Origin of the sequence: Streptomyces sp. SUK 48 (genome assembly GCF_009650765.1) — a bacterium.
Lineage (GTDB): Bacteria > Actinomycetota > Actinomycetes > Streptomycetales > Streptomycetaceae > Streptomyces.
Genome location: NZ_CP045740.1, coordinates 8,088,795 through 8,202,255, shown reverse-complemented (window position 1 = coordinate 8,202,255; position 113,461 = coordinate 8,088,795). Strand labels below are relative to the sequence as shown.

The 113,461-nt window shown below is 71.9% G+C and carries 106 protein-coding genes, 1 tRNA gene and 6 pseudogenes (2 of these 113 only partly in view); 57 read left to right on the top strand and 56 right to left on the bottom strand.

All coding sequences use genetic code 11. The annotated features are described in order from the left end of the window. The 4 genes from GHR20_RS37975 to GHR20_RS36025 form a co-directional block, all read right to left on the bottom strand. Positions 1-255: the 5' portion of a polyprenyl synthetase family protein gene (locus GHR20_RS37975; RefSeq protein WP_153815664.1), read on the bottom strand. It extends 765 nt beyond the left edge of the window; the window shows 255 of its 1,020 coding nt (coding positions 1-255); the start codon lies at positions 253-255; the stop codon falls past the left edge of the window. Then, positions 252-1,292, bottom strand: a complete 1,041-nt coding sequence (locus GHR20_RS37970; RefSeq protein WP_111587293.1) for a tetratricopeptide repeat protein — start codon at positions 1,290-1,292, stop codon at positions 252-254. Before GHR20_RS37970 ends, GHR20_RS37975 begins: the two co-directional genes overlap by 4 nt. Positions 1,293-1,764: 472 nt before the next feature. Continuing rightward, the gene (locus GHR20_RS36030) at positions 1,765-2,199 is read right to left on the bottom strand and encodes a response regulator (protein ID WP_148024917.1); all 435 of its coding nucleotides are present in this window, start codon (positions 2,197-2,199) and stop codon (positions 1,765-1,767) included. Positions 2,200-2,202: 3 nt separating this feature from the next. After that, positions 2,203-2,568, bottom strand: a complete 366-nt coding sequence (locus GHR20_RS36025; protein WP_153815663.1) for a hypothetical protein — start codon at positions 2,566-2,568, stop codon at positions 2,203-2,205. A gap of 108 nt (positions 2,569-2,676) precedes the next feature. Between GHR20_RS36025 and GHR20_RS36020 the strand changes: the two genes are divergently transcribed. After that, complete coding sequence (locus tag GHR20_RS36020) at positions 2,677-4,269, top strand: sensor histidine kinase (protein WP_153815662.1); 1,593 nt, start codon at positions 2,677-2,679, stop codon at positions 4,267-4,269. After that, positions 4,266-5,453, top strand: coding sequence for a fused response regulator/phosphatase (locus GHR20_RS36015; protein ID WP_111587296.1), 1,188 nt, complete (start codon positions 4,266-4,268; stop codon positions 5,451-5,453). The genes GHR20_RS36020 and GHR20_RS36015 overlap by 4 nt, the downstream gene beginning before the upstream one ends. 232 nt (positions 5,454-5,685) lie before the next feature. Here GHR20_RS36015 and GHR20_RS36010 read toward each other — a convergent pair whose 3' ends face one another. After that, on the bottom strand, positions 5,686-5,856 hold the full coding sequence (locus GHR20_RS36010; RefSeq protein ID WP_111587297.1) for a hydrophobic protein: 171 nt from the start codon (positions 5,854-5,856) through the stop codon (positions 5,686-5,688). Between the two features lie 271 nt (positions 5,857-6,127). Further along, positions 6,128-6,283 (bottom strand): CGNR zinc finger domain-containing protein, encoded by a 156-nt coding sequence (locus GHR20_RS37965; protein WP_243878243.1) that lies wholly within the window; start codon positions 6,281-6,283, stop codon positions 6,128-6,130. On the opposite strand from GHR20_RS37965, the gene GHR20_RS37960 reads away from it, so the two are divergent. Beyond that, the gene (locus tag GHR20_RS37960; protein ID WP_243878242.1) at positions 6,273-6,575 is read left to right on the top strand and encodes a hypothetical protein; all 303 of its coding nucleotides are present in this window, start codon (positions 6,273-6,275) and stop codon (positions 6,573-6,575) included. The two genes, GHR20_RS37965 and GHR20_RS37960, sit on opposite strands and share 11 nt — an antisense overlap. Positions 6,576-6,705: 130 nt before the next feature. Here the strand turns inward: GHR20_RS37960 and GHR20_RS36000 are convergent, their stop codons facing one another. From GHR20_RS36000 to GHR20_RS35990, 3 genes and pseudogenes are all read right to left on the bottom strand, one after another. After that, positions 6,706-8,007, bottom strand: coding sequence for an erythromycin esterase family protein (locus GHR20_RS36000; protein WP_153815660.1), 1,302 nt, complete (start codon positions 8,005-8,007; stop codon positions 6,706-6,708). 65 nt (positions 8,008-8,072) lie between these two features. Further along, complete coding sequence (locus GHR20_RS35995) at positions 8,073-8,798, bottom strand: CatB-related O-acetyltransferase (RefSeq protein ID WP_153816276.1); 726 nt, start codon at positions 8,796-8,798, stop codon at positions 8,073-8,075. A gap of 111 nt (positions 8,799-8,909) precedes the next feature. Then, a pseudogene (locus GHR20_RS35990) lies at positions 8,910-10,143 on the bottom strand (ATP-binding cassette domain-containing protein); the annotation flags it as partial. A gap of 152 nt (positions 10,144-10,295) precedes the next feature. On the opposite strand from GHR20_RS35990, the gene GHR20_RS35985 reads away from it, so the two are divergent. Continuing rightward, on the top strand, positions 10,296-10,940 hold the full coding sequence (locus tag GHR20_RS35985) for a TetR/AcrR family transcriptional regulator (protein WP_153815659.1): 645 nt from the start codon (positions 10,296-10,298) through the stop codon (positions 10,938-10,940). 194 nt (positions 10,941-11,134) lie between these two features. Here the strand turns inward: GHR20_RS35985 and GHR20_RS35980 are convergent, their stop codons facing one another. Then, positions 11,135-11,713, bottom strand: a complete 579-nt coding sequence (locus GHR20_RS35980) for a GNAT family protein (RefSeq protein ID WP_153815658.1) — start codon at positions 11,711-11,713, stop codon at positions 11,135-11,137. An 892-nt stretch (positions 11,714-12,605) separates the two neighbouring features. Here GHR20_RS35980 and GHR20_RS35975 point away from each other — a divergent pair. From GHR20_RS35975 to GHR20_RS35950, 6 genes are all read left to right on the top strand, one after another. Next, the gene (locus GHR20_RS35975) at positions 12,606-18,911 is read left to right on the top strand and encodes a type I polyketide synthase (RefSeq protein WP_153815657.1); all 6,306 of its coding nucleotides are present in this window, start codon (positions 12,606-12,608) and stop codon (positions 18,909-18,911) included. Positions 18,912-18,928: 17 nt separating this feature from the next. Further along, on the top strand, positions 18,929-20,428 hold the full coding sequence (locus tag GHR20_RS35970) for an FAD-dependent monooxygenase (protein WP_194859082.1): 1,500 nt from the start codon (positions 18,929-18,931) through the stop codon (positions 20,426-20,428). Further along, positions 20,425-20,847, top strand: a complete 423-nt coding sequence (locus tag GHR20_RS35965) for a nuclear transport factor 2 family protein (RefSeq protein WP_111587301.1) — start codon at positions 20,425-20,427, stop codon at positions 20,845-20,847. The genes GHR20_RS35970 and GHR20_RS35965 overlap by 4 nt, the downstream gene beginning before the upstream one ends. Before the next feature lie 71 nt (positions 20,848-20,918). Next, positions 20,919-21,818, top strand: coding sequence for an NAD(P)-dependent oxidoreductase (locus GHR20_RS35960; RefSeq protein WP_208446861.1), 900 nt, complete (start codon positions 20,919-20,921; stop codon positions 21,816-21,818). Continuing rightward, on the top strand, positions 21,815-22,783 hold the full coding sequence (locus GHR20_RS35955) for a spirocyclase AveC family protein (RefSeq protein ID WP_153815655.1): 969 nt from the start codon (positions 21,815-21,817) through the stop codon (positions 22,781-22,783). The genes GHR20_RS35960 and GHR20_RS35955 overlap by 4 nt, the downstream gene beginning before the upstream one ends. A 5-nt stretch (positions 22,784-22,788) precedes the next feature. Continuing rightward, positions 22,789-24,012: a cytochrome P450 gene (locus tag GHR20_RS35950; protein ID WP_153815654.1), complete on the top strand. Its 1,224-nt coding sequence runs from the start codon at positions 22,789-22,791 to the stop codon at positions 24,010-24,012. Between the two features lie 291 nt (positions 24,013-24,303). On the opposite strand, the gene GHR20_RS35945 is transcribed toward GHR20_RS35950, so the two are convergent. The 4 genes from GHR20_RS35945 to GHR20_RS35930 form a co-directional block, all read right to left on the bottom strand. Next, positions 24,304-25,683, bottom strand: a complete 1,380-nt coding sequence (locus GHR20_RS35945; RefSeq protein ID WP_153815653.1) for a hypothetical protein — start codon at positions 25,681-25,683, stop codon at positions 24,304-24,306. A 15-nt stretch (positions 25,684-25,698) separates the two neighbouring features. Next, positions 25,699-25,956 carry a DUF5988 family protein gene (locus GHR20_RS35940; protein WP_111587306.1) on the bottom strand — a complete coding sequence of 86 codons (258 nt, stop codon included), beginning with the start codon at positions 25,954-25,956 and terminating at the stop codon, positions 25,699-25,701. A gap of 1,637 nt (positions 25,957-27,593) precedes the next feature. Beyond that, complete coding sequence (locus GHR20_RS35935; protein ID WP_243878241.1) at positions 27,594-28,946, bottom strand: DUF4157 domain-containing protein; 1,353 nt, start codon at positions 28,944-28,946, stop codon at positions 27,594-27,596. A 545-nt stretch (positions 28,947-29,491) separates the two neighbouring features. Continuing rightward, positions 29,492-30,145 carry a 3'-5' exonuclease gene (locus tag GHR20_RS35930; RefSeq protein WP_153815652.1) on the bottom strand — a complete coding sequence of 218 codons (654 nt, stop codon included), beginning with the start codon at positions 30,143-30,145 and terminating at the stop codon, positions 29,492-29,494. A 124-nt stretch (positions 30,146-30,269) separates the two neighbouring features. Here GHR20_RS35930 and GHR20_RS35925 point away from each other — a divergent pair, with 124 nt between their 5' ends. The 3 genes from GHR20_RS35925 to GHR20_RS35915 all read left to right on the top strand — a co-directional run bounded on the left by GHR20_RS35925 (position 30,270) and on the right by GHR20_RS35915 (position 33,180). After that, on the top strand, positions 30,270-31,850 hold the full coding sequence (locus GHR20_RS35925) for an FAD-dependent monooxygenase (protein WP_243878240.1): 1,581 nt from the start codon (positions 30,270-30,272) through the stop codon (positions 31,848-31,850). 142 nt (positions 31,851-31,992) lie between these two features. Continuing rightward, positions 31,993-32,086 (top strand) — tRNA-OTHER (locus GHR20_RS35920). 299 nt (positions 32,087-32,385) lie between these two features. Then, the gene (locus GHR20_RS35915; RefSeq protein ID WP_111587308.1) at positions 32,386-33,180 is read left to right on the top strand and encodes an SDR family oxidoreductase; all 795 of its coding nucleotides are present in this window, start codon (positions 32,386-32,388) and stop codon (positions 33,178-33,180) included. Between the two features lie 835 nt (positions 33,181-34,015). On the opposite strand, the gene GHR20_RS35910 is transcribed toward GHR20_RS35915, so the two are convergent. Then, entirely contained in the window at positions 34,016-35,146 is a 1,131-nt protein-coding gene (locus GHR20_RS35910) for an NAD(P)/FAD-dependent oxidoreductase (RefSeq protein ID WP_153815651.1), read from the bottom strand. A 966-nt stretch (positions 35,147-36,112) separates the two neighbouring features. Here GHR20_RS35910 and GHR20_RS35905 point away from each other — a divergent pair. The 14 genes from GHR20_RS35905 (at position 36,113) to GHR20_RS35840 (ending at position 51,403) form a co-directional block, all read left to right on the top strand. Next, on the top strand, positions 36,113-37,591 hold the full coding sequence (locus tag GHR20_RS35905) for a DHA2 family efflux MFS transporter permease subunit (protein WP_153815650.1): 1,479 nt from the start codon (positions 36,113-36,115) through the stop codon (positions 37,589-37,591). A gap of 852 nt (positions 37,592-38,443) precedes the next feature. Further along, positions 38,444-39,676, top strand: a complete 1,233-nt coding sequence (locus tag GHR20_RS35900; protein ID WP_153815649.1) for a cytochrome P450 — start codon at positions 38,444-38,446, stop codon at positions 39,674-39,676. A gap of 133 nt (positions 39,677-39,809) precedes the next feature. After that, the gene (locus GHR20_RS35895; protein ID WP_153811707.1) at positions 39,810-40,700 is read left to right on the top strand and encodes an alpha/beta hydrolase; all 891 of its coding nucleotides are present in this window, start codon (positions 39,810-39,812) and stop codon (positions 40,698-40,700) included. Positions 40,701-41,049: 349 nt separating this feature from the next. Beyond that, entirely contained in the window at positions 41,050-41,844 is a 795-nt protein-coding gene (locus tag GHR20_RS35890) for a thioesterase family protein (protein ID WP_237520366.1), read from the top strand. 107 nt (positions 41,845-41,951) lie between these two features. Beyond that, positions 41,952-43,820, top strand: coding sequence for a fatty acyl-AMP ligase (locus GHR20_RS35885; protein ID WP_243877800.1), 1,869 nt, complete (start codon positions 41,952-41,954; stop codon positions 43,818-43,820). 115 nt (positions 43,821-43,935) lie between these two features. Then, entirely contained in the window at positions 43,936-44,805 is an 870-nt protein-coding gene (locus tag GHR20_RS35880) for an acyl-CoA desaturase (RefSeq protein ID WP_243878239.1), read from the top strand. A gap of 3 nt (positions 44,806-44,808) precedes the next feature. Then, positions 44,809-45,750: an acyl-CoA desaturase gene (locus tag GHR20_RS35875; RefSeq protein ID WP_153811709.1), complete on the top strand. Its 942-nt coding sequence runs from the start codon at positions 44,809-44,811 to the stop codon at positions 45,748-45,750. Positions 45,751-46,470: 720 nt separating this feature from the next. Beyond that, positions 46,471-46,752, top strand: a complete 282-nt coding sequence (locus tag GHR20_RS35870; RefSeq protein ID WP_111587062.1) for an acyl carrier protein — start codon at positions 46,471-46,473, stop codon at positions 46,750-46,752. A gap of 34 nt (positions 46,753-46,786) precedes the next feature. Further along, positions 46,787-47,890, top strand: coding sequence for a fatty acid desaturase (locus GHR20_RS35865; protein WP_153811710.1), 1,104 nt, complete (start codon positions 46,787-46,789; stop codon positions 47,888-47,890). After that, positions 47,887-48,855, top strand: a complete 969-nt coding sequence (locus GHR20_RS38235) for an alpha/beta fold hydrolase (protein ID WP_153811711.1) — start codon at positions 47,887-47,889, stop codon at positions 48,853-48,855. The genes GHR20_RS35865 and GHR20_RS38235 overlap by 4 nt, the downstream gene beginning before the upstream one ends. After that, a complete protein-coding gene (locus tag GHR20_RS35855; protein ID WP_161214893.1) occupies positions 48,852-49,034 on the top strand; it encodes a rubredoxin in 183 nt (60 codons plus the stop codon). Before GHR20_RS38235 ends, GHR20_RS35855 begins: the two co-directional genes overlap by 4 nt. A 694-nt stretch (positions 49,035-49,728) precedes the next feature. Beyond that, positions 49,729-50,055, top strand: a complete 327-nt coding sequence (locus tag GHR20_RS37945) for a dihydrofolate reductase family protein (protein ID WP_243878238.1) — start codon at positions 49,729-49,731, stop codon at positions 50,053-50,055. Between the two features lie 481 nt (positions 50,056-50,536). Beyond that, positions 50,537-50,794 carry a M4 family metallopeptidase gene (locus GHR20_RS38435; RefSeq protein WP_343234228.1) on the top strand — a complete coding sequence of 86 codons (258 nt, stop codon included), beginning with the start codon at positions 50,537-50,539 and terminating at the stop codon, positions 50,792-50,794. A gap of 216 nt (positions 50,795-51,010) precedes the next feature. Next, the gene (locus tag GHR20_RS35840; protein WP_153815647.1) at positions 51,011-51,403 is read left to right on the top strand and encodes a hypothetical protein; all 393 of its coding nucleotides are present in this window, start codon (positions 51,011-51,013) and stop codon (positions 51,401-51,403) included. 281 nt (positions 51,404-51,684) lie between these two features. On the opposite strand, the gene GHR20_RS35835 is transcribed toward GHR20_RS35840, so the two are convergent. Next, positions 51,685-52,866, bottom strand: coding sequence for an NmrA family NAD(P)-binding protein (locus tag GHR20_RS35835; protein ID WP_243878237.1), 1,182 nt, complete (start codon positions 52,864-52,866; stop codon positions 51,685-51,687). Continuing rightward, the gene (locus GHR20_RS35830; RefSeq protein WP_153815646.1) at positions 52,863-53,687 is read right to left on the bottom strand and encodes a polysaccharide deacetylase family protein; all 825 of its coding nucleotides are present in this window, start codon (positions 53,685-53,687) and stop codon (positions 52,863-52,865) included. Before GHR20_RS35830 ends, GHR20_RS35835 begins: the two co-directional genes overlap by 4 nt. Before the next feature lie 87 nt (positions 53,688-53,774). Between GHR20_RS35830 and GHR20_RS35825 the strand changes: the two genes are divergently transcribed. The 4 genes from GHR20_RS35825 to GHR20_RS35810 all read left to right on the top strand — a co-directional run bounded on the left by GHR20_RS35825 (position 53,775) and on the right by GHR20_RS35810 (position 56,717). After that, positions 53,775-54,125, top strand: a complete 351-nt coding sequence (locus GHR20_RS35825) for a helix-turn-helix domain-containing protein (RefSeq protein WP_148024891.1) — start codon at positions 53,775-53,777, stop codon at positions 54,123-54,125. A gap of 325 nt (positions 54,126-54,450) precedes the next feature. Further along, positions 54,451-55,239 carry a hypothetical protein gene (locus GHR20_RS35820; protein ID WP_153815645.1) on the top strand — a complete coding sequence of 263 codons (789 nt, stop codon included), beginning with the start codon at positions 54,451-54,453 and terminating at the stop codon, positions 55,237-55,239. Positions 55,240-55,486: 247 nt separating this feature from the next. Beyond that, positions 55,487-55,984, top strand: coding sequence for a MarR family transcriptional regulator (locus GHR20_RS35815; RefSeq protein WP_153815644.1), 498 nt, complete (start codon positions 55,487-55,489; stop codon positions 55,982-55,984). A 67-nt stretch (positions 55,985-56,051) separates the two neighbouring features. Beyond that, the gene (locus GHR20_RS35810; RefSeq protein WP_153815643.1) at positions 56,052-56,717 is read left to right on the top strand and encodes an NADPH-dependent FMN reductase; all 666 of its coding nucleotides are present in this window, start codon (positions 56,052-56,054) and stop codon (positions 56,715-56,717) included. A gap of 309 nt (positions 56,718-57,026) precedes the next feature. Here GHR20_RS35810 and GHR20_RS35805 read toward each other — a convergent pair whose 3' ends face one another. Together GHR20_RS35805 and GHR20_RS35800 are read right to left on the bottom strand one after the other, a co-directional pair. After that, the gene (locus tag GHR20_RS35805) at positions 57,027-57,449 is read right to left on the bottom strand and encodes a response regulator (protein ID WP_153815642.1); all 423 of its coding nucleotides are present in this window, start codon (positions 57,447-57,449) and stop codon (positions 57,027-57,029) included. Next, entirely contained in the window at positions 57,446-57,808 is a 363-nt protein-coding gene (locus GHR20_RS35800) for a hypothetical protein (RefSeq protein WP_153815641.1), read from the bottom strand. Before GHR20_RS35800 ends, GHR20_RS35805 begins: the two co-directional genes overlap by 4 nt. A gap of 117 nt (positions 57,809-57,925) precedes the next feature. Between GHR20_RS35800 and GHR20_RS35795 the strand changes: the two genes are divergently transcribed. Beyond that, complete coding sequence (locus GHR20_RS35795; RefSeq protein ID WP_153815640.1) at positions 57,926-59,503, top strand: sensor histidine kinase; 1,578 nt, start codon at positions 57,926-57,928, stop codon at positions 59,501-59,503. A 20-nt stretch (positions 59,504-59,523) separates the two neighbouring features. Here the strand turns inward: GHR20_RS35795 and GHR20_RS37005 are convergent, their stop codons facing one another. Then, positions 59,524-59,700, bottom strand: a complete 177-nt coding sequence (locus GHR20_RS37005; RefSeq protein ID WP_194859081.1) for a hypothetical protein — start codon at positions 59,698-59,700, stop codon at positions 59,524-59,526. Between the two features lie 155 nt (positions 59,701-59,855). On the opposite strand from GHR20_RS37005, the gene GHR20_RS35785 reads away from it, so the two are divergent. Both GHR20_RS35785 and GHR20_RS35780 read left to right on the top strand, forming a co-directional pair. Further along, entirely contained in the window at positions 59,856-60,446 is a 591-nt protein-coding gene (locus GHR20_RS35785; protein ID WP_343336037.1) for an ATP-binding protein, read from the top strand. Next, entirely contained in the window at positions 60,350-60,964 is a 615-nt protein-coding gene (locus tag GHR20_RS35780) for a TspO/MBR family protein (RefSeq protein WP_343336036.1), read from the top strand. Before GHR20_RS35785 ends, GHR20_RS35780 begins: the two co-directional genes overlap by 97 nt. Positions 60,965-61,241: 277 nt before the next feature. Here the strand turns inward: GHR20_RS35780 and GHR20_RS35775 are convergent, their stop codons facing one another. Both GHR20_RS35775 and GHR20_RS35770 read right to left on the bottom strand, forming a co-directional pair. Further along, a complete protein-coding gene (locus tag GHR20_RS35775; protein WP_153815638.1) occupies positions 61,242-62,006 on the bottom strand; it encodes an SDR family oxidoreductase in 765 nt (254 codons plus the stop codon). Continuing rightward, a complete protein-coding gene (locus GHR20_RS35770) occupies positions 62,003-62,455 on the bottom strand; it encodes a VOC family protein (RefSeq protein ID WP_153816272.1) in 453 nt (150 codons plus the stop codon). The genes GHR20_RS35775 and GHR20_RS35770 overlap by 4 nt, the downstream gene beginning before the upstream one ends. 39 nt (positions 62,456-62,494) lie before the next feature. On the opposite strand from GHR20_RS35770, the gene GHR20_RS35765 reads away from it, so the two are divergent. After that, a complete protein-coding gene (locus GHR20_RS35765; RefSeq protein WP_148024882.1) occupies positions 62,495-63,184 on the top strand; it encodes a GntR family transcriptional regulator in 690 nt (229 codons plus the stop codon). A 692-nt stretch (positions 63,185-63,876) separates the two neighbouring features. Here GHR20_RS35765 and GHR20_RS35760 read toward each other — a convergent pair. After that, on the bottom strand, positions 63,877-64,473 hold the full coding sequence (locus GHR20_RS35760) for a hypothetical protein (protein ID WP_153815637.1): 597 nt from the start codon (positions 64,471-64,473) through the stop codon (positions 63,877-63,879). A gap of 413 nt (positions 64,474-64,886) precedes the next feature. Between GHR20_RS35760 and GHR20_RS35755 the strand changes: the two genes are divergently transcribed. Together GHR20_RS35755 and GHR20_RS35750 are read left to right on the top strand one after the other, a co-directional pair. Continuing rightward, complete coding sequence (locus tag GHR20_RS35755) at positions 64,887-65,588, top strand: TNT domain-containing protein (protein ID WP_153815636.1); 702 nt, start codon at positions 64,887-64,889, stop codon at positions 65,586-65,588. Positions 65,589-65,909: 321 nt separating this feature from the next. Continuing rightward, on the top strand, positions 65,910-66,773 hold the full coding sequence (locus GHR20_RS35750) for a class I SAM-dependent methyltransferase (RefSeq protein WP_153815635.1): 864 nt from the start codon (positions 65,910-65,912) through the stop codon (positions 66,771-66,773). A gap of 880 nt (positions 66,774-67,653) precedes the next feature. Here the strand turns inward: GHR20_RS35750 and GHR20_RS35745 are convergent. The 3 genes from GHR20_RS35745 to GHR20_RS35735 are packed head-to-tail and all read right to left on the bottom strand — an operon-like array spanning position 67,654 to position 69,202. Then, positions 67,654-67,956 (bottom strand): hypothetical protein, encoded by a 303-nt coding sequence (locus tag GHR20_RS35745; protein WP_243878236.1) that lies wholly within the window; start codon positions 67,954-67,956, stop codon positions 67,654-67,656. A gap of 17 nt (positions 67,957-67,973) precedes the next feature. After that, a complete protein-coding gene (locus GHR20_RS35740; protein WP_153815633.1) occupies positions 67,974-68,612 on the bottom strand; it encodes an Asp23/Gls24 family envelope stress response protein in 639 nt (212 codons plus the stop codon). After that, entirely contained in the window at positions 68,609-69,202 is a 594-nt protein-coding gene (locus GHR20_RS35735) for a sigma-70 family RNA polymerase sigma factor (protein WP_241670705.1), read from the bottom strand. The genes GHR20_RS35740 and GHR20_RS35735 overlap by 4 nt, the downstream gene beginning before the upstream one ends. Before the next feature lie 221 nt (positions 69,203-69,423). On the opposite strand from GHR20_RS35735, the gene GHR20_RS35730 reads away from it, so the two are divergent. The 7 genes from GHR20_RS35730 (at position 69,424) to GHR20_RS35700 (ending at position 74,521) form a co-directional block, all read left to right on the top strand. Continuing rightward, positions 69,424-69,930 carry an Asp23/Gls24 family envelope stress response protein gene (locus GHR20_RS35730; RefSeq protein WP_148024876.1) on the top strand — a complete coding sequence of 169 codons (507 nt, stop codon included), beginning with the start codon at positions 69,424-69,426 and terminating at the stop codon, positions 69,928-69,930. A 78-nt stretch (positions 69,931-70,008) separates the two neighbouring features. Beyond that, complete coding sequence (locus GHR20_RS35725) at positions 70,009-70,194, top strand: hypothetical protein (RefSeq protein ID WP_146609841.1); 186 nt, start codon at positions 70,009-70,011, stop codon at positions 70,192-70,194. After that, positions 70,191-71,183 carry a DUF6286 domain-containing protein gene (locus tag GHR20_RS35720; RefSeq protein WP_153815632.1) on the top strand — a complete coding sequence of 331 codons (993 nt, stop codon included), beginning with the start codon at positions 70,191-70,193 and terminating at the stop codon, positions 71,181-71,183. Before GHR20_RS35725 ends, GHR20_RS35720 begins: the two co-directional genes overlap by 4 nt. Continuing rightward, complete coding sequence (locus tag GHR20_RS35715) at positions 71,180-71,764, top strand: hypothetical protein (protein WP_153815631.1); 585 nt, start codon at positions 71,180-71,182, stop codon at positions 71,762-71,764. The genes GHR20_RS35720 and GHR20_RS35715 overlap by 4 nt, the downstream gene beginning before the upstream one ends. A 55-nt stretch (positions 71,765-71,819) precedes the next feature. Then, the gene (locus tag GHR20_RS35710) at positions 71,820-72,668 is read left to right on the top strand and encodes a YihY/virulence factor BrkB family protein (RefSeq protein ID WP_153815630.1); all 849 of its coding nucleotides are present in this window, start codon (positions 71,820-71,822) and stop codon (positions 72,666-72,668) included. A gap of 820 nt (positions 72,669-73,488) precedes the next feature. Then, positions 73,489-73,674 carry a hypothetical protein gene (locus GHR20_RS38430; RefSeq protein ID WP_194859080.1) on the top strand — a complete coding sequence of 62 codons (186 nt, stop codon included), beginning with the start codon at positions 73,489-73,491 and terminating at the stop codon, positions 73,672-73,674. 40 nt (positions 73,675-73,714) lie between these two features. Continuing rightward, positions 73,715-74,521 carry a maleylpyruvate isomerase family mycothiol-dependent enzyme gene (locus GHR20_RS35700; RefSeq protein ID WP_153815629.1) on the top strand — a complete coding sequence of 269 codons (807 nt, stop codon included), beginning with the start codon at positions 73,715-73,717 and terminating at the stop codon, positions 74,519-74,521. A 329-nt stretch (positions 74,522-74,850) separates the two neighbouring features. On the opposite strand, the pseudogene GHR20_RS35695 reads toward GHR20_RS35700, so the two are convergent. Further along, a pseudogene (locus tag GHR20_RS35695) lies at positions 74,851-75,083 on the bottom strand (ISAzo13 family transposase); the annotation flags it as partial. A 141-nt stretch (positions 75,084-75,224) separates the two neighbouring features. Between GHR20_RS35695 and GHR20_RS35690 the strand changes: the two are divergent. Both GHR20_RS35690 and GHR20_RS35685 read left to right on the top strand, forming a co-directional pair. After that, a complete protein-coding gene (locus tag GHR20_RS35690; protein WP_243878235.1) occupies positions 75,225-75,602 on the top strand; it encodes an STAS domain-containing protein in 378 nt (125 codons plus the stop codon). A gap of 147 nt (positions 75,603-75,749) precedes the next feature. Next, positions 75,750-75,914, top strand: a pseudogene (locus GHR20_RS35685) (DUF4232 domain-containing protein); the annotation flags it as partial. 97 nt (positions 75,915-76,011) lie between these two features. On the opposite strand, the gene GHR20_RS35680 reads toward GHR20_RS35685, so the two are convergent. The 3 genes from GHR20_RS35680 to GHR20_RS35670 all read right to left on the bottom strand — a co-directional run bounded on the left by GHR20_RS35680 (position 76,012) and on the right by GHR20_RS35670 (position 77,709). Then, positions 76,012-77,196, bottom strand: a complete 1,185-nt coding sequence (locus GHR20_RS35680) for a spore photoproduct lyase family protein (protein ID WP_153815628.1) — start codon at positions 77,194-77,196, stop codon at positions 76,012-76,014. A gap of 96 nt (positions 77,197-77,292) precedes the next feature. Continuing rightward, complete coding sequence (locus GHR20_RS35675; RefSeq protein ID WP_243878234.1) at positions 77,293-77,472, bottom strand: DUF3140 domain-containing protein; 180 nt, start codon at positions 77,470-77,472, stop codon at positions 77,293-77,295. A 6-nt stretch (positions 77,473-77,478) separates the two neighbouring features. Further along, positions 77,479-77,709: a DUF2945 domain-containing protein gene (locus GHR20_RS35670; protein WP_153815627.1), complete on the bottom strand. Its 231-nt coding sequence runs from the start codon at positions 77,707-77,709 to the stop codon at positions 77,479-77,481. A gap of 784 nt (positions 77,710-78,493) precedes the next feature. Here GHR20_RS35670 and GHR20_RS35665 point away from each other — a divergent pair. Together GHR20_RS35665 and GHR20_RS35660 are read left to right on the top strand one after the other, a co-directional pair. Beyond that, entirely contained in the window at positions 78,494-79,288 is a 795-nt protein-coding gene (locus GHR20_RS35665; RefSeq protein ID WP_153815626.1) for an SDR family oxidoreductase, read from the top strand. Positions 79,289-79,619: 331 nt separating this feature from the next. Then, positions 79,620-79,754 (top strand): annotated as a pseudogene (locus GHR20_RS35660) (transposase); the annotation flags it as partial. Positions 79,755-79,909: 155 nt separating this feature from the next. Here the strand turns inward: GHR20_RS35660 and GHR20_RS35655 are convergent. Further along, positions 79,910-80,737, bottom strand: a complete 828-nt coding sequence (locus GHR20_RS35655) for a hypothetical protein (RefSeq protein ID WP_153815625.1) — start codon at positions 80,735-80,737, stop codon at positions 79,910-79,912. 77 nt (positions 80,738-80,814) lie between these two features. Further along, entirely contained in the window at positions 80,815-81,459 is a 645-nt protein-coding gene (locus tag GHR20_RS35650) for an RNA polymerase sigma factor (RefSeq protein WP_153815624.1), read from the bottom strand. A 387-nt stretch (positions 81,460-81,846) separates the two neighbouring features. On the opposite strand from GHR20_RS35650, the pseudogene GHR20_RS35645 reads away from it, so the two are divergent. Both GHR20_RS35645 and GHR20_RS35640 read left to right on the top strand, forming a co-directional pair. Beyond that, positions 81,847-83,741: pseudogene (locus tag GHR20_RS35645) on the top strand (N-acetylmuramoyl-L-alanine amidase). 434 nt (positions 83,742-84,175) lie between these two features. Next, positions 84,176-84,709, top strand: a complete 534-nt coding sequence (locus tag GHR20_RS35640) for a DUF4232 domain-containing protein (RefSeq protein WP_111587079.1) — start codon at positions 84,176-84,178, stop codon at positions 84,707-84,709. Positions 84,710-84,881: 172 nt separating this feature from the next. On the opposite strand, the gene GHR20_RS35635 is transcribed toward GHR20_RS35640, so the two are convergent. The 5 genes from GHR20_RS35635 to GHR20_RS35615 form a co-directional block, all read right to left on the bottom strand. After that, a complete protein-coding gene (locus GHR20_RS35635; RefSeq protein WP_148024863.1) occupies positions 84,882-85,262 on the bottom strand; it encodes a hypothetical protein in 381 nt (126 codons plus the stop codon). A gap of 113 nt (positions 85,263-85,375) precedes the next feature. Then, entirely contained in the window at positions 85,376-86,935 is a 1,560-nt protein-coding gene (locus tag GHR20_RS35630; RefSeq protein ID WP_153815623.1) for an FAD-dependent monooxygenase, read from the bottom strand. An 8-nt stretch (positions 86,936-86,943) separates the two neighbouring features. Then, positions 86,944-87,660 (bottom strand): VC0807 family protein, encoded by a 717-nt coding sequence (locus GHR20_RS35625; protein WP_153815622.1) that lies wholly within the window; start codon positions 87,658-87,660, stop codon positions 86,944-86,946. A gap of 68 nt (positions 87,661-87,728) precedes the next feature. Next, positions 87,729-88,370 (bottom strand): TetR/AcrR family transcriptional regulator, encoded by a 642-nt coding sequence (locus GHR20_RS35620; protein ID WP_153815621.1) that lies wholly within the window; start codon positions 88,368-88,370, stop codon positions 87,729-87,731. A gap of 140 nt (positions 88,371-88,510) precedes the next feature. After that, entirely contained in the window at positions 88,511-89,338 is an 828-nt protein-coding gene (locus GHR20_RS35615; RefSeq protein WP_153815620.1) for an MOSC N-terminal beta barrel domain-containing protein, read from the bottom strand. Positions 89,339-89,567: 229 nt separating this feature from the next. Between GHR20_RS35615 and GHR20_RS35610 the strand changes: the two genes are divergently transcribed. Continuing rightward, entirely contained in the window at positions 89,568-90,359 is a 792-nt protein-coding gene (locus tag GHR20_RS35610; RefSeq protein WP_153815619.1) for a helix-turn-helix transcriptional regulator, read from the top strand. Here GHR20_RS35610 and GHR20_RS35605 read toward each other — a convergent pair. Both GHR20_RS35605 and GHR20_RS35600 read right to left on the bottom strand, forming a co-directional pair. Beyond that, positions 90,346-91,977, bottom strand: coding sequence for an MFS transporter (locus GHR20_RS35605; RefSeq protein ID WP_153815618.1), 1,632 nt, complete (start codon positions 91,975-91,977; stop codon positions 90,346-90,348). The genes GHR20_RS35610 and GHR20_RS35605 overlap by 14 nt on opposite strands. Before the next feature lie 334 nt (positions 91,978-92,311). Beyond that, a complete protein-coding gene (locus GHR20_RS35600) occupies positions 92,312-92,617 on the bottom strand; it encodes a hypothetical protein (RefSeq protein ID WP_153815617.1) in 306 nt (101 codons plus the stop codon). A 333-nt stretch (positions 92,618-92,950) separates the two neighbouring features. Between GHR20_RS35600 and GHR20_RS35595 the strand changes: the two genes are divergently transcribed. Next, positions 92,951-93,916 (top strand): YihY/virulence factor BrkB family protein, encoded by a 966-nt coding sequence (locus tag GHR20_RS35595; protein ID WP_153815616.1) that lies wholly within the window; start codon positions 92,951-92,953, stop codon positions 93,914-93,916. A 224-nt stretch (positions 93,917-94,140) separates the two neighbouring features. Then, positions 94,141-94,650 carry a MarR family transcriptional regulator gene (locus GHR20_RS35590; protein WP_148024855.1) on the top strand — a complete coding sequence of 170 codons (510 nt, stop codon included), beginning with the start codon at positions 94,141-94,143 and terminating at the stop codon, positions 94,648-94,650. Between the two features lie 11 nt (positions 94,651-94,661). Here GHR20_RS35590 and GHR20_RS35585 read toward each other — a convergent pair whose 3' ends face one another. The 6 genes and pseudogenes from GHR20_RS35585 to GHR20_RS35560 all read right to left on the bottom strand — a co-directional run bounded on the left by GHR20_RS35585 (position 94,662) and on the right by GHR20_RS35560 (position 100,153). Beyond that, positions 94,662-95,879, bottom strand: a complete 1,218-nt coding sequence (locus GHR20_RS35585) for a PP2C family protein-serine/threonine phosphatase (RefSeq protein ID WP_148024854.1) — start codon at positions 95,877-95,879, stop codon at positions 94,662-94,664. Positions 95,880-96,099: 220 nt separating this feature from the next. Beyond that, complete coding sequence (locus tag GHR20_RS35580) at positions 96,100-97,143, bottom strand: SpoIIE family protein phosphatase (RefSeq protein ID WP_153815615.1); 1,044 nt, start codon at positions 97,141-97,143, stop codon at positions 96,100-96,102. Then, positions 97,140-97,585, bottom strand: a pseudogene (locus GHR20_RS35575) (ATP-binding protein). Before GHR20_RS35575 ends, GHR20_RS35580 begins: the two are co-directional and overlap by 4 nt. Then, positions 97,585-97,998: an STAS domain-containing protein gene (locus tag GHR20_RS35570; protein ID WP_148024851.1), complete on the bottom strand. Its 414-nt coding sequence runs from the start codon at positions 97,996-97,998 to the stop codon at positions 97,585-97,587. Before GHR20_RS35570 ends, GHR20_RS35575 begins: the two are co-directional and overlap by 1 nt. Then, positions 97,995-98,879, bottom strand: coding sequence for an STAS domain-containing protein (locus tag GHR20_RS35565; RefSeq protein ID WP_153815614.1), 885 nt, complete (start codon positions 98,877-98,879; stop codon positions 97,995-97,997). Before GHR20_RS35565 ends, GHR20_RS35570 begins: the two co-directional genes overlap by 4 nt. Positions 98,880-98,992: 113 nt before the next feature. Next, positions 98,993-100,153 carry a PP2C family protein-serine/threonine phosphatase gene (locus GHR20_RS35560; RefSeq protein ID WP_111587091.1) on the bottom strand — a complete coding sequence of 387 codons (1,161 nt, stop codon included), beginning with the start codon at positions 100,151-100,153 and terminating at the stop codon, positions 98,993-98,995. Positions 100,154-100,311: 158 nt separating this feature from the next. Here GHR20_RS35560 and GHR20_RS35555 point away from each other — a divergent pair, with 158 nt between their 5' ends. Beyond that, positions 100,312-100,797 carry a MarR family transcriptional regulator gene (locus GHR20_RS35555; RefSeq protein WP_181516722.1) on the top strand — a complete coding sequence of 162 codons (486 nt, stop codon included), beginning with the start codon at positions 100,312-100,314 and terminating at the stop codon, positions 100,795-100,797. A 381-nt stretch (positions 100,798-101,178) separates the two neighbouring features. On the opposite strand, the gene GHR20_RS35550 is transcribed toward GHR20_RS35555, so the two are convergent. Then, positions 101,179-101,754: a PAS and ANTAR domain-containing protein gene (locus GHR20_RS35550; RefSeq protein ID WP_153815613.1), complete on the bottom strand. Its 576-nt coding sequence runs from the start codon at positions 101,752-101,754 to the stop codon at positions 101,179-101,181. Between the two features lie 254 nt (positions 101,755-102,008). On the opposite strand from GHR20_RS35550, the gene GHR20_RS35545 reads away from it, so the two are divergent. Beyond that, positions 102,009-102,986, top strand: a complete 978-nt coding sequence (locus GHR20_RS35545) for an L-threonylcarbamoyladenylate synthase (protein ID WP_243878233.1) — start codon at positions 102,009-102,011, stop codon at positions 102,984-102,986. A gap of 119 nt (positions 102,987-103,105) precedes the next feature. Here the strand turns inward: GHR20_RS35545 and GHR20_RS35540 are convergent, their stop codons facing one another. The 7 genes from GHR20_RS35540 to GHR20_RS35515 all read right to left on the bottom strand — a co-directional run bounded on the left by GHR20_RS35540 (position 103,106) and on the right by GHR20_RS35515 (position 109,287). Beyond that, positions 103,106-103,753 (bottom strand): carbonic anhydrase, encoded by a 648-nt coding sequence (locus GHR20_RS35540; RefSeq protein ID WP_153815611.1) that lies wholly within the window; start codon positions 103,751-103,753, stop codon positions 103,106-103,108. A gap of 202 nt (positions 103,754-103,955) precedes the next feature. Next, positions 103,956-104,213, bottom strand: coding sequence for a chaplin (locus GHR20_RS35535; RefSeq protein WP_275549830.1), 258 nt, complete (start codon positions 104,211-104,213; stop codon positions 103,956-103,958). A gap of 434 nt (positions 104,214-104,647) precedes the next feature. Further along, positions 104,648-105,073: a PRC-barrel domain-containing protein gene (locus GHR20_RS35530; protein WP_111587096.1), complete on the bottom strand. Its 426-nt coding sequence runs from the start codon at positions 105,071-105,073 to the stop codon at positions 104,648-104,650. Further along, a complete protein-coding gene (locus tag GHR20_RS35525; protein WP_111587097.1) occupies positions 105,070-105,675 on the bottom strand; it encodes a PRC-barrel domain-containing protein in 606 nt (201 codons plus the stop codon). Before GHR20_RS35525 ends, GHR20_RS35530 begins: the two co-directional genes overlap by 4 nt. Next, the gene (locus tag GHR20_RS36995; RefSeq protein WP_187279129.1) at positions 105,672-105,818 is read right to left on the bottom strand and encodes a hypothetical protein; all 147 of its coding nucleotides are present in this window, start codon (positions 105,816-105,818) and stop codon (positions 105,672-105,674) included. The genes GHR20_RS35525 and GHR20_RS36995 overlap by 4 nt, the downstream gene beginning before the upstream one ends. Positions 105,819-105,947: 129 nt before the next feature. Further along, positions 105,948-108,089, bottom strand: a complete 2,142-nt coding sequence (glgX, locus tag GHR20_RS35520; RefSeq protein WP_153815610.1) for a glycogen debranching protein GlgX — start codon at positions 108,087-108,089, stop codon at positions 105,948-105,950. Positions 108,090-108,333: 244 nt separating this feature from the next. Next, entirely contained in the window at positions 108,334-109,287 is a 954-nt protein-coding gene (locus tag GHR20_RS35515) for an AraC family transcriptional regulator (protein WP_153815609.1), read from the bottom strand. A 142-nt stretch (positions 109,288-109,429) separates the two neighbouring features. On the opposite strand from GHR20_RS35515, the gene GHR20_RS35510 reads away from it, so the two are divergent. After that, positions 109,430-110,146, top strand: coding sequence for an SDR family oxidoreductase (locus tag GHR20_RS35510; RefSeq protein ID WP_153815608.1), 717 nt, complete (start codon positions 109,430-109,432; stop codon positions 110,144-110,146). Positions 110,147-110,267: 121 nt separating this feature from the next. Here the strand turns inward: GHR20_RS35510 and GHR20_RS35505 are convergent, their stop codons facing one another. The 3 genes from GHR20_RS35505 to GHR20_RS35495 all read right to left on the bottom strand — a co-directional run bounded on the left by GHR20_RS35505 (position 110,268) and on the right by GHR20_RS35495 (position 113,205). Next, the gene (locus tag GHR20_RS35505) at positions 110,268-110,540 is read right to left on the bottom strand and encodes a DUF3253 domain-containing protein (protein WP_111587101.1); all 273 of its coding nucleotides are present in this window, start codon (positions 110,538-110,540) and stop codon (positions 110,268-110,270) included. Positions 110,541-110,605: 65 nt separating this feature from the next. Next, entirely contained in the window at positions 110,606-112,825 is a 2,220-nt protein-coding gene (locus GHR20_RS35500; protein ID WP_153815607.1) for a SpoIIE family protein phosphatase, read from the bottom strand. Then, positions 112,822-113,205, bottom strand: coding sequence for an STAS domain-containing protein (locus GHR20_RS35495; protein ID WP_194859079.1), 384 nt, complete (start codon positions 113,203-113,205; stop codon positions 112,822-112,824). Before GHR20_RS35495 ends, GHR20_RS35500 begins: the two co-directional genes overlap by 4 nt. A gap of 235 nt (positions 113,206-113,440) precedes the next feature. Here GHR20_RS35495 and GHR20_RS35490 point away from each other — a divergent pair, with 235 nt between their 5' ends. Next, positions 113,441-113,461: the 5' portion of an STAS domain-containing protein gene (locus GHR20_RS35490; RefSeq protein WP_111587104.1), read on the top strand. The gene runs 327 nt beyond the window's last position; only the first 21 of its 348 coding nucleotides appear in the window; the start codon lies at positions 113,441-113,443; the stop codon falls past the right edge of the window.

Genomic DNA, 113,461 nt, shown 5'->3' with positions numbered 1-113,461 from the left:
CGCGGCGGGGATCCCGGCGCGGCCGTCGGTGCCCGCCGCGCGTGCGCCGAGGATCGCCAGTGCCTGCCGTACGCCCTTGCCGCCGGGTGTGGTGGCGGGTGCGCCGCCCACCTCGCACCAGCCGAAGGAGTAGGCGGCCATCTCGGCCGTCCACGGGTGCAGCCGGTCCACCGCCTCGCGCAGGGCCGGGCGCACCAGCGCGGTGCAGCGGGCGAGGACTTCGGGGGCCGCGGGCGGGGCGTGGAGCGCGGTCACCGTACGGCCTGCGCGCCCGGTGCGAACTCCTCCTGGGCACGGATCACCAGCCGTTGTACGTGTTTGAGGCCGCCGCCCTCCAGCGAGCGGGCCAGTTCGGCGAGTTCGGCCGCCGTCTCGTCGCGGTGCCGGCCGAGCCGCGCGTGCGTCTTGGCGAGGCCCAGGCGGGCGAGCGCCTCGCCGCGGGGCTCGCTCATCGCGCGGAACTCGGTGAGCGCCAGCTCGTACATCTGCCGTGCCTGCGCGTGGCGCCCGGCCCGGTAGAGGACGTTGCCCTGCATCTTGTGGTTGTAGGCGAGGGCGCTGGAGAGGTTCATCGCGCGGCAGCCGGCCTCGGCCCGCGCGAGGAGTTCCAGGGCCTGCTCGGTGTCCTTGTCGCGTACCGAGAGGATGTCCGCGAGGCCGCGCAGGGCCCAGGCGTGGCCGCGCCGGTCCTCGGCGCGTTCGGCTATCTCCGCGGCCTCTTCGAAGAGTTCGTAGGCGCGGTCCCAGTCGCCGGTGTTGCGGTGCATCTGGGCGATGCCCTCCAGGGCCCAGACCGTGTGCCGGGCCTCGCCGCGCCGGCGGGCCTCGGCCAGCAGCTGCTCGTGGAGGCGGCCGACCGCGGCGTAGTCGCCCTGGATGCGGCCGGTCTCCGCGAGTCCGGCCAGGGAGTAGCCCCGGCAGACGATGTCGCCCGCCTGTTCGCCGAGTTCGGCCGCGAGGCCGAGCAGCCGCCAGGCCAGCGGGAACGCTCCGCGCTGGCGGGCGAGGGTGCCGCCGCTCCACAGGGCCCATGCCATCGCGGCGGTGTCGCCGGCCTCCCGGGCGGTGCGGTAGCTCGCCTTCCACGCCTGGTCGGCTTCCCGGACCTTCCCCAGGCGCCGGTACGCCTCGGCCACGGCGAGTCCGCAGCGGGCGGCCTCGGCGGGGTTGCCGGAGCGTTCGGCCTCGCGGAGCTTGTCGATGCCTTCCGCCAGGACGTCCGTCAGGGAGGAGTTCACGGACAGGGTGGTCAGGGCGCCCTGGTACTCGGGCGCGAAAGCCTTGCCGTACATGCATGCCTTTCTATACACGACGCGTATACACGATGTGTATAGGGAGTCGGGGGTATGCCCCGTCCGGGAGGGCCGGGGTGTGTCGGTCTGTTGTGGATCAAGACGCGGGTACGGCGGCGGGGGTTGTCCGCGGCGCGGATCATGATGTGAAGGTTCCGTGCCGACGGTCCAACGGCGCTGCCCGGGGCCGTGGTTCAGCGCTGCGGGCCCGGTGACGCGGTCCCGGTGGCGTGGTCCCGGTGATGCGGTTCCGCTGGCGTGGTCTGCCGCAAGGCCGGGGTGCTGGTGGCGCGGTCTGCCGCGATACTGGGGGGCTGGTGGCCGCCGGGCGGGGGCGCGGAAGTTCTGCCCGGGTGTGCCGACGGGCCCCGGCCGTGAGGTCGGGGCCCGTCGGGTTCGCGGCGGCCGGGCCGCGCGGATCGTCGTGCGTGCCCGCCGCGCGGGAGGCGGGCTCCGCCCGGCGGGCCGGGGGTTACTCCTTGGGGGGCTTGACGGCGACGTCCAGGTAGAAGGTGTCGATGCTGCGGACCGCCGCCTCGAACTCCTCCAGGTTGACCGGCTTGGTGACGTAGGCGTTCGCGTGGTGGCTGTAGGCGCCGGAGACGTCGTCGGGGGCGGCGGAGGTGGTCAGCACGACGACCGGGATGGTGCGCAGCGCGGCATCCTCCTTGACCACGGCGAGGAACTCGCGGCCGTTCATGCGCGGCATGTTGAGATCGAGCACGATCAGATCGGGGCGCGCGTTGTCCGGGTCGCGCAGGTAGTCCAGGGCGGCGACGCCGTCGGGGACCTGGGTCAGGTTGCGGGCTCCGCGCTCGGAGAGGGCGTCCTGGATGAGCATCGCGTCGGCGACGTCGTCCTCGACCAGCAGCACGTCATAGGGGCGGATAGCGGCGGCGGCAGCCATGGTTCACAAGCTCCGGGGGGTGGGTTGGGGGGTCCGATGACAGGTGCTGCTGGTGATCAGTCCGGGCCAGCGGCGCCGGGCCCCCTGACGGCTCATGTTCAGGGCCTGGCCGATCTCGGGGTAACCCGCGCCGCTCGCGGCCGCGACGTGGGCGGCCTGGTCCTCCAGGCGCCTTACGGCCTGCTTGACGCCGGCGAGGACGTGCAGGCGCTGCAGCGCGCGCCGGCGGGTCTCGCCGGCCGTGTCGGCGCCTCCGTCCGGCGGCAGGACGGTGTCCGGCGTGAGACGCCGGGCGAGTTCGTCCACCACCTGCGTGACCAGTGCGGCCGTCTCCGCGGACGAACGTGAGGCGGAAGATGGACCAGGCATGGGGCCACCCTACGTCGCCGATCTCGCCTCGGACAACATGCGTTGTCGGACCCTGGGTACAGTGTGTGCGCCGTGTGCCGGGACACGGTCCGGATCACCGAGGGATACATGCGAACCGCACAGAACAGTGAGCCGCCCCAGGACGAGGGCGTCTTCTCCCGCTGGACGACCCGGCGCTGGCTGCGAGCCGGAGTCTTTGTCACGCTGATCGTCCTGGCCGTCCTGGGCTCGCTGGGCGGCTGGGCGATGTGGCGTACGTCGCAGATCACCTCGGAGCTGGTGAACCGGCGCTCGCCGGCCCTCATCGAGGCGATGCGGGTGGAACAGGCCCTGGTCAACCAGGAGACCGGGATCCGCGGCTACGGGCTGTCGGGCCGCTCGGACTTCCTCCAGCCCTACACGCAGGGCATGGCCGACGAGAAGAGCGCTCTGCGCCGGCTGCGTCCGCTGGTCGGGGACGACGCCCGGGCGAGCGCCGACCTGGCCGAGACCGAGAGGCTGGCCGGTGCCTGGCAGCAGCGCATAGCGCGGCCCGTCTCGGCGGCCTCCCCCCGGGACGCCGTGAAGCTCGCCACCGAGCGGACGGGGCAGGGCAAGGCCGCGTTCGACGCGCTGCGCAAGGCCCTGACGCGCCAGCAGGCGCACCTCCAGGACGAGCGGGCGTCGGCCACCGGTGACCTGCGCCGGGCCGTCACCCTGCGCAACTGGGTGTTCGCCGTCATCGCCGTCGTCATCGCCCTGGTGGCGGTGCTGGTCTTCGAGGGGCTGCGCCGGGGCATCACCGGGCCGCTGAGCCGGCTCGGCACGGACGCCCGTGAGGTGGCGCAGGGCCGCTTCGAGCGCTCCATCACCGGCACCGGCCCCGCCGACCTGCGCCAGCTGGCCGCGGACGTCGAGTCGATGCGCGGGCGCCTGCTGAAGGAGCTCCAGTTCAGCGAGGCGTCCCGCGTCCTGCTGGACGAGCAGGCGGCGGATCTCAAGCGGTCCAACACGGAGCTGGAGCAGTTCGCCTACGTCGCCTCCCACGACCTGCAGGAACCGCTGCGCAAGGTGTCCAGCTTCACCCAGCTGCTGCAGCGCCGTTACGGCGGCCAGCTGGACGAGAAGGCCGACCAGTACATCGCCTTCGCGGTCGACGGCGCCAACCGCATGCAGAACCTGATCAACGACCTGCTGGCCTTCTCCCGGGTCGGCCGCCAGTACAACGACCACCAGCGGGTCGACCTCGAGGCGCTGCTGGACAGGGCCCTGGACAACCTCAGCGTGACCGTGGAGGAGACCGGCGCCGAGATCACCCACGACGCCCTTCCCACCGTCGTGGGGGACCCGACCCAGCTCGGCATGCTCTGGCAGAACCTGCTGTCCAACGCGGTCAAGTTCCGCAGCCCCGACCGCCCGCCCCGCATCCACGTCAGCGCCTCCCGGGAGGACGACACCTGGAACTTCGCGGTCGGCGACAACGGCATCGGCATCGCTCCCGAGTTCCGCGAGAAGGTCTTCGTCCTCTTCCAGCGGCTGCACACCAAGGACGCCTACCCCGGCACCGGCATCGGCCTGGCGATGTGCAAGAAGGTCGTGGAGTTCCACGGGGGCAGGATCCGCATCGACGCCGGCCACGCGCCGGGCACCCGCATCTCCTTCACCCTCCCCGCCGCCGACGACAGCGCCCCGGCGGACTCGCAGAGAAAGACGCAGCCGTGACCGAACACGTCGCAGGCCGCACGCAGCCGTTCCGTCTCCTCCTGGTCGAGGACGACGACGGAGACGCCCTCCTCGTCGAAGAGCTCCTCTACGACACCGGCCTGCCCTACGACCTCACGCGCTGCCGCACGGCCGCCGAAGCACGCCAGGCGCTCAGGACGGACCCCGTCGACTGCGTCCTGCTCGACCTGCACCTGCCCGACGCCTCCGGCGTGGACACGGTCCAGGCGATCCAGCCGGACGCCGACGCCGCGGTCATCGTCCTCACCGGCCTGGACGAACCCCGCGCGGGAGTCGACGCGCTCGCCGCCGGCGCCCAGGACTACCTCGTCAAGGGCCAGGTCCAGCCCGACCTCATGCAGCGCGCCGTCCGCTACGCCGTCCAGCGAAAGCAGGCCGAACGCGCCAACGCCGCCCTGCAGATCGGACGCCTGCGGGCCGAGGAGAACGCCCGCCTGGAACGCGGCCTGCTCCCCGAACCCCTCCTGTCCTCCACCGTCGTCACCGCCTCCAGCCGCTACTACCCCGGCCGGGCGCAGGCCCTCCTGGGCGGTGACTTCCTCGACGTCGTGCAGACCGACGACGGGCAGGTGCACGCCGTGATCGGAGACGTCAGCGGCCACGGCCCCGACGCCGCCGCGCTCGGCGTCTGCCTGCGCATCGCCTGGCGCGCGCTCACCCTCGGCGGGCACCGCGACCAGGAACTGCTCGGCCTGCTGGAACAGGTCCACATCGCCGAACGCGCCGACAGCGACCTGTTCACCACCTGCACCCTCATCACCCTGGACCCGGACAGCCGCGTCCTCACCCTGCACCTGGCCGGCCACCACGAGCCCCTCCTCGTCACCGCCAAGGGCACCCAGGAGGTCGACGCGGCCCACGGGGTCGCCCTCGGCATCGCCCCCGGACTGGGCAGATGGCCCGCCACCACCCTCACCCTGCCGCCCCGGGGCGCGCTCATCGCCTACACCGACGGCCTGGTCGAAGGCTTCGCGGACAGCACCGGCGCCCGGCTCGGCGTGGAGGGCCTGCTGCGGATCATCGACACGATCCCCTCACCGGACCCCGGCACCCACCTCGACGAGCTCATCGCCCGGACCCGCACGCTCAACGCGGACCGGCACACCGACGACCTCGCCGTCCTGCGCCTGGACTGGACCGACACCTCGGCGCCCGCCCTCTGAGAGCACCCGCCGTCCCCGGGAACGGGCAACGGCCCCGCGGGCAGGAGGAGCAGGGTTCCACTGCTGAGCCCGCGGGGCCGTTGCACGATTCACGTACCCTGCGGTGCGTCCGATAAGCCCGATCCCTCCCGCCGTTTCGGCCGGGGCCGTGCACGGCAGCGGGCCCGGCCGTTGTCGGCCGGGCCCGCTCCTTGCTCGCGCGGGGCGCGTTCCTCGCGCCGGATGCCTTCGTCTACCAGCGGTACCAGCGGCCCTTGCGGCCGCCGCTGTCCGCGCTGCGGACGACGAAGCCCAGCAGCCACACGATGAGCACGATCACCGCGATCCACCACAGGGTCTTCAGCGCGAAGCCCGCGCCGAAGAGGATCAGGGCCAGAAGAAGAACGAGAAGCAGGGGAACCATAGTTATCAACCTCCTGGCCACCGAATGCCCTTACTTCGCTCATACAAGCACACAAAATATGAGTTACTTCTGCGAAGTGAGGGGCATATGCGGGCCCCGCGCCTGGACGGTTCCCCCGCTCCCCCGCCTCACGCACCGCGGACACCCAGCACGTATCACCCAGGGCGATGCCATGGCCCTGGATCGGCCGGGGCCGCCTCGGTGCCGTCCGTGCCGGGCCCGCGTACGTCCATGAGGGTGAGGCCGGGGCGGAGTTCGGGCCCTGCGGCGGTCATCGGCCGCGGTCGCGGTGGGCGGCGACGCGGACCCGGGTTCCGCAGCGGGCCGAGCAGTAGCGCTGCGGGGCGCGGCGCCCGGTGTCGATGAAGTAGCGGTCGCAGCCGGGTGCCGCACAGCGGCCCGGGGGCCCCGCGGACGTGACGTCCACCCTCGATCTCGTCGGCCCCGGCTTCACCCTGCTCACGGCCGACGACGACCCGCGGTGGCAGCCGCAGGCCGAGGCCGTACGGCAGGCGGGGATCCCCCTCGCGCTCCGCAGCGTCCGCACCGCCGCGCGGCGGGAGACGGTGCCCGGGCAGTGGGCGCGCCTGCTCGGCGCGGACCGCGCGGACACCGCGCTCCTGGTGCGCCCCGACGGGCACATCGCCTGGCGCGGCACCTTCCCGGCGGACCCGCGGACTCTTCCGGCGCTCGTGCGGCGCGTCCTCGCGGCACCGTGACGCTCCCTGCGCGTGGGCGGCCACCCGGCCGGCCCGCGCTCGGCGCCTCGCCGGCACGGCCGGGGCGCCGGGTCCGGGCGTATCTGCGGGTGTATCTGCCCAGCCCCGCCGCCCGGGCCGTCGGTCCTTCTCACCTGTTTTCGAGGGTCGTGGCAACGGTGGAGGTCGGGGTGTGGAGGATGGCGTCGAACGCCTCGAGGACGGGGGTGTGGAGGTAGGCGCTCTGGATCCGGATGCGGTCGGGGCCCGGGGCGAGGCCGGCGTTTCCCTGGGCCGCCCGCGGGGGTGCCTGGTGGAGATCGGCGATGCTGAGCCCGAGTCCGGCGTCGGCGAAGGCCGCTTCGATGCTTCCCGGCTCGGCCGGCTCCAGCGCGGTGGCGTCGATGGTGAAGCCGAAGGCCGTGTTCTCGTCGCGGGGCATGTCCGCGGTGTGCCCGGTGGTGCTCACGAGACCGAGGGCGGCGTAGTCGTCGCCGAGCGCGCGGTGCAGGTGCTGCCCCATGGGAAGCCCCGTGAGATGGCCGCCGAAGGACACCGGTGTCTTCTGGATGTGGGCGTTGTGAGCCGCCAGCACGACACGGGTCCCGGGTCCGAGGCGTTCCAGGTGCCACAGGAGCGACCGGGCCATGTAGAGGTCGCGGGCCGAGGTGTCGGCGGTCAGTCCTTCGCCGGTGAAGAGGCCGGCCATGGCGCGGAAGGTGTAGTCGGCGTGGCAGGCGCCTTCGAGGCGGTGTAGGGCGATGTCGTAGCTGTGCCGGTCGCCGCGGGAGACGTACAGCGGTTCGAGGGAGCGGAACCGGATGAGCAGGCGTGTCAGGGTCGCGCTGAGGGCGTCCTGTTCGGCGGCGGGCAGGCGTGCCCAGGCGGGCGCGGCGACGGCGCCGGAGCCACCGGCGAACGATCCGGCGATCCGGATCGCCTCCTGGACGGCCGGCAGGGTTTCGGGATCGATCCGGCGCAGGTAGTCGGCGACCGGGGTCAGGGCGGGAAGCAGGGACCCACCGGCCGCCGGGATGTCGATGCCCGCGAAGCGCACCGGTGTCGAGGCGGTGCGGTTGTGCCGGCGTATCCGGCGCAGCGGCTCCTCGACCCCGACGGGGATCGCTGCGGCGAGGTGCGCCGACAGGTCCTCGTCCGTCCCCTCGCCCTGGGCCCACGCGTCGAGAAGGAAGCCTTCGCTGAAGCCGTACTCGAAGGCCAGCACGGTGAATTGGCAGCGCTCGGTCAAAAACCGCAGGATGCGCTCGCGCAGGGCTGCGAACTCGTCGATGAAGTGGGAGCTTTCACCGATCGCGACGACGCGTGCGTCGCCGATGACGGCGCGCAGCGGCTCCAGATCGTCGAGTGGTGCCTCGGGGTCGAGGTGGTCGAGGGGGACGGCGTGGGTGCGGAGCCAGTCGGCGAACGGGTCGCGGTGGGGCGGAGCAGGCATGCTGGCAGCTCGATTCTCGGTGCTGGAACGGCGGATCGGGGGATGGTCGGGGACAGGGGTGCGGGTCACCGCGCGGGTCGTTTCGGGCCGGGTGCGTTCGGCGGTTCGTCGTGCTGGGGGTTGCCGGGTGCCGGCGTTCTCGTCTGCGCGGGCCCGGGTGCCGCGTGCTCCAGGTCGTCGATGGTGCCGGACATGATCGCGCGGATGTGTGCGGTGAGGTGCGGCAGCGGCCAGTCCCACCAGGCCAGGGCGAGGAGGCGGTCGATGTCGGCGTCGCTGTAGCGGCGGCGGATGAGGCGGGCGGGGTTGCCGCCGACGATGCCGTAGTCGGGGACGTCGTCGACGACGACGGAGCCGGAGGCGATGATCGCTCCATGGCCGATGCGGACGCCGGGCATCACCATGGAGCGGTAGCCGAGCCAGACGTCGTGGCCCACCACGGTGTCGCCTCGTTTGGGAAGGCCGGTGATGAGGTCGGCGTGCTCGGACCAGGAACCGCCCATGATCGGGAAAGGGAACGTGGAGGGGCCGTCCATGCGGTGGTTGGCGCCGTTCATGAGGAACCGCACGCCCTCGCCCAGCGCGCAGAACTTCCCGATGACCAGTTTTTCCGGCCCGTAGTGGTACAGCACGTTGCGGGTCTCGAAGGCGGTCGGGTCATCGGGGTCGTCGTAGTAGGAGAAGTCTCCGGCCTCGATCAGAGGCGAGGTGATCAGCGGTTTCAGCAGCACCACCCGCGGCTGTCCGGGCATCGGGTGCACCAGGGCCGGGTCGGCGGGAACAGGCGGCATCACGGATCTCGTCCTTCTTGGGGGATGGCTCGGGGGATGGCTCGGGGGATGGCTGCGGGCCGGGGGGCCTCGGCACGTGGCGGCGGACGTGTCCGTCGCCGGCAGGGCCGGACGGGCGCCCCGCCGGTGCAGGCGCAGCCGGCGGTCATGGCCGACGACGAGCGTGCCGTCGTATCCGCTCAGGGCGGTCTCCAGCTTCTCGGCGAGGGCGGGCGAGAGAGGGTCGGCGGGTTCGCCGAGCAGCAGGACGTCCGATGGCGCGCCGAGCAGTCGGGCCAGGGCCGGCCGCTGCAGCTGCCCGGTGGAGAGCCGGCCGACCGGCACCGTGAGCCGGTCGGGGCGAACAGGCCGAGGCAGAGCAGTTGTCCGCCCGCGCACGGCGGCCCCTGCCGACAGGCCACGGGCGAAGGCGGCCGGCACGGTCCCGGCCGGTTTTCCGGGTCGCGGTTCCTGGGAGAGGCAGCCGATCCTGCCGCGGCAGGTGACGCCTGCGCTGTCGGGAGTGAGGCCGGCGGCCAGGACGCGCAGCAGGGTGCTCTTTCCCGCTCCGTTCGGCCCTGTGATCAGCGGGCGGCGGGTCCGCGGTACGGGGGTGAAGCGCAGGGGCTCCGGCGGGGGCGGGACGGGGTCGGCGAGGAGGCGGCGCAGCCGTTCCTCGCCGTTGCACACCCGGCCGGCCGGCGATTGCTGCGCGCGGCCGGCCGCCCGGTCCCAGGCCGGCTTGTCGCCGTCCTCCGCCGGACGGCCCGGGGCCACCTGGCGGGCGGTGCTCGCGGCGGCCGCGCGGAGCCGGTCGGTGTCGGCCCGCCACTGGCCGTGCGCCCGGGCCCAGCGCTGCCGGGCGGCCGTCTTCTCGGCGAGGTAACCGGTGCAGCCGTTGCCGTACCGCACGACGCGGCGCGTTTCGGCGTCCGCCTTCTTTGGTCGGCTCGTCCAGCAGCAGCACCTGCGGCGCCGCCGCCAGGCGTAACCTGACCCGTTCTCCGCCGGAGAGGCCGCCGGCCGTACGGTCACGGTCCCGGCCCACCAGTGCCAGGCCCGGTCCGTGCAGGGCGCGTTCCACGCGGGCGCCGGCGCCGTAGCCGCCGCGCGGCTCGAAGAGCGTGAGCAGTTCGCCGTGTTCGGCCATGCCGGACCCGTCACCGTCGGCCATCGCGGTCTCCCGGCGGCGCATCCGCCGCTCGGCCCCGCGCAGACCGCCCGGCGCCGAGGTGGTCCTGCCCGGTCCGTTCTCGCCGGTGATCGCGGTGCGCTCGCCCGTGGCGGGCGAGCAGGTCACCGGGTCAAGGACGAGCCCGCCGGCGAAGGACCCGCTGACGGCGCGCGCGGTGATCTGTGTGGGCATGCGGGCACTCCGAAGCATTCGGGAACGAGGTGGCCGTGGAGGGGTGGGCCGGGCGAACGCTTCGGAAGAACATCGATTCCCTCCACTAGTGCGACAACTGCTGCTTTAAGATCCTGCCATGACGACGATGCCCCGAGCAAAGGTGTTCAGCGATGACCGGCGCAGATCCAGGACCGGATGACACCCGTCCGCAGGCCCGCCGCCGGCCCGGGGGCCGCACCGCCCGTGTGCGCCGGCAGGTGCTCGACGCGGTCCGCGCGGAGCTCGGCGAACACGGTTACGACGGGCTCACCACCGACGCCGTCGCCGCCCGCGCCGGCGTGCACCGCACCACGGTGTACCGGCGCTGGGGGGACGTCGGCGGCCTGCTCGCCGACGTTCTCGACGCGGCGTTTGACGACGACTGGCAGCCGCCGGACACCGGCTCGCTGGAAGGCGACCTGTCGGCGCTGAACGAGGAGATCTACGCGGCGCTGACCACGCAGCCACCGGTCATGGCGGCCCTGATCGCGGCCTCGTTCCGCTCCGAGAAAGCCGCCCGGGCCCAGCAGCGGCTGTGGGAGGACCGGTACGCCCGCTGCGAGGTCGTCGTCAGCCGGGCCGTCCGGCGCGGCGAACTGCCTGCGCCCACCGACGCCCGGCACCTGCTCGTCGCGGCCACCGCACCGCTGTACCACCAGCTGGTGCTCCTGCGTACGGCACCCGACCCGCACCTGCCGGGCCGTGCGGCCAGGACCGCCGCCCTCGCCGCAGCCGCCGGCGCCTTCGCCGAGTCCCCGTCGGCGCGGGGTGCATGAGGGGGACGTCACCGGTTCCGCGCTGCTCGCGCGGTTCGCCTCGCGGGGGGGCGCTCATGAAACTGTCGCCCGCCCGGCGAGCGGCCGCCGCCGGTCCCGGTGCGCGGCCGCCGCGGCGTTCCCGTCCTGGATGCCCGGCGGTCTCACCCCGCACCCGGGGTGCCCGTCGCCACGGCCGCGCTCCTGACGGCCGGTCAGATTGCTTCCCCTGCCCGCCATTCGCGGGCCAGGAGGGCGTAGACGTACTCGCTGCCCCAGCGTTCGCCGTCGAGGTCGTTGTCGACGAGATGTGCCTCCCGCCGCATGCCCAGGCGTTCGCACACCCGCACCGAGCCGGTGTTGAGCACGTCCAGGCGGGCGAACAGCCGGTGCACGGCCAGTTCGCCGAAGGCCAGCGCGGCCACGGCACGGGCGGCCTCGGCCGCGTAGCCCCGGCCGCCGTGGGCGGGGTGGAAGATCCAGCCGATCTCGGCCTGGCGGGCGCGGGCGCTCGCCAGTTTCAGGACGACCTCGCCGACCAGGGCGCCGTCCTCGGCCCGGCAGACGGCGGCCACCAGGTCGTCGCCGTCCTCGGTCCACGCCGTACCGGCCGCCCGCAGGGCCAGGCTTCGCGCGCACTGTTCGCGGGTGAGCGGCGGCCGGTAGAGGTAGCGGGCGACTTCCGGGAGGCGCTGGTAGGCGTGGAGGGCGTCGTCGCCGTGAGCGGATCGGGCGGGCCTGCTGCCGGTGAGCGTGTCGGCGGGGTCCGCCCGGGCGGCCGTATGACTGTTCACGACGTCGCCCGCTCTCTTCCCGACTCCGGTACGCGCCGCGACCTGTGCCGGGCGATCGCCATGCTGGAGGCCGTGCTCGACGCGGACGGCGAGCGGTACTGCACGTTCCACACCGCGTGGCCGGAAACGGAGGAGCTCGCCTCCCTGCGCAACGGCTGCGGAGACAGGGGTTCGACGAGGACTGCTACGAGACCGACGTCGGCCTCGGCGCCGTACGCCCCGCGTCCCCTTCGGCCAAGAGATGGTCCACGCCCTGAACGGCGCGGTGTCCCTTAGCTCCGCCGCCGTGTCACCCGCGCTCCGGGGAGAGGGGGGCGCAGGCGGGCGTGGAGTGCGGCGAAGGCCGTGCATGTCAGGGGGAGGATCACGGCCGCGGTCACCAGGACGGCGACGGCGACGGGGGTGAGGATGCCGGCGTGGTACGCGGCGAAGAAGTCGCCCGTGGCCTGTTCGAGGCCAGTGCGGACAGGCCGACGACGCGTACCGTCGCGGCCCGGTCCAGGGTCCCGGCGGCCTTTCATCGCGTTCACGCATTACGCGGGGCCCGGGACTTTACGGGCAGGTGTGCCCCCGCTTTGATGGGGGCTGAGGCGAAACCCCCACAGGCTGCCCGGCTCGCAGGAGATGCCCCCGCCGCCTGGTGACCGGTTCGGGCAAAGCAGCGCACTCCCGCCGGCAAGCCTCTCCCCTCTTTTTCGGTCCTGCCCTCCGTCCCTCCATGTCCCCGTACCGGCAGAGGAGTTCCCGTATTTCCGTGCTCCAGGGGCGGAAGCAGGCCGGACGCTGTCGCCGAACGACGCAGCTCGTGCGTGCAAAGGAGTACCGGGGTGAAACAACGACCCAGTGAAGAGCGGGTGGCGGTGATCGGCGCCGGCTGCCGGCTGCCGGGGGCGTGGACTCCCCCGCGTCGTTCTGGAAACTGCTGGCCGGCGGGCGGGACGTCGTCCGCGAGGTTCCCGAGGACCGGTGGAGCCAGGACGAGGTCCTCGGTCTTCCCGCCGATGTCGCCGCCCGCCTGAGATGGGGGGCCTTCCTCGACGAGGACGTGTACGCCTACGATCCCGCCTTCTTCGGTATCAACGCCCATGAGGCCGCCTGGGTCGATCCCCATCACCGGCTGCTGTGCGAGACGTTCTGGGAGGCGGCCGAGCATGCCGGAGTGCCGCCGAGGTCCTTGTCCGGCAAGCCGGTCGGTACCTACTTCGGTGTCTACAACAAGGAGTATCTCCTGCGGGCCCAGCGGCCGTTGGAGGAGATCGACGCCTATGCGATGAACGCCAGCATTCATTCGATGGCCGCCGGCCGCATCGCCTACCTCCTCGATCTGCGGGGCCCGCAGATGACCCTGGAGGCGGGGTGCTCCTCCGGGCTCGTCGCCCTGCACGCCGCGTGCCAGGGGCTGCGGGACGAGGAGAGCGACCTGGCGTTCGCCGGGGCGTGCGTCCTGATCCTGGGGCCCGAGGAGTCCGTGCCGCCGGCGCGCTGGTCGTTCTTCTCGCCCACCGGCCGGTGCCGGGCCTTCGACGCCGCCGCCGACGGTTACGTACGGGGAGAGGGCTGCGTGGTCCTCGCGCTCAAGCGGCTGCGCGACGCCGTGCGCGACGGCGACCGGATCCTCGGCGTGATCCGGGGCAGCGCCCTGAACCAGAACGGGCGCCGTTCCACCCGGCTGACCGCGCCCTCCGCCGACGCGCAGATCGAGGTCTGCCGCCGGGCCCTGGCCGCCGCGGGGGTCGATCCGGGGGACATCGGCATGGTGGAGGCCCACGGCACCGGGACCGAGGTCGGCGACCCGCTGGAGTTCCGCGCGCTCGCCGAGGTCTACGGCGGCGGGCCCGGCACCTGCGCGCTCGGCTCGGTGAAGACGAACATCGGGCACACCGAACCGGTGGCGGGCCTGGCCGGGGTCCTCAAGGCCCTGCTGTCGGTACAGCACGGCGAGATCCCGCCGAACCTGCACTTCCGGCGCTGGAATCCCGAGATCGACGCCCGGGCGACCCGCTTCCTGGTGCCCACCGAGACCGTCGCCTGGCCCGCCCGCGAGGGGCGGCGGCTGGCCGCCGTGTCCTCCCTCAGCGTCACGGGCGCCAACGTGCACGTGGTCGTCGAACAGCCCCCCGACGGGCCCGGACACGGCCGCCGCCGTACGGCGGCGCCCGGTGCGGGCGGCGCGCGGCACCACGCCGGTGAACCGCTGGCGTTCCTGCTCTCGGCGGCCAGCCGTCCGGCGCTCACCACGGCCGCGGACCGCCTGGCCCACTGGCTGGAGGGAGACGGGCGCGGCGTCGCGCCGGAGAATGTCGCCCACACCCTGGCGGCGCGCCGGTCCCCGCTGCGGGAGCGGCTGGCGGTCGTCGCCGCCACCCGCGCCGAACTGGCCGGCCGGCTCACCGAGGCCGCCGCCGGGAGCACGGCCGCCGGCGTGGCGCGGGGCACCGCCCGGCCCGGGGCCGGGCCGGTGTTCCTGTTCTCCGGGCACGGCTCGCAGTGGGCGGGCATGTGCCGGGGCCTGCTGGACCGTGACGACGGCTTCACCCGCGTCGTCGACCGGCTCGAACCGCTCGTCGCCGAGGAGTCCGGGTTCTCCCTGCGCCGGACCCTGGCCGGGACCCGTCTCGTGGAGGGCATGGACCGGATCCAGCCGACCGTGTTCGCCATCCAGATGGGCCTGTGCGCCATGTGGGCCGGCTACGGGGTACGGCCCGCCGCGGTGATCGGGCACTCCATGGGCGAGGCCGCCGCCGCCGTCGTGTCCGGCGCCCTCACCCTGGAGGAGGGGGCCCGTGTCATCTGCCGCCGCTCCCGGCTGAACGTGCGCGCGGCCGGCGCGGGCCGGATGGCCTCGATCGCGCTGCCCCGCGCCGACGTCGAGGCGCGGATCACGGCGAGCGGGGTGCGCGGGGTGAGCGTGGCCGTGGTCGCCTCACCGCAGGCGACCGTGATCGGCGGCGACAAGGACGCCGTCGAGCAGCTGGTGCGCGCCTGGCAGCGGGAGGACATCGCGGCCACGTTCGTCAACGTCGACATCGCCGCGCACACCGCGCACATGGATCCCGTCCTGGGCGAACTGCGCACCGCTCTCGCCGCTCTGGCCCCGCGCACCCCGGGCGTCCGCTTCTACACCACCGTCCTCGACGACGCCCGCCGGGCCGTGCCGCTGGACGCGGACTACTGGGCCGCCAACCAGCGGCGGCCGGTCCTGCTGGCCGGTGCCGTCCGGGCCGCCGTCGAGGACGGCTTCCGCCGGTTCGTGGAGATCAGCCCGCACCCGGTCCTCACGCACGCGGTTCACGCCACGGCCGCCTCCCTCGGGCAGGACCACGTCGACGTCCTGGGCTCCCTGCACCGCGAGAGCGACGAACGCACCGCGTTCCTCACCCAGGTGGCCGCCCTGCACTGCACCGGACACCCCGTCACCTGGCCCGCCACCCCCTACCAGGACGCCGCGCTCGCCGACGTCCCCGCCGTGAGCTGGGAACGCACCCGGCACAGCATCGCCCCCTCACCGCTGCGCACCGCCCTGCCCGCCGCCGGCCGTCGCGGGGAGGGCGTGCTGACGGGCACGCACCTGAGCGACCCGGCCGGCACCCGGCGCCACCTGTGGCAGCAGACCCTCACCCGCACCACCCTGCCCTGGCTGGACGAGCACCGCGTCAACGACGTGCCCGTGCTGCCCGGCGCCGCCATGGCGGAGATGGCCCTGGCCTGCGCCGCCGACGTGTTCCGTGCCCGCCCCCGCGAGGTGGAGGTCCGCGACCTCGACCTGCACCGCATCCTCGCCCTCGGCGAGAGCCGGGAGGTCACGGCGGTGGCCACCACGCTCGGTGGCGCGCTCGCCGAGTGGACCCTGCACGCGGCCGGACCCGACGGCGTCCCCGCCGCCCACGCGGGCGCCCGGCTCCACCACACCCCGGGGCAGCGGCCGCCCGGACCGGTGGACATCGCCGCCCTCCTGGCGGCGCCGTGCGAGGACGTCGAACCGGCCGAGCTGTACCGGCGGTTGCGTCAGGAGCGGGGCATCACCCACGGCCCGGCGTTCCGGGGCATCACCCGCCTGCGCCTGCTCCGCGGTGGGAGCGGCGGCGTGCGGCAGGCCCCAGGCGCTGACGCCGAAGTGGGGGACGACGACGGGCCGTGCGCGCTGGCCGACGTCGTGCTGCCCTCGGCCGGGCGCGCGGGGAGCCGGAACCTGAGTCTGCACCCCGTCCTGCTCGACATCTGCCTGCAGGCGACCGGCAGTACCTGGCTGGCCTGCCACCCCGTGCCGCCCGGCGGGATGCTGCCGCGCCGTCTCGGCCGGGTCAGGGTCCTGGGCGACACCACCACGGCGGCGTACGCCTACGTGCGGCTCACCGGCGTGGGCGACCGCTCCTGCACCGCCTCCTGCCTGCTGACCGACGCCACCGGCACCGTCCTCGCCGAGGCGGACGCGATCGACTGCGTGAACGTGCCCACCCAGGACGGCGAGGACCTCTTCGAGAGGCGCACCCTCGACGTCACCTGGACCGAGGCGCCCGTCGGCGGGGAGATCACCGAGCCGGGCCACTGGGAGCTGTTCCACGAGAGGGACCGCGCCGGCGAGGCCGCACAGCTGGGGGCGGCCCTGGAGGAACACGGCGCCACCGCCGCCCTCCGCACCGCCGCCGACGGCGGCGCGTTGCCCGGCGCGGGCACGCGTGCCGTGGTCTACCTGCCCGCCCTGGAGGGCCCCTCCGATCCGGCGGCCCGTGCCCGGACGAACCTCGAACACCTGGTCTCCCTCGCGCAGCGGCTGGCCCCCGACGGCCCCGACGTGCCCCGTCTGTGGGTGCTCACCCGCGACGCCCAGCACGTCACGCCCGGGGACACCCCCTGCCTCGCCGGATCAGGACTGCGCGGCGCGCTGCGCGTCCTCGCCCTGGAACAGGCCGCGCTGCGCCCCGCCCACCTGGACGCCGACCGGCACACCCCGGCCCAGGTGCTCGCCCGCGAGCTGCTGACCTGTCCCGGCACCGAGGACGACATCGCCTACCGGGAAGGGACCCGCCACCTGGCCCGCCTCACCCACCACCCCCTGGAACCCGGCGACCGCGTCCGCACAGAGATCGACTGGCGTACCGGGGGCGCCGCCCTGCTCCGCGGCCGCGGCCGGACCCTCGACGACCTCCATCTGGGCGCGCTGGCGCCCCGGCCGCCCGCCGCCGGGCAGATCCAGGTCCGCCTGCACTCCACCAGCCTGAACTTCATCAACGTCCTCAAGGCGGTCGGCACCTACGACCAGCTGCTGTCCGGGACCGACGTCGTCCCGCAGGCCGTGTTCGACGGAGCGGGCACCGTCACCGCCGTCGGCGAGGGCGTGCGCTGCCCGGCCGTCGGCGACCTCGTCGCGGTGCCGGTGAGCCGGGCCGGCGACCGGGAGACCCTGATGGCCTCCCGCGTCACCGTCCCCGCCGGCTGGGCCCTCCCCCTCGCCTCCCCGAAGGAACTCGCGCACGCGGCCGGACTCCCCATCGCCTACCTCACCTCCTGGTACGGGCTGCGCCACCTCGCCCGCCTGGCCGAGGGGGAACGGCTGCTCGTGCACTCCGCGTCCGGCGGGGTGGGCCTGGCCGCCCTCAACATCGCCCGGCTGACCGGGGCCGAGGTACTGGCCACCGCCGGAACCGAGGAAAAACGCGCCTACCTGCGCTCCCTGGGCGTGCGGCACGTGATGGACTCCCGCGGTCTCGGCTTCGCCCGGCAGGTACGCGAGATCACCCGGGGGCGGGGGGTCGACGTCGTCCTCAACTCCCTGACCGGGCCCGCCCAGAGCGCCGGCCTCGACCTGCTCGCCCGCAAGGGCCGCTTCATCGAGATCGGCAAGCGCGACATCTACGAGAACACCCACCTCGGACTCCTGCCCTTCCGCCGCAACATCAGCTTCAGCAGCGTCGACATCGCCCTGCTCCTGCACGAGGAGCCCGCCCTGATCGCCTCCCTCGTCCGGGAGATCGGCCGGGCGTACACCGCCGGCCTGCTGGCGCCGCTGCCCATGACCTCCTCCCCCGTCCGCGAGGCGCCCGAGGTGTTCGCCACCATGGCCGCCGCCCGGCACACCGGCAACCTCGCCCTGACCTGGCCGGCCGAAGGATGTGTCACGCTGCCGGCCGACCCCCAGGACGTCACGCCGGCCACCGGCGACGCCTCCTACCTCATCACCGGAGGGCTGGGCGGTCTCGGCCTGGACGTGGCACGGTGGCTCGCCGGCCACGGGGCCCGCGCCCTCGTCCTCGGCGCACGGAACGAACCGGGTGAGCGGGCCCGCCGTGTCATCGACGACCTCACCGCGCACGGCACCGCCGTCACCGTCGTCCTCGGCGACCTGGCCGACGCGGCCACGGCCCGCCGCCTGGTCGCCGCCGCCGAGGCCACCGGCCGTCCCCTGCGCGGCGTCCTGCACGCCGCCGCCGTGGTCGAGGACTCCGTCCTCCAGAACATCGGCGCCGACCGGCTCCGCCGCGTGTGGGACGCCAAGGCACTGGGCGCCTGGCACCTGCACGAGGCGACGAAGGACCACCGGCTGGACTGGTGGATCAACTTCACCTCCGTCGCCGCCGTCATCGGGCAGCCCGGGCAGACCTGCTACGCCGCCGCGAACTCCTGGCTGGACGAGTTCACCCACTGGCGGCGCGCCCAGCGGCTGCCCGCCGCCGGCATCGTGTGGGGGCCCTGGTCCGGTCACGGCAGGGGCACGGGCATCGAGTCCCTCGGCTACACCATGATCTCCCCCGAGGAGGGCATGGACGCCCTGGAGAAGATCGTCACCCGCTCCGGGCGGCCCCTGACGGTCCACGCACCGCACGATCTGGACCTGCGGCTCTCCCTGCACCCCGACGCGGCCTCCCTCGCCTACTACACGGCGATCCCCCGCACCGGCGGCCCCGCCGACGACACGGGCACGTTCCTGGCCGACTGGAACGCCCAGCCCGACCCCGAACGGCGCACCCGCCTCCTGCACGAGCGGATCAAAAAGCACACGGCCGCCGTCCTGCGCTGCCCGGCCGACAGCGTCGAGGACCGCACGGCGTTCGCCGCGCTCGGCCTGGACTCCCTGCTCGCGATCCAGCTGCGCAACCGCATCGCCCACGAGGTGGGCGTCGCACTGCCCACCACCGCCCTGTGGACCCACCCCACCCCGGCGGACCTCGCCGCGCTCCTGACCGACCGGCTCCCGAAGTGACCAGGAAGGAACATCTTGTGGATCCGGCTTGCGTGCTCGTCGTCGGCGCCGGCCCGGGCGGGCTCACCGCCGCGTGCGAACTGGCCCGCCACGGCGCGGCGGTCCGCGTCATCGACGCCGCCCCACAGGCCGCGGCCGGCACCCGGTCCATCCTGCTGTGGCCGCCGCAGCTGGCCGTCCTTTCCGACCACGGGGTCCTCGACGAAGCGCTCCGCCTGGGCCGGCGGCCCGAAGCCTTCACCTACAGCACCGGCAGCCGGCGCCTGGCCCGCTTCCGGTTCACCCGCGAGACCGCCCCGCTGGTCCTGCCCCAGCACCACACCGACCGGCTGCTGGAACAGGCCCTCACCGCGAGGGGCGTCACCGTCGAACGCGGACGGCGGGCCACCCGCCTCACCCAGGCACCCGGCGAGGTGCGCGTGGAGACCACCGACGGCGACGGCCGCGAAAGCACCCTCACCGCGGCGTGGCTCATCGGCGCGGACGGCGCCCGCTCCACCGTCCGCACGGCGCTGGGCACCCCCTCCACCCGCACCAGGGCCCTGTCCCGGTTCCTGCTCGCCGAAGGCGCCCTCACCCCCGCGCCCCCCGACACCGACATCGAATACACCCTCACCCCGCGCGGAGCGCTCCTCATCGCCCCCCTCCCCCACGGCCCCTACCGGGTCGCCGGCGACCTGCGGGGCACGAGCGAACCCGGCATCGAGGAGGTCCGGGCCCTCCTGCGCCGCGGCCGGCGCACCCTGGACATCGCCGACCTGACCCTGCTGACCGAGTTCACCGCGCAGGAGTCCCTCGTCCACGAGATGCGCACCGGGCGCGTGTTCCTGCTGGGCGACGCCGCCCACACGCACTACCCGGTCGGCGGGCAGGGCGCGAACCTCGGCATGCAGGACGCCCGCAACCTCGCCTGGAAACTCGCCGGCGTCCTGGACCGGCGGCTGCGCGAGGACGTCCTGGACACCTACAGCACCGAACGGCGGGCCGCCGCCCGGCAGGTGCTGCGGATGACCGGCCTGGTGGCCCGGATCGCCCTGGCCGGGCCGCCGGCCGCCGGCCCCCGCAATCTCCTGCTGACGGCGGCGGCCGCCCTCCCGGCCGTCCAGAACTGGTACACGGCCGCACTCGCCGGCCTCAGGACCGCCTACCCCCCCACCCCGCTGGGCTCCCCCGCCCCCGACCGGCCCCGGCGCATCGGCCGCCTCTCGGACGCTGCGGCGGTCGGCCTGCCCTGCCCCGGCTGGGCGCGCGCGGAACGGCCCGCCACCACCTACCGGCTCGTCACCCGGGGCCCGGCCCGCTCCGCGCTGCGCGAGCGGGCCGACGACCTCGCACGCGGCCGCCCCCTCGTCACCCGCCGGCACGTCGAGTGCCCCCAGGAGGAGTGCCTGCTCGTGCGGCCCGACGGCTACACCGCCTGCGCGGCGGACACCGCGCAACTGGGCGACGTGGAGCGCCTGCTGGACCGCGTGTCCACCCCGGCGTTCCCACCGGACCAAAAGACGGAGGACCAGTGACCATCTCCCCCGAACACGACCATGTGTTCCGCACCTGGGCGAACTCCCTGTGCGCCAACGACATCGAAGCCTATCTGTCCTGCTTCGCCGACGAACTGCGCCTGGAGGACATCGCGTTGGACAGCGTCGTGGAGGACAAGACCACGCTCCGCAAGGACGTCGCGGCCTGGTTCGACGCCTTCCACGACGAACAGCTCACCCTCGACGGCTATCTCACCGGCCCCGGCGGCGAGATCGCCACCAGGTGGACCCTGTCGGCCACGGTCGTCGGGCACTTCCCGCGCGTGACCGAGAACGCCGTGATGGGCCGCCGCTTCACCAAGCACGGGCTGAGCGTCTTCACCTTCTCGCCCGAGGGACGCTTTCGCACGGAGGTCTCCTACTGGAACCTCACCACCCTCACCCGGCAGATCACCTGACCGCCCCACCTCCGGGCACGGCCGCCGCCTTTCACGGCGGCCGTACCCGGTCCGCGACCGCAGGAGCAGCCGTGACCCTCACCGTCGGATTCATCGGGCTGGGCGTGATGGGCTCCCCCCTCGCGCACCGCATCCTCGCCTCGGGACTCCCCCTCACCGTCTGGAACCGCACCCCGGACAAGACCGAGCCGCTGCGAAAGGCCGGCGCGGCCGTCGCCGCCTCCCCCGCCGGCCTCGCCCGCACCTGCGACGTCATCGCCCTGTGCGTCACCGGCCGGCAGGCCGTCACCGCCGTCACGCTCGGGCCTGACGGCCTGCACACCGCGCCCGGCCGCGGGCAGCTCGTCGTCGACCACTCCAGCATCCCCGCCGAAACGACCCGCACCGTGGCCGGCCGACTGCGCGCCGCCAACGGGATCTCCTGGCTCGACGCACCCGTCTCCGGCGGCACCCCCGCCGCCGCACGCGGCACCCTCACCGTCATGGCCGGCGGCAGCCGCCGCGACTTCGACCGGGCCCAGGGACTGCTGCGCGCCTATGCCCGCCGGACCACCCTCATGGGCCCCCTCGGCGCGGGACAGGCCACCAAGCTGTGCAACCAGGTCATCGTCGCGGCGAACGCGTGGGGCGTCGCCGAGGCCGTCGCCCTGGCCGAAGCCGCCGGCATCCCGCCCGGGCGGCTGCCCGAGGCACTGGCCGGGGGGTTCGCCGACACCCCTTTGCTGCACCACTACCTGCCCCACCTCCTCGACCCGCACGACGACACCCTCGGCACCCTCACCGACCTGGTCAAAGACCTCGACACGGCACTGGCCGCCGCCCGCCGCGCCGGCACCCCGCTCCCCCTCACCGCGCACCTGGCCGAGCTGCTGCGCCTCGCCAACCGGTGGACCCGGCCGCGGATCTCGGGCAGCTTCATCGGCCTCCTGCGCGGCCCCGGACACCCCGACCCCCAGGACGACCCGTCATGAGCACCACCACCACCGCACCCGCCGCACCCGCCCGCAAGCTCACCTGCGCGCCCGCCTTCTGGTGGGCCCTCACCGGCATCCTGTTCACCCTGGCCGGGGCATCGGTCCTGATCCCCTGGGCAGCCCACGGGGTGCGCTCCCCCCGCTACGGCGGCGACAGCATCTCGCCCGCGCGCACCACCACCGTCGTCACCGCACAGGTCCTCCTCGTCCTCACCCTGATCGCCTGCGCCGCGCACCTGACCCGCACGAGCCTGCGCCGCGGGCAGATCACCCTCGACGCCGGCATCGCCGCCGGTTTCCTGATCTCCTCCTGGCAGAGCCCCCTGCTCGACTACCACGACATCACCGTCGTGGTGAACCAGCACCTGGCGCACGTCAACTCGTGGGGCCCGTACATCCCCGGCTGGCACCCGCCCCGCCCCCAGCTCCAGATCGAAGCGCCCCTCGCCGTCACCGGCGTCGGCTTCGGCCTGCTCATCCTGTGGGTGTGGGCCCAGGCCCTGGCGGGCCGCGAGATCGCCCGCCGCTTCCCCCGCTGGGGGCCGCTGCGGCGGTGGACGGCCATCGTCGCCGCCGGCATCGCGACCGACGCCCTGATCGAAGCGGCCCTGCTGGGCACCGGCATCTACTCCTACGCCCACGCCTGGAGACCGGCCACCCTCTTCGCCGGGCACTGGTACGGCATCCCGCTGTCCGCCGCGTTCACCGCGACACTCTTCACCACCCCCTTCGTCGTCATGCGCCACCTCGAACAGAGCCGCGGCACCGTCCCGTGGATCTACCGGGGCGCCGAACGCGCCGCCACCGCCCGGGGACGCAACACCCTGCGGCTCCTCGCCGGCATCGGGGCCGGGAACACCGCCACCTTCGTCTACCTGGCGCTGTGCGTCCTGTGGGGCCTGGCCGGCGGCCCCATGCCCGCCGACACCCCCTCCTACCTGTGGCCCATGACCGCGAGGTGAGCCCGTTGGACACCCACCACGACGACACCACCACCGGCGACCCGCTCCGTGCGGAGTTCTGGAAGCAGCCGGCCGACGAGATCGAGGCGTTCTTCGCCCGGCTGCGCGCCGGAAGGAAACCCGTCTTCCTCCCCTACCGGCCCTCGTACGGTTTTTACGCCCTGACCCGGCACGCGCAGATCACCGAAGTCTCCCGCCGCCCCGACCTGTTCGGCTCCGCGCCCTCGAGCAGCACCCTCGAGGACCGCCCGCCCGCCTTCGGGGAGAGCGCCGAGGGCTCCCTGCTGCACATGGACGCCCCCCGGCACACCGCGATGCGGCGCGTGGTCGCCCGGGCGTTCAACCCCAGCGGCCTGCGCCACCACGACGGCATGATCGCCGGCGCCGCCCGGCGGGTCGTCGACGAGCTGCTGGAGAAGACCCCGTGCGACTTCGTCACCGAGGCCGCCGTCCAGCTGCCGCTGCGCGCCATCTGCGCCATCGTCGGGGTCCCCGCCTCGGCCTACGAGGACGTGGTGAGAGCAACCGACGCGATCACCCGGATCGCGAACACCACCGACCGCACCGGCCAGGGGGCCGTCGCCGAGGCGGTCACCTACTTCAGCACCCTCATGGGCGACCTCGCCCGCCTGCGCCGCGAGAGCCCCGCCGACGACGTGACGACCACCCTCGTCCACGCCACCGTGGACGGCCGGCCTCTCACCGACGCCGAACTCGGCGCGTTCCTGCGCATCCTGCTGGTCGGCGGCAACGACACCACCCGCAGCACCCTGGCCCACATGCTGCACCTGCTCACCGACAACCCCGGCCAGAAACGGCTGCTCCTGGCCGACCTGCCCGCACACCTGCCCGGCGCCGTCGAGGAGACCCTGCGCCACGCCACCCCGGGCACCTGGATGCGCCGCAACGTCACCCGGGACACCACCGTGGACGGCCACCCCCTGAACGCCGGGGACCGCGTCATCCTCTACTACAACTCCGCCAACCGGGACGAGGACGTCTTCGAACGCCCCCACGCGTTCGACATCGGCCGCGCCCCCAACCCGCACCTCAGCTTCGGCGGCCCCAGCCCGCACCACTGCCTCGGCGCCCACCTCGCCCGCCGCGAGACCAGCCTGTTCTACCGGGAACTGCTCACCCGGGCACCCGACATCCACGCCACCGCCCCGCCCGCCCACACCTACTCCGGCCTCATCCACGGCATCGGCCACCTGCCCTGCGCCCGCTGACGAAGCCCCCCCGGCCCCCGGCCCCCGGCCCCCGGCGAGTTCGAACGGGTGAACCGCGCGCATATGCCCCTGTCCTCTGCGTCCCGGTGTGCCGGGCCGCCTGTATACCTCGGAGCCATGGACGACCCCCAGATGTACCGACCGGCCGTGCCCCCGCCCCCCGCGGAGGTAACGGAGCCGGAGCCGGAGCCGCCCGGCGCGGCCGGCCATAACGCCGGAAACGGCTGCCGCCGCACGCCGCCGTGCGCCGCGCGGGAGGCGGGCCCGCTGCCGCGTCCGCACGGCTGAGCCTCACAGGACGGGCCGGCTGTCCGCACCGTAGGCGCGTGCCCGCTCCAGGACCGCCGCCGCCGCGGGGGTGCGCCGGTGCGGGGTGAGACGCCCGCACAGGTGGGCCAGCGCCTGGTGGACCCGGGCCGAGTCCAGCGGGGCGCTCTCGTCGAGGAACCGGTGGCCGTGGACGCATGCCTCGTCGAGGCGGCCGACACCGAGCAGGGCATCGGCCATCAGCGCGTGGGTGAGCGCGAGGGCGCGCCTTTCACCCGGCGCGCGGTGGCCGAAGGAGTGCGCGAGATGGGCGATGGCCCGCTCGTGCTCGCGCAAGTGGAGGAGCACCAGGGCCTGCTGGTATTCGAGGCCGGCCCGCGGATAGGAGGCGAACGGCCGCGGAGGGGCGCCGGACGCGGTGCCGTGCGGCTCGTGGAGCTGCGCGGCGGTGTCGAGGTCGGCCAGCGCGCGGCGGCCGTCCTGGCGCAGGGCGTGGGTGTGGGCCCGCTGGGCCAGCAGGTAGGCCCGGGTGCCGGGGTCGGCGAGGTCCCCGGCGGCGGCCAGCGCCTGTTCGGCGTGGGCGTGGGCTATCGCGGTGTGGCCCAGGCGGGCCGCCTGGCAGCTCATGGCCCGCAGGGTGACCGCGTACTGGACGCGGTCCCCGCCGGCCGAGGCCAGGGCCAGCGCCGTGCGGAAGTACTGCTGGGCGAGTCCGCTGTGCCCGGTGTCCTCGCTCTTCAGGGCGAGCAGATGGGTCAGCTGGGCGGTGCGGGTGAGCCACACCGGTTCCAGGCGGGTGCCGCGCGTGTGCCGGCTCTGGCTGCTGATGTCGTCGGCGAGGTACTGCGCGAGGGCGCTGCGGGCGTGTCTGCCGCCGAACAGGCCGGTGCTGCGCGCGGCGACGAGGATCACGCAGTCGAGCATGGCCACATCGGCCTCGGCGGCCGGCGGCAGGGGCGCCGCGACGGCCTCCGGGGCCGGGGCCGGGCCGGGGGGCGGGACGGGCGGCGGGGGCGGGGCGACGCGGAACGTCGCCGAGGTGAGCGCCGCGCGCCGGACGGGATCGCAGTCCTGGCGGCACAGGGCGATCAGCTCGCTCAGGGGACTGTGCCCGGGGTCGCTGCCGGGCAGCGGACCGCGCGCGTACGCGTGGGGGAGGAAGCCGGTGTCCTCGGCGATGACGAGCCGGTCGGTGCGCTGGGTGAGGGCCGCCGCGACCAGGTCGGGCACCGGTGGTCTGGGTCTGGTGCCGGAGAGCCAGTGGGCGACGGAGGTGCGGTCGTAGCGCAGCGCGAGTCCTTCCGCCGCCCCGAGGGTGTTGACCGCGTGGGCGAGTTCCCCGTTGGTCCAGCCGGCTTCTCGCAGGAGGGCGGCCAGCCGGTCGTTGGCATGACGGTGTGCCATTCCCTGCCTCGGGTGCTATTCCGCGATGGCGGTGCTGTAGGTCCAGCGGTACAGCGGCACCTCGAGCCCGGAGACGGTGCGGGTCTCCCGGGTGCGGGTGAAGTGCTGGTGGCGGCCGTAGAAGGCGACGGTCACCCGCTCGGACACGGCGGTCGTGCCGCGGGTGAGCCGCATGAGCCCTCCGGGACCGCGGCCGGCGCCTTCGAGGAGGACGAGCTGCTGCCGGGCGTGGGCGAAGGCGATGTCCTCGGCCGGTTCGGCAAAGACGGTCATGGCGGTGTTCCTTGTCGGTGCGTGAACAGCGGCCGGCCGGCAGGAAGGCAGGCCGGTGTGCGGCTCTGCCGGGTGCGGCCGGGCCGGGGGCGGTGGCGGGCCGGGGGCGGTGGCGGGCCGACGCGGGTGTCAGCGTGGCGACATGGCTCGCCTGCCCGCCGGTCACGGGCGGGACCGGCCGGGAAGTCGGCCGGATCGCCGCCCGGGGCGCCCGCCGACCACACGGGCGGGCGGCGGTAGGGGGCTCGCCACCCGGGCGGGCGGCGGTACGGGGCGCCCGGGGGGCGACAGGGGGTGGGCGGCGGGCCCGGCCGGGGGTCGGCCCGCCGGGGGCCCGCGGGTTCCGAACGGGCGGGGCGTGGCGCTCCGTTCGCCCCGCGCCGGGAGGGGAGGCGGCTCTGGTCGCGTGGTCGGGCTCATGGGCGGCTCCTGTGCGGAACCGGCGTGCGGCGGGGGGACCGGTGCCGAGGGGACGGGGGTCGGGGTTCGCGGGGGCTCACCTTCCGGGCGCGCGGTCCGGGAGGCGGGGCCGGGGCGGTCGGTGGCGGTGGGCGCGGGCGCCGCGCGGCCGGACGGTGCGGGACGGCGCCGGGCGGGCGGGCCGGGCGAAGACGCCGGCCGGCCCGGGGACGTCGGCCTGTCCGCGATGCGGTGCGCGCGGGCGTGTGGTGCTGTACGGCGCCCGGTCTTCGGCCGCCGCGGTCGAGGACCGGTTGCCACGGGTGCGGTAACGGCCTTGCCTCATCGAAGAGTTCGGGCAGGCGGAGGGGGCCGTGGCCGGGAGGCGGGATCACGGACCGGGTCCGGGGCGGCCGGGGAGCAGCCGCCTCGCCGGCCGCGGCGGCGGCGGGGCGCGCAGATCCCCGGAACGCCCGCTCCTTCGACGGCAACGCGAACTGGACGACCCACGGCAGCCACCGAGCTTCGTGAAGAGGGGTACGGGAAGTGGATACCGCCGAGTCTGGGGCAGGGGTGGCGACCCGTCGACGGGTGGCGGCCCGTAAATCCGTGAATCGGTTGAAACTTGCCCGCTTCTCGTGATGTGTCTCGCCTCACGGGGCGCGTCCGCCCGCGGTTCGTACGACGGGTCCGTCGGCGGTGCGCGGGGGTTGACGAGCGGTCAGGTGGCGTCCGTGGGTGTGCGGGCCGGTGCGAGGGGGCCGGGGCCGGGCGGGGTGGTGCGCCGGGGCCGGGGGGCCGGTGCGAGGGGGGCCGGGGGCCGGGGGGCCGGGGGCAGCGTCGGGCGGTGGCCCGGGGCCAGGTCCGGGACGCGGCCGCAGATCCGGCGGGAGTGGGGCCGATGGCCTCGGGGGCGGGTGTCGGCGGTCTCGTGGGCGGGGGCGCGGTGGTGCGCCGGGAGGCCGTGGCCGCGTTCGTCTTGCGCCGGTGGAAGGTGTCGGGGCCGTCGCGGCGGAGGAGAGCGGGCGCGGACACCGCCGGGGCCGGGGTCCTCGGCGCGGGTGAGGCCGCTGCGGCCCGTGGCGGTGCGGGGCGGGCGGGGGCTGTTGGGTGGTCGTGCGGTCCCTCACCGCGTGCGGGGGCCCGTGCGGGTGCCGTCGGTCAGGAGGTGGCCGAGGCGGCGCCCGCGGCGGGGGTGGCAGGGCGGTGAGGGGCCGGACCGGCGTCCGGTCGGGTGGTCAGGCGAAGACCGTCTTCTTGTACTCGGCGATCTTCTTGGCCTCGGCGACCTTCTCCATGCCGGTGAACCGGTTCAGGTGGGCCGCCATCGCGACGGGGTCCTGGACGCTGAGCAGGAACTCGGCCATCTCCTCGTTCCTGACCGCGTCGCGCAGTTCGGCCTCGGTCAGGGGGACGAGTCCCGGTTCGAGGGAGTCCCTCCGCTCGACCGCGACGATGTCGTAGGGCGCGCCCTGCTGGGCGATCCAGCCGCGTTCGCCTCCGGTGGCGCCCTTCGCCAGGTACTTCCTCTTGATCCGGATGGTGAGCACGTATCCCCACCGGGCCTCCGAGGCGAACTTGGTGGCGATCTCCGGGTCCGTGGAGAACTCGATCAGTTTGGCGATCTCGTCGTCGCGGTGCTGGCTCACGTAGCCCCGCACGTGCTCGTCGTCGGGCCGTGCGGCGTTCTCGTCGGGTGCCCGCATGATCTTGGGGAAGCTGACGAAGGAGCCGCGGATGATCTCCCTCTGCATGTGCATCCGCTGTGTCGGTGTCACGCCGCGTTTGAGGAGGACCTCTTCCTCGCTGTCCTCGCCCAGCCCCGCCACGTGTTCCTCGCTGCTGAGTCCCGGGGGCTGCTCCTCCAGGGCGACCCTGCGCCCGTCCCCGGCCCCTTCCTCCGTCATCCGCTGGACGGGCTGGTGCGCGCCGGGTGCCGCCGGGTGCGGGGTGAGGAGAGAGGGGGCGGTCGGCTTCCCGGCGGCGTAGGCGTCGCCGTCCCGCTCGGCGGCCCGCTCGGACGCCTGGCGCGGGTCGGTGACGGTGACGCCGGCGCCGTTGCGGTGGCCCGTCTCCGGCAGGTTCCTGAGGTTCTTGTCGACGTGGCTGAGTTCGTGGCCGATCAGCCGCTCCTCGGCCGTGGCACCGGCGGAGAGGAAGATGTGGTTTCCGACGGTCATGGCCTCGGCCCCCAGCGCCGCGGTGGCGCGCTGGGCCACGGCGTCGTGGTGGACGCGGGTGGAGGAGAGCGCGTCGTTGCGGTAGAAGGCCGTGGCCTTCGCGACGACCGAGGAGGGCAGGGGGCGGCTCGGCGAGTCCATGGCGGCGGCCAGCAGGGTGCTCTGCTCCCCCGGGGTCGGCTCCGCCGGCCGGTGGGCGGGCTCGTCCTCCTCGTCGCGGGCGGGGGCTCGCTGGACGGGGGGCCGCGGTGAGCAGTGGCCGCAGCCGGGACCATGGTCGCTACCGGGGCCGGCGCCGTGGTGTTCCTGGGTGCCCGGGTGTCCGGCCCGCCGGAGCATCTCGACGACGGCCGCGTTGCCGATGCCGCTCTGCAGGGCGGGTGCGCGCTGCACGGCGGTGTCACCGGACACGGGAGCCGCTGGTCGGTGCTGGGGTATCCGTGCCTTCCCCGGCGCGGGCTGCTCCTCGCGCGGTGGTCTCATCGTCGTTCGTCCTCCGGCGCTCACAAGTGAAGGGGGCCTGGCTTAACCCTCGCACGGGGGCCGGTCGCGTCCTCATGTCCCCAAAGGGCAGACCCGGGGGCAGTCCTGACGCCCCACGGGGCCTCCGGGGCGGGCGGGGCCGACGAGGAAGAGGGTGCGGGTGCGTCGGTGGCGCACCCGGGTGGCGTCCGGGGCCCGCGGAGCGGTGCCGGCGTGGACTGCGGGGCGCCGTACGCCGTTGGTGCCGGACGGCCCGCCCCCCCTTCTCGTCCCGGCCCCCTTCCCCTCGTGCGGCCCGGGGCGCGATCATCCGGTCAGCGGGCGGTCAGGGGTGTGTCAGCGGGGCCTGGCACGGTAGTACTCGTGAACGGCGCTACCGCACAGGCCGTCACACGCTGGGAGAGGTGCCCGGAGTGGCTTATCGGGGACCAGGGCAGCAGCCCGAAGTCGGACCTTCAACGGTCCACGCAGGTTCAAATCCTGCCCTCTCCGCAACGAGAAGCACGTGCCCGTGATCCGCCGGGGACGGCCGGCCGGTCCGCCGGGCCGCTCGGCACGGTTCCTGCCGGCCAGAGCCCCCGGGCAAAGAGGTGGAGCACGAGGGCGGCGATGTTCCAGGCGTCGTCCTCGCCCCGGTGGTGGCGGCCTTCGAGCCGCCGTCCGGCGATCTCCAGGGCTTGTGCCATGCCGGGGCGTCTGCGCAGACCGTGTGCCTGGGTGAAGACGGCCTTGGCGTTGGTGTGGCGGCGGCCGAAAGGGTAGGGCGTGCGTGCGGCCTGACACTGCCGGGTGAACTGGTGGCGGTCGTAGTCGCCCCAACTGGCCCACGGCCGGGTGCCCGCGTGGTGCTCGGCCGCCAGGAGCCGGCACGCCTCGGCGAAGGCGACCCCCTGATCGACCTCGTGCTGGGTGAGGCCGGTCAGCTCCGTGCAGAACTCGCTGACCGTGGACCGGGCGGGCTTCACGAGGATCCGGTGGCGGGCGAGGCGCTCGCCGGCGTCCAGGTCGACGACGGTCAGCCCGATCTCGATGATCTCGCTCACCTCGCCGGGCGGCTGGGAACCGGCCCAGCATGTCGCTTCGACGTCCACGACGTTGACGAGGCCCTCGGTCCAGGTGCTGTCCATGGCGGGAAGCGTAAGCAGGCGCAACGGCCGGAGCACGTGGTTTTCGAGGCTGCCCCCGCGGGGCCTGTCCCTTGACACCGCGGCGGCTTTTTGGCCCTTTCGCCCCTCGGTCATAGTCGGCGCCATGGACTATGACGTGGTGGTGGCCGGAGGCGGCCCGGTCGGACTGATGCTGGCCTGTGAGCTCCGGCTCGGGGGCGCGCGGGTGGCCGTCCTGGAGCGCCTCAGCAAAGTGGACCCGACGATCAAGGGCGGGGCGATCACCACGCCCGGTGCGGAGGCGCTCTACCGCCGGGGCATGCTGCCCGCGCTGGCCGAGGTGCAGCGGCGGACGGTGGACCGCTTCCGGGCGTTCATCCGCGAACAGAACGGCGGGAACGGCGACGGGGGCGGGAACGGGGACGGGGGCGCGGAGGCGGGCCAGGGGCTGGGGATCGTCGGGCACTTCGCCGGAATCATGCTGCGCGCCGGCCTGGTCGACCGCGGGGAGCCGGGTCTTGGCGACGCCGGGCCCGCCGCCGAGATCGCGTTCGTGGCGCAGCAGGACATCGAGCGGCTGCTGGGCGAGCGGGCGGACGAGCTGGGCGTCGACGTGCGCCGGGCAGTGGAGCTGACCGGTTTCGACGCGGACGAGGAGGCGGTCACCGTGCACACCGGGCACGGGGTCGTACGCGCCGGCTGGCTCGTGGGCTGCGACGGCGGCCGCAGTACGGTCCGCAAGCTCGCGGGGTTCGCGTTCCCCGGTACGGAACCGGAGATCACCTGTCACCAGGCGGTCGTGGAGATGACCGGTGCCGAGGAGCTGAAGGTCGGCTGGACCGCCACGGACACCGGGGTGTACGCGTACGGGCCGATGCCGGGCCGGGTCGTCACCGTGGAGTTCGACGGCCCGCCGGCCGACCGGGACGCGCCGGTCACCGCCGAAGACCTCCAGGCGCGGCTGCGGCGGGTCTGCGGTGTGGACGTCACGGTCACCGGGGTGCGCACCGCGACCCGCTTCACCGACCACGCCCGTCAGGTCACCGAGTACCGCAGGGGCCGGGTGCTGCTGGCGGGCGACGCGGCGCACGTGCACTCCGCGTTCGGGAGCCAGGGGCTGAGCCTGGGTATCGGGGACGCGATGAACCTCGGCTGGAAGCTCGCCGCGGTGATCGGCGGCCGGGCGCCGCGAGGGCTGCTGGACACGTACAGCGCCGAGCGGCATCCGGTCGGTGCGCGGGTCCTGGACTGGACCAGGTCCCAGGTCGCGGCCATGCGGCCGGACCCGCGGTCCCGGGCCCTGCGCGAGATCGTCGGCGACCTGGCGGGGACGGTGGCGGGCACCACGTACCTCACCGCGCGGCTCAACGGCGGCGGGGTGCGGTACGGGTGCGCGGGCGGGCACCCGCTGACCGGCCGCAGCGTCCCGGACCTCGAACTCACCGGCTGCGGCCGCCTCGCGGACCACCTGCATACGGGCCGGGCGCTCCTGCTCGACCTCACCGACGACCCGGAGCCGCGGGCCCTCGCCGCGGGGTATGCCGGGCGCGTCGACACCCTGACGGCCCGCTGCCCGTCCCGGCCGGAGCTGGCGGCGGTCCTCGTCCGCCCGGACGGCTTCACGGCCTGGGCGGCCGACGCGGGGGCGCCGGCGTCGACGGCCGGGCTGGCGCAGGCGCTCCAGGAGTGGTTCGGCGTGCCGGAGGCCGTGGTGGTGCCGGGCTGATCCGCCGCTCCGCGGGCCGGCCGGGGGCGCCGCGCGTGGCCTCGGGTGCGGGAGCGTCAGGTCAGCGGGCGGTCAGGGGTATGTCAGCGGGGCCTGGCACGGTTGTCCTCGTGAACGGCGCTACCGCACAGGCCGAACGCGAGGAGAGGTGCCCGGAGCGGCTTATCGGGGACCAGGGCAGCAGCCCGAAGTCGGACCTTCAACGGTCCACGCAGGTTCGAATCCTGCCCTCTCCGCAACACGGCCGGCGGCGCCTGGTGCCGGGCGTTCTTGGTCGCTCTCGGGTGGGGAGCGGCGGGGCGTCGGCTTCCGGCTTGTGCGTGAGTGCGTGCATGCGGCCTCAGGTGGTGGCGGGGCGATGGTGGGAAAACGCTGGGGCGGATGGCGTAACCCCGGTGCCGTCCGCGGCGCGTGTGTGCCTGCGGGGGCGGAACATCGTGATCCCCCGAGTCCGTCGTCCCCGGCCGCAGGACGTGTGCCCCGGCCGCGGGGCGGGCGGCACCGGGCGCCGCCGTCCCGACGGGAAGAACCCCTCATGCAGATCGATCTCTCCGGCCGCACCGCGCTGGTCACCGGCTCCACCCAGGGCATCGGCCTCGCCATCGCCACCGGACTCGCCCGCGCGGGCGCCCGTGTCGTCGTCAACGGCCGCGGCGAGGACCGCGTCGCCGACGCCGTGCGCACCGTGCGCGCCGGCTCCGGCGGCGGGGACGTCACCGGCGCCGCGGGCGACCTCGCCACCGAGCGGGGCGCCGCCGACGTCCTGACGGCCGTGCCGGCGCCCGACATCCTCGTCAACAACCTCGGCGTCTTCGGCAGCGCGGCCCCGCTGGAGATCGACGACGCCGAGTGGCGCCGCTACTTCGAGGTCAACGTCCTGTCCGCCGTCCGTCTCATCCGTGCCTGCCTGCCCGGCATGAAGGAACGCGGCTGGGGGCGGATCCTCAACCTCGCCAGCGACTCCGCGGTGGCCGTCCCCGCCGAGATGATCCATTACGGCATGACGAAGACCGCGCTGCTCGCCGTCGGCCGCGGCTTCGCCAAGGACGCCGCGGGCACCGGTGTCACCGTCAACTCCGTCATCGCCGGCCCCACCCGCACCGGCGGGGTCGAGGAGTTCGTCCGCGAACTCGTCGGCACCGAACTGCCCTGGGACGAGGCGCAGCGGGCGTTCATGGTCAGGTACCGGCCCCAGTCCCTGATCCAGCGTCTGATCGAGCCCGAGGAGATCGCCCACATGGTCGTCTACCTGGCCTCCCCGCTGGCCTCCGCGACGACCGGCGGCGCGCTGCGTGTCGACGGCGGCTACGTCGACTCGATCCTCCCCTGAGCCGCCCCCGGGACTCCCCCGGCCCGCCCCCGGTCCGCCCCGGGACTCCCCCGGGCCGTCCCCGGTACTCCCCGGGCCGTCACCGGTCCTCCCCGGGCCGTCCCCGGTCCTCCCTGGGATGTCACCGGCCGGCCGCGCCGTTCCCGGCGAAGCCGCCGCGAGCCCCGGGACCGTGGCGCGGCCCACGCCCCGCCGCGCACCCCGATGCACCCCGGACACGCTGATGCGCCCGCACCTTGCCCGCGTTCGCAGTGGAATTCCGACCAGGGCTACGACGCCACCCTGCGCGCCTTCGGCACACCAGCCTCGCCGATGCGGGCCGCATCCGCGCCGCCGGTGTCTCCAGCTTCCGGCCCGGCCGGCTGAGCAGGCTGCCGGAGGACGCCGCGCCGGCCCCGGCCGCCGGCCAGATCGAGCTGCACCCCGGCCTCCGGCGGGCCGGGCCACGCGCGTTCCACGCCCGGCACGGGACCGCCACCGAGGCGTGGAGCCCCACTCGCGCAGGGCGCCGTGCTGGGCGAGCCGGTCATCGGCGGCCTGGCCGCCGGGCGCGGGAGGCCCCCCGCCCCCGCCCTCGCCCGCCGCCCAGATCGTCCTGTGCCGGCACCTCCGGCTGGGCAGCATCGTCCTCCCCGAGCCGGCCGCCCCGGCCCGCGTCCGCGAGGACTTCGCCGTCTTCGGCTTCACCCTCACCGCCGAGGAGATGCGGGCCCCGGCCGGACTCGACCGCGGCCTGCGCGCCGGCCCCCGCCCCGACGGACTCGACCGGGCCCGCACCCACCCCGTCCGGTTTCCCGGTCCGGGCGCGCGGCCCGGACCGGAGCCTCCCCGGGGGTCAGGGCTGTTCGTGGCGGGCGGACTCGCGGGTGAACGCGGCGGCCAGGTCCTCGGCCGTGAGGTCGCCGGGGTCCAGGCCGAGGATCTGGTCGGACTCCCGGGCGCGTTCGAACATGGCCTGCTCGTAGGCGGCGAGCGCGGCCTGCGTGTCGGCGGGGCGGGCGGCCAGCGCCCGGCCGAGTTCGGCGCCGTCGAGCATGGCCAGGTTGGCGCCCTCGCCGTTGGGAGCGGCGAGGTGCGCGGCGTCGCCGAGGAGGGTCACGCCGGGGACGCGGTCCCAGCGGGTGCCGGCCGGCAGGGCGTGCAGGAGGCGCAGGGCCGGGGCGGTGTCGGTGGCGGTGATCAGCGCGGTGAGTTCCGGCGCCCAGCCGGAGAACTCGGCCGCGATCCGCGCGGCGGCCGCTGCGGGGTCGGTGAAGTCGACGGCGGCGAACCAGTCCTGATCGCGGGTCAGGCCGACGTAGGCGTGCAGGGTGTCGTCGCGCTCCCGGTGGGCGAAGATCTCCCGGCCCCGTGTGGGCACGATCATCGAGCCGCCGCCGACCGCCTTCGCGGTGGCCGGGTGGCGGGTCGCGGCGTCGTACAGGTAGGTCTCCACGACCGACCTGCCGGTGTATGCGGGCACGGCCGCGGTGAGCAGGGGGCGGACGCGGGACCAGGCGCCGTCCGCGCCGACCAGCAGGTGTGTGTCCACGCGCGTGCCGTCGGCGAAGGCCACCTCGTGGCGGCCCCCGCCCAGGGCGCGGGCGCGGGTGACCTTGCGGCCCCAGCGGACGGTGCCGGGCGGCAGCGAGTCGAGGAGGACCCGCCGCAGTTCGCCGCGCTGCACCTCGGGGCGTGTGCCGGTGCCGTCGTCGCTCTGCTCGAACAGGACGGACCCGTCCGTGCGCAGGACCCGCATCGCCTGCCGGCCCTCCAGGACGACGGCCCGGAACTCGTCCGTCAAACCGGCTGTCTCCAGGGCCAGCTGGCCGTTGTAGTCGTGGATGTCGAGCAGTCCGCCCTGTGCGCGGGCGGCCGGTGAGGGTTCCGCCTCGTAGACGGTGACCGGTATGCGGTGCAGGTGCAGGACACGGGCGAGGGTGAGGCCGCCGAGTCCGGCACCGATGATGGTGACATCCGTGGTCATGAGAGGGGGGTCCTTCCCGTCGTGTCGTCAGGCGCTGCGGTGACCGGGGCCCGGCGCGGGGCCGGTGTCCGGTGGGCTCCACTGTCCGGGCGGGCGTCGACAGTTCACCGACAGGCCGGCGACAGCACCGACAACGGGCCGACACCCGCGCCGGCCGCAAAGCGGCCGAAGAGGGGCGGCCCGTTCGCGCAGCAGGGGTGATGTCCCGCGAGCCTCGCCCCGGCGGGGGTTGAACCTCGCGCGGTGTGAGGACGCGTCGTGGCTCCCTGACCACTTCCGCGACCTGGAGAGTGGGCCGGCTCGCGCGGGCCGGCGGACTGACCGTGCGCACGCCGCACCACTGGGACACCATCGGCCTGCTCAGCCCTCGCGGCGCACCCCGGGCGGGCACCGGGAGTACACCGAGGACGACCTCGTACGCCCCTACCGGGTGCCGGCGCTGCGCGGCCTGGGGCCGGGGCTGGACACCATCGCCGTCTGCCTCGACGCCCCGGCGCAGCAGGTCCCGCTCGACGAACTGGCCCAGGTCCCGGACCGATACGCCGCCGCAGGCCCCGCACACGGAGGTGACCTCCGCCGACCGGGTCGCCGTGATCATCATTCTCCGCCCGTCTCCGCGCCCGGCGTCAGCCGCCGTGCTGCCGTGCTGCCGTGCTGCCGTGCTGCCGTGCTGCCGTGCTGCCGTGCTGCCCGATCCTGTCGCACGTACGGCCGGGGCGGCGACCGGATAGGCGAGCGCCCCAGGCGCCGCGGGACGGCGGAGGGGGCGGGAGGGGCGGGGGTGCCGGTGGGTTCGCGAGGGCGCCCCGCGCCGCCTGACGGGTCGTCATGGTGCGGGCGGGGGCTGTCTGACGTGCCGGAAGAGGAACGCGTCACAGCGCACCGGCGGGCGTTGCCGCGCGTGTTCGTTCGTTGCTAGCTTCACTGCGCAAGTGAGTTGGAATTCCAAACTGAGATGGGACGAACATGAGCCTCCCTGACGGCCGGACCGCCGGCACCCTCAGTCCTCCGGAGGAACGACCGCGGCTCGGGGTGGTCTTCACGGTGATCGCCGCCGGGGTGGCGATGGCCAACCTGGACGTGTTCATCGTCAATGTGGCGCTGCCGGACATCGGGCACCAGTTCTCGGGGACGTCGCTGGCGTCCCTGTCGTGGGTGCTGAACGCGTACGCGGTGGTGTTCGCGGCGCTGCTGGTGCCGGCGGGCAATCTCGCGGACCGGGTCAACCCGCGGACCGCCTATCTGTCGGGCATCGTGCTGTTCACGCTCTCCTCGGTGCTGTGCGCGCTGGCGCCGGGGATCTGGTTCCTGGTCGGGGCGCGGGTGCTGCAGGCGGTCGGCGCGGCGATGCTGATCCCCTCCTCGCTGGGTCTGCTGCTGGCGACCGCTCCGCCGGACAAGCGGCTCGCGTCGGTGCGCGGGTGGACGGCGATCAGCGGTGTGGCCAGTGCGCTGGGTCCGGTGCTGGGCGGGCTGCTGACCGATCTGAGCTGGCACTGGGTGTTCCTGGTGAACGTGCCGATCGGGGTGGCCGCGCTGCTGGGCGGGCTGCGGGTGCTGCCGCGGGTTCCCTCCCGGGACCTGCCGCGGGCGGACGTGCTCGGTGCCGCCGTGCTGACCGTGTCCATCGCCCTGGTCGCGCTCGGCCTGGTCAAGGGCGACGACTGGGGCTGGGCGTCGGAGAAGTTCCTGGGCGCGCTGGTGCTCGGGGTGCTGGGGCTGGTCTGGTTCACGGTGCGTTCCGCCCGCCACGCCTCGCCGGTGCTGCCGCTGCCGCTGTTCAAGTTCCGCGGTTTCAGCCCGTCCTCGTTCTCCAACGTGCTGTTCGCCGTCGCCTTCGCGGCCATGCTGCTGTCGACGGTGCTGTGGTGCCAGGACGTGTGGCACTGGTCGGCGGTGCGGACCGGGCTCGCGATCTTCCCCGGGACGCTGCTGCCGCCGGCGCTGGCCATGAGCATCGGGCCGGTCATCCACCGCTTCGGCTCCAGCGTGGTCGCCTTCGCCGGGTGCGTCGTCTTCGGCGCGGGCATCGCCTGGTGGCTGGTGCGGCTCTCGCCGGACGCCGGCTACGCGGGCGGGATGCTGCCCGGCATGCTCCTCACCGGCATCGGCGTCGGCCTGACCCTGCCCACGCTGATCAGCGCCGGCGTCTCCGGCCTGCCGCCGCAGAGCTTCTCCACCGGCTCCGGCGTCATCACCATGGCCCGCCAGGCCGGCACCGTCCTCGGCATCTCCCTGCTGGTGGCCACCATGGGCTCCGGCGCCGCCCACCCGGCGGACGCCTTCGACCGGGGCTGGGAGATGACCCTGGGCGCCACCGCGGCCGCCGCGATCGCCTGCCTCTTCGTCGGCACCGTCGGCAAAACCCCCCGCCCCACCCCGCCCGCACAACCCGCCGGGGACGCAGGAGCCGGCCGGGCGGCCGGGGACGCCGGCGGGGCGTAACGGCGCGCCGCCACCGCCCCCTCGGGCCGCCCGCCGGGGCGAGCAAGGCGCCGCGGACGGCGCGTGAGGACGCCCGGCCCCGGCCCGGCCCCCTCGGGCCCGGACCCCGACGCCCCGGCCCGGGCCGGGCCCGGCGAGAGCCGCGCCACGCCAGGAACCGCGCCACGCCAGGAGCCGCACCGCGGCTGGGACCGCACCCGACAGGAGCCGGGCGCGACGGGGGCCGGGCCGAGGGGGCCGGCGGCCGGTCAGATCACCCGATCTGACCGGCCGTCAGCTTTTTCCGGGAACCGCGGCACCGAATTCCGTTTTCGCGCGGCGCGTTCGGCGCATGGAGCGCACCGGGGATTCACGCCGTCACATCCGTTCGACACATGGAGACATGACGTACGCCACACCGGTAATGCCGCAACGGGGCGCCGACAACGGTGTCTTTGCTTCCCGCGGAGGCGGACTGCCGTATTCCGTCCGCGTGTTCACGGCCCCGGCGCGGCGGTTTGGCACCGCCGACACGCCTTCCCGGCGGACATGACCTTACCGGCGCGTAACTCTTGCGTATCCGCTGATCGCGGGGATTGCCGGGGGGCGACGAAGATTGTTATTGTCGCTCGAACAATCGAGTTGGACATTCCAACTCGACGGCGTACAACGAGTACAGAGAGCCCTTCGGAGTTAGGGCTCTGCACCATTAGCACCGCGAACCACGTGCCCGGCCGGATCACCTGCCTCGGACACGCTGATGCACCGCGCACCACCGGTATTCACCGAACTCGCCCTGTACCGCTCTGAAGGACACCACCCCCGTACCGCACGCACCGCATGCCCGGCTGCCGTCGAATACCCGGAGTGAGAGTGAGCCCCACCAAAACCCTGGCGGACCCGATCGACGTGATGGGCCGTCTGCTGTCCTTCGAGGGCAAACAGGACCCCTACCCCCTGTACGAGCAGATGCGGGCCCACGGACCGGTCGTCGACGTGGGCGGCGCCCACCTCTTCGTCACCGGCCATGCCGAATGCGCGCGGGCACTGCGCGAGGCGGACCTGCTGTCGACCGACGCCGCCGTCCAGGACGTACGGCTGCCCGGCTGGCGCGAGCACGCCTCCTGGTCCTGGCTGACGAAGAACATGCTGTTCTCCAACGACCCGGACCACGAGCGCTACCGGCGGTTCTTCTCCAGCGCCTTCTCCGCGCGCGGTGTGGAGGCGTGGCGGCCCCTGGTCGAACGCCGGGCCGCCCGCGCCGTCGAGCGGGTCGCCCGCCTCGCCGCGGACGGGCGGGAGGTCGACCTGGTCGCGGAGTTCTCCTTCCCGATGGCCGCCGGGGTCATCGGGGAACTCCTCGGCATCCCCGACGAGGACCACGACACCTTCCGCGGCGACGTCGGCGACATCACGCTGGCCCTGGAACCGATCCGCGACATGGGCCAGCTCACCGCCGGGGACGCGGCGATGGAACGCCTCGCCGGCTACTTCCACGACCTGGTCGCCCGCCGCCGGGCACAGCCCACCACCGACCTGACCAGCGCCTTCACCGCGGCCCGTGACGCGGGCGGGGAACTGAGCGAGACCGAGCTGGTCGCCAACCTCATGCTGCTGCTGGTCGCCGCCACCGAGGCACCCCAGGACCTGCTCAGCAACATGGTCCGCCTCGCCCTGGAGCACCCCGCCGAGGGTGAACGGCTGCGCACCGAGGCGGACTTCGCGGCCGGCTTCACCGACGAGACCCTGCGTTTCGAGCCGGCCGCCCAGATCCTGAACCGCGTCGCCTCACGCGACCTGGACTTCTTCGGCGTCAAGGTCGCCAAGGGCGTGCCGCTGACCCTGCTCATCGCCGCCGGCAACCGCGACCCGCGCCGCTTCACCGACCCGGGCGTCTTCGACCCCGCCCGCACCGGCAACAGCCCGCTCACCTTCAGCGGCGGCGCCCACTTCTGCCTGGGCGCGGCACTGGCCCGGATGTCCGCGGAGACGGCCGTACCGCTGCTGCTGCGGCGGCTGCCCGCACTGAAGCTCGCCGGGGCGGCGACGTTCCGCGACCAGATCGTCCAGCGCGGCCACGGCCGGCTGCCGGTCACCGCCGGGTGACCGGCTCACCTCCCGGGGGCGGGCACGAGCCCCCGAAGGGGGGTGAGCCACCAGGGGGGCATCCCGCCGCAGGGCGGGCGCGTCCCGTACCGCGGCGACGAGGAAGAACACACTGATGGGGGAGAGCACACCGATGGGCACGAACGTACCGTCCGACGAGGAACTCGCGGCATCGCTCGAGGGCGGCTTCACCAGCGAGTACGCCGACGTCAACGGAGTACGGCTGCACTACGTGAGCGGCGGGAGCGGCGAGCCGCTGTTCCTGCTGCCGGGCTGGCCGGAGACCTGGTGGGAGTACCGCAAGGTGATGCCGGCGCTCGCGGAGCGCTTCCGGGTCGTCGCGGTCGACATCCGCGGCATGGGCGGCTCCAGCCGTCCCGATTCCGGTTACGAGAAGAAGAGCATGGCCGGCGACATCCGTGCCCTGGCCGAGCACCTCGGCTACGAGCGGATCAACATCGCCGGGCACGGCATCGGTGCCATGGTCGCCTTCGCCCACGCCGCGAACCACGAGGCGGCCACCCGCCGCGTCGCGATCATCAACACCACGCACATCGACGACAGTTACCAGGGCTTCCGGCTGATGCCGAAGCCGGAGGACCCGGGCCCGCACCGCTGGTGGCTCGCCTTCAACATCGTGCCCGGCTTCCCCGAACAGGCACTCGCCGGCCGCTACCGCCTCATGGTCGACTACATGCTCGGCCTGAGCCTGGTCGACCCCGACGCCGTGCTGCCGCAGGACCGGGAGGTGTACGCGCAGCGCTACGACACACCCGAGGCGATCCGCGCCAGCCAGGCATGGTTCCAGGCGTACCAGCAGGACATCGACGACTTCCACGGCTACGGCAAGCTGTCCGTGCCCGTCCTCGGTCTCGCCTACGGCGGGTTCTACGACTACATGAACCGCGTCCTGCCCACCTGCGGCAGCGACGTACGCGTCGTCGAGGTCAAGAACACCCGCAACTACATGGTGGAGGAGCAGCCCGAGACCGTCGCGGCCGAACTGACCGCGTTCTTCGGCTGACCCACCCCCGCCCCGACCCCGCCCCCCGACCCCGACCCGACCCGATCCGATCCGATCCGGCCCCCGGCCGGACCCGAGCCGGGGGCCGGGCCGGGGGCCGGGCCGGGGTGGTTCAGGCCCGGCTCGTGCCCGGGCGGGCTCCTGTACAGCCCGCCCGAACGGCACCCCCCGAACGGCATCCCCCGTAACGACCCCCCGTCCCCGCCCGGCAGACAGCACAGAGCCGGACGGACGGGCGGCCGGGCGGGCGGGCAGACAGCCGGGCGGGTCCGGGGGGCGGCCGTACGGCACCCCCTCCCCTCATTTTTTTTCTCTTCTTCCATCCACTCGGACGGGACGCTGTCTTCGCATGCTGAACACTGACGGGGCGACACCGGGAGCCCTCCTGAGAAAACCGGTGAACGGGTGGCTGCGGGCGGACGCGCACCTGCGCGGCTTCGGCGGCTTCCACGGCGGTCTCGCCCTCGCCCTGCTGACCTCCGCGATGCGCGAACACGCGCCCGGACTCGAACTGCAGAGCGTCACCGGCCGGTTCGACCGGCCCGTCGACCCCGGCTTCACCGTGGACAGTTCCCTGGTGCGCGCCGGGCGGACCCTGAGCGTGGTCCGTGCCCTGGCGCAGAGCGAGAAGGGGCCGGCGATCGAGGCGTCCGCGGTGTTCGCCCGCCGCGGTGAGGGCTCCTGGCAGGCGGTGGCCCCCGAGCCGCCCGCGGCGCCGGGGCCCGAGGAGTGCGACGTGTTCGCCATCCCGGCGCAGTTCGTGCCGATCGCCACCAGCATGGAGATCCGCCCCGTCGGCGCGGCCCGCCCGTACGCGGGCGGGCCGGTGCCCGAACTGATCGCGTGGGTACGGCTGGTGGAGGACGACGAGGCGCCCGACGTGCTGCGCTTCGTGCTGCTGATGGACGCGCTCGCCCCTTCCTACGCGGCGATCCTGTCCACCCTCGCGGTCGTGCCGACCGTGGAGCTGACCGTGCGCCCCGCACCGGGGCTCGCCGGCGCCGCCTCCCCGTGGATCCTGCTGCGGGCCACCACCCGCGCCGCCGGGCCCGACGGGTGGGTGGACGAGCAGGTGGACGCCTGGTCGGTGCAGGGCACGCACCTGGGCAGCGCCCATCAGCTGCGGGTGGTCCGCGCCGTGTGACGCGCCCTCGCGTCCGAACGGAGATCACGCACGTGTCCCGCCCGCAGACCGACATGAAAGGCCGTATCCCTGTGAGACCGCTGCCACCGTCCGCCGGATCCTCGCTGGTGCACGTCCTCGAGCACCGCGCCCAGGAGACCCCCGACCGCCTCGCGTTCCGTTTCCTGCCCGACGGGACCGGCGACCACCCGATCGACCGGACCTACCGCGAACTCGCCGACCAGGCCGCCGCCGTCGCGGCCCGCCTCCAGGAGCGCGGCCTGAGCGAGGGCCGGATCATCCTCGCCCTGGACCCCGGACTCGACTACGTCGCCGCCCTGTTCGGCATCATGCGCGCCGGCTGCACCGCCGTACCCTGCTTCCCGCCGTTCGGGCGGCGCGCCACCGCCCGGTTCCTGTCCGTCCTCGACGACTGCGCGCCGCGGGCCGTACTGACCGACCCGCGCTTCGCCGGGCAGAGCGGACAGTTCCACGAACAGCTCACCGCCGGCACCGAAGCGCCGCAGTGGATCTTCCCCGAGCCGGACTTCTACCAGCACCCCGGCAGCGGCGGGACGCCGCCGCGGGCGGTGGAACCAGCCCTGATCCAGTACAGCTCGGGCTCCACCGGCGACCCCAAGGGCATCGTCCTGACCCACGAGAACCTGCTCAGCAACTGCCGGGTCCTGGACGCCCACATGGGTTACGAGGAGGACCGCGTCGGCTGCTCCTGGCTCCCGCCCTACCACGACATGGGACTGATGGGCACCATCATGCTGGCCGTCCACGGCGGCTGGCCCCTGGTGATGCTCTCCCCCATCCACTTCGTGCAGGACCCCTACCGGTGGCTCAAAGCCATCACCGACCACAAGGTCACCATCTCCGTCGGCCCGAACTTCGCGTTCGACCTGTGCGCGCAGAGCATCGGCGACGAGGAGAGGGCCACCCTCGACCTGAGCCGGCTGCGGCAGGTGTTCTGCGGCAGCGAACCCGTCTCCGGCAACACCATGGAACGCTTCCGGGAACGGTTCGCACCCGTCGGCTTCGACGCCGGCAGCCTCATCCCGTGCTACGGCCTCGCCGAAGCCACCCTCTTCGTCTCCGGCAAACCCGAGGCCGACGACACCATCCGCACCCAGTGGCTCGACAAGGACGCCCTGGAACGCGGGCGGGCACGCCGCGCCCAGAACCCGGGCGGGGCGGACGCGGTGCGGGTGGTCAGCTGCGGGGTGATCGCCGAGAACCACGAGGTGATCGTCGTCGACCCGCACACCCTGACCCCGCTGCCCGACGGCGGGATCGGCGAGATCTGGGTCCACGGCGCCAGCGTGGCCGCCGGCTACCTGGGACGCCCCGAACTGAGCGCGAGCACCTTCGGCGCCCGCCCCGCCGGCCACAGCGGCGACGCCGCGTTCCTGCGCACCGGGGACCTCGGCTTCTTCCTCGACGGGGAACTGTTCGTCACCGGACGCCTCAAGGACCTCATCGTCATCAGCGGCCGCAACCTGCACCCCCAGGACATCGAGCACTCCGCGCTGCACTGCCACCAGGACCTGCGCCGCACCGCCGCGTTCTCCGTGCCCAGCACGACACGCGACGAGGAGGAGGTCGTCCTGGTCGCCGAATTCCGCGGCACCGCCAAGGAGTTCGCCTTGCGCGAGAAGGAACTCCTGGAACGCGTGACCGCCGCGGTGACCGAGGACCACGGGGTACGGCCCGCCCGGATACACATCGGACCGCCCGGAACCGTCCTGATGACCACCAGCGGCAAGGTCCGCCGCCGCGACACCCGCACCGCGTACCTGGACGGCACCCTCAAGGCATTCCCCACCACCCCACCAGCCGACACACCCGCCACAACACCAGCGGGCACACCGGCCGCCACACCAGCGGGCACACCGGCCGACACACCCGCCACACCCGCCACAACACCGGCGGGCACAGCGTCCGGCGCACCGGCGGGCGCGGCGGCGGGCACTCCGGCGGGCGTGTCGTGAGCGGCACCCGGGCAGGAGCGGGCCGGGCGCCGGCACGCGCCACGGCCGCGGGAGCGGGCGCGGCGGAGGCGGGGCGGACCGGGGCGCGCGCAGGCTCGCCTGGATCACCGTGGGCGTGCCCACCCTGGGCACCGCCGCCGCCGTCGTCTTCGCCGTGCGCTACGGATTCACCTGGACGGACGCCCTGCTGCTGGTGGTGATGTACGCGATCACCTCACTGGGCGTCGAGGGCGGATTCCACCGCTTCTTCTCCCACCGCTCCTTCGCGGCCGGCCCCGTCGTCACCACCTTGTGGGGCATCGCGGGAAGCATGGCGGCACAGGGACCGGTCGTGTTCTGGGTCGCCATCCACCGCCAGCACCACGCCTTCACCGACAAGGACGGCGACCCGCATTCACCGCGGGCGCTCGGCCCGGGACTGGCCGGGCGGCTGCGCGGGTTCTGGCACGGCCACGTGGGCTGGCTGTTCACCGTCCAGCGCCAGGACTGGGCCCGGCGGGCCCCCGACATGGTCCGCGACCGGCTGGTGATGCGCCTGAACCAGTACTACTTCGTGTGGGTGCTGGCCGGGCTCGCGCTGCCGGCACTCGCGGGCTGGCTCCTGTCGGGGGGAACGGCGCGCGGCGCGGCCGGCGGGCTGCTGTGGGGCGGGCTGGCCCGGATCTTCCTGCTGGACCACGTCACCTGGGCGGTGAACTCGATCGGCCACACCGTCGGCGCCCGGCCCTACCGCACCCGGGACACCAGCCGCAACGTCGCCCCCCTCGCGGCGATCTCGGTGGGCGGCTCCTGGCACAACAACCACCACGCACGGCCCTCGCTGGCCCACAACCGGCACAACCTCCTCCAGATCGACCCGACAGGCGCGGTCATCCGGGCCCTGGACGCCGTCGGACTCATCCGCGACGCCCGCTACCCCGACCGCATGCGCCCCGATCAGGGCCCCGGGACACGGTCCATGCCGAACCAACAGGAAGGGAGCTGAACGATGTCCGCGACCGCGGCAACCAACGCTGTCGTCCGGCTCGACCCCGTCAGCCTGCGGATCAAGCGGTTCTCCGCCCTGACCACGATGACCCTGCCGCTGGCCGGTACGGCGGCCGCCGGGTACCTGCTGTGGACAGGACGCTTCACCGCGACGGATCTGTGGCTGTTCGCCGCCATGTACTTCGTGCACATGTTCGGGATCACGGTGGGGTTCCACCGCTACCTCGCCCACAAGGCGTTCAAGACATCACCCGCCTTCGAGGCGGTCATGATGATCGCCGGGTCGATGGGGGCGCAGGGCCCGCTGATGTTCTGGGTCATCACCCACCGCCGCCACCACCGCTTCAGCGACCAGGACGGCGACCCCCACTCCCCCAACCTGCACGGGTGGGCGTTCAAGGCCCGGATGCGCGGCCTGTGGTACGCGCACATGCCGTGGATGCTCAGCCCCGAGGCCAGCAAGGTCACCGTGTTCGGCCCCGACGTGCTGCGCAGCCGGCGGCTGATGTTCTTCAACCGCACCTACCCGCAGTGGGTACTGCTGGGCCTTCTCCTGCCGGCCGTGATCGACTTCGCGGTCGTACGGACCCCGATGGCACTGCTCGGCGGCCTCGTCTTCGGCGGCCTCGCCCGGATCTTCGTCGCCAACCAGGCGGCCTGGTGCGTGGGCTCGATCTGCCACGCCTTCGGCGGACGCCCCTTCGACAACGAGGACCACAGCGCCAACAACTGGCCGGTCGCGGTGTTCACCTTCGGTGAGGGACTCCAGAACAACCACCACGCCTTCCCCGGCTCCTACCGGCACGGCGTCACCTGGTGGGAACCCGACCTCAGCGGCTGGCTGCTGATGGGACTCGGCCGGCTGCGTGTCGTATGGAACCTGCGCGAACCCGACAAGGAGACCATCACCCGGCGCCGGCAGGAAGCCAAGACCGCGGCCTGAGCCCCGGCACCACACCCAGGCGCACCCACAGGCGGAACACGGCAGCCCCCCGAGGGGGGCAGGGCCGTGGCCGGGCACGAGACGGCGGAGCCCGCACGCGGGAACCGCACCCGGCAGACGGGACACCACAGCCCGGGAAACGGGCCCGCACCCGCCCACGGACACCGCAAGCCCGGGAAACGGGCCCGCAGCCGCCCACGGGACACCACGGGCCCCAGACCCGGGGCCGCACCCGCAGCCGTACGTGAAGCACGGCGACCCCCTGGGGGGCGTACCCAGCGGGTGAGACGTCGCCCCCCGGGGGGCGGGGCCGCACCCGGCAGGTGAACCACCGCGGACCACGGCCAGGGCCGCACCCGCACACGGTGAGACCGCGGGCCCGAGAGGCAGGGGCCGCACCCAGCAGGCGCACCACCGCGGCCCCAGGACCGGGTCCGCGGCCGCACCTCCAGCACGGCGGCCCGAACACAGGGGCCGCACCCGGCAGACACACCACCGCGGCCCGAGAAACAAGGGCCGCACCCGCACACGGTGAGGACGCGGGCCCGAGAAACAAGGGCCGCGGCCGCGCCTCCAGCACGGCGGCCCGAGCACAGGGGCCGCACCCGGCAGACGCATCACCGCGGCCCGAGAAACGGGGGCCGCACCCGGCAGACGCACCATCGCGGGCCCCGCAACCGGGGGCCGCACCCAGCAGGTGAGAGAGGAAAGGGCACATCCATGTTCAACCGCAAGAAGGTCCAGCGTCCCCAGGGGCCCCTGACCGAACAGGCGTTGCGCCAGTGGCTCGTCGACTACCTCGTCGTCCACGTCGAGATACCCCGCGAGGACATCGACACCTCCAAGACGTTCGAAGCCTACGGCCTGGACTCACGCGTCGCCGTGCAGGTCTCCGGCGCCCTGGAGAAGGTCATCGAACGCCGCCTGTCCCCCGGCCTGCTCTACGAGTACCAGTCCATCGACGCGCTCACCGAACACCTCGCCGCGGAACTCAAGCTCTAGCCACCGGGCAGAAGAAGAGGAAGGAGAACAGGACATGGGTGCATTCGACTTCCCCTCGGCACCGCAGGAGACCTTCCGGGCCTTCATGCGCCAGGCGGAGCAGCTGGAGGGGGAACGCCTGGCGGGCGCGATACCCAAGGAGTACTTCGAGCCGCGCGTCAGCCGCGGCCTGATCGGGTTCACGGTCAGCTGGCTGCTCTACGCGGGCGCCCTCGTGGGCGTGGCGTACGCGCCGAGCCCGCTGCTGTGGATCCCGCTGTGGATCGTGGCGGGACTCGGCGGCTGGGGACTGCACTGCATCGCCCACGACTGCGGACACGGCTCGTTCTCGCGTTCACGCAGGTTCAACTACGCGATCGGGCACACAGCACTGCTGCCGCTGATCTACCCCTTCCACGCCTGGCGGCACGTCCACAACATGCACCACAGCAGCACCAACCACCTCGAATTCGACACCGACTGGCGCCCCGTACCGGCCGGCATGTTCGAACGGATGTCGCTGTGGGACAAGACGGTGTACGTGTCCACGCGCACCTGGGCGTTCTGGGGCGGCACCATCAACTACTGGGCCGAATCCGCCCTGCGCCCCGGCTTCTTCCCCAAAGCGGGCCAGCGACGCGAGGTACGGCGCTCGATGCTGTTCGTCGCCGCGGTGACCGTGCCCTACGCCGCCGCGCTGGTCTACTTCACCGGCTTCACCGGACTGCTGATCTACTTCGTCGCGCCCTGGCTCGCCACCCACGCCTGGTTCAGCGCCACCACACTGATGCACCACAGCGCCAGCGACATCCCCTACCTGACCGCCGAGCACTGGACACGCAACGCCAGCCGGCTCCTGGTCACCACCGACTACGTGTACCCGCGCTGGCTGCTGTTCCTGACACACAACATCTCCATCCACACCGCCCACCACGTCGCCCCCGTCATCCCCTACTACAACCTGCCCAAAGCACAGGAAACACTCAAGGCCCGCTACCCGGGAATGGTCCGCGAACGCCGGTTCTCGTTCGGGCAGATGTGGGACATCGTGCGCCACCTGCACTTCTACGACACCGAGTCCGGGTACTACGCGGACCTCGCGCGCAACAAGGTGGAACCGAACACCACCGTGCCCTCGCCCACGAAGAGCGCCCCGTGACCAGCCGGTGGATACGCCGCCACGCCCACCGCACAGCGACCGCGCTGACACCCCGCCTGGCGGCACGCTGGGCCACCGACGTGTTCTCCAGCACCCGCACCTACGGACTGCACCCCGACGACGTCCTGCCCCTGGGCGCGGTCCCCTTCACCGTCCACGGCGACGACCACGTCACCGACGGGTTCCTGTGGAACGAGAACGCCACCCAGGGCAGCGCGCTCCTCGTCCACGGATGGGCCGCCAACAGCAGCAGCATGCACTCCCTCGTCCCCCCACTACGCGCCCACGGACTACGCGTCGCCGCGTTCGACGGACCCGCCCACGGCGCACGCCCCGGCAACCAGGCCACCATGACCCAGTACACCCACGCCGTCGGCGCCGTCCTCGACACCCTCGGCGACGTACGCGTGATAGTCGCCCACTCCCTCGGCGCCATCGCCGCGATCGGCGCCCTCGCCACACACACCGGCCACCCACCCCAATGCGCGGTACTGATCGCCCCATGCGCCACCCTCGGCCACGTCCTCGAACGCTGGGACGGCGCCGGACTCCACCTCACCCCCACCCTCATCCACCAGATCCGCCAGGAACTCCACCACCGCAACGGCGTCCCCGTCACCCACTGGGACCTCGTAGGACTCGGCGCCCCACTCGACCTCCCCACCCTCGTCCTCCACGACCCGGGCGACCCCCTCGTCCCCTACACCGACGCCCAAGCAGTGACAACCGGCCTGAAAAACGCCCGCCTCACCGCCACCAACGGCGGCCACATGAGCATCCTCACCTCCCCCACCACCACCACCCACCTCACCCACTTCACCACCCAACACCTCACCCCACCCACCACCCACCCACACCCCCACACACACACCCACACCAACCCACACCCGCAGACGCACACCAACACCCACACCCACACCCACACCCACACCCACACGCACGCGCGCCACAAAGGAACACCATGAACAACACCCCCGGCACACGCACCTGGATGTGCCTCCTCTGCGGCTGGGTCTACTACGAAACCCTCGGCCTCCCCGACGAAGGCATCCCCCCCGGCACCCCCTGGGAAAACATCCCCCCCACCTGGCAATGCCCCACCTGCGGCGCCACCAAAGAAGACTTCACCATGGAACAACTCTGACAAACAGCCCCCACACCACCCACAACGAAATCCGAGCCGCCCTTGCGGGGGGCGGGTCGATGACGTCGGCAAGCGGACGCACATGAGCGCCGTCGTCCGCCGGAGACCAACTGTCGGCAAGCGGCGCGCAGCCAGTCCTTCCCTGGGGATGGCCGGCCTGGCTGCGATGACGGCGCCGGTCTCCCCCTCTCTCATCCTCGGTGCGCGGCCACCCTCTACTCGGCTCGGCTGAGTCGTAAAGCGTGGCGGCGGATCCGTACTCAAAAGTGATCTCGACTCACGCGGCAGCCAAGCCGTCGACGGCTTCGCGATGTCGCGATAAGTTCGGCCGTCTCTGCCAGTCTGCGCGTATGCCGTGTGGTCCGATGACCCCACGACACCCCGCAACCGCTGCCTCCGGAGAGAAGCTGATGTCCGACACCACCTGCCACATGTCGATCTCTCTCGACGGCTTCGTCGCCGGAGCCGAGCAGAGCCGAGACCATCCGCTGGGCAAGCGTGGCCAAGAGCTGCACGGCTGGCACATCGGCGATCCGCGCGCGACCGAAGCCGACCGTAAGGCCACCAGTTGGCTGATGCGCCCGCGTGGCGCCTACGTCATGGGCCGGAACATGTTCGGGCCCATCCGGGGTGAGTGGAACGAGAGCTGGGACGGATGGTGGGGCCCCGAGCCCCCTACCACGCCCCGGTCTTCGTGCTCACCCACTACGCCCACGAACCGATCGAGATGGCGGGAGGGACCACTTTCCACTTCGTCACCGAAGGCTTCGACGCCGCTTACGCGCAGGCGCTCGAGGCCGCCGACGGCAGGGGTGTGGACATCGCCGGCGGTGCTTCGACGGTTCGACAGGCACTCGACGCCGGCGTGATCGATGAGCTCACCCTCGACATCGCACCCGTCCTACTCGGCAGCGGCGAGCGCCTGTTCGACGGCGTCGAGACCTTCGACTTCGAGCCCGTCGAGGTGCTCAGCTCTCCGCTGACCACTCATATCCGCTACCGCAGACGAGACGCCGGATGAGCAGCAACTGAGCCCCCTCCCGTCACCATCGCGGATCCCGACGGACGGTCGGCTCCTCGGATGACCAGGGACGGCGACCTGTGCGGACGTCGTCCCTCTGACGGGCGCGGACAGAAGGGCAAGGCCCTGGCCGACCGTCTTTGACCGAGAGCGGGCTCTGGTCCAACTCGACCATGGCGGTGCCGATGTCGTCGGGGGCGCCGCCATGCACGGCATAGGCGTCGCGGGGCGCGCCTTCGCACAGACAGCCCATCAACTCGCCGACGGTGAATCAAGAAAGGTGCGCTGATGGGCGAGAAGCTCGGTCTCTCCCGGGGTTTGCTGCGCCGCCTGGACCAGTTGTCGCCGTACCGCCTCGAAGGCACCATCGACTACGGGTCGTCGTCCGTCACCAACCCCGAGGCGCACGCCGGCTCCGGTGTCTCTTCGCACGCCTGCTACCTGCTCGCCGAGGGCAGCGGTCGCAAGACGATCGGCGGGGGTGTCGCACAACTCGTCCACCTACGGCGGCGGTTCCAGCACTGGAATCGGCCAGGCCAAGGCGCTGGACATCTTTTCCCACGCCCTGCCCCGTTACATGTATGCCCTGACCTGCTACATGGCCTCCACGACCAGTTTCCACGGTGCCCGCATCGGTACGCTGAACGCCGCCAGGGACCTTGACGGCGCGAGCGGCACCGAGTGCCGGGCCCGGTACCGGACCTGGGCGGTGGTCAACGTGACTGCGGGCAACGGCTGATCATCCCGGCCACCGGTCGGTGACGACCGCGCCGACGCCGGGCCCCTCGGGCACTCTGCGCCAGCGCCGGCGTCGTGCGGCTTCCGCCGCTTGTGCTGTTCATGCGCTGATGCGCCCCCTCGCGCCTCTTACGCCGGCGCGGCCGGCCCGGCGAGGCTCTGCGCCACGCCGCCGTCCCGCCGTGGGACGGGGGCGCGACCTCGGGAGGACATACCGATGGACAGTGGAACCCGCAGGACCGGCGGGCGTGGCAGAGCGGCGGCGGCCGGGGCGGCGCTGCTGGCGGTGCTCGGCGCGGTGGCCGCCGCCACGACGTCCCAGGCGGCAGCGGCCACCGGGGACGTCCTGATCGTCCAGAAGGGCAGTACGGGCAACCTGGTCTCCACCCAGTCCTTCGTCTTCATCAAGGGCGTCACCGAGCAGGGCGACGGCGTCCAGGTGGGCGCCACCCAGTTCGCGGTCACGAACCTGACCGACCGGACCCTCACCCTGACGGAGAAGACCCCCGCCGGCACCGTCGTCCACAGCGGCACGGTGGCCTCGGGCGGCAACGGCACCTTCACGGTGACGGGCGGCGACACGGTGTTCATGACGGTTCCGGCGAACTAGGGTCCTTATTCGGATCTGGCCGGCTTCTGCCGACGGCGCCGGGCTGCTTCGCGACCCCGGCGAGATCCGAAGAGCAGCTCCAGCCGATCACGTTCGGCCAGAAAGCGGTGCGGCGCGCGTGCGGAGCGTAGGAGATCGCCGTGCGCCGCAACACTTACGGGTGAGGGAAGTTGACACCGGCCGCGCCGATTCCCGCCGCCCTTCCTCGGCCGGGTGGGCGAAGCGGTCGTAGCTCAGCTGGACCAGCTCGGCGCGGCGTAGGCCGTTGTGCGAGGCGGGATTCAGGTTCCACCACTCCCCCAGCCGGGCTTCGTGGCCGGTGACGCCGTGGGGGACGGCGACGGTGTGGAGGTGACCGAGGCGGCGCAGCAGGCCGATGGGGAGGCCGGCTGCCTCGCGCCCGGTGAACTCGTAGGCGAGGGGTCGGCGATCGCCCTCCCGGCGCCGCTCGTGGGCGCTCCAGGTGTGGCCGGCGAGCCGGATGCCGGTCGGCGGTCCGGGGCGCCGCGGCTCGATATCTCGGTCGGTGCGTGCGGTGAACCGGTCCAGCCGGTGCGGTACAGCCAGTCCTCGAAGGTCATCAGGTCGGGGTGCAGACGGCGCAGGAGGTCGATGTCACGGTCTCGGGCGTAGAGATCACGGTCGGCGAAGAACTGGAACATCGCCGCGTAGTCGTGGCCGAAGTCGGGGATCGCGGCGCGCAGTTCGTCATGGGACATCGTCGCGTAGACGCTGGGCGTGCCCGTGACCCTGGCGAAGGTGGCCGCGATCTCGTCACCGGTGAGGCTGTCGCCGATCACCGCGAGGTCGCGGGCGCCCCAGGACTGCCAGTTGTCGAACATGTGGCAGGCGAACCAGGCGATGTCGGCGAGGGCGATGAGCGGATAGCGGGCGGCGCCGAGCGGGAGCCTGAAGGTCAGCCCGTTCCGGCCGTCCGGGCGAGGGGTGAGCCGGTCCCGCAGGTTCTCGAAGTACGGCGCGGTGGTCAGAACCGAGACATGGCCCGTGTACCAGCCGTCGGTGTCCTTTCGGAGCATCTCCTCCGACCGCATCAGCTCGATGTGAGCGGCGACGGCGGCTTTGCTGTCGAAGTGCGGGACGGGGCGGCCGGTCAGGGACACCGCGCTGTCCAACGAGGACCAGATGAACCGCTCCACGCCGGCCCGTTCCGCGGCGGCCAGCAAGTGCAGCCCCTGCCGGTACTCGCCCACCGCGCTGCCCGTGGCGAAGAAGTCGGTGTTGGCGAACACGCGGTCGACCCCCCTCATCAGGACCTCCGGTTCGGCCGAGTCGGAGGGGACCAATCGCACGCGGTCGGGCGCGGTGGCGGCGAGTTCGGTGGCGCGGGCGGACCCCGGGTGGCGGGTGGGGACGGTGACGGTGGCGCCCGTGGCGGCCAGCAGGCGTCGGACCACGTGGCGGCCCATGGCTCCGGTGCCGCCGAAGACGAGCACGTGGGTCATGACGTTCCTCCCAGGTGCGCCAGGACGTGTTCGGCCACCTGGGCGTGGGTGGCGACCCAGACCTCGCCGGACGAACGGATGTGGTCGAGGATCTGGCCGACCATACCCGCGAGGGGCGGCCGGCCGCCGACGTGAGCGTGGACGGTCAGGCGGAAGACGCCCGGGCCGGGCGCGGCGAGCAACTGGTCCAGCAGTTCTCGATGCAGGTCACGGTAGGCGTATGGGCCGGCCGCAGCGTCGCGGACATCGGAGTGTTCGCTGTGCATGAGGGAGGCGAGCGGGCCATGAGCGGTGGACAGGACCTGCGGGAGGTCGTGGTCGCCATGGTCGCCGGTCCAGCGATAGCCGGCCTCGGCGAGCAGGTCGTCGGTGTGCCTCGAACCGGTGGCGCGCGGACTCATCCACCCTGTCGGGCGAACGCCGGTGGCTCGGCGGAGGACGTCGGTACAGCGGCGGATGCCGGCCCGCTCGGTATCCGCGTCGAGCAGCGCGGGCACCACGTCCTGGGCCCAGGAGTGTGCGGCGATCTCGTGACCCGCCTCGTGCACGGCCCGTACGGTTTCGGGGTACCGCTCGGCCACGAGTCCGCTGACGCCGACGGTGGCCGGCAGGTCGTCGAGGAGGTCGAGCAACCGCCAGATACCCGTGGTGACGCCATAGTCCGCCCAGGAGGTGCTGTGCGTGTCGTCGACGCCGGGCAGCGGCCACGCCGTGGCCATCGGCGCGTAGGCGGGCCAGTGTCCGGGTGACCACGTCTCCAGCGCGATGGTCACCAGCGCGACGATCTTCCGCCCGCCCGGCCATTCGTTCTCTGTCCTCATTCGGTTACTCCCTCGGTAGCTTCCGCGGTGGACGCTAGTGAAGGAGCAGGTACCTCCAGGTTCCCGCTGGCGGGCTACCGTCGGGGCATGCGTGAGTACTCCGGCAGCGCCTTCCTCGCCGACTGTCCGGCTCGGCTGGCGGTCGAGATCATCGCCGACAAGTGGGCGGTGGCCGTGCTGTTCGCGTTGAGCCGGGAACCCTGCAGGCACGGCGAGTTGGTCGGCTTGATCGGCGGGGTCTCGCGGAAGGTGCTGACCCAGACGCTGCGCCGGCTGCAGGGATACGGGCTGGTCGAGCGCCGGGCCGAGGCCGGGAAGGTCGAGTATGTGCTGACAGCGTTGGGCCGGACGCTGGTAAAGCCGATCGCCGTGCTGACGGAGTGGGCTCACGAACACGGCGCGGCCGTGACGGCGTTCCATGACTCCGCGACGGACTGACTGATCACTTCGGGACGGGCCGGGCTCCTGTCCGGGCGCGCTGCGAGCATGGCATCCGCGCGTGCGATGTCCGACCGTCGGTCGGCGAAGGCTCGTCGGCACTCGTGCCCCGGTTACGGTTCGGTGGGCGGCACCCACCGTGAGCCGTCCGGCCGTGTCCGACTCGCCGTCGGGGCCGCCTCGTAGGTGGGGCGCAATCTTCGACGAAGCCGACCCGCGCCTCGCTCCACGTGGTCCCGGGCCATTGGTGACAGGCATGCCGCGTGGCGCGCACACTTGTCATCTCGCAAAGGCTTCGGGTGGATTCGCCGGACAGGGGGCAACGATGAGCAGGTCCCACGAGGTGCCGTCGGCGCGCGTGCTGCGCGTCGCGGACGATCGCGGCTTTGGCCGGCCCGTCACCACGGTGGTCGTCCGGGCGTTCAAAATCCCTGCCGTGATCGGCGGTTGCCTCGCCGTCCTGCTGGCCTTTCCCGGTCTGGTCCTGAGCCTGCCGTTGCCCTGGCCGGCGGCCGCGCACCTGGTGGGCTACGGGCTGCTCTCGGCCGTCCCGCTGGTGGTGATCGTCACCTGGTGGCGCAGCCTCCGGGCGGAGCGGCCTTTCACCCCCGCACTGCACTGCTTCCACGACGGAGTGATCCTCGAGACCCAGGACGACATCGAGGCGTTCGCCTGGCACGAGGTGCTCGTTTACGACTGGACGACCACCTCCAGCTCCAACCAGCAGTTCACCACCCGTCATCTTCGGCTGACGACCCGTGCGGGACGGGAGGTCCACCACCTGACCAACCCACGTGAGGCCGACCTCGTGTCACGGCTGGCCGACACGGCCGAAGCACCCCGCGCACAGTCGCAGTTGGAGAGCACCGGTTCGGTCACCTTCGGCGATTACGTCCTTTCCGCGGCGGGACTGACAGTGAGCGGCACGCTCATCCCCTGGTCACACCTGCGGCGCCCCCAGTCCCGCTTCCTCGTACAGCCCCGCCCGCTGGAGTTCCGCACCGGAACCAACCACTGGAAACGCCTCTGGATCGACGGCTCCACGACCCCGCACGGAGCCGTCCTGCTGGACCTCGTGGGCCAGCGGGTGGACGGCCACAGCCTGATCGAGTGATGCCGGTGCGGCGACGGCCGACGCGGGGCTGCCGCTCAATTGTGTGCGATGGGCGGTCGGCATCGGGCGCCGCCAGGAGTGGACAGGCCGGGACCCGCGCCCCACGCCTGCCACCGGCCGCCCACGTGGCTGGGAGGCTGGTCGGGTGCCGTTCCACTCCGGAAATGCTGCGTATCACGCACCAAAATGTGCGTTGCACGCACAAAGTAGTTTGTGGCACGTACGAACACCGACTACGATGGCAGACATGACAGCCGCCACTCCTCGACCCGGGTCCAAGGCCGCCCGGCGCACGCCCGATCTCGGTATCACGGACGGACTCGTCCAGCTGTCCTTCCTCGTGCAGACCGTGCTTGATCGCGCTGCCGGCGCCTACGACCTGCCGGTCCTGCAAGCCCGTCTGGTGGGCGTCCTGCGCGACCGGGAGCCGAGCATGGCCCAGCTGGCGGACGTGCTCGACCTGGACAAGTCCAGCACGACGGGCCTGGTCACCCGGGCCGAGCGCCGCGGCCTCGTAGAACGCGCGCCGGTTCCTGAGGACCGGCGGGCGGTGCGCGTCAAGCTGACCGAGCAGGGCCGCCGGCTCGCCGAGGCGTTCGCCGCGGAAGTCGAGCAGCGACTGGAACAGGCCGTCAGCGGCCTGAGCGAGACCAACCGCAAGCGCCTGTCCCAGCTGGCCAGCCAAGTCGTCCATCGCGACGCCGCCGCCCACGGCATCGACCTGACCCCCGCCACCCGGGCCTGAGCCCGCTCCCTGTCCAGCGCCCGAGGCCATCCGGCGGCATCCGAACGGCACCCCGCAGGAGATCGACATGGGCCACACCCAGAACCCGAGCACCCGGACAGCACCGCAGGCCGCTGACCGGATCGCTGTCGTGATCGGCAGCACTCGCCCGAACCGGATCTGCCCCGGCATCGCCGAGTGGATCCGCACCGCCCTCCAGCAGGACAGCCCCCTGACCTACGAGCTGCTCGACCTCGCCGACGTCAACCTGCCCCTGCTCGACGAGCCACTGAAAGCCGCACTCCAGCAGTACCAGCACGAGCACACCCGCCAGTGGAGCCGCACCGTCAGCTCCTACGGCGGCTTCGTGTTCGTCTTCCCGCAGTACAACTGGGGCTACCCCGCCGTCCTGAAGAACGCCTTGGACTTCCTCTACCGGGAGTGGCACGAGAAGCCGGCCGCCGCCGCCGGCTACGGCACCCGCGGCGGGAACAAGGGCGTCGCCCAGCTCCTGTCCGTCTTGCGGGGCCTGCACATGCGCGTCCTGGACGACCATCTGGAACTCGTGATCACCGACGCCGACGTGGACGAGAACTGGCAGCTCAAGGACATCGAAGCCACGCTCCACACCTACCGTGACCAGATCGAAGCCATCGACAGACAGATGGTCGAAGCCCTCAAGGGCGACCACTCGTCCCAGAACTTGTCGTCGCCGCTCGAACACCCTGGTCACCTGACCCTGCCGGGGAGGTAGGCACTGCCCAGCGACGGCGGACGATCCCAGGGCGGCATACGGGTCGGAGGCAAGTGAGTGAGGCGGCTGCCCGAGGAGGGGCAGCCGCCTCACTCGCTGACGTTCCGGACTCGCTTTCCAGCAGGTCGCTGACGCGCCGGGGCCAAGATGGGGTCCGGCTGTCCAGGGCCGGCCGGTCGCGGGCGCGGGCAGCGGATCCCCGCACGCCCTGCTCCCGGTGACCGACCCGTCGGCGCCGACGTCGCTCCCGCCCGGATACCGGCGAGCCGCAGGCCCGCCCGCCTCACTTCGCGTTCACCTCGCGCGTTGTCAGCGCGGGAGGCGGGTGACGGTTTCCAGGTAGAAGGCGTCGATGCTCTGGACGGCGCGTTCGAAGTCGTCGAGGTTGACCGGCTTGGTGACGTAGGCGTTGGCGTAGTGCTGGTAGGCGCCGGCGACGTCGTCCGGGGCCGAGGAGGTGGTCAGGACGACGACCGGGATGGTGTCCCTGTCCTCCTTGATGACCGCGAGCAGCTCGCGCCCGTTCATGCGGGGCATGTTGAGGTCCAGGACGATCAGGTCAGGACGGGAACGGGACGGGTCCCGGAGATAGGCGAGACCGGCCACGCCCTCGTGGACCTGGACGAGATTGCGGGCCCCGCGGGCCAGGAGCGCGTCCTCGATGAGGAGAGCGTCGGCTTCGTCGTCCTCGATGAGGAGCACGTCGTAGGGACGGGCAGGGGCGATGATCATTGGGTACTCCCGGTCTCTGGGGGCGTCGAGGGGGGCTGTTGGTCGAGCGGGCCGCGCCATCGCCGGCGGGCACCTTGCCGGGTCATCTTGGAGGCCCGGCCTATCTGCGGATAACCGGCACCAGCACCGGCCGCCTCGTTGGCGGCTCTGGCCTCCAACTGTTCGACGGCCTGCTGGAAGTACGTGAGCAGGTGCAGCTCTGCCAGGGCCTGTGCCTGCCCAGCCGTGTGGCCGACATCGCCGCGCGGGGTCTCGAACACCTCGGGCACGAGGCGGGAGACGAGTTCGTGGACCTCGCGGACGGTCACCTCCGCGATCTCGCTGTCGGTCATCCGCAGCCGGAAATGGATACCTGGCACACCTGGGAATGTAAGGGGCTCTGAGCAGCGATGACAACGACTGTTGTCGTACCGGTAGGGTAAGGGCGCCGCGTACACGTCACAGCGGCCACGACGGGACACCGAGGAGCACCCGCGATGACCGCAGAGCACGTCCCAGTCGTTCCGGGAACCCACTCCCTGGCGAACTGGACGACACGACGCTGGCTGCGCGTCGGCGTCAGCGCATCGCTCACCCTGCTGGCACTTCTCAGCGCCCTGGGTATCTGGGCGATGGGCTGGGCCACGTCGATCAGCAACGACCTCGTCAACACCCGCTCGCCCGCGCTGACCAACTCCGTGCGCCTGGAGACGGCGCTGGTCAACCAGGAGACCGGTGTCCGCGGCTACGGCCTGACCGGCGAGCGGCAGTTCCTCGAGCCCTACCGGCAGGGCCTGGCCGACGAGAAGACGGCCGTCGCCAGGCTCCACCGGCTGCTGTCCGGCGACGCGCGTGGCCAGGCTGACCTGCGCGTCGTCCTCGGCCGCGCGCGCACCTGGCAGCAGCTCATCGCCACCCCCGTCTCCGGCGCCCCGGCCGGTGCCCCCGTACCCATCGCCACCGACCGGGCCGCAGAGGGCAAAGCCGCCTTCGACCACCTCCGGCAGGCGATGACAGCCCAGCAGAGCCGGCTCCTGGACGCCCGTACGAGCGCGGTCAGCGACCTCGACCGCGCCCAGACGCTGTGCGACTGGGTCTTCGCGGCGGTGGCGCTGGTCATCGTCCTGCTGGCCGTCGCGGTCTTCGAGGGACTGCGCCGCGGTATCAGCGAGCCGCTGACCCGGCTCAGCAACGACGCCGGGCGGGTCACCCGCGGCGACTTCACCCACCGCATCACCGCCTCCGGCCCGGCCGACCTGCGCAAACTGAGCGCCGACATCGACGCCATGCGCAGCCGGCTCGCCGACGAGCTCGCCACCAGCGAGCACACCCGACAGCTCCTCGACGAACAGGCCGCCGACCTCAAACGCTCCAACGAGGAACTCGAGCAGTTCGCCTACATCGCCTCCCACGACCTGCAGGAACCCCTGCGCAAGGTCTCCAGCTTCACCCAGCTCCTCCAACGGCGCTACAGCGGCCAGCTCGACGAACGCGCCGACCAGTACATCGGCTACGCCGTCGACGGCGCGAACCGCATGCAGGTCCTGATCAGTGATCTGCTCTCCTTCTCCCGGATCGGCCGTGTCCTCGACAACCGCGACACCGTCGACCTCGACACGCTCCTCGACAACACGCTCGACACCCTCAGCATCGCCATCGAGGAAGCCGGTGCCCGCATCACCCGGGACGACCTCCCCGCCGTCGCGGGCGACTCCACCCAGCTCGGCATGCTGTGGCAGAACCTCATCTCCAACGCCGTGAAATTCCGCGCCCCCGACCGCACTCCGGAGATCCATGTTTCGGCAGCCGAGGAAGACGGTGTCTGGCGGTTCTCCGTCACCGACAACGGGATCGGCATCGACCCCGACTACGCGGACCGCGTCTTCGTCATCTTCCAGCGCCTGCACACCAAGGACCGCTACCCCGGCAGTGGCATCGGACTGGCCATGTGCAAGAAAGTCGTCGAACACCATGGCGGCACCATCGCCGTGGCGCCTCTCTCCACTCCTGGAACCCGTATCACCTTCACCCTGCCGAGCACCCCACCGCCCGCGCAGCACCTTCCAGTGACGTGACCTTCCGGCCGGTCGGATGCCTACGGGAACGGCGGACCGGAGGAGCGGACCGGACCGAGGTCCTCGTCGAAGCCCGTGCCCGGGAGGATGAGGGCACGATGGGCGCTGATGAGGATGTCGATGCCGCTTAAGTCCATGAACGAGACCCGGTGGAAGTCCGCCACGACCCGCGGGCGGTCGGTCGTGCCGACGTCCAAAGCCTCGCGCAGTGTGTCACCGGGTGATGGTCGATCTCGCCGCAACGGTGCCGGAGACCGCAGAGCGGACGTCACGTCAGAAGCTGCCCTGCATACCCGCAGGGCAAGCGCGCGAAGTCAGACCATGGCGCGGCCCGGCGCCGTAAGGTCGGTGCATGAGTGAGGAGGTGGCGGTGGTCGACGGCGGGCAGCCCCTCCAGATGACGATCGAACTGGACGGGAGCGGCAGTTGCATCGCTCAGGCGCGGCACCTGGCCCTCTCCTTCCTCGACCGGGTCCGCGCCGACCATCGGCTGGACATCTCCCAGCGCGCCGTGGACCTGAGCCAGTTGGTGATCAGTGAGCTGGTCACTAACGCCGGCAAGTACGCACCGGGCCCGGCGCTGATGGACCTGCGGGTCGAAAGCGGCATGGTCGAGATCGTGGTGTGGGACTCCAATCCGGTGCTCCCGGAGGCCACGGCAGCCGACGCGGACCGGATCGGGCAGCACGGCCTGGAGATCGTCAAGGCCGTCACCCACAGCCTCGAATCCCACCGCACCCCGGTCGGCAAACGCATCACCGCCCGCCTCCCCCTCACCGACGATCACGACATCACAAGCGCCGCGGTGCGGCTGGCACCTTCCCCGATCCCCGTGCGCGGGCGCGAATGTCCAAGGAGGCGGACGGGGGCCCGCGATCGCTGTCCGCTGATCCGCGATGTACGGGTACGCCCCGCGCGACAGGGGGAAGCCGTATCAGCATGAGGCCGATCGGCAAACGCAGAAGCCCGGAACAGGCGCCGGGACCATGGACGCGCTATGGAGCCGGCAGCGCGGCGATCACCGCCACGGCCGTGGCGGGAGCGAGAGCGGTCGATGCGGACAGTGCCTGGTACAGGTCCCTGCACAAGCCTTTGTGGCAGCCGCCGTCATGGGCGTTCGGCGTCGTGTGGACGCCGCTGTACGCCACGGTCGCCTACGCCGCCGGCCACGCTCTCGGCACTCTCCCCGACCGGCGCCGGCGCGCACGCCTCGCTACCAGCCTGGCCGTGAACCTTGCCCTGAACGCGGGCTGGAACTGGCTTTTCTTCGGCCTACGCAGCCCCAGGGCCGGCCTGGCCGGCACGCTGCTGCTCGACCTCAGCAACGCGCAGCTCATCCGGCACACCGCCCGTACCGACTCGACCGCGGCACGTGCCCTCCTGCCGTACGCGGCGTGGTGCGCCTTCGCCACGGCACTGAACGCCTCACTCGTCCGGCGGAACGCCAGGAACGCGAGGTGACTGTCCCGCCCGCGCACGGAAGGCTGCGCGGGTAGGTGCGGTCCGCCTCGCTCTGAAGCTCGCCCTCGTCGAACAGCTGTCCGATCTGGGCGAACTGGATGCCGTCGGAACGCGCCTGGATCGGCGCCGGGCTTGGGCAGGAACCGCTCGTGCCGGAGGCCACCGCGATGACATGTGCGCCCTTCCCTTTCGCCGGCCGCACCGCGAGCCGCGTGCAGCACATCGAGTTCTGCCGTGAGGACGGGGCGGCGATCCTCGTCGTGGGAGAGGACAGTGCTCATCGCAGGTGGGACGCTCCGTTGAGGTCAAGGACCGCTCCCGAGGACCAGGCCGCCTCAGGGGAGCTCAGGTACAGCACAGCCGCCGCGACGTCCTCGGGGGTGCCGACGCGTCCGAAGGGGCTCTGCGCGGCGAGGGCGGCGCTCTCGGGGCCCTCGAGCCTGGGCCGCTGGCGCTCGGTGCCCACGAACCCCGGGGCGACGGAGGTGACGGCGATGCGGTGGGGTGCCAGTGCGACGGCCATCGATTGCCCGAAGGCGTGCAAGGCTGCCTTCGCCGCCCCGTACGCGGGATAGTCGGGCTCACCGCGGAAGGCTCCGCGTGACCCCACGTTGACGATGCTCCCGGGTGCCCCCCGTTCGATCAGATGGCCGACGACGCCGAACGTGACGTTGGCGGCGCCCAGCAGGTCCACGTCGATCATGCGCCGCCAGATCTGCTGCCAGTCGGCATAGGAGACCTCGCCGATCCGGTGAACGTTGTCCGGGCCCGGAGCCACGGCGGCATTGTTGACCAGCACATCGACGCCGCCGAGGCCGGCCACGGCAGCGGTCACCACCGCACGGGCGACCTCGGGACACCCCAGGTCGCCGTCCACCAGGACGTGACCCGTACCGGGCAGGGAACGCAGCGTCTCCTCGGCCGAAGGCCGGGAGGAGGCGAAGTGCACCGCGATCCGATCGCCACGAGCGGCGAAAGCCTGCGCGACCGCCCGGCCGATGCCGCGCGAAGCCCCGGTGACGAGTACTCCCCTTCGGCTCATCGGGCGAACACCTGCGACTCGTCGCGGAAGGACTTGAACTCGAGCGCGTTGCCGGCGGGATCGCGGAAGAACATCGTCCACTGCTCGCCCGGCTGCCCGCTGAACCGCAGGCAGGGCTCGATCAGGAACGGCACGTCGCCGGCCCGCACCCGCCCGGCGAGCTCGTGGAACGCCTCCGCGGGCAGCAGGAGCCCGAAGTGCGGGATGGGGACGTCGTGTCTGTCGACCTCACTGCTCCCGGCCGACCGGACCGGGCCGGGAGCCAGATGGGTCACCAGCTGGTGACCGTACATATTCCAGTCGACCCAATGATCACTGGACCGGCCTTCCCGGAGGCCGAGCAGGGTGCCGTAGAAAGCGCGCGCCGCGGACAGGTCGTCGACGGGAATCGCCAGATGAACGGGCGGCCGAATGCGCACGGAGAACTCCTCGCGATCGATGACGAGCATGATGTTGCGCAGCCGTTGTCCGAATGTCAACATTAGGACATGACTTCCCCGGTTCTTCGCAAGGCCGACCGTCGCGGGCTCGCCGCCGAAGCGGCGGACCGCATCCGCGACGCCATCCTCTCCGGCGCGTTCGCACCGGGCTCACCGCTGCGGGAGGTCGATCTCGCCACCGATCTCGGGGTCAGTCGCGGGTCGGTGCGCGAAGGGCTCGGATTGCTGGAACGCGAAGGACTCGTCCGTACGGCGTGGCACCGCGGAACCCGGGTCCTCGACATCGCCCCGGTCGACATCGAGGAGGTCTACTCGCTGCGTGCCGCCCTGGACCGGCTTGCCTCCCTCACCGCTCACCGCGGCGCGGGCGAGCGGCAGCTTGCCGACCTGGACCGGCTCGTGACCGACATGGAGGCAGCCCTCGACCGGGGTGCCGACGGCGCCGACCTCGTGGGCCTGGACATGGCGTTCCACGATGCCGTGTACACCGCTGCGGGCAACACCCGCCTGACCACCGCGTGGCACGCCATCCGTTCCCAGGTCCACCTCTTCCAACTGCGGCGCGTCGAGCTCGCCTTGGACCATTACCGCGAGCGGGTCGTGGCGGAACACCGGCAGCTCGCCGAACTCATCCGCGACGGCGATCCGGCGAGGCTCGCACAGGCCGCCGAGAGCCATGTGCACAGCGCTCGCCGCGGGCTGCTGACCGATCTGCCCCTGCCCGAAACGGAGTTGTAGCCGGCACTGAGCGGGTCGACGGCCGTCCTGCGGCAAGGAAGCGATCGCGTGGCTCTTCGTCAGTCTCTCTCGCCCTGGACGGGGTCGCGGCCGGTGGCCTTGCGCACATCGGCCATCCGTCGGCGGCCGGCCGCGCCATCACCGCCGGACCCGTCGCCCAATGCCGCGCGGTGGAAAGGGCATCGGAAGAGCTGCATGGATTGCTTCGCCGGCCTCCGCCCGCTCATTCGGCGATGAACTGGGCAGCCCCCTCCCCGCGGGCCGGCATCGCTTCCCCTGTTCCCGGGAGTGCCGTCCACCACGCAGTGAGCCTCCGTTCAAGCGGCCGTTCTCGTCGGTCAGGGCGAGAAAGCGCAGGCCGTGGCTGCGGTGCTTGCCGGAGTAGTCGTGCCGGTCGGCCTTACGGTGCGGTGCTGGGTGCGGATGAGAGTGCCGTCGATTCAGACGACGTCGTGGAAAGTCGGCGAGTTCGGAGTGAGGGACAAGCATCACCGCCCGGCCGCCCACTTGCCCGGGCATCGGCCAGGCGGAGGCGCGTGCGTCGGCGAGCTGCCCGGTCATCCGTTCAAGGACACGTGCGGCGACTGCGAGTCCGTCCCGTTCGGCCAGCTGTTCCTCGAGTTCGTTCAGTTCCGCGCGCCGCGCGGTGGTCCGTTCCGGCAGCCCGGAGATGTGGTTCTGGCAGCGCGCGCTCACTCGGCCAGGTCGGAGCCGGGTGCGGGGGATGACAAGACCCGGACGTGGTCGGGTGAGAGGTGCAGCTCGTATGGCAGGCAGCAGTCGGAGCAGAGGGTCGCGACCAGGGTTCCGCAGGCGCAGACCTGGTTCAGTCCCCCCTCGGGAGTCGCCCCGCAGCATGCGGCGGAGGCGTGCCGCGTCGTCAACCCGCGGCAGTCATCCGGGTTCATGACGATATTGCCTCGTGGCCCCTGCGAGGCCAGTGGTCGCCCGTCGACGTCGTAGTGAGTTCCGTGTCGTGGCATCACCGGGCCGGGCGCCTCGGCGACGACGAGAGGCGGGCCGTACGGTTCCGTCTCGATCGCGTAGCAGCCGGACGGCACAGTGGCCGGCGACGGCCCCATTTCCTCCGCCTCCCACCAGGCGTAGTCGGGGGGCTCGGGCACCACCGGCAGACGCTTCAGCGGCCTCGTCAGCGCGGCGCCGCAGGCAGCACACGCAAACACGGTCGTCTCCGGCGCGGTCCGCTCGACCGTGGTGGAGTCGGGCACGGCGGCCTGCTCGCTGCCCGGCTGGACACCGGCCTCCTCCTGATGACGCTGGTCTTCCATAAAGGAACCGTACTGAAACGCGCTGATCGCCCCGCTGCCGCCTCCGCCGAAACCGGACGGACGACCTACCGCGTGGGCTCACGCCCGCGACCAGCCCGAGTACCGCGAGGACCGGTCACACGAGCCCTTTGCGCTGCGACCTCAAGTTGGCGGAGGGTCAGTGCTCTCCACTGCGCAGTGCAGGGCAGGGCAGGGCACCGGGGATGACGTCCAGATCGATCCAGTGGCACACGTCCGGACCCCGGTGACTCGCTCCCACGCCGACTGTCTCGTGCGGCCATGCTGTTCGGCTGCCCGTGCATACTTGCGCAGCCATTCGAGTGGCCACCCGTGGCCGCTTCCGAAAGGCCCCGCGGATCAGCGGGTGCACTGTGTGGCGTCCGCGGAGGGGGCCACAGTCAAGGAGATTTCGGATGCGCGTATCGCGCAGAATCGCAGGGAGCGCCGTACTGTCGCTCCTGCTGGTGGGCGTCTCGCCGGCCGCCGCCCACGCCGCGCCGGCCCAGAGCGGGAACGGCCTCGCCTGCCCCACCGACCACCGGGACACCGCCAAGAACACCGCGCCGTACCCGCAGTTGGAGGCGTACCACGGCAATGACTGGCGGCTCGGGCCCAAGGCAATCCCCCAGACCGGCTCCATCGGGAGGATGCTACGGGGCTACCGCCCGGAGGGTCCCACCTCACGCTACTGGTTCCTCGGGTGCTACTGGCAGACGAACCCGCAGAAGGACCCCGCACAGCAGATCGGCGGCTGGTGGTACCCGGACAACAACGGGTTCGTGCTGCGCGACGGCCGCCCCGTGGAACGGCCCCTGACGCTCCGGAAGGGACAACTGGTCGACCTGTTCGGCAGGGGGGACTCGGGCCAGTACCTCGCGCCGAAGGGCACGCCCTACGCCCAGCGCGCGATCCCGCCGAGCAACCTCGACGAGTACAACAGTGCCGATCCCGCGTACAACTACCACCTCTACGAGGTCACTGCGGCGTTCACGGTCGAGGCGGGCAGGGCCAGGCCCTGGTTCAACCAGCCCGGACTCGGGACCCAGTACTTCACGAGCACCGCGGTCGGCGACCTGAAGGCCCAGGGGAAGCTGAAGGAGATCACCCGGACATGACGGCCGGCCGGGCCGACCGTACGCTCCACGCCGTGCACGCTCCGGCCCGGCACCGTCCGCATGCCCTCACCGGAGCCTCCGACGATGTGGAGACACAGGACAGAGGGCTGGTGTGACGGCTCTCGGAGTCTCGTGCTGGTCGTGGGCGGCGGTCCGCGGAGTAGATCGTCCGCCGGTCCTCGGCGCCCTTTCACACGACGACGCATGCCAGCCAGCGGTGAGTAGTGCGCTGCGGGACAGCAAGGTCCCGCAGCGCCCTACGGCATCGTGCCGGACCGCGACCACCGAGTAACCCATCAGGACAGCCCATAGGCTGGCGCGGTGACTGATGAGCAGGAGCATGAGCGGGTGCGGCCGTCGGGAGTGTGGGCCACGGCGGTGGGGGTGGCCAGGGTGCGGGCGCTGGAGACCGAGCGAAAGAACGCGCTGTTCCGCGACCCGCTGGCACAGGCGTTCGCCACGGCCGGTGGTCTGGGCCCGGGTGCCGTCTCGTCGCCGCCGCCCGGGGACGAGGCCGCGCGACGCCGTCGGCTGGGCGTGGCGTTCTCCATCGTCATCAGGACGAAGTTCCTCGACGATCTGCTGCGGCATGCCGTCGCGTCCGGGATCCGGCAGGTCGTGCTGCTCGGCGCCGGGATGGACAGCCGGGCCTTCCGGATGAACTGGCCTGCGGGCACCCGGCTGTTCGAGGTCGACACCGCCGAACCGCTGGACTTCAAGGCTTCGGTGCTGCACCAGGAGCGGGCCGTCGCGCGCTGCGAGCGGATCACCGTCCCGGTGGATCTGCGTGCGGACTGGCCGGGCGCGCTGACCGCCGCGGGGCACGACCCGGCGGTGCCGACCGTGTGGATCGCCGAGGGGCTGCTGATCTATCTGCCCGAGGACGCGGTGGAGCAGTTGCTGGCCCGGATCAGCGCGCGGTCGGCGGCGGGCAGCCGGATGGGGCTGACCTTGGGCTCGCGCGGCGTGATCGAGCGCTTCGGCGCGGACGCCGCGCCGGGATCGGCGGCGTCCATGTGGGTCTCGGAGATGCCCGACGATCCGGTGGGCTGGCTGGCCGGGCACGACTGGGAGGCCGACAGCCACACCCTGCGCGAGCGCGCCGCCGCCTACGGCCGCCCCATCAGCACCCCGCCGCAGCGCGAGGAGCGCCCGGGTGGACTGATCTCGGCGGTCCGCCGGTAGCTGAGCGTCCGCCTCTCCCACGTGTCGCGCGTGCGGTGGACCGCCGCCTAGGACGGATTCCCTCGTGCGGCCGGTAGGCGCCTGTGCCGGCGAAGGGCCGAAGTGAAGGCGGCCGAAGAGAAGGTCCCAGCGCCTCGGCTACGACGTCGGTCATCCCCGCAATTCCCCATCAATGCTGGGGACTTGAAGAAAGCAGGATCGGATCGCGGCCGTTCCTTCGGGTGGTGCTGAGATCATGGAGGCCGTGTGTGCCTGCTGAGCGGAGCCGTCGGAGACCGGCAGGTCGTGCGGACGCCGGACGCACCGCTCGTCTGGCTGCCCCGCCCGGGCGAGCCGGGGCAGGCAGGCGAGTGACGCGGCTACTGCGCCCGATCGGCCTCGGCTGTCCTCAAAAGGGGTCTCCGCAACTGGGAGGTGCCCGTGCGGTTTGTCCGGCCGCCTCCGGCGTGGTGGATGTCATGTCTCGTGATCGAGATCGGTCACCACCCTGAACTTGTTGCCTTCCGGATCGGCCGTCAGCGCTTCGACAGGGTGGTGGAGTCTCTCCGAAAAGGCGCCCCTGGGCGATATGACGTCGACGAGCGCCGCCCGGACTCGCAGAGCCAGGTCTACACGTGCCTCCGGTGATCACCGGGGTCGGCGAGCCTGAGCGCTGGCACCGCGGTCCCGCCCGCCGGACGACGGAGCTTCTTCCGGGTCCTCGGCGGGGAACCCGGGGTACGAGGTGCAGTCGCCGCGATCGCCGGCCGTCGCGAGCTGACCGGGACCTCGGGTCTCACCGACGGCACCACCCCGGACCGTCGTCGCGGACCCGATGATGAAGTAGCCGCTGCTCCCCGCGCGGAGACAGGGAGCAGGGCCGTTCAGGAGCCGGAATGCGTCACACGATGCCGGTGACGGTGATGGTGACCTGCGCCGACCCCGCCGTGGCGGCGGCCAGACAGGCATCGATGGCGGTGCGGGTGGCACGGGTGACGTCCAGGGCCCGAGCCTCCGCGCGCGCGACGATCTGGACTTCGATCTTCCACCGCCCGCTGCTCGTGCTGCGGCTGATCCGAAGCCCGGCAGGCGACATGTTTACGGGTGGCGGCCCCGACCTGGCCGACCGCAACCGATGGGTCACGCCGGGCTTGAGGAAGGCGACGCCCGGTACCTCTTGCACCGTCTGCGCCAGCAGGTCCATCAGTTCCGTGTGCCGCGTCATTCGTTGTCGCCCCTCTCCATGCTGGCCGGTCCCGGTGCGTCGGTGAGATCGGTGACGCGGATGTCGACCCTGACGACGTCCAGACCGAGGTGCTGGTCGGCGGCCTCTTGCACCTGCCGACGGACCCGGTCGGCCAGCTCTGGCAGTTCAGGGCCGGACAGGGGTGCCTGGATGTCGAGGTTCACATCGACCTGGCTAGTGCCGGAGGGGTCGCGGGGAATGATCCGGCAGGAGCCCGCACGTACACCGGGCACGCGGTCGGCGGCGGCGCGCAGTGTGCGGGCCGCGACCGACTCCGTGATCCACATGTCCTCGTCCGGGTCGCCCAGCGGCAGCGGGCGCCCCGGCCGCAGTTCAAGGCGCACGACGTCCATGACGCGCCGCGTCAGCGCGGCCGCGTCGAAACCGGAAGGGCCGCCGGCCTCGTCGAGGTCGGTCCGCAATCGGCGAACGGCCCTCTCCAGGTCCTCCAGCTCCCCGACAGCATGGCCACAGTGCCGACAGGCGCGCTGGTGTTCGTCGGTGGCACCGTTCTCCCAGTCGCTCCATACCTGCGACAGGAAACGACCGCAGGGCAGTCGTTCGTCGTCGGAGCCGGGTGGCGGAGAGTCGGGCGGGTGGATACGAGTGGTCATCGCCAGGCCCCCAATGCGTTGGTCAGATGGCGTCGGGCTCGGAAGACGCGGGCACGGACGGCCTGTTGGGTGATGCCTACGGTCTCCGCGATGAATTCGTAGGAGCGGCCGTCCCATTCTCTCAGCACCCAGCAGGTGCGCTGTTCGGCGGACAGCCCGGCCATGGCCCGGTGCAGTTCGTGCACGGCGGCGCGGCCTTCGGCGATTCGGTCCGGTGCCACGGTGTAGTCGGGCGCGGCCATTTCGTCGGCCGCCTCGAGAGGGGCTTGCGGCTTGCGGGAGCGCAGGACGTTCAGGCACCGGTTGGTGACGATCCGGTACAGCCAGGTGCCGAAGGAGGACTGCCCGCGGAACTCGGGCAGCCTGCGCCACGCGTTGATGAATGCCTCCTGCACGGCATCCTCCGCCTCCACCTGACTGCCCAGCAGCCGCGTGGCCAGCCGGACCAGCGCCGGTGCGTGGCGGCGCACCAGGTCGGCGAAGGCGTCCTCGTCGCCCTCCGCCGCGCGCACGGTCAGCAGCGCGTCGTCGAGCCCGGCCTCTCGGTCCGGCGGTCCCGGCGGTCCGGTCGGTGTGCGGTCCCCCGTCACGGGGCGGCTCCTCTCCATGGTCCTGCTCGTTGGACAGTCGATCGGCCCTGTTGTGACGCAGGGACCCGAACAAAAACGCTGACGGTCGAAAGCCGGGGGACAGCGGCTGGCAGACCTTTTCCCGGGAAGGGGCGTAACAACCGCCGCGAGGTGGTGTCCAACGGAGTGACAGCAGCTCGCAGCGCCGGTTGACGACGGCGCTCGACGAAGGGACGTTCGACATGACCTCGCAGTACGGCGGCACCGTGGCCTCCGATGCCTCCAGTCTGAAGACGACGAAGGCGACGCCGGCGACGACCGCGGTGAGCCAGGGCGCCCCCGGGGTGAACGAGCCGGCCGACACGCGCGGGAAGACCTCCATCGCTGATGTCGTCGTCGTCAAGATCGCGGGCACGGCGGCGCGGGAGATCCCCGGTATCCATGACATGGGCGGCGGCCTGTCACGCACCATCGGCGCCGTGCGGGACCGCGTTCCGGGCGGCAGGCCCAACGTGGGCCGTGGTGTGAAGGTGGAGGTCGGCGAGCGACAGACCGCCATCGACCTGGACCTGGTCGTCGAATACGGCGTGTCCATCACCGACGTGGCCGGTGACGTGCGGGAGAACGTGATCGCCGCGGTCGAGAGGATCACCGGCCTCGAGGTGGTCGAGGTCAACATCACGGTCAACGATGTCCACCTGCCCGACGACGACAACGAGGTCACCCCCGTCGAAACACGCGTCGCGTGACGCTCCGCGCCCCCGGACAGGTTCATATGGCGTGCGGCACCGGCCTCTGAGCGGAGCCGGCCGGAAGGTGGATGAAGAATGAACAGAGCACTCATCGGAATGATCGCGGGAATGGCACTGGCCTTCGCCGGCTTCTTCGGTGGCTTCGGGGCCTTCCTGCTCGTCGCCGCCCTGGGCGCGCTCGGCTACGCGGCAGGCGCGTGGCTCGAGGGCGGCGGCCAAACGCACGGTCTTCGGGACATGTTCGAACGGGGCCGCCGATGACCGCTCCGGCCCGGCGGGGCACCACCGTCGTCACGGGCAAGGCGGTCCGCAAGATCGCCGAACGGGCGGCCGGTGAGGCCCTGTCCGGACGACCGGTCGGCTCCGCCGGCGGATCGGCGACCGTCCGGGGCCGCCGAGCGACCGTCGCGGTGCGTGTCGCCCTGCCGTATCCGGTGCCGCTGTCCGACACCACCCGTCGTGTCCAGGAACACGTGGTCGACCGCACCCGCGCCCTGACCGGGCTGGATGTCGGCTCGTCAGAGGTGAGTGTCACCCGCCTGGTCCTGCCGACCGCTCAGCGGTCCGCGATCGCCGAGGACGGCACCGCCGAGGGGGTTCCGGCGGCAGAAGCCCCTCGCTCGCCCCGGCGCTGGTGGTCGCAGCGGCGAGCCCCGATGGCCGTCCTGACGCTCGCCGCCGCCGCGGTCTGCGCCGCCATCACCGCCGATGTCATCCGCGTCCACGCCACCCACCATCGTGCGGCCGAGTGGCGGATGCGCCTGGTGGAGTGGCTGGCCGGACACGCACCGGGGGACGCGCCCGTCGTCCTCGTCGGCTTTGTCGTGGCCCTGTCCGGAGTGTGGATGACCGTACTCGCGCTCACGCCCGGACGACGTCAGCAGATGCCCCTGACCGTGACCACGCGCGGCTGGAGCGCCGCGGTCGACCGCTACGCCCTCGCCACCCTGGTACGCGACACCGTCGGGGACGTGCCCGGCATCGCGGCGGCGACCGTACGCGTGCGACGACGCCGCGTGAAGGTGCGGGCCCACCTCGCCTTCGGCGACCGTGAGGCCGCCCGTGAGCAGGTGGTGGTGACCGCTCGGCAGGCGCTGGCCGGCTGCGGGCTGAGCCGTACCCCCCGCTTGAAGGTCACCGTCACTCTCGAACCCACGTGGCAGCCCTCCGGCCTCGACAGGGCGGATATCCCGCCGCGGACCCCGGCCACCGGAGAGCCCGGTCTCGTCGCCGCGGAAGGTGTCCGATGAGGCGGCAGCCCCGCACGACCGTCAACCGCTGCGTGCTGACGATCGCCGGTCTGGCCCTGGCGCTCGTCGGATGCTGGCTGGCCACCGCCCGTACCCCGGCCGCCACGGATCTACCTGCGGGCTGGCCCGTCCCGCCCGCCGACGGCGTGCTGCTGGGCCGGGGCTACCTGGCCACCCTGCGCGCCCGTGGCTGGTGGACGCCCAGCGTCATCGCAGCCGGCGTACTGATCACACTCCTGCTGTCGCGCTGGCTCCTCAGCCAGCTCCACGTGCGCGGCGCCTCCCGGCTGCCCCTGACCGCGCCGGGAGGCACCCTGCACACGCACGCGTTGGAGCAGGTGCTCACCGAGCGCGCCACGTCCATCGACGGCGTCGGCGCCTGCCGGGTCCACATCCATGCCCGCCGCCTGCACCTCCAGCTGTACATCCACGCGTGGCTGAACCCGGGCGCCACCCCCGAGGCCGTGGTCCGTGCCCTGACCGCCGTCACCACGGAAGCGGAGCGCACCGTCTCCCCCTACACACTCCAAACCCGCGTCCGACTCAGCAACCGCACGCACCGAATGCCTCATGTCCACTGAACCGTTGCCCGCGCCACCTGAACCGTTGCCCGCACCACCGCGCAGGACCTGCCGCATGTTCGCCAGGCCCGGCCGCGTCTGGTGGCCCGCCCTGCGCCGCACGCCGGTCTCGATGTGGAACGACGACATCACCGACTACGCGGCCGCACTGACCTACTACGCGATCCTCGCCCTGCTGCCCACACTGCTGGTCGCCGTCCTCGCCTTCGGGCTCATCAGCCCCGGCACCGCGAAGGAGTTCATCACCCAGGTCACCGCCTACGCCCCGGGGCAGTCCGGCGCCGCGCTCCACGGCGTGCTCGAGAGCATGCTCACGCGGCACTCGGCCGTCTGGACCCTGCTCGCCACCGGAGCCGCGAGCGCGCTGTGGTCGTCGTGCAGCTACCTCGCCGTCTTCCGCCGTGCCCTGCACCGCATGCACCGCACCCCCGACCGCCGCTCGCCCTGGCGCCGAGCCCACCGGATCGTGCTCACCGCGCTGGTCCTGCTCTCCCTGCTCGTCGTCAGCGGCCTTGTCCTGCTGCTGTCCGGTCCGGTCGCCGCGGCGCTCGGCCGCCTGCTGCACCTGGACTCCACCGCCGCCCTCATCTGGAGCATCGCCCGCTGGCCGGTGCTCCTGTGCCTCGTCGCCGTACTGGTCGTGGTCGTCTTCCACACCGGTCCCAGCCAGGGGCGCAGGCGCCGCCAGAGCCTGCCCGGCGGTGTCCTGGCCGCCACCCTGTGGCTGATCGTCTCCGCCGGCTTCACCCTGTACACCGCGCTCCTCGGTACCTACAGCCGTCTCTACGGATCCCTCGCCGGCACGGTGGTCTTCCTGATCTGGCTGTGGTTGTCCAACCTCGCCCTGCTGACCGGCGCACAATTCACCGCCGAGCTGGGAAGGGCCCGCGCCGACGGCCGGTGAATCCGGCTCGCCGCGGGCTGCCCACACGCCGGCAGATCATGAACGGGGCCGGCTGACGAGCCATCAGTCCGCAAGGGGTGTACCCGAGCGCGTGTCCCGGGCGGGCGCCCCCCGGACCGGGAGCCATGACGATGCCCCCGGTGACGACACGGATACGCCGGCCGCATGGGGATCCGCGGAAGGTACATCTTCTCGCCGAGGACGCGTTCCTGCTCTCCAGCGGTGGGAACGGACGTCACCACCCATCCGACCGCCATGCCTACCGACCCGCCGAAGTTCTCGGTCGGAGCACTAGTACGAGGTTTTGCGTGGCAGCGTACTTCGCACCAGGAGTGGAACCGACAGAAGGAGCAGGGCTCCTTCGACGGCCAGGCTGGCCAGCCCCAGCGGTTCCGTCCAGTAGGCGACACCGATGTAGTGGGGATCCCTCGTCATCGTGAGGCCGCCTTGATCCTTGACATGGATGACGGCCACCGCGAGGCACAGCAGGGCGCCCGCGGACCTGGCCACCCACGTGGCCCCCGGCCCTCTCACAGCGCGGTGTGACATGCGACGGCACCTCGTACTTCCGTCGGCGGTGCGGGTGTGGGGGCGCCGCGTCCAAAGCCGTACGGCCGGGCCTGAGGATCGGCAACGCTCCGCACTTGTGGCATGTCCAGCCTCGGCGTACCGCTGCTCGCTGTCGCCGCCGACGACGCGGACGAGTGACGCAGCAGGGGCGCGTCACGGGCACCGGCCAAGCCCGCCCCAGGAACCCGACCTGGACGTCTGCCACCAACAGGCGCGAACGCAAGCGGTTGTCCTCGAAGATTTTCGCGCCGTGGCCGCAAGACCGCCGCAGATCCCCGAGGTGCTGCCGCTGCTCCACCGGCGCGGGCTGTCGTGCGGGGACTTCGTGCCCGCTCAGGAGCAGTTCCTCGGCGGCGCCGCCTGGCTCTCTTCGGGCCGTCCGCCCACCGGCCCGGAGGCCGATTTGCCTTGGAGCGCGCTCCAGCCGCCACACTGATCGCGATACCGAGTGTCCGGGCACAGAACGGCGGCTGTAGATGACGAAGACGAACCAGGCGAGGCACCCCCTGCCGTACGACACCTACCGGGAGGCGATCGAGCGCGAGACCCGCCGGTTCGCCGATGCGGTGCGCGAGGCCGACCCGGCCCGTGCCGTGCCGTCCTGCCCCGACTGGACGCTCGCCGATCTCACCCGGCACGTCGGAGCGCTACAGCGCTGGTTCTGCACCCTGCTGTCGCAGCGGGTACAGGAGGCTCCCCGCAGCCGAGGCGTCGAGCTGGGGCTGCCCGAGGACGCACGGGACTACGCCGACTGGCTGGCGGCGGGCGTGCCCGAGGTGGCGGCGGTGCTGCGCGACACCGATCCCGCCGCGGCGATGTGGACCTGGGGCGCCGATCCGCACGCGCGCTTCTGGGCCCGGCGGATGCTGTTCGAGACGCTGGTGCACCGGGTGGACGCGGAGCGCTCCGTCGGCCGCGACTCCGGTGTCGATCCCGTACTGGCGGCGGACGGCGTCGACGAGTTCCTGGTCAACCTGCCGTACGCGGGGCTCTTCGCCCCCGGCGTTGCCGAGTTGCGCGGCGACGGTGAGATCCTCGCGTTCGGGTGCACGGACGCCGGTGGCGCGGTCGGCGAGGAATGGCGGGTGCGGCTCGAACCGGACGGTTTCCGCCTGGTGTCCGACGGCGGGAGCAGCCCCCGGGCGGACTCCGCAGCGGTCCGGGGACCGGCCGCGGACCTTCTGCTGCTGCTGTACGGCCGCCGGTCCCGTCGCGAGCCGGTCTTCGACGTGTCGGGCGACACGGCGCTCCTGGACCACTGGTTCGCGCACTCGGCGTTCTGACGCGGACGTCCGGGCCGTGCAGGCGGACGCCCGTCTCGCAAGCAGTTCAGGGCCGCCGTTTGCGCCGGACAGAGGCGCATGGGTTCAGCAGTCGACCAGGCGCGCCGGAGTCGACCCTGGGGTGAGATCACCGGCCGCCCTCGGTCATGACGAGCACGAGGCGGCGGGCGAGGGCGGCTCCTGTGACGGCAAACGCTCCAGACTCGTCCTGCCCGAGTGAGGCCAGTGGAGAGGGCCGCGCTCCGCACGGGGGACGGCTCCCGTATCTCCTTGCCCTGGAAGGACGGAGCCCCACGGAAGCAAAGGCCGGACTGCGGGTAGGTGGCCCCGCCCTGGCCGGACCACCAGCGGCGGATCGATTCCACTGCGAACGCGGCGGTGTCGTGGTCAGTGCCCACGTTTTCCCAGCCGGTGTCCGCCGCCAGATCGTAGATCCCGTACGGGACGGCCTTGCCCGTCGAGGACCGGCGAAGTCGTGGACGTTCACCGGCGCCGGATCAGCCGCGGGCCGCCACTGGAGGCCGTTGTTCCTGCACTCGCCAGCGAGTTCCTTCTTCTTGGTCCGACAGCACCCACGTCCCGGCTGCCTCACGGAGACCACGGGCGGCGCGCATGAACGTCACCGGACGGGGTAGCGGGCTGCTGCCGTGTAAGGACCATCTGAGGAGAACTTGTGAGCGAACCAACAGATCTGGGTGTAGAGGTGACCGTGATCAGCTCCGACGCCGCGATCATCACTGTCCGCGGAGAGCTCGACGCCGACACCGGTCTCGCGCTTCAGCACCAGTTGGCCGGTCAGGTGGTGCACGGACGACGTCACCTGGTGCTGGACCTGGCGGACGTGCCGTTCATGGACTCCTCGGGACTGCGTGTCATCATACGGACCGTCAACGACATGCGGAATGTCGACGGATCCGTGTCCCTGGCCGCGCCCACCCCAGTAGTACGCCGTGTGCTCGACCTGACCGGGATGGGCATGAGCTGCCAGATATTCGACACCGCGGACGCGGCCTGTGAAGCCCTCCTCGGCCGGATGAGCGCGGTCTCGGATCGCCCGGTGCGTGCCACGGCGGATCGCTGAAGGGTGTTGCACACGGCCGCGATCAGGCAGCCCGAAGCGAGTGGGTGGGCTTGGCGGTCACGCGGCGAGGGCGAGGTTGTGCATGTGGGCCACGGCCTGGACCGCGTGGTGAAGACCGCCGGCCTGCGCCGTCACCCTCGTCATGCCGCCAAGCCCACGGCACAGAAGGAGAAGTTCGTTCCGGCGAGGTTCCTCGTCACCTCGCCGAACGAGACGACGCACTTCGCCCTGAAGTGGCCGTTCGGAGGTCAGATCCTCAAGCAGGGCGACGCTACCCGTCCCGGTACCTACGTCAACCCGGTCGGGCTGTAACCAGCAGCTCCGCTCCTGTAGTTGACGTCACGTCGCCTGCCGCGCCCGCATGCTGCGGCGAGCGTCACCTGGCCGGAGGGCTCATCCAGGACGGATCTCAGAACGCGTACCGGATCCGCAGCCAGGGCGCGTGCGCCGCGATCAGCTCGCGCAGGTCGTGCACGGCCTGTGCCTTGACATGGGTGCGGTAGCGGACGTTCAGCGCACCGTTCTCGGAGCGCTTGGCCTGCTGGAGGTGCGGCTGCCAGAGGAGGTCCTCGCCCCTGGGATGCCAGGCGAGATTGACCTGGTGCAGGCCCTGGTTGTGGGTGAGCATGATCACCTCGGCCGCCGCCTGGCGTTTGACCCGCGCCGGCAGCACCTCGTCCAGTTGGCGCAGCAGGTCGGCCCACGCGACGCGCCATCCGGGGCGCAGTACGACGGGCGAGAGGTTGAAGTGCACCTCGTAGCCCGCGTCCAGGAAGTCCCCGGCAGCGGCGATCCGCTCGTCGACCGGAGAGGTACGCAGGTCCAGGAGCCGCGAGTCGTCTGTCGGCATGAGGGAGAACCGGATGCGCGTGCGACCGCGCGGGTCGTAGCCCAGGAGGTCCGGGTTGACGAACTTGGTGGCGAAGGATGCCTTGGCCGTGGGCCACTGGCGGAACGCTTGCACCAGCTCCGCCGTGTTGTCACAGATCAGGGCGTCCACCGCGCAGTCGCCGTTCTCCCCGATGTCGTACACCCACGCCGTGTCGTCGCACTGGTTGGGTTCGTGTTTCCTGCCCTGTCGTGCGATGTGGCGGCCCAGGTGGGCGATGATCTGGTCCGTGTTGGTGAAGACGGTGATGGGGTTGGCGTACCCCTTGCGGCGCGGAACGTAGCAGTAGGAGCAGGCCAGCGCGCAACCGTTGGACGGGCTCGGGGCGATCCAGTCGGCGGACCGTCCGTTGGGGCGGGTGGTCAGGCTTTTCTTCACGCCGAGGATCAGTGTCTCGCCCTTGACACGGATCCAGCGCCGTACATTGCCCTCGTTGCCGTGGAGTCCGGGGATGCCCCAGTGCGAGTCGACCTCTATCACACGGGCCTGCGGAAACCGGTCGAGAATCTGCCGGCCGCGCGGTGACGCGGCCGCGGCAGGCTCGGCGTAGATCTGCCGTACGGGCAGCAGACGGCGGGCCGCGTCGCTGGTCCGGAAGGCGCCGTCCGCCGCCCGCGGCGCGGACGGGCTGCCCGGCGCGACGAGGGACTCAAGACCGAACAGCGCGTCGCCGCGGTCGTCCGGCGCGGCAGACGGTGGGGTCATGGCGGGCTCCGGAGGTGACGGACTTGCGCGACGGACTGTGCGCGCCGGCTCGGCCGCGGCGAAGCGGCGACCAGCCGATGCCCAAGCCTACGCTCGTCACCGAGGTGCGGCGGAAGCCGAAGGCGCCGCGGCTCGCGCGGCCCGGTCGAGCACGCCCTTGTGCTGCCCGGCACCGCGTGACTGGTCGGAAGCGAGCCACTTCTCCAACTCGGCAGGTGCCATGTTCACCAGCTCGCTGCAGGCATGACCGATCTCCTCGCACGCGTCGCCGTCCACACCGGCTCACTTCTTCTTCTTCAGCGCGGACGGCTTGTGCACGGCTGTCCTGCCGGACTTGTCGCTGCGCACCTCGTACTGCGGATCGTCCGGCGACGCGTCCACCGTGCGGCCCGCGGCAGGTGTCCGATCGGTGATCTTCTTCTCCACATGCCCCTCCGCCTGGCTGCCGTGACTGCGCCAGGTGACGTGATCACCCTTCTCCAGTTCCTCGTCCGGATCGCGCTTCCTCGTCACGCCGACTCTCCTTCGCACATCTGTTGTGGTCCGCTGCCACCTTTCCAGCGTGGCGGCTCCCGGCCGATTCCGCGACGCGACCGCCCCGACGCCGACGCCTCGAGGGGCAGCACCAGACCCCCGAGCCCGGCAAGATCCAAACGAGAGGCTCCCGGGGACTGTTGGACGGGCCGCAGCCGGCCACCGCGTGACGGCGGGGGCCTCGGCGTCGTCGGACGGTGCGCCCCCCGAGCGTGCCCCCATGGCCGGACCTGAGGCCACCGACCTGGCCACCGCCACTGCGTCCGAGATGATCTGATCGGCCGGTCTCCCAGTCGAGCGTCGTAGGAAATGACGACGCGGAGAACTACGACGGTGTGAGCGAGGCCGGGACAGCGCGCAGGCCGCTGGGGAACTGGGCTGACACGCGCCGAGGTTGGCTCATGGGTGACGGGCTGGCGATCGTTCTCCCGGCGCCGCTCGCGGGCGGTCCAGGTGTCACCGGCGAGCCAGCCGGCCTCTCCTCCGATGTCGTGGGTTCGACCGCCAAAGGCGGTCTCGGCCTCATCGGCTCGGGCCGTGTACACGGAGCGCGGTCGTGAGCACGAAGGGGGCCGCGCGGCAGCGGGCAGACCATAGCGGGGCTATTAGGGGCTGTGGTGAAAGTTCCGGTCGAAGTCACTTGCTGAGGGACCGGCATCCGCTTGCCTGGAGTGCGCTCCAGGGCCATAGCGTTGAGACGAGCCGAACCGAACACCCAACGCGTCGGCGCATTCTCCCGCACGACCAACCGGAAAGACGGCAAGTGGTGGACAACCAATTCTCAACGCATGCAGAACTTTTCGATCTGCGTGGAAAGCGCGCACTCGTCACCGGTGGCACCCGAGGCATCGGAATGATGATCGCGCGTGGCCTTCTCCAGGCGGGCGCCCGCGTGGTCATCAGCTCGCGCAACGCCGAAGCGTGCGCTCAGGCACAGGAACACCTGTCCACGTTCGGGGAGGTACGGGCCTTCCCCGCCGACCTGTCCCGCCACGACGAGTGCCGGCGCCTGTCCGACCTTGTCACCGCCGACTCGGAGCGTCTCGACATCCTCGTCAACAACGCGGGCGCCATGTGGGACGGGCCTCTGGCGACGTTCCCGGACGCGGCCTGGGACACGGTCGTCGACCTCAACCTGAAGTCGCCGTTCTGGCTGGTCCAGGCGCTGCTGCCCGCACTTCGCACGGCCGGCACCGCCGACGATCCCGCGCGGGTCATCAACATCGGCAGTATCGCCGCCATCCACATCCCCCAGCGGCCCAACTACTCGTACTCCAGCAGCAAGGCCGCGCTGCATCAACTCACCAGAGTGCTCGCCAGGGAACTGGGACCACAGCACGTCACCGTGAACGCCGTGGCACCGGGACCGTTCCCGTCGGCGATGATGGCTGCGACCCTCGATGAGCTCGGCGAGGAGATCGCGGCGTCGGCCCCACTACGCCGGATCGGCCGCGCCGACGACATGGCGGGTGTCGCCGTGTTCCTCGCAAGCCGGGCCGGCGCCTACCTCACAGGCGCCGTCATCCCCGTCGACGGCGGTATCGCCACAACCGCCTAGCTTGTTCTTCGACCTCGGAACCTTCTTGTCAGTGCCTGCTTCTGTCCTCCGCTGAAGCTCACGGATGGACTGGGAACAGGCTGTGCAGATCGCGGGGGTAGACCTGTACTCCTGCCGCTGCACGCGACACGCACGTCATCGTTCGGGTGCAGGACCGGGTGATCCTGGTCAAGGTTCGAGTGTTCAAGGATCATGATGACGCAGATGATCACGGAGGCGACGGAGAGTCTCTGACTACCGTGTTCGACGGGCATGCTCTGCTGAGTGACGGTCGGCTTGCAGTGGGGATGCCGGCGGCGAAAGCCGATTCACCACTTGCCTGAGGGACGCGCGGTTCGATTGCGGGCGCCTGGTCCTGGCGGTGGATGTGTCGCTGTGGCTTCGCTCGGACGCGCCGTGCTCAGCTGATCGGCTGTTCTGCCACGTCTACGGCCGTGCGAAGACGGCATCGCAGTTCGTACCGGGCCGACAGTAGGTGCCGGTGAACCTGTATCCGACGCCGGATTCCCATCGCCCCCACCAGCCCTGGGAATGGCGGCGTGATGATCTCGACGCCGGCCGAGGTCGCTGGAGCCCCGGTACTGTCGCCGGGACACCAGCGGATGCCTTTCAGGGGCCGGTCTATCGGGACGTGCCGGTGAACTGAGGGTCCTTCTTCTGGTTGTAGATCTCCTTGCCGGCCGCGTTGTAGGCGTGGACGTACGGGGTCGACATCGCGGCGATGAGCTTGGCGGTGGACGACCCGGTGGAGAAGGACGCCGAGTAGAAGAACGCGCCGCCTGCCATGACCACCGGGTACTGCTTCGGGTCCTCGCCGTAGCTGACGGTCATCTTGGCTACGCCGGATGTGTAATGCCCGGCGCCGAGCGAGAGGTAACGGCCCTTCCCGGCGGGCTGGCCGATGGAGTCGAAGTACTCCACGAGGTGACCGGTGCCCCACAGGCGGTCGTTGATGAACGTCGGCGGGACGTCCGGGCTGCTGCCCCGCTCGCCCTTGGTCTGGCATTGCACGTACTGCCCGGCCGAATCGACGGCGATGACCGTACCGTCCCAGTCCTTGGCGGCGGCAGGGGTACGGACGGCGATCACCGGGTGGAATCTCGCGGCGTCCGAACCCAGGCAGGAGGACAGGATCCTGCCGACGGCCTCCGCCTTGATCGGGGTCGTGGTCACGCTGGTGACGGTGACCGCGTGCGGCGCGGAGGCCGAGGGCGCCGAGGACGGCGTCGTACCCGCCCCGGCGCTCGAAGAGCCCCGGCCCGGACCCGATGACGCGGCGGCGCTCGTCGGACTTCCACCACTGCCGGCCTGGACCGGCTCGGCGGCCCTCTCCCCGCCGACGACGGTCACAGCCACGACGCTCAGCGCCGCGACACCGGCGGCGATACCCAGCGGCAGCCCCCACCTGCGCACCAGCGAAGTCTGCTCGTCCTCTTGATCGATCTTCATCAGTAGGTCCTCTCGGATCCGCCGGTGGTTCGGCAGCGCGCGATCGGGGGGAGGCGCGGGAACACCTTGCGTGTCGTTCATCGCGCGACCTCCTCCACGGTGACGGGATTCTTCGAACTGGACGACGTCGCACCCGGCCTGTCGGCGAGATCGGCCCCCAGCCTGCGTCGTGCTCGGTGCAGTCGGGACTTCACGGTTCCCACCGCCACTCCCAGCGCCGTCGCGGCCGCCTGCTGATCCAGACCCGACCACATGCACAGCTCGACCACCTCGCGTTCGTGGCGCGGGAGCCGGGCCAGCGCCCGGTGGAGCCGCGACATCCGGCGCGCGTCGTCGACCTCGCCGGCGACACGGTCCGCGTGGTCACCCACCGACTCGTCATGGGAGACGAGCCGCCGCAGCAACGCCTCGGCCCGTCGCAGCCGCCGCCTGGTGTTCGCCAGCAGGTGCTCCGCGATGCCCAGCAGCCACGGCAGGGCCGAATCGCGGTCCAGCGCGACCTCCGACCGCCGTCGCCAGGCATGAAGGAAAACCGCCGAGGTGAGATCCTCGGCCTCCGACCAGTCGGCCGTCCGCCGGAACAGGTGGTTGTAGACCGTCTTCGCATGACGGTCGAAGATCCGGCCGAACGCATCCCGATCGCCGTTGACCGCTCGCGCCCACAACTCCCGGTCGGATACGGCTCCGACAGCTGCGGTGGCACCGACGTCGTTCACTTCCATGCCCTGTATGTGTCCGGCACCCGACCGAAGGTTCCCGCGGAACCCGCTCCTTTTTTCACCGGTCCCGTCGGTCACGTCAGGCCCTGCGTCTCCAGGAGACGGTCCGGGGTCGAGGTCCACGTGGACCTGCTCGCCCTGCACCGGCCGTTCCGGCCACCGATCTGTCCTCGTGCGTGGTGATCATCTGGCCGGGCCGGAGACGCCGCCGACCCGCCGTGCCCGCCACCTCGTGGTCCGCGAGCGGGAACCCGGCGCACTAAACCACCGTCACATCATGTGAAGATCATCTTATGGCCAGTCAAGTTTCGGGCCACCTAACAGCCTTGGGGCGCTGCGGTGGTGACGTCCAAGGTCCGGAATCGACGAAGGAAAGTCAGGTACTCACACGTGCATGAGCACAGACCGCGCCGGCGGCTGTCACGGATTCTCGCGGCAGGAGTGCTGGCCGCCGCGGGAGTTGCGACCGCCTCTCCGGCCGCCCAGGCGGTAGGACATCGGGCGGCGGCCGACAGCCGCCAGCACGCCTTTGAGCAGGCCGCGACGGAATACCATGTCCCGCTGCCCGTCCTCCTCGCCGTGGCATATCACGAGTCCGCCTGGGATGCCCATGCCGGTGAGCGCAGTACCGACGGCGGCTACGGACCCATGCATCTGACCGACGTGACGACCGGGATGCTGGCCGGCGGCGACGCGGGTGCGGTCGGCCGTGCCGACCTCGCCGAACTGGCCTCCGCTCCGTCCCTGCACACCCTCCAGGCCGCCGCCCGGCTGACAGGGCTGCCCGGGAAGCGACTGCGCGCGGACGACGCCGCCAACATCCGTGGGGGTGCCGCCCTCCTCGCCTCCTACGCGAAGAGCACGGTCGGCGGTACGCCGAAGGACTCGGGCAAGTGGTACGCCGCCGTTGCCCGTTACAGCGGTTCCTCCGGGCAACGGGCCGCGAGAGCCTTCGCCGACCGGGTGTTCGCCACCATCGAGAACGGCGCGGCGGAAACCACCCGGGACGGACAGCACATCGACCTGCCCGCCTCCCCGAGCGTCAAGCCGGCCGTCAAGCAACTGTCCGTGCTGCACCTGAAGGCGACGGCCGCGACGGGCGACACCGAGTGCCCCGCCACCATCGACTGCGCCTTCCTTCCGGCCGCGGCGGCCAATGGGCAGGTGTCCGGCCGCCCCGCCAACGGGATCAGGATCGACTCCATCGTCATTCATGACACGGAGTCGTCCTACGACGCCGCCCTGAACGCCTTCCAGAAACCGGGCGGCGGGTCGGCGCACTACGTCATACGCTCCTCCGACGGCGCCGTGACCCAGATGGTGCCCACCAAGGACATCTCCTTCCACGCGGGCAACTACTCGACCAACCTGCACTCGATAGGAATCGAGCACGAGGGGTACGCCGCCGCGGGCGGCACCTGGTACACGCAGACCGAGTACGAGACCAGCGCGGAACTCGTCCGGTACCTGGCCGAGCGCTTCGGCATTCCGCTGGACCGGCAGCACATACTCGGGCACGACAACGTGCCTGGGCCCAGCACGGCCCTCGTCTCCGGTATGCACTGGGACCCGGGCCCGTCCTGGGACTGGGAGCGCTTCATGCGGCTGCTGCACGCCCCGGTGGGCGGACGGCACGGCGTGGGCCGCGTGGGCTCCGTGGTCACCATCACCCCTGGGTACGACCGCAACCAGCAGACCGTACGCGTCTGCCCGTCCGACGACCCCACCGGTGCCACACCCGAGTGCACCGAGCGGACCCAGTCCTCCAATTTCGTCTATCTGCGCACCGCGCCCAGCGTCACGGCGCCGCTCTTCGGCGACCAGGCCATCCATCCGGACGGCGTCGGCACCGACAGCGTCAACGACTGGGGCGGCACCGCGGCGGCCGGGCAGCAGTTCGTCGTCGCCGACCGGCAGGGTGACTGGACGGCCATCTGGTACAGCGGCGTGCAGGTCTGGTTCCTCAACCCGCACGGCTGCAACACCACCCCCGCCCATGACGTGACGGTGGTGAGCGCCACCGGTACCTCGCCAGTGGCGGTGTACGGATCGAGCTACCCGGACGCGAACGAATACCCCGCCGGGCTCTCCCCCTCCACCCAGGCCCCGCTGGCCTCCTACAGCATCCCCGTCGGCCAGGGCTACGTCGCCACCGCCGCACCCGCCCCCACCGACGACTACTTCCCCTCCAGCGGCCGGGTCGTCACCGGGGGAAGAGCATGTACACCATCCAGTACAACCACCGCACAGCGCTGGTCTACGCCGCCGACGTCACCGCACGGTAGGTACCGGACAGCAACCCGCCGCGACGGTCGGGGGGCGGAGGAGCTGGGCCCTCAACCGACCATGGTCCGGTCACCATGTAGGGATGAGGCGAGCGAGAGCGATCCGGGCATCCGCCGCTCCAGTGGTGTCGGCCGTGCGCGGGAAGCGAAAGACCAGGTCGCCGATCACAGTGGCGGAGGCCGCCGGAACCCTCCCCGGCGGCCTCCGCAGCGCGCGCGGAGGCCGTCCTGGATATGGGCCAAGAACAGTTGCTCGTCACCAGTTTGAGTACCTGGGGAGTCGATCCCGACGGCCCTCCGACTGGCAGTTTCAAGTCGGCGGAGGCTCATTGCACTCCCCCACCGAACCTCTTCCGGACTTCGTGCATCTTCACGTGTGCAGGCGCGCATTGACCTCCCGCGCCGATTCGTAGTCGAAGGGGATTCGAGTCTTCATGAAGCACAAGCTCACCGCCGTGGTCCTGGCAGCCCTCGCCGTCGCCGGCACCGCCGCCGCCACCGTCCCCGCATCGGCCGCCGCCGCGCCGGCCCGCTGCCACACCGCCGACCTCAAGGCCGGCTTCGCCACCGGCGGCGACGCCAAGCCCGACATGGGGCAGACCGACAAGCAGACCCAGGCGTACATCTGGTTCACCAACAAGAGCAACCACACCTGCACCCTGACCGGCTTCGCCGGCGTCGACATGACCGGCGCCCAGAAGACCGACGGCACCTGGTCCCTGGTGCGCTCCGCCAAGAAGCCCCCGAAGATGACCCTCCAGCACGGTGCCACCGCCGACTTCAGCATCACCCTGCTGCCCGTCGCCAAGTCCACGCCGCAGAAGGAGAAGTTCGTCCCGGCGAACTTCCTCGTCACCCCGCCGAACGAGACGACCCACTTCACCCTGAAGTGGCCGTTCGGCGGCCAGATCCTCAAGCAGGACGGCGCCACCCACCCCGGCACCTACCTCAACCCCGTCGGCCTGTAACCAGCAGCGGGCGGCCCTGGACGCGGCTGCGGCCTGAGGGCATGCGTGCGTCGGCCCGGTGTGACGGGATCCGGCTCCGGACTCGCTGTGAGGCGGCCGGAGTCGGCGTCGTACGACACGGCGGCTACGTGCCCCGCAAGCGCGGGGGCTGGTTACTGGGCGGCGGGTCGGCTCAGCCCTGGTTGCCCAGAGGCCAGCCCGCGTCGCTGACGACGGTCCAGTCCCCGGACTGGACCGTGGGGATGTAGGCGTCGCCCTCGGCCGTGACGGTGGTGCTCTGGCAGTTGTTGCCCGAGTAGGCGATCACGTTGACCGTTCCGGCCCACCAGTATCCGTAGTCCTTGTTCTCGTGGACCGGGGTGGCGAAGCACTGGCTCGTGTACGAGCCGTTCTGGTTGTAGCCGTTGATACGGATGGTGTTCGCCACCCCCAGAGAGTCGATGAAGTCGATCTGCTGACCGCCGCTGCCGGCGAGCGCCGGGGCCGCGGATATGGCCAGGGCCGCGAACGTGAGCGCGGAAGCGCTGATCCCCGACCCGATACGGTGTTTCACGGACAAGACATCCTCCAGTAGTGGTGATCTTTATACCGGCCCCGCCGGTCAGCCAGGTGAAGTTCAGCAGGCGAAAGGCCGCGTTCGCCGCTCTGCCGCGCTGGCACTGGCACTCAGGTCGGGGAAGGCAGGGAGCAGCCGGACCCGTTGTCGTGATCGTGGTCGGTGGTCGGGGTGGCGGGTGTGCCGAACCAGCGGGTGAGGGCGGCGTGCAGGCCCTGCGTGTCGTCGTCGCGGCCGGCCCAGCACACGTAGCCGTCGGGGCGGACCAGCAGCGCTTCGCCTTCAGCGGCGACGGGCGCGCCGTCCGGGCGGTCGACGCGGTCCGCCCAGGATTTCGCCGTCGAGGTGGCTGCTGACGCGGCGTCCGTCAGCAGGGCTCCGCGGCCGGCCGGAAGCGGGAGGCCGGGCACTCTCGCCCCCAGAAGCGGGTGGTCCGGCGCGCCCGGCATGGGGTAGCGGATGTCCGTGCCGGCGATCATCGCGGCGACACGGCGGTTGGCCTGCGGTTCGGTGAGCAGGTCGGTGAGCAGGTCGCGCACCACCATGGCGTCCGGGTCGGGGAGCGTCAGCACCACCTGGGCGCGGGTGTTGGCCAGGACTCGGGCTCCGACCGGGTGTCGCTCGTCGTGGTAGGTGGCCAAAAGCCCGTCGGGGGCCCAGCCTCGCAGTGTGGCGGCCAGTTTCCAGCCCAGGTTGAAGGCGTCCTGCATGCCGAGGTTCAGACCCTGCCCCCCGGCGGGGGCGTGGATGTGGGCGGCGTCGCCGGCCAGCAGGACCCGACCCTCGGCGTAGCGCTCGGCCTGCCGGGAGGCGTCGGTGAAGCGGGAGGCCCAACGGACGCGGCGCAGCTCACGGCGCGGGCCGGGGCAGCGGGCCAGGGCCCCGCGGACCTCGTCGTCGGTGACCGGGGCGTCGCGGTCGGCGTTCTGCTGCTCGGGGCCGCCGAAGGTCAGCCGGTGCACGCCGTCACCGAGCGGGAGCAGGAAGGCGACGCCCGCAGGGTCCGGGGCGAGGTCGGGCAGCTGCCAGGGTTCGTCCGGACCGCACGATCCGTCGCCGGTCGGGGCGAGTTCGACGTCGGCGACGGCCATGCCGATGCGGCCGTCCCGTCCGGGGAAGGGCATGCCCAGCAGGCGGCGCACCGTGCTGCGCCCGCCGTCGGCGCCCACCAGGTAGCAGGCCCGGACCGTGTGCTCGGTGCCGTCGGGTGCGCGGAGGGTGGCGGTCACCGCTTCGGCGTCCTGCCGAAACGACGTCAGCTCGCGGCCCCGCAGCACCGGAACGCCGTACTGGGCGAGCCGGCCCTCCAGGAACTCCTCGACGCGGGCCTGGGGAATGCCGACCTGATGCGGGAAGGCGGTGTCCAGGGCGGCGTAGTCGAGTGGCAGTCCGGCGAAGTGCCCGCCCGGCAGGAGGGTCAGCGACCGGTCCAGGAGCGGTGCGAGCCAGCCTCGGCAGTCCAGTATCTCGGCGGTGCGTGGTTGCAGGTTGAGGGCTTTGGACTGGCCGCTGCGCCGCGGCAGTCGCTCCGCGACGGCCGCGCGTACTCCGGCCAGGCGCAGTTCGCAGGCGAGCAGCAGGCCGGTCGGCCCGGCTCCCGCGATCAGCACCTCGATGTCGGTGACGGTGTCGGCGTCGGTGATGGTGTCGGTGTCGGTACCGGTGTCCATGGTTGGCCTCAGACCTTCAGGCCGTTGCGGGTGACGTACCAGTTGTGGAAGCCGATCAGGGTCCCGAGCATCGCCAGCCAGAGCAGGGTGCTGGTCAGCGGGAAGGCGTCCACCGAGATCGTGTACACGAGTACGACGCGCAGCACGGCGTCGAGCAGGAAGACCGCGCCCCACACGAAGGTGAGCACGCGAAGGTGGTGGCGGAACGCCGGCTCGGTGTCCCATCGCGCCTCCCACTCGGCCAGGCCGACCTCGCCGACCTTGGCGATGACGATGCCGCGCGAGGAGGTCATGATGAACGGCCGCCGCGTGAACAAGGTGCCCAGCACCCAGCAGCCGATCGCGGCGGTGATCCAGCTGTCCCGCAGGTTCAGCACCCGCGGGCTGCCGGTGACCATGGACAGCAGGGTGGCGATGACCACCAGACTCAGCGAGAACAGGGCCATCGCGTTCACGCGGCGCTGCCGCACGATGCCGTAGACGATCCACGGCACCAGCATCAGACCGCTTGCGACCAGCGCGAGCCACTGGCCGGTGCCGGCGGCGCGCAGTCCGTAGTACGAGCCGATCGGCAGAACCAGTTCGAAGAGCAACTGGGCGCCGATCTGCCGGCGCAGCGCGGTGGTACGGCGCCGGGCCTCCGCGGCCGCGGCGGCCCGGCCCTGTGCGGTGGCGGCCTCGGTGGCCGGGTTCGGGCCGGTCTGCGATGCCTGGCTGGTGTCCATGGTGTGTCCCCCGTGAACGTCGTGTCGATGGTCATGCTGTCGTCCCCCGGTGCGTATCGCGCTGGTGGTCAGGGCGTTTTTCTGGTGGCGCGGTCGAACAGATCGGCGAGTTCGCGGCCGATTGCGCGCGCGTCGAGGCCGGGCTCTTGGCCGGCGCGGCGCACCACGTCGTCGATCGCGGCGCGGATCGCCCGCATCATCACCCACGGGTCGAAATCGCCGAACTCGCCCGCCGCCTGTCCCTTGCGGATCTGCTCGACCTGGAAGGCGAGGATCTTCTCCATCCCTTCCGTGAACGCGACCATGCCGGGGTCGCCGCCGCGCAGGTTGCCCAGGACCTCGCCGATCGCCGCGAGGTGGTTCGGGTATTCGGCGAGCAGGTCGAGGTTGCCCTCGATGGAGGTGCGCAGCCGGGCCGCGTAGCTCTCGTGGGCCTCGATCCGGGGCCGCAGGTAGCCGTCCGCGACCCGCATCGCCTCGGCGACGACCTCGCGCATGAGGTCGTCCCGTCCGTCGAAGTGGTAGGAGATCATCCCCGTGCTGCTCAGCCCCGCACGCTGCGCGATCTTCGCGAACGAGGCCCGCTGGTAGCCGACTTCGGCGATCACGTCGATGGCCGCGGCGACGATCTGGGCACGGCGGCCCGTCTCCGTGAAGGATCTCGCCCGCCCCGTAGCTCCTTGCTTGTCCGCGCTGTTTCTTGCTTGCATGAGCAATACCGTAGCGGCGTTTGCTCGCCCGAGCAAGAGGGGATCGACCGGTGTCCCGCCTGTCGGATTTCGGGCAACTGGACAGCGCAGGCCGGGGCTTGCGTCGGAAGGTGGCGCTGTCGCGCGCTCGTGTGTCCGCGTCAGACCTCGCTCTGCCCCCAGGCGGTGACGGTCACCTGGTCGCCGACGCGGATCCGGCCCGGGTGCAGCACCGCGTACTTCACTCCGAACGCGACTCCGCCCGCCGCGGCCCGTCGGTAGCCGGCCAGTGTGCGCAGCGGCTCGGGGCCGTCGCGTCGGCCGCCGCACTGGTCGACCAGGACGACGGCGCAGCGGATCGCCGGTTTGGCGTAGCCGAGTTCGGCGCCGGCGATCGTGATGCGGTGGGCGCGGTCCTCGGTGTGGGGTTCGTCCCAGCCGCCGATGACCAGGTTGGCCCGGAAGCGGTCCGCCGGCACGGCGGGGCCGCCGTGGTCGGCGAGCTTCTTGCCGAGCAGGTCCAGGGTGGCGCGGGACAGGAGATGCAGCGCGCAGCTGTCGGCGTAGCCGGAGGTGCCGGGCACGCGGCCGTCCGTGAGCCGGGCGTGCTCGGGTGGCACCCGGAACAGGCGGCTCGGGGCACGCAGGCACTCGGACAGCCACCGGGCGGCGTCGTCTCCCTGGTCGATGCCGTGGAAGGGCTGCCCGAACAGTTCCACCGGGCGGCGGGGGCCTGTGGTGTCCACGGCCAGGTCGAGTGGTGGCAGGCCGTCGGCTCGCAGGGTCATCAGCTCGCCACTGGGGTCGATGGTGGGTCGCACAAGGGCCAGACGGGGGTCACGGCGCTGGGTGCGGAAGACGCCCTCGGGGCTGGTGACCATGAAGCTGCGGTCGTGTGCGAGCCCGGCCGCGGTCAGCACGGCCTGGTCGGGGTGGGTAGCGGCGGCTCCCTTGACGGGGAAGTACGAGAGCGAGGCCACGTGTGGCATGCGGACCATCCAAGGCGGTAGTCGCGCCGGTTCCGGCGCTTTCGAAGGGTCGGGCCGTCCCACCTCCACGGCGGGCCGGCCGGACTCGTGGAGGAGGAGCGGCGGGCAGTCCGCCTCCGGCGGGCGAAAGCTGACGTCGCGTCATCGGGTGCGCCGGCCACCAGATCTCCCGGAGGCGGGCAGGGCAGGTTCAAGCCGCCGTCCGTAGGTGACAGTAGAGTTGCGGCCCGTGAGCAGTCGGGGGCGTATCAGCATCAGTTACGAGGCGCGAGCGAGCATCGTGATCCCGCTCGCGGCCGGGACCGGTCTGCCGTCGCACAGCCATCCGCAGCACCAGTTGGCCTGGGCACCGACCGGCCTGCTGACGCTGGAGGTGGGCGGGTTCCGCTGGGTCGTGCAGCGATCGCGTGCGCTGTGGATTCCAGGCCAAGTGGAGCACGCGGTCCTTCCGGGTTCGTCGAGCTCGATGCTCTCGGTGTACTTCGAACCGGGTGACTGCCCGCACGGCTGGGATTCCCCGACCGTGCTCGACGCCTCCGGGCTGGTGGGACCGCTGCTGTCCCACCTCGCGGATCTCGGCGACGCTCCGGATGCCACGAACCGCCGCGCCCGGGCCACCGCTGTGCTGTGGGACCTGATGAGGCCGGTGCCGGTCACCACCCTCGCGGTCGTCCTCCCCACCGACCCGCTGGCGCTGCGGATCGCGCTGGCACTGCGTCAGGACCCAGCCGACTCGCGAGACCTGGAGGACTGGGGCCGCGAGGTCGGTGCCTCGCCACGCACCCTCTCGCGCCGGTTCCGCGCCGAGACCGGGGTGAGCTTCGCGAGTTGGCGGACCTTGCAGCGGCTCGACGCGGCGCTGCCCCTGCTGGGCACCGGGCAACCGGTCGCACGGGTCGCCCGCGCGGTCGGGTACAGGACCGCGAGTGCCTTCATCGCGGCGTTCCGCCGGGAGATCGGCACCACTCCCGCCGCGTACTTCGCCGCGAGCAGTGCCGAGTCCGGCGTCACGCCCCGGTGAGCCGCCGCCCGGCCGCTCGCCGCCCGGGCATCCGTCGTACCGCTCGGCCCCGGTCGACGGCGAAGGCGATGACCGCGAGAAGTACGGTGACCACCGCGACGACCGTGGCCAGGGTCGCCACGGAGTTCAGCGCGTCGATCGACGCGTGGTCGGCGACGCGGGTGAGGGCGGGCACGCTGTCGCGGAACTGCGGCGGCACCATCGCGACCGCCTGACGGCCGGAGGCCGCCCCGAGTTGATGAACGAACTCTTGCTTCAGGTCCTGGGGCAGTGAACCGGCCTCGGGGAGCGTCGCGAGCCCGGAGGCGGCCTTCTCCCGGGCGACGTGGCTGAACACCGAGCCGAGCCCGGCGATGCCGACGGCCATGCCGACCTGCCGGAGCGTGCCGAAGGTCGCGCTGGCCATGCCGGCGTTCTCCTGAGAGGCGAAGGTCAGTGACGCGGCCTGGTTGGCCGCGGTGATCGCGCCGAGGCCGACGCCGCCGACGATCTCACCGGGGAGAAAGTAGGTCCAGCTGTCATGGCCGGTGAACCCGCCGAGCAGGAACATGCCCGCGGCGACCAGTGCCATGGTGGCCGTGAGCGAGACCGAGATCGGCAGCCTCTTGGCGAGCATCGCGGTCAGCGGCGCGGCGATCATCGCGCCGATGCTGATCGGAATCACGCGTAGACCCATCTGGAGGGGGGTGTAGCCGAGCGTGCCGATCAGGAACAGGGACAGGTAGGTGGTCGCCGCCATCAGCGTGGCCATGTGCCCGACCGACACGATCGCGGTACCGGCGAAGCCGGGCTTGCGCGCCATGGCGATGTCGAGCAAGGGGTGCTTCGCGCCTCGTACCTGCCAGGCCAGAAAGCCGGACAGCAGCGCGGCCGCGGTGACCAGCAGTGCGATCACGGACGACGACGTCCAGCCGAGCGCGCTGCTGCGGGTCACCGCGAACACCCCGGCCACCAGGCCGCCGGTGAGCAGCAGCGAGCCGAGGCCGTCCGCTCGACGGCCGCGAGTTCGCGGTGGCTCGGGCATCCACAACGCGGCCAGGACCAGGACCGCGGCGCCGATCGGCAGATTGACGGTGAAGATCGCGCGCCAGCCGAACTCGGTGACGAGCACGCCGCCGATGACCGGGCCGAGCACGGTTGCCCCCGCCATCACCGCGCCGTAGACGCCGATCGCCTTCGCCCGCGGGGCCGGCTCGGGGAACGCGACCGACAGCAGCGGCAACGCGGTGGCGAAGAGCATGGCGGCGCCGACACCTTGGACCGCCCGCAGGACGTCGAGTTCCACGATGGTGCCGACCAGGGTCAGCGCCAGGGACGCGACGGTGAAGACCGCCATCCCGGTCAGGAACATCCGCTTGCGCCCGAACCGGTCCCCGAGCGTGGCGAAGGTGAGCATGAAGCCGGCGAGCGGGATCGAGTAGGCGTCGACGACCCACTGCAACGCGTCGATGGAGGCGTTGAAGTGTGCGCGAATACCGGCGAGCGCGGCGGTGACGACGGTCGCGTCGAGCATCAGCATGAAGATCGCGACGCAGACGAGGAACAGCACGGTCCGGGGCCGGCCGGATGGCGCGCCGGCGGGTGGCGTCCCACGCGTGGTCGTCTCGGTCAGGGACATGAATCCCCCTTCGGGGAATGGGAATCGAGGTGGATACGGCGAGAGCGCGAAGAGCGGGCCGGCGCCGCATCAGCCACGCTAGGGACCGGCGGGGCTGACGGGAACGGCTTACCTGGACAGCTGATGTCGCGCAGCGGACAACCTTGGTTGGTCCCGCTTCACTCGGCGTGCCGAGCGTCGAACTGGTTGAGGTGTCAAGGGAGTTGGGCCCGCGCGTCTCGTCCGGGCGGCACCGCGCAGGCCGAGGCTTGTGCGGAGTGGGTGCGAAGGACCGCCGAGTGGGTCGGAGGAACGCCGAGTGGGTCGGAGGAACGCCGGGGCAGCCGTCGCCGAGCTACGGAAGGACGCGTCGGTCCGAGCACTCCGCCTCGGGGAAGACGGGGTCCTTGCGGCGCGGGATCGCCCAGGGGTGGTACGCCTCGTACGCGTCGCCGTCCCGGACCACGGCACCGGTGAAGGCGAGCGCGCCGTTCGGGCCGTCGTACAGCACCGTCACGGGCTCCCCCGGCAGCCGAGTGATCATCGACCGCGGCCGGCGGGCGCCCTGGACCTCGGCGCCCGGGCCCAGCTGGTCCCCTCCGGCGCCGCCGACGTGGCCGTGACTCCCGTGGCCCCCGGTGTCCGAGGACCCCACCGGCATAAACGGCAGCGATCCCCGCGACGGCTGCGTGCCGGGTCTCGGTCTCCGGCCAGAGACGCACATCGATGTACGGGGCCGTGGCCGGCGCATGCCGGTCCCGGCGCAAGGCCGCACACCCCTACGGGCTCCACTCTCTCGCCGTGCCGCGGCTCCGACACACGAGACATCTCCCTTCGAAGAAATCCTGGTCGTGAACGACAGACGGGTCCGGTGCCGTACCGACGTGCACGGCCTTCGCCATGGTCACCGAAACGGGGGCACATCACTGGCCAACGGTCGGGTAGAGGCTCTGTGCGCACATCATCCGCGTCTGGAAGGACAGGATCGACGAGGATGTCGGACAGGATCACCGTCCCGGAAGAAGCGGACGGCCGCCCGGGCGAGAGCGGCGGCAGAACGTACCAGTGGTGGGCCGCTCTGCGCCGGACGCCCGTCTCCATCTGGAACGACGACGTGACGGACTGGGCCGCCGCCCTGACCTACTACGCGGTCCTCGCACTGTTCCCCGTCCTTCTCGTGCTTCTGTCGGTGCTGGGGCTCACCATGCCCACGGCGAAACCCGAGGTGATCGACCGGCTCACGGGGATGGTCCCCGCCGAGTCCCGTGGCCTGCTGCGGGACGTCCTGCTGCAGTTGGCCGGCCAGTCGACCGCGGCCTGGCTGCTGCTCTTCTTCGGCGCGACGGGGGCGCTGTGGTCGGGCTCCAGCTACCTGAGCGTCTTCCGCCGGGCCCTGCACGCCATGCACCACGTCAGTGCGCACCGGCCGGTGTGGCGGACCGCTCCTCGCATCATCATCACGGTGCTCGTCCTGCTCGCGTCCCTCCTGATCACGACGTTCGCTCTGCTGGTGAGCGGCAGCCTGGCGCGCAGCATGGGCCGGGCACTGGACATGGGGACCGTTCCGCAGGCCGCGTGGGACGCGCTGCGCTGGCCCGCGCTGGCGATGGTGGCCGTCGCCCTGGTCCTGGTGCTCTACCGCTCGGGTCCGGCACCGTCGCGTCCGTTGCGCAGAATGGCTCCGGGTGGCGGCCTGGCGATCGTACTGGTGCTGTCGGCCTCCTTCGGTTTCACCGTCTACGCCTCGCACGCGAACACGTACCACCGCCTCTACGGCTCCCTGGCCGGAGCGGTGATATTCCTGATCTGGCTGTGGCTGGCCAACCTCGCCCTCCTGGCGGGCGCTCAGTTCAACGTCGAACTGGCGAAGCGGGACCACGAGGATCAGCCACCCCACGCGGGTCATCCGCACGAGTCTTCCGGGTGCGCGGCGGACACGACGAACGGGTCCGTCAGGTGAAGGCGGGGATCATCGCCGCGCACCCGCACGTCCGCGGTATGAACGGACGCCCTGAACCCCGGCCGAGCGACTCCCGGGACGTGTGTTCGACGCGAAGAGAGAGCGCCTCGTGTACGAACGGTGCCGGTCGCCACGGGACCTGCGTGTACCCCGTGTCTTCGGGTACAGCGATTGCATGAGGATTCTCTCGGCAGCACACGGAACTCACTGAAAGCGATGTGTTCGTGACCAGGCTCGACGACGCTGGCGGCGATCGTGTGGAGGGACCGGACGTTCGCGCGAACGCCGTTGCGCTGGAAATCGCCGAGGCCGTGGAGAGTCTCACGAACCTGTGGTCGCTGGCCGCGCAGGAGGCGGCCCTGCGCCTGTCCCTGCACCAGTTGCGGGCTCTGCGGGCGCTCGACGCGGCACCAGGGCTGAATCTCACCGCGCTGGCCGAGCGGCTGGACATCGGGCTCCCCACGGCGAGCCGGCTGTGCGACCGGCTGGAGGCGGCGGGCCTGCTGGATCGCGCGCTGCACCCGGAGAAGCGGCGCGAGGTCCGCCTGCACCTCACCGTGCCGGGACGCCGGGTGCTGGACGACGTGGCGGAGCGGCGGACCCAGGCGCTGACGATCGCCCTGACGGCCATGGAGCCGACGGAACGGGCGGCGCTGAGCCGCGGCATGAAAGCGCTTCTGGTCGCTCTCAGCAGCGCGCCGTTGTCTCCGGGAGGGTCACCGGACGCGGGATGACGAGCCCGCGATCAGAGGCCCGCGGACGTCGGACGAGCCGTGTCGATGACCCTGCCCTGCCAGTCGAGACAGATCACCGCGGCGTCCGAGACGAGGTCCTTGCTGCCGAAGTGTTCGATCAGTCCGGCGACGATCGCGCGTGCCGTCTCGTGGGCAGGGGTCTGCCGGGTCGCGCCCAGGATCTGCCGCAGGACGCGCTCCCCGAAGACGTCTCCGGTCGCCGAGCGGGTGCCGTGCACACCGGTACTGATGGCGACCAGGCGGTCACCCGGTTCCACCTCGAAGGTCTGCTCGTCGTACGGGGTTTCCTCGAACATGCCCAGCGGTAGCTGCGCTTCCAGCTCGATCAGTTCGATGCCGGAGTCGCGCAGGCGGTAGAGCTGAGGGGAACCGGCGTCGACGGCGTGCACGAGTCCGGTGTCCAGGTCGAAGCGGAGCAGCAGCGTGGCGGCGTACACCTTGCCGCCGTACTGGGCGTACACGGCCTGGTCCGCGAGCGCGGCCTGGTCGGCGAGGTCGAGACCGGCGCGGCGGGCGTTGCGCAGGGCGCTCACGGCGAGGTTCGTGAGCAAGGAGGCGTCGATGCCCTGGCCCATGCCGTCGGTCACCGTGAGGTCGAGGTGGTCGGCGCTGGTGGACCAGTCGAAGTTGTCACCGCCGACGGCGTAGGCGGGTTCCAGGTGTGCGCCGATGATGTACTCCCGGCGGGCGCAGCCTCGTCCCGGCAGGAGCTGCCACTGCATCTCGGCGGCGAGGGTGAGGCGGCGGGTACGGCGGGCTTGCAGATACAGGTCGGTGTCCCGGCCCGCGACGGTGATCTCGTGCCCGAGAGCCGTGGCGAACTCGCCGAGCCGGAGGATCGCCGCCGGGTCGGCGGAGGCGGCGGGTAGGCCGACGGACAGGACGCCGAGCCGGTCGCCCCGGACGGTGATGGGCAGGTGCACCCGTTCCGCGGTGGTGCCGGCGATGAGCTCGACCACCGGCGCCTGGCCGGTGAACGCGGTGCCGGCCGGTCCGTCGTGCGCGGAGACCGGCTCGCTGGTGTACGGCAGGTGCGTGATCGGCTGCAGGGCGGTCAGGCCGTAGTCGGCGAGGAGCAGGGTGACCTCCTCGGCGCCGAAATCCTCGGCCAGGAGGGTCGCGGCGGTGGCGACGAGCGCGTGGGGCGGCACGGCCCGCAGTCGGCTCTCCGCGGACGAAAACGGTTCAGCGGCATTCACAGCGTCCACCCTCCCCAGGTGGCCTTCACACTATCGCGACACGAGTGGGTTCCGCTCCGCAGCAGGCGGACACCGGCATCGCGTGCGCGGTCGTGCCCGGCGCCCGGAGCAGCCAAGCGGCGCCCCCTGCGAGATCCTCCGGAGGCGACCCGTCGAGCGCGGCGCGGGTGCGGAAGGTGCGCCGCGAGCGGCTTCCGCGGCGCGGGTGATCTTGCGTACACCGGGGCGGTCATGGGCGCCGGTCCGACCGGTCTGCGGCCAGGACGGCCACGCAGGTGTCGTCGCGTACGGGGCTGGCCGGGCTGCTGGCGTCCCGCAGGATGGTCGCGGCCACCACCGCCGGGTCGTGGGCGAGGAGGTCGATGTCCTCGGGGGGCACCCAGCGGCTGGGCAGTCCGTCGCTGTGCAGGACGAGCAGACTGTCCGGCCCCCAGGTCCGGGACCGTACAGGCACCGTCGCGGGGAATTGGGCGCCGACGATGCCGGGGTGGGAGACGAGGTGCTCCCATGAGCCCTCCGTGTACAGCCGGGCGCCGATGTTGCCGACTCCGGCGAAGGTCAGTTCCCCGCCGTCCGTGTCGAGCTGGGCGACGGCGACGGCCGCCCCGCGGGTGCTCCGCAGGGCGAGGTGCATCCGGCGCAGGATCTCGGCGACGGGCAGGTGTGCGGCGCGGTACAGCTCGCCGACCGCGGTGTCGGAGGCGTGTGCGGCCTTGGCTCCGTGGCCGAGGCCGTCGGCGAGCATGACGGTCACCAGGGCACCGGAGCGGGTCCAGCACCAGGCGTCTCCCGAGTGCTCGTCATGGGCGAGCGGAACGTTGATCCCGCCCGTCCGGAGGGCTGGCCGGGCCTTCTCCTTGCCGTCCTGGTCGATGCGGGAGACGGCGACGGTGCCCCGGTGCGTGCTGTAGAGGTCGAAGGCACTGGAAACGCGCAGGCAGGTCCCCAGCCCGGCACCCAGTGACGCGTCGCTGGTGCTGTGGCCGTCACGCATCGCGGCGCTGACGTCGCCGATGCCGGGGCCGTGGTCGAGCGCCGTGAGCTGGACCGCCGCGGGGCGCGCCTCCTCGGGCGGATGGTCGACGAGACCGATCACCATGCGGCCGCCGCCGGCGTGCTTGAGCAGGTTGGTGGCCAGTTCGGTGGCGGCCAGCGCGGCCAGCGCGGTGTGGTGCGGGTCGATGCCCGCGAGGAGGCAGGCCGCCTCGGCCGCCACCCGGACATCCCGTACCCGGGTGGAGTCGTGCACCGGGATGTCCCAGACGCGCGTCATCGCACCGCCCGCGTCGTCACGGGCAGCCCTGCGGCCCAGGCGATGACGGTGACGGTGGTGCCCCGGCCGGGTTCGGTGTCGATCTCGAACTCGTCCACCAGGCGTCGGGCGCCGCTCAGGCCGAGCCCCAGACCGCCGCCCGTGGTGTACCCGTCGGTCATGGCGAGCCGGACATCGCGAATCCCCGGGCCCTCGTCGACGAAGGAGAGGCGCAGACCGTCGGTCCCGCCGGGTCCCAGCGAAGAGATCTCCAGGTGCCCCCGCCCCCGTAGACCAGGGTGTTGCGGGCCAGTTCGCTGGCCGCGGTGACCAGTTTGGTCTGCTGGACGAGTCCGAAGGCGAGTTCGGCCGCCCGCTGGCGTACCTGCTGTCGTACCCAGGAGAGGTCCGCGTCCGAGCCGATCGGCACGCGTATCGTCATGGCGGGGTCGCAGGCCCCCATCATGTCGCCCTGTCGGGGAGACGGGAGCCGTTCGGCGCCGGCGGTCGCGCGAGGAGTTCCAGCGCGCGTTCCACGTCGAGGGCGGTGATCAGGCCGGGCAGGGTCAGGCCCAGCTCGACCAGCGTGATCGCCACGGCGGGCCGCATGCCGGCCAGCACGGTCCGGGCCGCCATCAGACGCGCGCCCGCGGCGATCTCGGCCAGTACGCGTCCCAGGTAGGAGTCGACGATCTCCACTCCGGAGATGTCGATGATCACACCGGTGACATCGCTGTCGGCGACGCGACGGGTGATGTCGTGCTGGAGCTGCTCGGCCAGGGTGTCGTACAACTCCCCCTGGAGGCTGACCAGCAGCGTCTGTCCGAGGGCCAGGACCGGTACCGCCGTCGCGCGGTCCGGGACGCTCGCGCTCACCGTAGGCTCACCCTCGCGGACACTTCGATGTCCTGTTGGCGGAGGGCGTAGGCCAGGGCGTCGGCGAGCGAGGCACGGGTGAGGACGGAACCCAGGTCGATGCCGAGCTGGACGATGGTCTGCGCGGTGGCCGGACGGATGCCGGAGACGATGCAGTCGGCGCCCATCAGGCGAGCGGCGGCGACCGTCTTCATCAGGTGCTGTGCCACGAGCGAGTCGACCGTGGGCACGCCGGTGATGTCCAGGATGGCGTACTGCGCGCGCTGCGTGACGATGCTCTGCAGCAGCGATTCCATGACGACCTGACTGCGCGCGCTGTCCAGGGTGCCGATCAGCGGCACCGCGACGATGCCCTCCCACAGGCTGATCACCGGGGTGGCCACTTCGAGCAGTTGCTGCCGCTGCCGCGCGATCAGCTCCTCCCCCGCGCTGAGTGCCGTCTGCATCACCACCAGTCGCAGGGTGCCCATGAGCGTCGTCAGATCCAGCAGTCCTACGGTGGCCTCCGCGGCGGCGGGGTCCGGGAATTCCGCCCGGAACAGCTCGGCCACCGGCGGACGCAGGGCAGCCACCTCGTCGGCGATCCGGGCCGGGCTCAGACCGATGCGGCTGCGGGATCCGGACATGCTGCCGAGTTGCTCGCGGACGGTGTCGAAGCCGGGGGCCTCGATGTCCTCGAGCCGCCCGGTCGACGCCACGACGGCGAGGGCGTCCACGACCGACTTGCACGCTTCCACGGCTTCGTCGCGCGAGACGGTGAACACCGACCGGAAGAGCGGAAGGTCGGCCCATCGCTGAGCGATCTGCTCCCGGCGGTGCGTCAGGAAGCCCGTCAACGCGCGCGCTGCGGATGCGACCGTCTCTTGCTCCGACAACTGCATCGTCTCCTTGTGTAGAGGCCCGACGGCCAGCGACTGATCACCGAAAGACAATTATTGCCTCATGGCAAACGTAAGCGCTGAGGCGGGGCACAAACAACACACGATCGCCACAGTCAGCGTCCGCGCCAGTCGAGGCAGACGACGAGGGCGTCGTCGTCCGGCACCGACTGACCGCGGTGTCCGGTCAGCTCCCGGAGGATGGCGCGCGGCACCTCGGCCGCGGGGAGCAGGCGGGTGGCCTGGATCGCCCGGGACAGCGCGAGGTCACCGTCGGCCTCGCCCTTGGGACCGGCGACCGCGTGCACCCCGTCGCTGACGAAGACGAGCCGGTCGCCGGGCTCGACCCGGAAATCCTGGGTCACGTAGTCGGTCTCCTCGAACATGCCCAGCGGAAGTTGCGCATCGAAGACGACCCGCTCCACGGCGCCGGCGCGCAGCCGCAGCAACTGCGGGGAACCGGCGTCCACCACGCTGGCGCGGCCCGTCGCGAGGTCGAAGTCGAACATCAGCACCGACAGGTAGCAGCGGCCCTGGTAGTGGGCGTACACCGCCTGGTCGGCCAGGGCCGCCTGGTCGTCGATGGCGATGCCGGCACGGCGGGCGTTCCGCAGCGCGTTGATCGCCATGTTCGTCAGCAAGGACGCCTCTATGCCCTCCCCCATGCCGTTGGTGACGTACAGCATGAGGTGGTCGGCCGTGGTGGACCAGTCGAAGTTGTCCCCGAAGATCGCGTACGCCGGCTCCAGTTGCGCGCCCAGGTCGTACTCGGGGCGGGAGCAGGAGCGCCCGGGCAACAGCTGCCACTGCATCTCGGCGGCGAGGGTGAGCCGGTCCTTGCGTCGCGCCCGCAGATAGACGTCGGTGTCCCGCTCGGCGACGACCACCTCGTGGCCCAGCACCTCGGCGATGTCCGTCAGTTCGCCCAGCAGGTCGCGGACCTGGCCGTCGTCCGGGAGCGTCACGGACAGCACGCCCAGCCGGTCCCCGCGCACGCTGACCGGCAGGTGTACCCGCACGCTACGGCCGGCGCCGCCCTCGACGACCGCTTCCTGAGCGCTGAAGGCCCGGCCCACGACGCTGTTGTGCACGGAGACGGGGTTCTTGACGTGCGGCAGTACCGACACCGGCTGAAGCACCGTCAGGCCGTAGTCGGCCATGAACAGCTCCACCGACTCCGCGGCGTACTGATCGGCCAGCACCCGACGAACGGCGTCGAGCAACCCATGGGGTGCCGCCGTGCGCAGCGCGCGCTCGGCGGTCACAAATCTGTTCACGATGGTAAAAACACCACTCTTCCGACGGAGACTCACCAGCCTCGTTCACGTGACGAGGTCATACGATTCAGTCGGGTCGAGCCGCCCGGGCCGACCAAAGCTCTACAGCCACTGCGGGCGCCTAGTAGGCTGGCGGCCGTCCCAGTGCCTGCGAGAGTGTGACAGTGGCTGCTTTCCGCCCCCGCCCGGAGCCCGTCGAGGTCGCCCGTGTGACCGCGACGGCTGGAGAGTTGCTGGAAGTCCTGTGGGGCCGGGCCTCCACCGCTCCGGCGTCGGCATCCCAGTTGCGGGTGCTGCTGACCCTGGAGCACCAGGACGGTATCAACCTGCGCACACTCAGCGACGCTCTCGCCTCCACGCCCCCGTCCACCAGTCGGCTGTGCGACCGGCTGATCGCCGCCGGCCTCGTCGAACGCGTGATAAGCGCGGTCAACCGGCGCGAGGTGTGCCTGCACCTCAGCAGCAAGGGCCGGGCCTTCCTGGTGGACCTGCGCGCACGCAGGGAGAAGGAACTGGAGGCGGTTCTGGCCCTCATGCCCGCGGGCAAGCGAACGGCGCTGCTGGAGGGCCTGGAGGCGTTCTGCCGCGCGGCGGCGTCGCAGATGCACGACACCGCCGAGCAGTCGGACGACCGGACCGCCTGAGCGGACGGCCGGGCCGCCCGAACACCGGGGCGCCCCACCGGACCCCCCGACGTCGCAGCGCGTCGGCGACCATCGCACGGAGCGACCTCCGCCCACCGGAACATTCCCCGCCCTTCCCCGTGCGGCTTGACACGGTCACTTTCTTGCCCCAAGACCATTATTGTCAAATGGCAACAGACGCCCGCAGGGCCCCTACCTGGGTTCGGATACCCCGAGTCCGTCCGCGCACGTCTCCCGGCCGCGCCCGAGCGGTCGCTCGGCCAGGGCCGGACGGACCCCGCGAAAGGACGGCCGAACGGTCGGAGCGGCGGCTGACCACGGCGGTTCGGGTCTCGTCGGCGCGCGTCCGGGTCGGCCCGGGCGGGCGCGGTGCGCGAGCCCTCAGTCGCTCTCGGAGGGGTACAGGACGGCGCCGATCCGGTGCGCCAGGTGGTGCTGCGGCTCGCCGGACGGCGTCGGGGCCGCGGCTACGAGCGCGCCGGCGACGTCCCGCATCCTCCGGTTCGTGTGCTGGGACTGCCAGCGCATGATGCGGAGCGCCACGTCGGCGTCGACTCCGTACTGGGCCATGAGGATCCCGCGCGCCAGGTCGATGTCCTCCTGGCTGAGCCGGGCCTTGCTCACGTCACCGTCGGCGAGGGAGCGGGCGTGCCGGCTGAGGGGGTCCGTGATGTCGACGACGAAGCCGCGCACGGTTACCACACCGCCGGTGTCGTCGGTCCTGGCGTCGGCCACCATGACGACCGCGTGCTCCTTGCCGGAGGCGTCCGTGATGCGGTGGTAGCAGCCGAACGGCTTCCCGTCCTCACGGACCGCCGCGAGCGCCTTTCCCACCCGTTCGCGGTTGTCGGCGTGCTGGTGCTCACGCAGCAGCGCGCTCGTCGGCTCGACCGAGTCGGGCGGGTCGCCGTACAGGCGGTACATCTCGTCCGACCACCACCAGGTGCCGTCCTTCACCCGATGGATGAAAACTCCCGTCAGCTCGTCCGTCTCATCAACGCGCCGAGTGAGCTCTTCGCGCACCACCGGGCCTCCCGTCCAGGCCCCACCCCGACATGACCAGAGTCTTCTTTTTCATGCTATTACGGGTGCTTGCGGAAGCTTTCGGCACCAGACGGCCGCCACCCCGTGCCGGCCGGCCCGGAGCCCGACCGTGCTGGTCCGAGCCCATCACGGCCGGCCCCGGACTTTCTGCTCCTAAAATTGCGCGGGTGACAGCAAGTACAAGTGACATCGAGCAGGCGGCCGGCGTGCTGCGTGCCGGGGGGCTGGTCGCCCTCCCGACCGAGACCGTCTACGGCCTGGGCGCCAACGCCGAGGACCCCGCCGCCGTCGCGCGCATCTTCCAGGTCAAGGGACGGCCGCCCACCCACCCTCTGATCGTCCACATCGGCCACGCCGATCTGCTGGACGAATGGGTCGAGGACGTGCCCGCGGCGGCGCGTCTGCTGGCCGAGCACCTGTGGCCGGGGCCGCTCACCCTGGTGCTGCGGCGCGGTCGCCGGGTGCCCCTGGAGGCGACCGGTGGTCTCGACACGGTGGCCGTGCGCGTCCCCGACCACCCGGTCGCGCTGGCCCTGCTGGACGCCTTCGGCGGCGGGGTCACGGCCCCGTCCGCCAACCGGTTCGGCTCGGTCAGCCCCACCACGACGGACCATGTCCGTGCCGAGCTCGGCGACGCGGTCGACTTCGTGCTGGAAGGCGGCCCCTGCGCGGTCGGCGTCGAGTCGACCATCGTCGACGTCACGGGCGATACGCCGAGCATCCTCCGGCCGGGCGGCGTGACGCGCGAGGAACTCGAAGCGGTGGTGGGAGGCCCGCTCGACGTCCCCTCGTCGAGCCGTGTGCGGGTGCCCGGCCAGCACCCGTCGCACTACGCGCCGCGGGCGCGTGTCGTCCTCGTCGAGCCGGAGAAGGTGCTCGCCGAGGCGGAGCTGGCGCAGGAGTCGGGACACCGGGTCGGCGTCTTCCTCCCCTCCTCGTCCGCCGGTGCCGTGGTCAAGGTGCACGCCGTGGTGCCCGTCCCCCGTTCGGCGGCCGCGTACGCACGCGAGCTGTACGGGTTCCTGCGCGGATTCGACGAGCAGGGGTGCGACCTGATCTTCGCCTCCTTGCCGGCGGAGGAGGGGCTGGGACTGGCGATCGCCAACCGGCTGCGCCGTGCGGCGGGGCCCCGATCCACCGTGTGACCGATAGCGGCTCCACGCCTCCACGGGCCGTTTCCCTCCCCGGGTGGCCGGTCGCGTGAGCGTCGGGACGCGGGAGGAGCGTCGTACCTCCCCTCCCGCGTCCGCACGGCCGGCGGCGGTCAGGTGGCGCTGGATACCGGCGTGTCGAGGCCGCGGGAGGTGACGAGGTGCGCGCTGCCGTCCGCCAGGCGATAGCGCAGGCCCACCACGGCGGCCCGGCCCTCGGCGACCCTCTCGGCGAGGACCCGGGACCGGTCGAGCAGCAGGTCGACGGTGTGCCCTATGTGCGTGGCGAGGATCTCCTCGGGTTCGACCTGTCCGGCGGCGTGCGCGGCCAGCACGCTCGGGGTCACCCGTTCGACGACGTCCCGGACGTATCCGGCCGGCGTCATGCCGTTCTCCAGCGCGGCGCACGCCGCGCCGACCGCCCCGCACGAGTCGTGGCCCAGGACCACGACCAGCGGGCAGCCCAGTACATCCACGCCGAATTCGATACTGCCCAGCACCTCCGGTCCCATGACGTGGCCGGCGGTGCGGACCACGAACAGGTCGCCGAGGCCCCGGTCGAAAATGATCTCGGCGGCCAGCCGGGAATCGGAGCAGCCGAACAGCACGGCGAACGGCTGCTGGGACGGAGCGATCTCGGCGCGGCGGGTGACGTCCTGGTTGGGGTGATCGGGGGTGCCGGCGATGAAGCGCCGGTTACCGGACAGCAGCAGTTCGAAGGCTTCGCGTGGTGTCGGACTCGCGGTATGGGTCTCGGTCATGCCCGCAGCCTAGATGGACGGCTCGCAGCTTGCCCGCACGGTCTTTCGAAGCGCGGCCGAACCGCGGGGACCGTCAGCAAGCGCCGCTGTCGGTCAGGACCTGTTGCCACGGTTGGTCCGAGGGTGCTCGGAGAGGAGCCGGGCACCCTCGGACAGGTCTGTCGCGGTGGCCTGGTACGTCACATACCGGTGGCCTGGTGCGTCACATGCCGGTGTTGACGCAGGCGTTGCCGAAGGCGGGGTTGAGCAGGCCGATCACGTCGACGGTGTTCCCGCAGACGTTGACCGGGATGTCGATCGGGACCTGGATCACGTTGCCCGACAGGACACCCGGCGAGCCGACCGCCACCCCCTGCGCTCCACTGTCGGCCGACGCGGCCGCCGCGCCACCGAGCAGGACCGCACCCGCGGCGGCCACCAGACCGGCTCCCCGCATCACCCGAGACCGCAGAGACATCATGTTCACGTGCCTTCCTCCCTGTCGCGGCGGCAGTCACCGCCGGCCGGCCGCGTGCCGCGACCAGGCACCGGTAATCCGCTGCCACCCTGCGCGCGGACTGGGCACAACGGGCCGAATCACCCGATCGCACTACACCGCGGCCATGGCACAGCCGTCGAGCCGGGGCTCTAGTCGGTCGTGCGGAGGAGGGTCGTGCGGAGGAAGCCGGCGGCCTTGCCCAGCGTGGCGAGGACGACCGGCGGTCCCGGGACCGGGGTGCCCGGGACCGGTGGCCGTGCCGTCGGTCAGGAGACCGCCGGAGGCGGTACAGACGGCGCCACGGGACATCGTGGTCCCGGGCGAGGGCGGGGTTGTCTCCCGCTCGACGTCGGGCAGTTCATGGCGACGTGTCACGGCACCACGATCCGCCAGCAGTGATCACGAGAAGACGTCGCCTAGGCAGCGCGTACGACGACGGCGTACTCGCCGACGCCCAGGAGGTGGTCTCCGGGGATGTCCCCGAGGGCCGTGTACAGCGTGTGGACGTGCCCCGTGGTGGTGTCGAAGGCGATGTCCTTGACGGTGCCGTGCGCGGTGCCGTGCTCCGTGAGGACCCGCTTGCCGAGGATCTCGTGATGGGTGGGAAATTCGTGCGGGCCGTCACCGGCGGAGGCGACGGAGCGTACGACGACGGCGTCCTGCCCCACTCCTTCGATCAGCTCCCACGCGACCGTCGCCGCGTGTTTCGGCGCCCCGGACAGACGTACGCAGACGACACTCCTCGTGCGCGGGTCGACGGTCAGGTCCTCCACGCGGCCGAGTTGTTCGGCCTCCTCGGTCGTGATCACCGGCAGGCCGCGGGTCTGGCTGAACAGCCTCATGACAGGGCCTCTTCGTCGGTCGTGGGCGTGCGGTGGGGCGGCTGCGCGGTGGACCGGCGGAATGCCTCGACCTGGGCGCCGAAGCTGGGCAGGTCGTCCGCGATGAAGTGGTGGGCCTGTGCCGGGATGACCATGGCCCGTCCGGAGACGGCGAGCGTCTCGCCGCGTGGGATGAACGCCCTGCGTTTCCCCTGGTCGGTGGTCTCCTTCATGGAGATCTCGAAGCCGATCACACGACCGCTGCCGCCGGCCTCGATCACGACGTCCAGGACCGTGCCCGTCTCGGTTCCCTGGTCCGTGAGGACCGGTGCGCCGATGACCTGCCCCTGTTCGGCCTGGTGGGCCGACAGGACCGCCTTCCGCTCCGCCAGGACCGCCGCACTGGGGATCATCACGGCGGACGGTCCGATGGCGTGCACTCCGGAGAGCGGGAGGCTCACTTTGAGCGGACCGCCGAGCAGGCCGCGCCCGCTCAGGGTGAAACCGGTGATCCGGCCGGCCCTGAAGTCGAAGACGGTGTCCTTGATCTGAGCGACCGCCTCGCCGTCCAGGGTCACGACCACCCTCTTGGTCAGTTCCGAGGCGAGCAGAGGGATGATCACCGCGATCCCTTCCCGCCCGGCCTGCGGCCCGAACGCATGGCGATCACCGTTCCGCTACGGCGCCTGGCCTGGACCACCAGTGCCGCGGCGGCGAGCAACACCACTACCGCGATGAAGAGAACAATCCAGCCGGACCATTCCATCGCCGACCTCCTTCTGCCGTCTCCGCCCGGGTCGTCGCCCCATGTGGCGCTCCCCTGGCTTCCGGCTTCCCGCACAGAGGGGTTGCACGCCTTCCGCCGTGGCGAAGGCCGGACGCCGCCCGGGCGGGCTCACTCGTCCTGGTGACCCCGCAGCACGAGCATGGCGCGGGCTTCGACCTCGACCTCGCTGCCGCCCTTGATCAGCGGCCGGTACTCGGTGTACGGGATGGCCGTGTCCACCTCCACCGCCCACCACCGTCCCGTCTCCTCGGGGAGGGTGAAGGAGAGGGCCTGGCTGTGGGCGTTGAAGAGCAGGAGGAAGGAGTCGTCCGCCACTCGCAGGCCGCGCAGGTCCGGTTCCGTGATGGCCTTCCCGTTGAGGTGGACCATCAGGGACCTGGCGAAGCCGGTGTCCCAGTCGGTGTCGTTCATCTCGCGCCCGGCGGGGGTGAACCAGGTGATGTCCTTGCCGTCGGCGCTGCTTCCCTGAGCCACCCGGCCCTTGAAGAACCGTCGCCTGCGGAAGACCGGGTGATCGCGGCGCAGGGTGATCAGCCTGCGCGTGAAGTCGAGCAGTTCGCTGCCGTCGATGGCGCTCGGCCAGTCGATCCAGGCCAGTTCCCCGTCCTGGCAGTAGGCGTTGTTGTTGCCGTGCTGGGTGCGGCCGAGTTCGTCGCCGTGCAGCAGCATGGGCACGCCCTGGGAGAGCAGCAGGGTGGCGAGGAGGTTGCGCTGCTGCCGGGCGCGCAGGGCGAGGACGTCCCGGTCCCGGGTGGCGCCCTCCACCCCGCAGTTCCAGGAGCGGTTGTGGTTCTCGCCGTCCCGGTTCTCCTCGCCATTGGCCTCATTGTGCTTGCCGTCGTACGACACCAGGTCGCGCAGGGTGAATCCGTCGTGCGCGGTGACGAAGTTGACCGATGCGTAGGGGCGCCGGCCGTCGCTCTGGTAGAGGTCGGAGGAACCGGTGAGGCGGGAGGCGAACTCCCCCAGGGTGCCGCCCTCGCCGCGCCAGAAGTCGCGTACGGTGTCGCGGTACTTGCCGTTCCACTCGGTCCACAGCGGGGGGAAGTTGCCGACCTGGTAGCCGCCGTCGCCGACGTCCCACGGCTCGGCGATGAGCTTGACCTGGGAGATGACCGGGTCCTGCTGGACGAGGTCGAAGAACGACGACAGCCGGTCGACCTCGTGGAACTGGCGGGCCAGGGTGGCGGCGAGGTCGAACCGGAAGCCGTCGACATGCATCTCGGTCACCCAGTAGCGCAGCGAGTCCATGATCAGCTGAAGGGTGTGCGGGTGGTTCATCCGCAGGCTGTTGCCGGTGCCGGTGGTGTCCCAGTAGAAGCGCGGGTCCTCCTCGGACAGGCGGTAGTACGCCGCGTTGTCCAAGCCCCTGAACGACAGCACCGGGCCGAGGTGGTTCCCCTCCGCGGTGTGGTTGTAGACGACGTCGAGGATCACCTCGATGCCCGCCTCGTGCAGGGTCTTGACCATCGAGCGGAACTCCTGCACCTGCTCGCCCCGCTGCCCCGAGGAACAGTAGGCGTTGTGCGGCGCGAAGAATCCGATGGTGTTGTACCCCCAGTAGTTCGACAGTCCCTTCTCCACCAAGGCGTGGTCCTGCACGAACTGATGGACCGGCATCAGCTCCACCGCGGTGACACCCAGCTTGACGAAGTACTCGACCATGGCCGGGTGCGCGAGCGCGGCGTAGGTGCCGCGCATGGCCTCCGGGATCGCGGGGTGGGTCCGCGTCATACCCTTGACGTGGGCCTCGTAGATGACCGTCTCGTGGTACGGGGTCCGCGGCGGGTGGTCGCTGCCCCAGTCGAAGTAGGGGTTCACCACCACCGATTTCGCGGTGTAGGGCGCGGAGTCCAGCTCGTTGCGCCGCTCGACGTCCCCGAAACGGTAGGGGAAGAGGGCCTCGTCCCAATGGATTTCGCCCTCGATCGCCTTGGCGTAGGGGTCGAGCAGCAACTTGTTCGGGTTGCAGCGGTCGCCCTGCTCCGGACGGCACGGTCCGTGCACCCGGAACCCGTAGCGCCGTCCGGGTCCGACGTCCGGCAGGTAGATGTGGTGGACGAAGCCGTCCACCTCCCGCAGTGGGACGCGCTCTTCCGTTCCGTCTTCGTCGAAGAGACACAGCTCCACGAGCTGCGCGACTTCGGAGAACACCGCGAAGTTCGTGCCGGCGCCGTCGAAGGTGGCGCCCAGCGGCGACATCCGGCCCGGCCGCGGTCCTATCTTCGTGCTCTCTTGCCAGATACGCATGACCACGTCCCTAGCCAGCATGGATGGGGAAAGCCCTTTGCCCGTCGTTCCCTTGTGCCCGGGCCGCTCGCAGCCATGCCCCCGGTGCCCGCTCGGACCATCCCGGCCGGTCGGCGGCGAACAGCGTTGTCGGCTAAGTCGGACAGGAAGCCGGCTTACGCCTCCGTGCCGGGCGGTCGGCCGGGGGACGAACGCCTTGTGGTCCAGTGCGACTTCGCGATCCGCTGCGGTGATGCCGTGGCCCTCATCGCCATTTGTATCCGCGTGAATCGTCGTCTGCCGTCCTGACCTGCTTGCGATAGGCCCCCGGCGGCGATCCGAAGTGTCGTTTGAAAGCCTTGGCGAAGGCGAACTCCGATGTGTACCCCGTGTGCTGCGCGATGGTGCTCAGCGGGGCCGGCGACTGGTGCAGCAACCGCGCCGCGGTGGCCATCCGCCAGTTGGTCAGGTAGGTCAACGGCGGCTCGCCGACCACCGAGGCGAAGCGGCGGGCGAACGCCGCGCGGGACAGCCCGGCGTGGGTGCCCAGCGACTCCACGGTCCAGGGACGGCCAGGATCGTCGTGGATCGCCTTCAGGGCCGGGGCGACTGCCGGGTCGGTCAGCGCGGCCGTCCAGCCCCGGGTCCGCTCCTTCGGCAGTTCGGCGTACCACGACCGGAGGATGTACAGCAGCAGCAGATCGATGAGCGCCGTGACGACCGCGTCCGAGCCCGGCTGCGGCGCGTGGAACTCGGCACACAGCTGATCGACCGCCGAGCGCAGCACCGGGTGGCGGCCCGGAACCGCAGGGAGGTGGATGACCTCCGGTAGATCGCTGAACAGCGGATGCGGGCGATCGACATCGATCGCGTACGCACCGCACACCAGCACCGTGTGCGGCCCCGGTCCGTCCACGGTGACCTGGCCGATCGGCGAGGAACGGTCCACGCGCTCCGGTACGAAGTCCACCGGATCGCGGCCGAGCGCGTCGCACAGGGTGTGTCCGCTGCCGCGCCGCAGGAACACGATGTCGCCGGGTCCGAGCGAGAGCGGTGGGCCGTGCGGTGGCAGCAGGTGGCAGTGACCTTCCACGACCACGTGGAATCCGGCTCCTGAGAGGGGCTGGAACTTCAGGGCCCACGGGGCGCGTGCGTCGGTGCGCGTCACCATCGGGCGTCCCGTGCGCAGGACTTCGAGGGTGTCGCTCAGGATGTCCATAGCGCCACTCTAGCGCCCGTGAGACAAGACGATATGACAGGAAATCGAGATTCTCGGTCATTCATCGTCTCGATGCGGAGACGTACGTTCTTGCCATGGCGGTTGCCGAACCCGGCACTGCATCGACGAAGGAATGGATCCCATGTCTCTGGTCGGCAAGAAGATCGTGATCATCGGTGGAACCTCCGGCATCGGCTACGCGGTAGCCCAGCAGGCCGTGGCGGCCGGCGCGGACGTCGTGGTCGCCTCCAGCAATCAGGACCGCGTGGACGCCGCGACGAAGCGGTTGGGCGAGCCGGCCGAAGGCTGGCGCCTGGACGTCGCCGACGGCGACGCCATCGCCGCGTTCTTCGAGCAGGTCGGAGAGTTCGACCACCTCGTCTACACCGCGGGCGAATCTCTGCTGATCAGGCCGTTGGCCGACACCACTCCGCAGGAGGCCAGGGCGGTCTTCGAGCGCCGGTTCTGGGGCGCGTTCCTCTCCGCCAAGTACGCGGCACCGCGACTGCGCGACGGTGGCTCGATCACGTTCAGCTCCGGCGTCCTCGCGATCCGCCCCCTGACCGGAACCGCGCTCACGGCAGGCATCACCGGCGGCATCGAGGCCCTGTCCCGGGCACTCGCCGTCGAACTCGCCCCGCTGCGCGTCAACGTGATCCAGCCCGGTGTGATCCGCACCGAGCTGTGGGACGGCAGTGTCCCGGACCCGGAGGCGTTCCTTCAGGGCGCCGGGTCCGAGCTGCTCACGCGGCGTGTCGGCACTGCCGAGGAAGCCGCGGCGGCCTATCTCTTCGTCTTGTCCAACGCCTACGTCACCGGCACCACGCTCGCGATAGACGGCGGCGCGGCGCTGGTGTGACACAGGCGCCGGGCGGAGCGGCCCACGGAGCAACGCCGCGATGCACTCCTGCACGGGTCGAACCGGCGCGAAAGGCACCAAGCATCAGCACGTCGCGGCGCCGAGTCCGGGGGCCGCCGTGTCAGCGCGTGCGGCGGATGCGGATGGGGCCGCGGGCCGTGGCCGGCTCGACAGGGCGGCCGGACTGCGTGATCTCCACCTCGCCGGCGGCGACCAGTCGCCGTGCGGCGCGGCGGACCGGTTCCATGAGCGCGCGCCAGCCGTCGTCATCCCCTTCGTACGCCGCCCGCGCGGCGTCGGAGGGGCAGATCGTCGCCGTCGGACCGCGGCGGTCCAGCAGTTCCAGGATCGCTCGTTCCAAGCGCCGGTCCGCTTCCCGATCGCTGTGCGCCATCCCCTCAGCATCCCACCGGCACGACCGGGACGGGCCTTCGGCTCAGCTCCGGTCGGGCTGGAGTGTCATGGCCGGCCGGCGGGTGGGGTGGCGGTGAGAACGAGGGCCGCCTGGTCATCGTGTATGCCGTGAGGACCGGTGAAGGCGTGCACGGCGCGGGTCAGCGTGTCGATGGTCTGCTGTGCGGTGAGCGGGGACGAGGCGTGACCGAGGGCGTGGGTGAGGCGTTCCTCGCCGAATTGTTCCCGGTCGTGATTGCGGGCCTCGGTGATGCCGTCGGTGTACAGCACGAGGCTTTCGGCCGGTTCGAGGTGCAGGTGGCGGGTGGTGAGGTGGGCTTCGTCGCTGATGCCGATGAGGCCGCCGGGGCAGTCGAGGGGGTGCGCCGTACCGTGCTGGTCGAGGTGGAGGGGCAGGGTGTGGCCGGCTCGGACCAGGGTGAGGTCGAGGCCACCGGCTCGGGCGGGAGTGAAGTGGCCGTAGACGAGGGTGACGAAACCGGTGCCATGGCTGTGGGGCCGTTGCAGGAGGGCTTTGTTGACGGCTCGGACGACTGCTTCGGGGCCGGGCAGGAGGGGGGCGACGGCGCGGGCGGTGTGGCGGACCAGGGCGGTGGTGGTGGCGGCTGTGGCGCCGCGGCCGCAGACGTCGCCGAGCATGAACGCCCAGCTGCCGTCGTCGAGGGGGAAGAGGTCGTAGAAGTCGCCGCCGATGTCCAGTCCCTCCCCGGCGGGGTGATAGTAGGCGGCGGCCTGGGCGCCGGGCAGGGCCGGGATCTCGGGCAGGAGGAGCCCCGCCTGAAGATCCCGTGTGAGCGCGACGCGCTGGGTGTACTGGCGGGCGTTGAGCGCGGCTGAGGCGGCGCGCCGGGTGAGTTCCTCGGCGAGGGCGATGGTGTGGCCGTCGAAGGCGTGCTCTTTGGTGGACAGCAGGGTCAGGGTGCCGAAGGCGCGGCCCCGGTCGAGGAGCGGGACGCAGAGGTAGCCGGTGACGCCCAGCTCGTGCCAGGGACCGGGACCGGTGGGGGTGCGGCGGGCGACCTCGCTCAGGCCGGAGGCCAGGACGCGGGCGACGGCGTCGTCGTCGGCGTCGTAGACGGGGATGTGGGAGGCGAGAAGGTCCTGCTGGGCCTGGGTGGGGGCGGCGGTGGCGATGCGGTGCACCCGGCCGAGGTCGACGATGTCGACCGCGGCCAGCGGGGCCAGCGCCGGGACGCAGGAGGTGGCCAGGCGCCGCAGGGTCTGTCCCTGGTCCAGTCCGGAGGTGAGGGCGGTACTGGCGTTGAGGAGGAAGGCCAGGTCGGCGCGTGCCGCCCGCTCCTTCCTCTCGGCGGCCCGGCGGGCTTCGTCCGCCTGGTGGCGTTCGATGGCCAGGGCGGCGGTGTCGGCGAACACACGGGCCAGGGCGAGGTCGGACTCCTGGGGCGCCCGCGGGGTGCGGTGGTACATGGCGAAGGTGCCCAGCAGGGAACCGTCCCTGGCCAGGATGGGCGTGGACCAGCAGGCCGCCAGCCCCGCGGCCTGGGCGAGGTGCAGGAAGTCGTCCCAGAACGGATCGGTGGTGATGTCGGAGACGATGACCGGCCGGCGCCGGTGGGCGGCGGTACCGCAGGAGCCGACGCCCTCGCCGGTGGCGATACCGTCGATGGCCTGGTTGTAGAAATCGGGCAGGCTCGGGGCCGCGCCGTGCCGCAGATGCCTGCCGTCGGCGTCGGCGAGCAGCACGGAGACCAGGACGCCTTCCGGTGCCAGCTCCTCGATCGCGCGAGCCATGCCCTCCAGCACCTCGGACAGGGGCGCCTGGCGAGCGATCTGCTCCAGCAGCACCCGGTGCTCGGCCGCGAGCCGCTGGGCCTGCTTGACCTGGGTGGTCTCCACCCCGATGACCCGTACACCGGTGACGTTGCCGCCCGTGTCCGTCCGCGGCTCGTACGTGAAGTCGAAGAACGCCTCCCGTGCCGCGGAGCCGGTCCCGATCAGCACCCGGGCGTCGCGTCCGACGTACCGTTCGCCGGTGCGGTAGACCTGATCCAGCAAGGTGATGAAGCCCTGCTCGGCCAGCTCCGGCATCAACTGCCCCAGCGGCACTCCCACGCGGACCCGCTCCCCGCCGCCGATCGCGGCGAAGAACGCCTCGTTGGCGGCCTCCACCATATGGGCGGGCCCGGCCAGGGACGCGAACACCGCCGTCGACCGGCCGAACAGGGCCCGGAAGTCCTCGTCCTCCTCCGGGCCGCCCGGCCTGTGCACGGCCTCGCTGGGCTGCTGCTCCGGAACGCGAGTCATCGCTGCCTCTCGCTCGCCGCACGTATGGCGGACGATCCATGGTCACCGGCCGCTGGGGCCGACGCGTCGGCCACGGTGCCGTACAGACCTATGACCTGGTCCAGGCCGGTCAGGGTGAACACCCGCGTCACCGAACCGGGCACTCCCGCCAGCCTCAGCACGCCTCCGCGTGCCTCCAGCCGCTGGTGCATCCCGATCAGAACGTTGATGCCCGAGGAGTCACAGAACTCCAGGGCCGAACAGTCGAGGACCACCAGGGCAGGCGGCTGCGGCCCGGCGAGCACCGCGTCCGCCGCCTCCCGGAGCTGCGCGGCACTGGCGTAATCCAGCTCACCGCGCAGAGCGAGCACGCGCTCGCGCCCGCCTGGCCCCGCATCCACCGAAAACACCGTCGGCCTCCTCCGCTTCCCACGTCTTCACCGATTATCAGACAGGCGGTGGCGCCGCGTCCGGGCGGGCCTCCGGAGGCCGAGGGGCACCACCGCCCTTCCCCTGGTCGCGCGGCTCACGCCGGACCGCGAAAGGTGGCACGCCGCACGTCCGGTCGCCGGCGGAGGGCGCGGTCGCCGCCCCCGGGGTTGGCTCACTGTCCCGCGCGAATGTGAGTATGACGCCATGCATATGGCTCCGGAGAGA

Bases quoted from the DNA above. Each gene is read 5' to 3' on its own strand.
- GHR20_RS35810 (WP_153815643.1), top strand. From the start codon at position 56,052: ATGGGCCACACCCAGAACCCGAGCACCCGGACAGCACCGCAGGCCGCT.
- GHR20_RS35730 (WP_148024876.1), top strand. From the start codon at position 69,424: ATGACCTCGCAGTACGGCGGCACCGTGGCCTCCGATGCCTCCAGTCTG.
- GHR20_RS35915 (WP_111587308.1), top strand. From the start codon at position 32,386: ATGCAGATCGATCTCTCCGGCCGCACCGCGCTGGTCACCGGCTCCACC.
- GHR20_RS35815 (WP_153815644.1), top strand. From the start codon at position 55,487: ATGACAGCCGCCACTCCTCGACCCGGGTCCAAGGCCGCCCGGCGCACG.
- GHR20_RS35770 (WP_153816272.1), bottom strand. From the start codon at position 62,455: ATGCTCGTCATCGATCGCGAGGAGTTCTCCGTGCGCATTCGGCCGCCC.
- GHR20_RS35930 (WP_153815652.1), bottom strand. From the start codon at position 30,145: ATGGACAGCACCTGGACCGAGGGCCTCGTCAACGTCGTGGACGTCGAA.
- GHR20_RS36030 (WP_148024917.1), bottom strand. From the start codon at position 2,199: ATGGCTGCCGCCGCCGCTATCCGCCCCTATGACGTGCTGCTGGTCGAG.
- GHR20_RS35755 (WP_153815636.1), top strand. From the start codon at position 64,887: ATGCGCGTATCGCGCAGAATCGCAGGGAGCGCCGTACTGTCGCTCCTG.
- GHR20_RS35785 (WP_343336037.1), top strand. From the start codon at position 59,856: ATGAGTGAGGAGGTGGCGGTGGTCGACGGCGGGCAGCCCCTCCAGATG.
- GHR20_RS35955 (WP_153815655.1), top strand. From the start codon at position 21,815: ATGAGCACCACCACCACCGCACCCGCCGCACCCGCCCGCAAGCTCACC.
- GHR20_RS35805 (WP_153815642.1), bottom strand. From the start codon at position 57,449: ATGATCATCGCCCCTGCCCGTCCCTACGACGTGCTCCTCATCGAGGAC.
- GHR20_RS35825 (WP_148024891.1), top strand. From the start codon at position 53,775: ATGCGTGAGTACTCCGGCAGCGCCTTCCTCGCCGACTGTCCGGCTCGG.
- GHR20_RS35535 (WP_275549830.1), bottom strand. From the start codon at position 104,213: ATGATGTCTCTGCGGTCTCGGGTGATGCGGGGAGCCGGTCTGGTGGCC.
- GHR20_RS35895 (WP_153811707.1), top strand. From the start codon at position 39,810: ATGGGCACGAACGTACCGTCCGACGAGGAACTCGCGGCATCGCTCGAG.
- glgX (WP_153815610.1), bottom strand. From the start codon at position 108,089: ATGCGTATCTGGCAAGAGAGCACGAAGATAGGACCGCGGCCGGGCCGG.
- GHR20_RS35630 (WP_153815623.1), bottom strand. From the start codon at position 86,935: ATGGACACCGGTACCGACACCGACACCATCACCGACGCCGACACCGTC.
- GHR20_RS35940 (WP_111587306.1), bottom strand. From the start codon at position 25,956: ATGACCGTCTTTGCCGAACCGGCCGAGGACATCGCCTTCGCCCACGCC.
- GHR20_RS35720 (WP_153815632.1), top strand. From the start codon at position 70,191: ATGACCGCTCCGGCCCGGCGGGGCACCACCGTCGTCACGGGCAAGGCG.
- GHR20_RS36020 (WP_153815662.1), top strand. From the start codon at position 2,677: ATGCGAACCGCACAGAACAGTGAGCCGCCCCAGGACGAGGGCGTCTTC.
- GHR20_RS36000 (WP_153815660.1), bottom strand. From the start codon at position 8,007: ATGCCTGCTCCGCCCCACCGCGACCCGTTCGCCGACTGGCTCCGCACC.
- GHR20_RS35580 (WP_153815615.1), bottom strand. From the start codon at position 97,143: ATGACGCGCGTCTGGGACATCCCGGTGCACGACTCCACCCGGGTACGG.
- GHR20_RS35725 (WP_146609841.1), top strand. From the start codon at position 70,009: ATGAACAGAGCACTCATCGGAATGATCGCGGGAATGGCACTGGCCTTC.
- GHR20_RS35925 (WP_243878240.1), top strand. From the start codon at position 30,270: ATGGACTATGACGTGGTGGTGGCCGGAGGCGGCCCGGTCGGACTGATG.
- GHR20_RS35780 (WP_343336036.1), top strand. From the start codon at position 60,350: ATGTCCAAGGAGGCGGACGGGGGCCCGCGATCGCTGTCCGCTGATCCG.
- GHR20_RS35500 (WP_153815607.1), bottom strand. From the start codon at position 112,825: ATGACTCGCGTTCCGGAGCAGCAGCCCAGCGAGGCCGTGCACAGGCCG.
- GHR20_RS35855 (WP_161214893.1), top strand. From the start codon at position 48,852: ATGAACAACACCCCCGGCACACGCACCTGGATGTGCCTCCTCTGCGGC.
- GHR20_RS35510 (WP_153815608.1), top strand. From the start codon at position 109,430: ATGTCTCTGGTCGGCAAGAAGATCGTGATCATCGGTGGAACCTCCGGC.
- GHR20_RS35835 (WP_243878237.1), bottom strand. From the start codon at position 52,866: ATGACCCACGTGCTCGTCTTCGGCGGCACCGGAGCCATGGGCCGCCAC.
- GHR20_RS36010 (WP_111587297.1), bottom strand. From the start codon at position 5,856: ATGGTTCCCCTGCTTCTCGTTCTTCTTCTGGCCCTGATCCTCTTCGGC.
- GHR20_RS35905 (WP_153815650.1), top strand. From the start codon at position 36,113: ATGAGCCTCCCTGACGGCCGGACCGCCGGCACCCTCAGTCCTCCGGAG.
- GHR20_RS35775 (WP_153815638.1), bottom strand. From the start codon at position 62,006: ATGAGCCGAAGGGGAGTACTCGTCACCGGGGCTTCGCGCGGCATCGGC.
- GHR20_RS35910 (WP_153815651.1), bottom strand. From the start codon at position 35,146: ATGACCACGGATGTCACCATCATCGGTGCCGGACTCGGCGGCCTCACC.
- GHR20_RS35795 (WP_153815640.1), top strand. From the start codon at position 57,926: ATGACCGCAGAGCACGTCCCAGTCGTTCCGGGAACCCACTCCCTGGCG.
- GHR20_RS35715 (WP_153815631.1), top strand. From the start codon at position 71,180: ATGAGGCGGCAGCCCCGCACGACCGTCAACCGCTGCGTGCTGACGATC.
- GHR20_RS35540 (WP_153815611.1), bottom strand. From the start codon at position 103,753: ATGACCGAGACCCATACCGCGAGTCCGACACCACGCGAAGCCTTCGAA.
- GHR20_RS36995 (WP_187279129.1), bottom strand. From the start codon at position 105,818: ATGGAATGGTCCGGCTGGATTGTTCTCTTCATCGCGGTAGTGGTGTTG.
- GHR20_RS35945 (WP_153815653.1), bottom strand. From the start codon at position 25,683: ATGGCACACCGTCATGCCAACGACCGGCTGGCCGCCCTCCTGCGAGAA.
- GHR20_RS35530 (WP_111587096.1), bottom strand. From the start codon at position 105,073: ATGAGGCTGTTCAGCCAGACCCGCGGCCTGCCGGTGATCACGACCGAG.
- GHR20_RS35640 (WP_111587079.1), top strand. From the start codon at position 84,176: ATGAAGCACAAGCTCACCGCCGTGGTCCTGGCAGCCCTCGCCGTCGCC.
- GHR20_RS35605 (WP_153815618.1), bottom strand. From the start codon at position 91,977: ATGTCCCTGACCGAGACGACCACGCGTGGGACGCCACCCGCCGGCGCG.
- GHR20_RS35700 (WP_153815629.1), top strand. From the start codon at position 73,715: ATGACGAAGACGAACCAGGCGAGGCACCCCCTGCCGTACGACACCTAC.
- GHR20_RS35650 (WP_153815624.1), bottom strand. From the start codon at position 81,459: ATGGAAGTGAACGACGTCGGTGCCACCGCAGCTGTCGGAGCCGTATCC.
- GHR20_RS35985 (WP_153815659.1), top strand. From the start codon at position 10,296: ATGACCGGCGCAGATCCAGGACCGGATGACACCCGTCCGCAGGCCCGC.
- GHR20_RS35760 (WP_153815637.1), bottom strand. From the start codon at position 64,473: ATGGAAGACCAGCGTCATCAGGAGGAGGCCGGTGTCCAGCCGGGCAGC.
- GHR20_RS35620 (WP_153815621.1), bottom strand. From the start codon at position 88,370: ATGCAAGCAAGAAACAGCGCGGACAAGCAAGGAGCTACGGGGCGGGCG.
- GHR20_RS35680 (WP_153815628.1), bottom strand. From the start codon at position 77,196: ATGACCCCACCGTCTGCCGCGCCGGACGACCGCGGCGACGCGCTGTTC.
- GHR20_RS35890 (WP_237520366.1), top strand. From the start codon at position 41,050: ATGCTGAACACTGACGGGGCGACACCGGGAGCCCTCCTGAGAAAACCG.
- GHR20_RS35595 (WP_153815616.1), top strand. From the start codon at position 92,951: ATGTCGGACAGGATCACCGTCCCGGAAGAAGCGGACGGCCGCCCGGGC.
- GHR20_RS35740 (WP_153815633.1), bottom strand. From the start codon at position 68,612: ATGACCACTCGTATCCACCCGCCCGACTCTCCGCCACCCGGCTCCGAC.
- GHR20_RS35830 (WP_153815646.1), bottom strand. From the start codon at position 53,687: ATGAGGACAGAGAACGAATGGCCGGGCGGGCGGAAGATCGTCGCGCTG.
- GHR20_RS35870 (WP_111587062.1), top strand. From the start codon at position 46,471: ATGTTCAACCGCAAGAAGGTCCAGCGTCCCCAGGGGCCCCTGACCGAA.
- GHR20_RS35710 (WP_153815630.1), top strand. From the start codon at position 71,820: ATGTTCGCCAGGCCCGGCCGCGTCTGGTGGCCCGCCCTGCGCCGCACG.
- GHR20_RS37970 (WP_111587293.1), bottom strand. From the start codon at position 1,292: ATGTACGGCAAGGCTTTCGCGCCCGAGTACCAGGGCGCCCTGACCACC.
- GHR20_RS35505 (WP_111587101.1), bottom strand. From the start codon at position 110,540: ATGGCGCACAGCGATCGGGAAGCGGACCGGCGCTTGGAACGAGCGATC.
- GHR20_RS35625 (WP_153815622.1), bottom strand. From the start codon at position 87,660: ATGGACACCAGCCAGGCATCGCAGACCGGCCCGAACCCGGCCACCGAG.
- GHR20_RS35515 (WP_153815609.1), bottom strand. From the start codon at position 109,287: ATGGACATCCTGAGCGACACCCTCGAAGTCCTGCGCACGGGACGCCCG.
- GHR20_RS35765 (WP_148024882.1), top strand. From the start codon at position 62,495: ATGACTTCCCCGGTTCTTCGCAAGGCCGACCGTCGCGGGCTCGCCGCC.
- GHR20_RS35840 (WP_153815647.1), top strand. From the start codon at position 51,011: ATGGACAGTGGAACCCGCAGGACCGGCGGGCGTGGCAGAGCGGCGGCG.
- GHR20_RS35565 (WP_153815614.1), bottom strand. From the start codon at position 98,879: ATGCAGTTGTCGGAGCAAGAGACGGTCGCATCCGCAGCGCGCGCGTTG.
- GHR20_RS36025 (WP_153815663.1), bottom strand. From the start codon at position 2,568: ATGCCTGGTCCATCTTCCGCCTCACGTTCGTCCGCGGAGACGGCCGCA.
- GHR20_RS35745 (WP_243878236.1), bottom strand. From the start codon at position 67,956: ATGGACCTGCTGGCGCAGACGGTGCAAGAGGTACCGGGCGTCGCCTTC.
- GHR20_RS35995 (WP_153816276.1), bottom strand. From the start codon at position 8,798: ATGCCGCCTGTTCCCGCCGACCCGGCCCTGGTGCACCCGATGCCCGGA.
- GHR20_RS35875 (WP_153811709.1), top strand. From the start codon at position 44,809: ATGTCCGCGACCGCGGCAACCAACGCTGTCGTCCGGCTCGACCCCGTC.
- GHR20_RS35600 (WP_153815617.1), bottom strand. From the start codon at position 92,617: ATGCCGGTGGGGTCCTCGGACACCGGGGGCCACGGGAGTCACGGCCAC.
- GHR20_RS35615 (WP_153815620.1), bottom strand. From the start codon at position 89,338: ATGCCACACGTGGCCTCGCTCTCGTACTTCCCCGTCAAGGGAGCCGCC.
- GHR20_RS35865 (WP_153811710.1), top strand. From the start codon at position 46,787: ATGGGTGCATTCGACTTCCCCTCGGCACCGCAGGAGACCTTCCGGGCC.
- GHR20_RS35820 (WP_153815645.1), top strand. From the start codon at position 54,451: ATGAGCAGGTCCCACGAGGTGCCGTCGGCGCGCGTGCTGCGCGTCGCG.
- GHR20_RS35655 (WP_153815625.1), bottom strand. From the start codon at position 80,737: ATGAAGATCGATCAAGAGGACGAGCAGACTTCGCTGGTGCGCAGGTGG.